Origin of the sequence: Burkholderia diffusa (genome assembly GCF_902499115.1) — a bacterium.
Classification (GTDB): Bacteria; Pseudomonadota; Gammaproteobacteria; order Burkholderiales; family Burkholderiaceae; genus Burkholderia; species Burkholderia diffusa.
Genome location: NZ_CABVPN010000005.1, coordinates 169,459 through 257,432, shown reverse-complemented (window position 1 = coordinate 257,432; position 87,974 = coordinate 169,459). Strand labels below are relative to the sequence as shown.

Here is an 87,974-nt window from a genome sequence, read left to right as displayed (position 1 = left end):
TTGCCGCCTTCCTTCGAGACGGCGTCGTGGTTGACGTCCATCAGCAGGTGGCGAATGCCGGCGCAGAAATGGTGGAGAAACGCCCAGGACAGCGCGAGGACGATCAGCTTGACGACGATGTTGGAGAGGAAAGCCTTGAAGACTTCGAAGCTGAGCTCGGAGGTGAGACTCTGGTCGAAGAGGAACAGCAGGAACGGCAGGAACAGGAACAGCAGCGCGCCGCTGACTCGATGGAGAATCGACAATATCGCCGCCAAGGGCATGCGATATTTCATCGTGATATCGCCGAATCCGATGTTCCGGTATTCCGGCCTCGGCTTTCTTACTGCGTCAGTCATGCTAGACCCCTACTATGTAGTCACACTAATCCGCGATTTTAGCGCCTTTTTATATCGCGCTGCAGCGAAAGTCTGCTCTGGATCATTACGCGAACGGGAATAAAGGCGGCCCGAAACGTGCTACGCGAACATGGGGAGTACGCGCACACGCTGCTTGTGCCGATACGTCGTCAGCTCAAGTCATTCTGATAGTAATACCCGGTTGTGACATACCAGCCGCGTCGCACTTCCACCGGCCGGTCTCCGTATGTATAGGACACGCGCTCGACCGATAGCAAAGGAAAACCGGCCGGCACGTGCAGCAGGTCGGCCACCGCCGGCTCCGCCGCCACCGCGCGAATCTTCTCCGTCGCGCGGATCATCCGCGTGCCGAATTCCGTCTCGAACATCGCGTAGAGCGGCCCCTTGTACTCGCTCAGCCGCTCGAACGTGAGCCCGCGGAACATCGCGCCCGGCAGCCAGATCTCGTCCAGCACCGTCACTTCGTTCTCGAACTCCAGCAGGCGGCGCACCTGCACGACAGGGTCGGCCGGCTTCAGCTCGAGCTGCCGCGCGATCTCGGCCGGCGCGCGCAGGCGTCGGCATTCGAGCAGGCGGCTCACGTGCGGATGCTCGGCACCGTCGTCGGCCAGCAGACGCAGGAAGCGGAACTGCGCGCGATCTTCGTTGTGCGTTGCAACAAACGTGCCCTTGCCCTGCCGCCGGACCACGAGGTTTTCCGCGGCCAGTTCGTCGATCGCCTTGCGAACGGTGCCCTGGCTGACCTTGTAACGGGCCGCGAGCTCCACTTCGCTCGGAATGATTTCGCCCGGCTTCCACTCGCCGGACTCCAGGCTTTGCGTGATCAATGACTTGATCTGCTGGTATAACGGGCTGAAGGTCGGCGACGGCGACGCGACAGGCGCCGGCACGGAATCGGCCGCGCCCGGCTGCCCTGGGCCGCCTGCGCCGGTCGGATTCGCGTTGTTCGCCTGGTTCGATGTCATGGCGCGCATTTCATCACAAACCGCGCTTTTCCGTCCACTCAAATTCCGCAAAACATCTGTCTTATATAAGACATATGATACCGTTTGACTTTGGGCCCGTCGGCTCCTACACTCCGGGGCGAGCAAGGGTTCGCGGGTGCAAAACGCGTCCCCGGCTACGTGCCACGGCCGTCTCCAGGTTCACCGCGTCTGCCTTTCGCGAGTCCTCCGCCCTGCTTCAATGCAACGCTACGCGTAACGCGCATAGAATGGCGTTTTGCCTAGCGTCCACCGCTTCACCCGTCCTGGAGATTTTCAATGGCTAAGCCCGCAAAGCGCGTTGCCGTCACCGGCGCCGCAGGTCAAATCGCTTACTCCCTGCTGTTCCGCATCGCGAACGGCGACCTGCTCGGCAAGGACCAGCCGGTCATCCTGCAACTGCTCGACCTCCCGCAAGCCCAAGCCGCCGTCAAAGGCGTCGTGATGGAACTCGACGATTGCGCGTTCCCGCTGCTCGCGGGCGTCGTGATCACCGACGATCCGAAGGTTGCATTCAAGGATGCAGACGTCGCGCTGCTGGTCGGTGCACGTCCGCGCTCGAAGGGCATGGAGCGCAAGGACCTGCTGTCGGCGAACGCCGAGATCTTCACGGTCCAGGGCGCCGCGCTGAACGAAGTCGCGAGCCGCGACGTGAAGGTGCTGGTCGTCGGCAACCCGGCGAACACCAACGCGTACATCGCGATGAAGTCGGCACCGGATCTGCCGAAGAAGAACTTCACGGCCATGCTGCGCCTCGACCACAACCGCGCGCTGTCGCAACTCGCAGCGAAGTCGGGCAAGCCGGTCGCATCGATCGAGAAGCTCGCCGTGTGGGGCAACCACTCGCCGACGATGTACCCCGACTTCCGCTTCGCGACCGTCGAAGGCGAGTCGCTGCTGAAGCTGATCAACGACGACGTGTGGAACCGCGACACGTTCATCCCGACCGTCGGCAAGCGCGGCGCGGCGATCATCGAAGCGCGCGGCCTGTCGTCGGCAGCGTCGGCAGCGAACGCGGCGATCGACCACGTGCGTGACTGGGTCCTCGGCACGAACGGCAAGTGGGTCACGATGGGCATCCCGTCGGACGGCTCGTACGGCATCCCCGAAGACATCATCTACGGCGTGCCCGTCACGTGCGAAAACGGCGAGTACAAGCGCGTCGAAGGCCTGGAAATCGACGCGTTCTCGCGCGAGAAGATGGACGGCACGCTGGCCGAGCTGCTCGAAGAGCGCGATGGCGTCGCCCACCTGCTGAAGAACTAAGCAGACTGCACGGCCTGGCCGCCTCCGGGCGGCCCGGTCACGGCACGGGCGGCGGGCCGGCAGCCGGCCCCGCCGCCCGATCCGATCCGGGCACGTTTTGACGCTCCAGGCGCCCCGCGCGCCGGCCCAGAACGCGCCCGAATCCGATTTTCTCCACGTTGCCCGCCTCCTTGACGTAGAAGAGATGTCCGCGCTCACTCCTGCACAAGTGCTGTACGACGGGGCGTCCCCGCCCGCGATCCTGCCCTGCTGCGATCACTACGCGGGCAGCGAGAAGCTGATGCGCAAGTCGCTCGCGCTCCAGGCCGAACTCGGCCCCGTGTTCGACATCACGCTCGACTGCGAGGACGGCGCGGCCGTCGGCCAGGAAGCCGCGCACGCGGAGCTCGTCGCCGAATTCCTCGGCAGCGCCGAGAACCGCTTCGGGCGTGTCGGCGTCCGCATCCACGACTTTTCCCACCCCCACTGGCGCGACGACGTGCGCATCGTGCTGCGCGCCGCGCGCGCGCCGGCCTACGTCACGCTGCCGAAGATCGCGAGCGCCGACGACGCGGCCGAGATGGTCGCGTTCATCGAAGGCACGCGCCGCGAGCTCGGCCTCGCGCAGCCGATCCCGGTCGACGTGCTGGTCGAGACGCACGGCGCGCTTGCGCAGGCGGCCAGCCTCGCCGCGCTGCCGCTGGTCGGCACGCTCAGCTTCGGACTGATGGACTTCGTGTCCGCGCATCACGGCGCGATTCCCGATGCGGCGATGCGCTCGCCCGGCCAGTTCGACCACCCGCTCGTGCGCCGCGCGAAGCTGGAAATCGCCGCGGCCTGCCACGCGCACGGCAAGACGCCATCGCACAACGTGACGACGGAAGTACGCGACATGGCCGTCGTCGCCGGCGACGCGGCCCGCGCGCGCGACGAGTTCGCGTTCACGCGGATGTGGAGCATCCATCCCGCGCAGATCCGCCCGATCGTCGACGCATTCGCGCCGCGCACCGATGAAGTCGCGCTGGCCGCCGAGATCCTGCTGGCCGCGCAGGCCGCAAACTGGGGCCCGACGCGCCACGGCGATACACTGCACGACCGCGCGAGCTACCGCTATTACTGGTCGGTGCTGCGCCGCGCACGGGCGACCGGCCAGCCGGTGCCGGCCGAGGCTGCGCCGCTGTTCGGCCCGGCCGCCGGAGACGGGCGGTGAGCGCGCGCCGACACACGCATTTCATCGAATCACCGGAGCGTGAACCCGAGACAGGTTTGCGAAACGACAAAAAACGTAACGGAGCCCGAAAACCTGAAATATGCGCGGCCAAATAGGTGAAAATAGCGGCCGCTGCGCGCTTCCGGGGCGCGTGCAGTTTCAAACCGGCCGACGGTGTCTGCCGCCGGCCCTTGTCAACTGATTATCGAAAGGTTCTGACTCCATGAAGAAACTCCTGATCGCTACCGCCATCGGCGCGTTGTCCGCCACGATGCTGGTGTCGGCTCCGAGCGCGTTCGCCCAGGATACGGCGACGACCGCGAAGAAGACGGCCAAGCGCCCGGCGCCGGCCAAGCGCATCATCCCGCGCAGCAAGAAGGCGCAGGCGCGTGCCGCTGCCAAGGTCGATCCGGTACCGGACGGCGCGGTCAAGTGGGCCTGTAAGGAAGGCCTGTCGTTCGACCTCGCCGGCGACATGAAGCGCGACCAGGTCGTCACGGTTCACTGGGCGAAGAAGAACTACAAGCTGCCGCGTCAGGCCACGACGACGGGCGCCGACACGTTCTACGATCCGGCAGCTGGCTTCAAGCTGGTCGTGATTCCGAGCAAGGCGATGCTGTTCTCCGACGCAAACGGCGGCGAGCGCCTCGCGGACGAGTGCGTGACGTCGGAAATGGCGCAAGGCACGCCGGCACCGACGCAGTCGAACGAGCTGAAGCCGGCAACGAACTAAGCACGTTTCCCCCGGCCCCTCGATGTCCGCCCCGGTCTCCAACGTCCGCCCTGCTCCGGATACGGTACTCGTCGATATCGTCGACTACGTGCTGAACACCGGAATCGACAGCGCGCTCGCGCTGGAGACGGCGCGTCATTGCCTGATCGATACGCTCGGATGCGGACTCGAGGCGCTGTCCTACCCTGCCTGCACCAAGCTGCTCGGCCCCGTCGTGCCCGGCACGATCGTGCCGAACGGCGCGAAGGTGCCCGGCACGTCCTTCCAGCTCGATCCCGTCCAGGCCGCTTTCGACATCGGCGCGATGATCCGCTGGCTGGACTTCAACGACACCTGGCTCGCCGCCGAATGGGGCCATCCGTCCGACAACCTCGGCGGAATTCTGGCGACCGCCGACTGGCTGTCCCGCACGGCCGTCGCGGCCGGCAGGAAGCCGCTTGCCATGCGCGACGTGCTCGTCGCGATGATCCAGGCCCACGAGATCCAGGGCTGCCTCGCACTCGAAAATTCGTTCAACGCGGTCGGGCTCGACCACGTGCTGCTCGTCAAGGTCGCGTCGACGGCCGTCGTCGGCCGCCTGCTCGGACTCACGCGCGACGAGCTGATCAACGCGGTATCCAACGCATTCGTCGACGGCCAGGCGCTGCGCACGTACCGCCACGCGCCGAACACCGGTTCGCGCAAGTCGTGGGCGGCCGGCGACGCGACGTCCCGCGCGGTGCGCCTCGCGCTGATCGCGAAAACGGGTGAAATGGGCTACCCGTCGGCGCTCACCGCGAAAACCTGGGGCTTCTACGACGTGCTGTTCGACGGGCAGCCGTTCCGCTTCCAGCGCCCGTACGGCACGTACGTGATGGAGAACGTGCTGTTCAAGATCGCGTTCCCCGCCGAATTCCATGCACAGACGGCCGCCGAGGCCGCGCTGACGCTGCACGCGCAGCTCGCCGCGGCCGGCCGCACGACCGACGAGATCAGCCGGATCACGATCCGCACGCATGCGGCCGCGATCCGCATCATCGACAAGCAGGGTCCGCTCTCCAATCCGGCCGACCGCGACCACTGCATCCAGTACATGGTCGCCGTGCCGCTGCTGTTCGGCCGGCTGACCGCGGCCGATTACGAAGACACGGTCGCCGCCGATCCGCGCATCGACGCGCTGCGCGCAAAAACCGTGTGCGTCGAGGATCCGCAGTTCACGAAGGATTACCATGACCCGGCCAAACGATCGATCGCGAATGCGCTGACGATCGAATTCGCGGATGGGTCGAAGCTTGCCGAAGTGGCGGTCGAATACCCGATCGGTCATCAGCGACGCCGTGCGGACGGCATCCCGCTCCTGGTCGAGAAGTTCAGAACCAACCTCGCCCGGCGCTTCCCGGCAAAGCAGCAACAAGCGATTCTCGACGTGTCGCTGGACCAGGCAAAGCTCGAAGCGATGCCGGTCGATGAGTACGTCGACTTGTATGTGATATAGGGGGCTGTTTGCGGATGAAACGGACATGCGAATGCCCCAAATCGGCCGCGGGACAAGAAGTGATGAGCGCCGTTTGGCCGTGCCAAACAAGTGACGAACGACGCCGTCATGCGGCCGATTTGGGGCATTCCCGTGGAATAAAGTTTAAATTTGGGGTTGCCCCGAGACAGGCCGCTCGCTGCGTCACGCTCCTTGCGAATACGTCCAGTGTTCGCTGCGTCGCAGTCCTCGCGAGCGGCCTTTCTCGGGGCAACGCATGTCCGTTTCATCCGCAAACAGCCCCCAGGTCATCTACAGGACTCTTTGTTTCCTAGCCTTAAACCCAGGAAAATCACCATGGCCCACAATCTCCACAAGACCCTCAAGGAATTCGACAGCGGTTCCGGCAAAGGCAAGTTCTACTCGCTGCCGCAGCTCGGCAAGGAACTGAAGACGAAGATCGAGCGCCTCCCGGTGTCGATCCGTATCGTGCTCGAGTCCGTGCTGCGCAACTACGACGGCAAGAAGATCACCGAAGAACACATCGAGCAGCTCGCGAACTGGAAGCCGACCGCGAAGCGCGTCGACGAGATTCCGTTCGTGGTGTCGCGCGTCGTGCTGCAGGACTTCACGGGCGTGCCGCTGCTCGCCGACATCGCGGCCATGCGTGGTGTGGCAGAGCGTTCGGGCAAGAACCCGAAGAAGATCGAGCCGCTGGTCCCGGTCGATCTCGTCGTCGATCACTCGGTCCAGATCGACTACTTCCGCCAGAAGGACGCGCTCGACCTGAACATGAAGCTGGAATTCCAGCGCAACAACGAGCGCTACCAGTTCATGAAGTGGGGCATGCAGGCGTTCGACACGTTCAAGGTCGTGCCGCCGGGCGTCGGCATCGTCCACCAGGTGAACCTCGAGTATCTCGCGCGCGGCGTCCACAAGAAGACGGACGGCGGCGACACCGTGTACTACCCGGACACGCTCGTCGGCACGGACAGCCACACGACGATGATCAACGGCATCGGCGTGGTTGGCTGGGGCGTGGGCGGCATCGAGGCGGAAGCCGGCATGCTCGGCCAGCCGGTGTACTTCCTGACGCCGGACGTCGTCGGCGTCGAGCTGAAGGGCAAGCTGCGCGAAGGCGTGACGGCCACCGACCTGGTGCTGACGATCACCGAAATGCTGCGCAAGGAGAAGGTCGTCGGCAAGTTCGTCGAGTTCTTCGGCGAAGGCACGAAGTCGCTGTCGCTGCCGGACCGCGCGACGATCGGCAACATGGCGCCGGAATACGGCGCGACGATGGGCTTCTTCCCGGTCGACGAAAAGACGATCGATTACTTCGAAGGCACGGGCCGCACGAAGGCCGAAATCGCCGCGTTCGAAAACTACTTCAAGGCACAGAAGCTGTTCGGCATTCCGAAGGCCGGCGACATCGACTACACGAAGACGGTGACGCTCGACCTGGCAACGGTCGCCCCGTCGCTGGCCGGCCCGAAGCGCCCGCAGGACCGCATCGAGATCGGCAACGTCAAGTCGACGTTCACCGACCTGTTCTCGAAGCCGGTCGCGGAAAACGGCTTCGCGAAGAAGGCGGACGACCTGAACGCGCAGTACACGACGAGCAACGGCGTCGACGTGAAGAACGGCGACGTGCTGATCGCCGCGATCACGTCGTGCACGAACACGTCGAACCCGAGCGTGCTGCTGGCCGCCGGCCTGCTCGCGAAGAAGGCCGTCGAAGCCGGCCTGACCGTCGCGCCGCACATCAAGACGTCGCTCGCGCCGGGATCGCGCATCGTCACCGAATACCTGACGAAGACGGGCCTGCTGCCCTACCTCGCGAAGCTCGGCTTCGAAGTCGCCGCCTACGGCTGCACGACCTGTATCGGCAACGCGGGTGACCTGACGCCGGAACTGAACGAAGCGATCACGAAGAACGACATCGTCGCGGCTGCGGTGCTGTCGGGCAACCGCAACTTCGAAGCGCGTATCCACCCGAACATCCGCGCGAACTTCCTCGCGTCGCCGCCGCTGGTCGTCGCTTACGCGATCGCCGGCAACATCACGCGCGACCTGATGACCGAGCCGGTCGGCAAGGGCAAGGACGGCTACGACATCTACCTCGGCGACATCTGGCCGACGAGCGATGAAATCCACGCGCTGCTCAAGTTCGCGCTCGACCCGAAGAAGTTCGAGGACAACTACTCGAAGCTGACCAAGAAGGGCGACCTCTGGAGCAAGATCGAGGGCGAAACGGGCCAGGTCTACGACTGGCCGAAGTCGACCTACATCGCCGAGCCGCCGTTCTTCGGCAACGACTTCTCGATGGAGCCGGCGGATTCGATCCCGACGGTCAAGGGCGCGCGCGCACTGGGCATCTTCGGTGACTCGGTCACGACCGACCACATCAGCCCGGCAGGCTCGATCAAGGAAGACTCGCCGGCAGGCAAGTGGCTGAAGGAAAACGGCGTGCAGAAGGCCGACTTCAACAGCTACGGCTCGCGCCGCGGCAACCACGACGTGATGATGCGCGGCACGTTCGCGAACGTCCGGATCAAGAACCTGATGATCCCGGTGAAGGCCGACGGCACGCGCGTCGAAGGCGGCCTGACGATTCATCAACCGAGCGGCGAACAACTGTCGATCTACGATGCGGCGATGAAGTACGTCGCGGCCGACACGCCGACCGTCGTGTTCGCGGGCGAAGAGTACGGCACGGGCTCGTCGCGCGACTGGGCCGCGAAGGGCACGCAACTGCTCGGCGTGAAGGCCGTGATCGCACGCAGCTTCGAGCGGATCCACCGCTCGAACCTGGTCGGCATGGGCGTGCTGCCGCTGCAGTTCAAGGGCTCGGACAGCGTCCAGTCGCTCGGCATCACCGGCGAGGAGACCTATGACATCGAAGGCCTCGGCGACGACTTCAAGCCGCAGCAGGACGTCACGCTCGTGATCCACCGCAAGAACGGCGAAGCGACCCGCGTACCGGTGCTGCTGCGCATCGATACGCCGATCGAAGTCGACTACTACAAGCACGGCGGTATCCTGCCGTTCGTGCTGCGCTCGCTGCTCGCAGCTTAAGCGCCCTGCTGTTGCAGGTGCCGCAGCCGCCTCGCGGGCGGTTGCGGCCGATTTGGATGCCCGACCTCGTGTCGGGCTTTTTTTTGCCTGCTCGCTACGCGATGCCGTCGCTTGTCCGGCGTGTCACGCCGCCTTGCCGCCGCGCGCCTTCGCGCCCGCTCCTCGCGTGTTCTTCCTCAGGTGGGTGCGGTTGTATTCGATCGCCGCGCGCACGAGGGCCTTCAGCGCCCGCTTGTCGATCCGGTCGCCTTCGAGGAAATCGATCGCGCGCCGCGCATTGCCTTCGAGGCCCGCATTGAACAGCCCGCCGGGATCGGGCAGCTGTGCGCCGTGCATGAACGTCAGCTTCACCTTGCCCTTGTGCGCATTCGCGACCGCGATCATCCCGTCGCACGACCACACCGGGCTGCCCATCCATTTCCATTCCTCGACGATGCCGTCTTCGGCAGCAAGGATCGTCTCGCGCAGCTCGGCGAACGTCTTGCCTCGCCAGTCGGTGATTCCCGCGATCAGCGCGTCGATGCGTGCCGACGGCTCCAGGTCCGATGCGCTCATGCTCCGGCCTCCGATTCGCCATCGGGCCGCGCCAGCAGCTGTTCGAGCGATTCGAAGAACCGCACCCAGCCGTGCTGCGCACCGCGATACGCCTGTTCCTGATCCGCGCGGAAGCCGGCCTGCTCCATGCGCAGCAGCGTGCCACCCGGCGTCGGCGTGAGCGTCCACGTGACGACACTTTCCAGGCCATACGCGGCCCATGTATAGGACAGCACGCGCTGCGGCTCGATCGTCAGCACCGTGCAGTCGACCGAACCCCAGTCCGCGCGGAAGCTGAATGCGCGCCCCGCGACGGGCTCGAAGTCGCTCTGCATCAGCCACGCCTCGATCAGGTGCGGTTGCGTGAGCGCACGCCAGATCTTCTCCGGCGGATGCGACAGCTTCCGTTCGACGACGACGGAGCGCGTTTCGGTAGTGGCCTGGTTCATTACTGATCCATCCTTTTGAGCAGATCTTCGAGGGCGTCGAACCGGGTCTGCCAGAAGCCGGCCATCTGGCTGGTCCAGTCGATCAACGGAGTCAGCGCCTGCGGCTGCGCGCTGTAGTGCGTCTGCCGGCCTTCGTGACGGTCGCTCACGAGCCCGGCCTGCTTCAGTACGCCCAGATGCTTCGATACCGCCGGCTGCGACACGCCTGCATGGGCCGTGAGCGCGGCGACCGTCAACTCGCCCTCCTCGCACAGCCGCTCGAAGAGCGCGCGGCGCGTCGGATCGGCAAGTGTCCTGAAAAGCAGGTCGTGAGCGCTTTGCATGTTCGAATCAATAACCCGATGGTTATGGATTGAAGAATAGCCGCCGAACGAAACGCGTCAAGGAGGCGTTTCGCGGCGACATCGTTCGATCCCGCAGCGCGCTCGTTCGCCGGAGCGAGCCGCGCGGCAACGAACCGGCTCGCGATGGACATCCGGCGCGCGCCGAGTCGGCGCCATCGCCCGCATTCGAGTATTTCCTCTAATCCGCTCACCTGACCCGCGAACCGAAAGCACGCTGCAAGACTCGGCTACGGGCTGTTCCACAGTTCGGGAAACGCTCGCGATCGACCGGCCCCTTTTTTGTGCATCCGCGCGTCGCGGCGGCGTCGCGTTGCCATCATGGCGACGCCTGACCACATAGTGCAACGCGCGGCGCACCCGCGCCCGATCGCACGCGAAGCGCTCTCGCGGCGATTCGCTCCGCAATCGCGCGCATTCCGATACCGCAACGTACGAGTCATGCGTGCAAACGTCGTCGACCGCAGCGCGATCGCGTCGCGAACCGGTTCCTTTTGCCGGCATCGATGCCGCGTGTACCGACGACGCCGGCGCATGCGCGCGAACACGCCGATGTCAGAACTGACAGCTATGGAAACTGGCAGCTACCGGAACCGCACCGACGCCCTACGCTCGTCACCGCTCGCGGCCCCACAAGGGCCGGGGGCTCCAGCAACGTCGCCTCTCCTAAAAAGGACTCCCGATGAAAAGGAACGCCCGGTTTGCCCTGCCCCTTCCGTCGCCCCGCCGCCTTGCATGCGTGTGGCCGCTCGTGCTCGCCGCCGGCGCCGCACACGCGACGACGGACTGGGTCGATACCCACACGAAGGCCTTTCTGACCGGCCCGCAGTTGATGGCGCGCAGCGCGGCGCCGTCGCTCGAACTCGCGGCCGGCGAGACGACCGACGTCGTCGTCAGCCTGAAGCTGCGCAATGCCGCGCAGCTCAAGCAGCTCGCGCACGACGTGAACCGGCCCGGCAACGCGCATTACCGCCAGTACCTGACGCACGAGCAGTTCCTCGCCAGCTACGCGCCGACCGACGCGCAGGTGAAGTCGGTCGTCGACTATCTGCGCAAGAGCGGCTTCGTGAACATCGAAGTGGCGCCGAACCGGCTGCTGGTGTCCGCGCGCGGCACGGCAGGAACGGTGAAGACCGCGTTCAACACGTCGCTCGTGCACTTCCAGTACGCGGGCCGCTCGGGCTTCGCGAACGCATCGACCGCACAGGTGCCACGCGCGCTCGGCGACGTCGTCGGTTCGGTGCTCGGGCTGCAGAACGTCGCGCGTGCGCATCCGATGCTGCGCATCGGCAACGTGGCGAAGCCGCAGGCGCTCGCGGCCGGCACGGCCACCGGCCACTATCCGAAGGAATTCCCGGGCCTCTACAACGCGACCGGCGTGCCGACCGCGGCCGGCGTGACCGTCGGCATCATCACGATCGGCGGCGTGTCGCAGACACTGCAGGACCTGAAACAGTTCACGTCGAGCAACGGTTACGGCACGGTCACGACCCAGACCGTCAAGACCAACGGCACCGGCACGAGCGGCAGCTACAGCGACGACCAGGACGGCCAGGGCGAATGGGATCTCGACAGCCAGTCGATCGTGGGCTCGGCCGGCGGCCAGGTCGGCAAGCTGGTGTTCTACATGGCGGACCTGAACGCCTCAGGCAACACGGGCCTCACGCAAGCGTTCAACCGCGCGGTGTCGGACAACACCGCGAAGGTGATCAACGTGTCGCTCGGCTGGTGCGAAACCGACGCGAACGCGGACGGCACGATCGACGCCGAGGAGCAGATCTTCACGACGGCTGCCGCGCAGGGCCAGACGTTCTCGGTATCGTCGGGCGACGAAGGCGTGTACGAGTGCAACAACCGCGGCTATCCGGACGGCGCGAACTACACGGTGTCGTGGCCGGCCGCGTCGCCGCACGTGCTCGCGATCGGCGGCACGACGCTGTACAGCACGTCGGCGGGCGCATTCTCGAACGAAACGGTGTGGAACGAAGGCCTCGACGGGAACGGCAAGCTGTGGGCCACGGGCGGCGGCGTCAGCACGGTCCTGCCGGCACCGGCGTGGCAGTCGGGCAGCAATCGTCAGTTGCCCGACGTGTCGTTCGACGCCGCGCAAAGCACGGGCGCGTACATCTACAACTATGGCCAGCTGCAGCAGATCGGCGGCACGAGCCTCGCCGCGCCGATCTTCACCGGTTTCTGGGCGCGTCTGCTCGCGGCGAACGGCACGGGTCTCGGCTTCCCGGCCGGCAAGTTCTATGCGGACATTCCGTCGAACCCGTCGCTCGTGCGCTATGACGTCGTGTCGGGGAACAACGGCTATCAGGGGTACGGCTACAACGCAGGCACCGGCTGGGATCTGACGACCGGCTTCGGCAGCCTGAACATCGCGAACCTCAACAAGCTGATCCAGACGGGCGGCTTCTGAGCGTGATGCGAAGGCTGGCGCGCGGCGGTCGTTTGCCGTGTGCCGGCCGGGAAACTCTCGGGCAGCGAGCGCGCGCGGAGCGCTACTCCGTCGCCCGCTCCTTCGCCGGCGTCGCCGCGACCGATGCGACCGGCGCGCCGGCCCGATGCGACGGCGCGAAGAGCCGCAGCCCACTCGCGACGCTCGCGGCGCCGGCAAAGCCCGCACCGAGCATCAGCGCGAGCGTCGGCCCGTGACGCCCGGCGATCCCGAACGACAGCGCGACGAGCGCCGCGCCGGTAGCCTGCCCGATCAGCCGCGCGGTCGCGATGATGCCGCTCGCGCCGCCGCTGCGCTCGGGCGGCGCGCTCGACATCAACGCCTTCAGGTTCGGCGACTGGAAGAAGCCGAAGCCCGCGCCGCACAGCATCATCCGCCAGCCGATGTCGATGACGTTCGGCGCCGCCGGCAGCGCGGCGAGCGACACCATTCCCGCGCTCAGCAGTGCGAGCCCGATCGCGCCGAGCAATCCGGGAGGATAACGATCGGACAACCGGCCCGCGATCGGTGCGGCAAGCGCGACGATCGCCGACCAGGGCGTCATCAGGAAGCCAGTCTCCACCGCATCGCGATGCAGCACGGTTTCGAAGTAGAACGGCAGCGATACGAACGCGAGCCCCTGCGCGGCGAACGCGCACACGGCCGTCAGCGCGGACAGCGTGAACACCGGCCGGCGGAACAGGTCCACCGGCAGCATCGGCGCCGGGTGCCCAGCCTGGCGGCGGATCAGCAGCGACCCGAACGCGAGCGCGACCGCGGCAGCCGCGAACACGACGGACAGCGGCCCGCGCTGCGCGAATTCGCCGAGCGCGAAGATCAGTGATGCAAACGTGATCACGTTGAACAGCGCGGCGAGCGGATCGAATGCATGCTTGCCGCGCGCCGTCTGCGGCAGCGACGGAATCGCCACTGCAAGCGCGAGCACGCCGAGCGGCACGTTCACCGCGAACAGCCACGGCCAGGCCGCCACCGACAGGATCAGCGACGCGATCGTCGGCCCCACGGCGAACGACACGCCGACGACCAGTGCATTGAAGCCGACGCCGCGCCCGAGCCGGTGCGCGGGAAACAGGTTGCGGATCAGCGCGACGTTCACGCTCATGATCGCGCTCGCACCGAAGCCCTGCACGATCCGCGCCGCTGTCAGCTGCGGCAGCGTCGCCGCGAGCGAGCAGCCGAGCGACGCGAGCGTGAACACCGCGAGGCCCGCGACATACACGCGCTTGTGACCGACGATGTCGCCGAGCGACGCGAACGGCAGCAGCGTCGCGACCATCGCGAGCTGGTAGGCGTTGATGATCCACACCGAAGCGGCCGGCGACGCGTGCAGGTCGGTGGCGATCGCGGGCAGCGCGGTGTTCGCGATTGCCGTGTCGAGCGTCGCGAGCGCGACGGCCAGCAGCACGGCGGACATCGCGCGCCAGTTGACGGCCGGCTCCCGGGCGCCGGCAGGGGATGCGAATTCGGACAAGATGAGGCTCGGCTGACGAGCGACGCGCGGCGTCGCGGATTGAGCGGCGCGGCACCGGGCGCCCCCTGCTGCAAGAACGGAACGCGCGATGTCGCGAGCCGTATTGTTGCAGAGCCTCATCGAGCGTGCAGGCAACCGCGTCGCCAGTCAGCGAAACGAAAGCTTCCGTGCGCCGCGTCGAGTGCGCGGCATCGTTGAGACCGCAACGATCGACGATACGGCGGCCGCTGCGGTTCCGGCCGTCAAGACACCGCGCGTCGCGCGTTGCGGCCGCGCAGCCATTCGAGCGCGAGCAGCAGGCTCGTCGAGAAGATGATCAGGATCGTTGCGAGCGCGGCGATCGTCGGGCTGATGTTCTCGCGAATGCCGGTGAACATCTGGCGCGGCAGCGTCGTCTGGTCCGCGCCCGCGAGGAACAGCGTGACGACGACTTCGTCGAACGACGTCGCGAACGCGAACAGCGCACCCGACATCACGCCCGGCGCGATCACCGGCAGCGTCACACGGAAGAACGTCGTGACGGGATTCGCGCCGAGCGACAAGCTCGCACGCACCAGGTTCTGGTTGAAGCCCTGCAGCGTCGCGGCCACCGTCGTCACGACGAACGGCACGCCGAGCGCCGCGTGCGCGGCGATCAGCCCCGTGTAGGTATTCGCGAGGCCGAGCGGCGCGAAGAACAGGTACATGCCGACGCCGACCACGACCACAGGTACGATCATCGGCGACAGCAGCACGGCCATCAGGAGCCCCTTGCCGCGGAAGTCCGCCTTCGTGAGGCCGATCGCGGCGAGCGTGCCGAGCACGGTCGCGACGACGGTCGCCGACGGCGCGACGATGAAGCTGTTCTTCGCGGCCATCCGCCACTCGTCCGATGCGATCAGGTTCTCGTACCAGCGCGTCGAGAAGCCCGGAATCGGATAGACGAGGAACGTGCTCGACGAAAACGACAGCGGCACGATGGCAAGCACCGGCAGGATCAGGTACAGCAGCGTCAGCACGACGAGCACACGTAGCGCGACATACCACGCGCGCTCGACGAACGACATGTGCGGCGCGAACAGCGGCCTGGCGAGTTTCATGGTCGGCATCCCCTTCCCGTTTCGTTGCGTGTTGCTGCTCGACCGCTCAGCCGAGGCTCACGTTGGTGCGCGTGAAGCGCCCGTACACCGCATACAGCACCAGCGTCGCCGCGAGCAGCAGCCCGCCGAGCGCGCACGCCATGCCCCAGTTGATCGTCACGTTCGTGAAGTACGCGACGTAGTAGCTGATCATCTGGTCGCTCGGCCCGCCGAGCAGCGCGGGTGTGATGTAGTAGCCGATCGCCAGGATGAACACGAGCAGCGCGCCGGCGCCGACGCCCGGATAAGTCTGCGGCACGTACACGCGCCAGAACGCGGCGAACGGATGGCTGCCGAGCGACACGGCCGCACGCTGGTAAGTCGGCGGGATCGACTTCATCACGCTGTAGAGCGGCAGGATCATGAACGGCAGCAGGATGTGCGTCATCGAGATGTACACGCCGACGCGATTGAACAGCAGCGTCAGCGGATGCGAGATCAGCCCGCTGCCGATCAGTGCCGTGTTGATGAGCCCTTCGCTCTGCAGCAGCACGATCCACGCGGCGACGCGCACGAGCACCGAGGTCCAGAACGGAATCAGCACGAGGATCATCACGAGGTTCGCGCGGCGCTCCGACAGCGTCGAGATCCAGTACGCGAGCGGATAGCCGAGCAACAGCGCGAACAGCGTGACCGCGACGCCGATCACGAACGTGCGGCCGAAGATCGAGAGATAGATCGACTGATCGGGATCGGCCTGCACGATCTGGCCGAAGCCGTCCTGCTTGTGGTCGAGCGCGGCGAGCAGGTAGAACGGCGACAGCTGGCTACCGTTCTTTGCGATCGACTGCCAGTACGCAACGTCGCCCCAGCGCGAATCGAGGTCGATCAGTTTCGCGCGCGTTTGCGCGGGCGTCAGTGCCGCGTCGTTGTCGCCTTTCAGCGGCATCGCGCGCGCCGTCTTCGCGACGAGCGAGCGGTAGCCGGGAATCTCGGTGTTCAGGCGCCTCGCGAGTGCGCCCATCGCCTCGCTGTCGGCGACCTTTGTCATGTCGGCCGCGAGCGCGACGTACGCGGCGTCGGCCGGCGGCGCCTTGCGGTCCCATCCCGACAGCGCGGCGATCGTGTTCGGCAGCGCGGTCGCGATCTCGGGGTTCTGCACCGCGCGCGTGAGCAGCGTGCCGATCGGCACGACGAAAATGAGCAGCAGGAAGATCGCGAGCGGCGCGATCAGCAGCAACGCCATCGTGCGCTTGCGGGCCTCGGCGGCCTTCAGCTCGCGCTTGAGCGCGGCTGACGACGGCGAGGAAGGAGCGATCGTCATCGTGTTCAACGGTTCTCTCCGGCCGGGCTCGATCCGGCGGAATGCCGCACGGCGCAATCGATGCGCCGCGCGGCAGGTTGCATCAGGACACCTGAGTAGCGGTTACTTCGTCGCCCACGCGGCGAAGCGCTGCTCGAGCTCGTCGCTGTGGTCGGTCCAGAAGCCGATGTCCTCCAGCACCGCGTTCTTGCCGTTGGCCGGCGAGTTCGGCAGGTTCGCGAGCGTCTTCGCGTCGAGCGACTTGATCGCCGCGACGTTCGCGGGGCCGTACGCGATGTGCTGCGCATACGCCTGCTGCGGCTTCGGCGTCAGCGTGTACGCGATGTACTGCTCGGCCAGCGCCTTGTTCGGCGAGCCCTTCGGAATCGCCCAGTAGTCGAGGTCGTAGATGCTGCCGTTCCACACGACCTTCAGGTTCTTGCCTTCCTTCTGCGCGGCGTCGATACGGCCGTTGTACGCGGTCGACATCACGACGTCGCCGGCCACCAGGAACTGCGGCGGCTGCGCGCCCGCTTCCCACCACTGGATGTACGGCTTCAACTCGTCGAGCTTCTTGAACGCGCGGTCCTGGCCGGCCTTCGTGCCGAGCACCTTGTACACGTCCTTCGGCGCGACGCCGTCGGCCATCAGCGCAAACTCGAGGTTGTAGCGCGCGCCCTTGCGCATGCCGCGCTTGCCGGGGAATTTCTTCACGTTCCAGAAATCGGCCCAGCCGGTCGGCGCGGTCTTCAGCTTGTCCGCGTTGTACGACAGCGCGGTCGACCACACGAAGAAGCCGACGCCGCACACCTGCGGCGATTCGGGAATCAGGTCGGACTTCTTCGCGATCTTCGACCAGTCGAGCTTCTCGTACAACCCTTCGTCGCAGCCGCGGTTCAGGTCCCCCGATTCGACTTCGACCACGTCCCAGTTGACGTGCTTCGCCTCGACCATCGCCTTCACTTTCGCCTGCTCGCCGTTGTACTCGACGGCCGTGACCTTGTTGCCGGTCGCCTTTTCGAACGGCTGGTTGAATGCGGCCTTCTGCGCGTCGCCGTTCGCGCCGCCGAAGTTGACGACCGTGAGTTCGGCCGCGGTGGCCGATGCGCCGACGACGGCGAGCGCCAGTGCGAGCGCAGTGCGACGCGCGGTAGAGCTTGCTCCGTTCATGATGGTTCCTCTCCTCTCGTGGTGGAAGTGGGCAGTTGTTGTTGACGACGTGCTGCGATAAAGCGGGAAAACCTTGCGTCAGGCGAATATGCGCAGATGCTCGGGCGCGAATGCGAGCGATACCGGCGCGCCGGGCGAGAACGCATCGAGCGCGCCCGTGCCGAGCGGCACCTTCACGAAGCATTCGTCCTGGCCGGGCAGCGCGCAGCGCATGCGCACGTGATCGCCGAAATAGATGAGGCTGCGCGCTTCGCCGGTCACGCGGTTGGCGGTGCCGTTCGCGTGCCCGTTCGCGAGGCTCATGCGTTCGGGGCGGATGCACGCGACGGCCGGCGCGCCTTCAGCTGCGTCGCCGATGCGGCGACCGACGAGCTGCGTGCCGTCGTCGAGCCGGAATTCGCAGAATTCGCCGTCGACGCGCGCGATGGTGCCGCGCAGCCGGTTGCTGTCACCAATGAAGTTCGCGACGAATTCATTGCACGGCGATTCGTACAGGCGATCGACGGTATCGAGCTGCTGCACGATGCCCTTGTCGAACACGGCGACGCGATCGGACATCGTCAGCGCCTCGCCCTGGTCGTGCGTCACGTAGACGAAGGTCACGCCGAGCTTCTCGTGCAGCGCCTTCAGTTCGTACTGCATGTGTTCGCGCAACTGCTTGTCGAGCGCGCCGAGCGGCTCGTCCATCAGCACGAGCTTCGGCTCGAACACGAGCGCCCGTGCGAGCGCGATGCGCTGCTGCTGGCCGCCCGACAACTGCGCCGGATAGCGTTTCGCGAAACGCTCCATCTGCACCATCTTCAGCGCATGCGCGACGCGCTCCGCGCGCTCGGCCGCCGGCAGCTTGCGCACCGAGAGCGGATACGCGACGTTCTGCTCGACCGTCAGGTGCGGAAACAGCGCGTAGTTCTGGAACACCATGCCGATGTTGCGCTTGTGCGGCGGCACGGTGTTCAGCAGTTCGCCGTCGAGGCGGATCTCGCCGCCCGTCGGAAACTCGAAGCCCGCCAGCATCATGAGGCAGGTGGTCTTGCCCGAGCCGGAGGGCCCGAGCAGCGTCAGGAATTCCCCTCGGTGGATATCGAGGTCGAGCGATTTGACGACCAGCGTCTCCCCGTCGTAGGTCTTCCGCACGCCGCGAAAGCTGACGATCACATCATCGGACTTCATCGTGGCTGTCCCCTTGCTGCGCGACAAACGTTTTTGAGATGAACCCACTATACGGTGCGTACGGTTCTACAATAGGGAACCATTTCAATATTCCTAGTAGGACCACTTTGGATACCGTGATCCTGGCCGACTGGCTCTCCGCCCGTCTCGACCGCAGCTCGTCCGAGCCGATGTACCGGCAGTTGCTGCAACTGATGCAGCAAGCGATTCTTACCGGAGAATTAGGGCCGGGGACAAAGCTGCCCAGTTCGCGCACCCTTGCGGCAGACCTGTCGATCGCGCGCAATACCGTACTGCACGTGTACGACCAGCTGACGGCCGAAGGCTATGTGCTGACGACGACCGGGAGCGGCACCTACGTGGCCGACACGCGCCCGGACGCGGCCGCGATCCGCGTGCCGGGCGCCGCGCCGCCGTCCGACGCCGGTGCGGCGGCGCAGCAGGACGCGCAAGGCAGCCTGTCGATGCGGGGCCGGCAGTTGATCGAGCATGCGGGCGTGTCGCGGCGCCAGTGGGGCGCGTTCATGCCAGGCGTGCCGGATGTGTCGGAATTCCCGAGCCGGACATGGAGCCGCCTGCAGGCGCGCCTGTGGAAAGAAGCGAATCCCGAATTGCTGACCTATTCGCCGGGCGGCGGCTACCGGCCGCTGCGCCGTGCGCTCGCCGACTACCTGCGCGTCGCGCGCTCGGTCAAATGCTCGCCGGACCAGGTGATCATCACGACCGGCATCCACCAGTCGATCGACCTCGCGGTGCGGCTGCTATCCGACATCGGCGATCGTGCGTGGGTCGAGGAGCCGTGCTACTGGGGCGTGCGCAGCGTGCTGCAGGCGACCGGCCTCGCGCTCACGCCGGTGCCGGTCGACCAGGAAGGCATCGATCCGAGCGCGAGCGACATGCAGCATCCGCCGCGGCTCGTGCTTGTCACGCCGTCGCACCAGTATCCGCTCGGGATGGTGATGAGCCTCGCACGGCGCCGGATGCTGCTCGAGTACGCGCGCCAGCATCGCTGCTGGATCATCGAGGACGACTACGACAGCGAATTCCGCTACGGCAGCCGCCCGCTCGCGTCGCTGCAGGGGCTCGACGACGGCGGCCGCGTGATCTACGTCGGCAGCCTGGGCAAGATGCTGTTCCCGGGCCTGCGGATGGGTTACATGGTCGTGCCGGAGCATCTGGTCGACACGTTCCGCACCGGGTTGTCGGAACTGTATCGCGAGGGCCAGCTGATGCAGCAGGCCGTGCTCGCCGAATTCATCATGGACGGGCACCTGACTTCACACGTCAGGCGGATGCGCACGCTGTACGGCGAGCGCCGGCAATTGCTGATCGATGCGATCCATGCGCGCTTCGGCGATGCGCTGCCCGTGATGGGCGACGAGGCCGGCCTGCATCTGGTGCTCGGCCTGCCCGACACGTGCGACGATCGCGCGGTCACGCAAAGCGCATTCGACGCGGGTGTGATCGTGCGCCCGCTGACCAGCTACTACAGCAGCCTGGACACCGCGCGGCGCGGGCTGCTGCTCGGCTATGCGTGCGTCGCGCACGAAGGCATCGGCCCCGCGTTCGACACGCTCGCGGCTGCCATCGAACAGCATCTGCCGCGGCACTTCACGCGCGCGGCATGACCGCGTGCGTCACTGCGCGGCAGCCGTGCCGCGGTCGAGCGACGCCGCGCGCATCGCTTCGCCGGGCTTCGTGAACATGCGCCGCCGCAGTGCGGCGATCTGCGCGTCGCGATCCTGTGGCGACAATCCGGCGGCGCCGATCTGCGCACGCTGCGCCGCATAATCGGCGTAGCGGCTCTGCCACGATGCGTCGTCCTGCTGCATCTGCGCGACGCGCGCGGCGGCTTCGGGGCCGAGTGTCTGCGTCAGTTGCGCGCGCATCGCATCGGGCGTCGCCCCGCTCTTCTGCAACTGCGCGATCTGGTCGATCGCGGCCTGCTGCCGGTCGGCCTTCTGCCGCGCCGCGCGTTCGTCGGCGGGCATCTGCTGCGCGAGCGCCGCGAGCCGCTCCGCCTTCTGCGCATCCGTCAGCGTGCGGTCCTGCGCAATCTTCAGCCGCGCGAGATCGTAGCGCTGCCGCCACTGCTCCGCGCCGAAGAACGGCTGGCTCCAATCGCCGAGCGTGCGCGACGCGATCGACGCGCGCTGATCGAGCGCGAGCTGCAACGCACCGAGATCGGACTTGTCGACCGCGCCCGCCTCCGGCAGCTTCGCCAGCGCGTCGAGATACGCACGATATCGATGCCAGACGTCGAGCGCCTCGGGTTGCGCGGCCGCGCCGTCGAGCTGTGCGGCAATCTCGCGCACGACGAGTGCATCGAGCGCGGCCGCGTTCAGGTCGCTCCGCGCGGTGAGGCAGTAGTCGAAGAAATCGCGCACCGCGCGCGACTTCGCGAGACGGCCGCCGGCATCGAGCGGCAGCCTCGGCGCACTGGAACCGTCAAGCGGCGGCGGCAGTCCCGCGCTCGCGGGCAATGCGGCCTGCGGCGGTGCGGCGCTCGTGCCGCCGAGCACTGCCGCGCCGGCCGGTACATGCGCCGCGTCGGCGCCGCGCTGCGATGCCGTGCCGCTCCAGATCGCGACGCCGGCGATCGCCGCCAGCCCCACCGCGCCGTAGACCGCAACGCGTCGCGCGAGCGGCGCGCGTCCTTCACGTGCCGTCATCGATCACACGCCCGCGAGCTTCAGCCGGTTCGCATGCGTGCGGATCACCGCGACCGGATCTTCCGCATTCGCGCCGCGCACGCCGAGCAACTGGTTGATCTCATCGAGATGGTTCCACTTGTAGCTCGTGCTCAGCACCTTCCCGTACAGCGCACTGCACTTCGACACGAGCCCGTCGTTCTGGCCCGAGGCGCGATTGATCATCACCGTGCCCGTGCCGAACAACGCAAGCGTCGACAGGTCCAGCGCGTTCGCCGGGTCGATCAGCGGAATCGTGCTGGTATCCGTCGCGCCCGTCACGCCGAACGCGGAGATGGTCGGCTGGATCGCCGTGCCTGCCCACGAATACAGCAGGTGCGTATTGCCTCCGACGGTTTCCGTCGGCGCACCCGTCTGGCAGCTGCCCGGCGCGCCGAGGCCCGCGCTCGGGTAATTCTGGTTGTACGTGGCGGCCTGGGAAGTCGTCAGCGTCTTCAGTGCGGCGAGCGCGTCCTGGTTGGTGTTGTTGCTGCTGCTCGTCAGGATCCCGAACACATTGACGAACGCTGCGATCACCGACGACGACAATCCGGTCGGATCGTAGGCGAGTACGCTCTGCACGAAGTCGGCGAACTCCGAGCCGCGATGCGGCGTGCCGATCGTCGTCACCGACGCGACGAGATCGGGTGCGACGGCCGCGACATAGCGCGACGTGAGGCCGCCCTGGCTGTGACCGACCAGGTTCACCTTGGTCGCACCGGTCGCGGCAAGCACCGACTTGACGTAAGCGAGCAGTTGTTCACCGCGCCCGTTCGGCCCGTCGTCGCTCTGGAATCCCGACAGGTTCGCGACGTAGACGGTCGCGCCATGCTGCTGCAGGTCCTCCTGGATGCCGTACCAGTACTCGAGCACGCCCGCGTACTTGTCGGTGCCGGTGAGCCCGTGCACGAGGATGATCGGATAACGCGTCGTCGCGTAGTCGTCCGCCGGCGCGGTTGCCGCCATCGCCGCGTGCGTCGTCGCGAGCGTCATCAGCGCGGTCGTCCCCGCGAGCGGCGCAACGCTCATCGCGCAAGCCACTGCCCCTGCCACCACCCTGGAACGCATCGATCTGGCCATGCTTGTTCTCCTGATTATTGTGTTGCCGGTGCGAATGAGATCGGTTCGACGCGCACGGCAGGTCGCGAACGGTCGCGGGCAACGTGTGCGTCGAATGCGGGAGTGAATCACGAGTCGCGAACGTTTGCGCCCTGACTAGATACGGTTCTCTAATCGGTTGACGCGCCCCGCCCATTCGGGCGGGGCTGCGCTCACGCATGCGCATGCTGCATCGCACACGCGCGCCGCGCGTTACAGCTTCGCGCTCACACGCAACCATGCCGTGCGCCCCGGCTCCATCACCGGCGCGTTCGCCGGATAGCCGAAGCCCGCGTTGCCGGCAAGGTTCAGGTGCTCGGTGTAGGCCTTGTCCAGCACGTTGTCGATGCCGACCGAGATCTGCACCTTCTTGCTGACGTTGTACTGCGCATGCAGCGACAGCACGCCGAAGCCGGCGCTCGGACCGAAGTCCTTGCCCACCACATTGCCTTCGTTCAGGGCATAGCGATGCTGCGGCGCAACGACCCGCCACAGACCGCCGGCCGACCATGCGCCGTGCGTATACTCGAGCCCGAAGCGCGCCTCGAGCGGCGGCATCTGCGGCAGCGGATCGCCGCTCGTCGTGTTGCGCCCCCACGCATACGCGAGCGACGTCTCGACGCGCAGCGGTGCGACCGGCCGCCACGACACGCCGGCTTCGCCGCCCATGATCTGCGCGTTGACGTTGGTCGCCTGCGTGGTCGGCCCCATCATCCCTGCGGCGTAATTGAACAGGATGTAGTCCTGCACATATCCCGCGTAGGCCGACACCCACGCATCGAACCGGTCGCTCTTGTACTGTGCGCCGATGTCGAGCTGCGTGGTCTTCTCCGGCTGCACCGCCGAGAACGCGTTGATCGAACCGGCCGGCCCGCGTTTCGCGGAGAACAGCTCCCAGTAGTCCGGATAGCGTTCCGCGTGACCGATCCCCGCGTACCACGTGACCGGCAGCGCCGCGAGATCGCGCTCGTACCGCACGAAACCGCTCGGCAGCACGCGCGCGCGATCGTCGTCGAAGGTCGGGTTCGGCTTGCTCGCCATCATCCCGCTCGTCGTCGTACGCTTGTCGCGCGCGCTCGCGTAGTCGACCCGCGCGCCGCCGATCACGCGCGATGCATCGCTCGCATACCACGTCAGCTCGCCGAACGCGCCCGCGTTCCACATCGTCGCCTGCGCATCCCACGGCTGGTCGCCGTAGTTCTGTCGCCCCATCGCCGAGCGGGCATCGAGCCGGTTCGACTGCGCATCGACGCCGGTCACGAGCTTGAAGTCGTCGCCAAAACGGAACGTCGCGGCCGCCCGCGCACCGAGCGTGCGGCGCCGCACCTCGGATGCCATTCGCATCGGCATGCTGCTGGTCGGGTCGGGCTGCCGCAGCGTGTAGTTGTCCATCACGTGGTCGGCTTCGTTGTAGTACACGCGCGCTTCGATCCGGTCGAGCACGTCGCCGAGATGCCGCTTGTCGAACGAGAGGCCGAACGTCTCGCGGCGAAAATGCGCGCCATCCATGCCGCGCCCCGCGTAGCGCGCATAACCGTCACCGGTGCCCGCCGTCAGTTCGACGCGCGTGTGATCGTCGGGTGTCCAGCCCAGCGCCGCGTCCGCGTTCCACTTGTCCCATTGCGACGGCACGGTGTTGCCGTTGCCATCCTCGTAGTCCTGCGCATGTGCATGGTTCGCGGTCACGCGGCCGTAGACATCCGGCGTGCCGGCCGTCACGTCGACGTTCTGGTCGTTGCGGCCGAACGATCCGCCGACCAGGCTGCCGTCGAAGCGCATGCCGGGGCGGTCGAAACGCGGCGTCACGCGTTCGAACAGCACGGTGCCGGCCGATGCGCCGGGACCGTACAGCACGGTTTGCGGGCCCTTCACGACGGTGACCTTGTCATAGCTTTCCGGCGCGATATACGAGGTCGGCGCATCCATCCGGTTCGGGCACGCGCCGAGCGTCGGCATCCCGTTCGCGAGAATGTTCAGCCGCGACCCGAACATCCCGCGCAGCACGGGGTCGCCGTTCGTCCCGCCGCTGCGGATCGACGTGAAGCCGGGAATCGTCTTCAGGTAGTCCGCGCCGTCGCTCGCCGGCAGCGGCTGGCGCGGCGTCTTCGGATCCGTGACGACGACGAGCGGTGTCGTCAGCGGCGACGCAACGACCTCGACGGGCGGCAGCAGCGCGGCCGCGTCGTCCGTCGGCGCACCGGCGGCCTGCGCGGATTCGGCCGCGGCCGCGGTCATCGCGCCGGCGGCCAGCGCGGGAACAGTGAGTTTCAGCATGCGCGGCACGCGCCGCGCACGGGAATGGCGCGCCGCCCTCGGCGCGCGCAAGGAAAGAATGGTCATGATCGAAAGCCCGAGTGACGCCCTCCACGCGACCTCGACAGACCGCACGGATATCGGCGATGAATGGAACGGAAGACAGCGCGTCAGGCGCGCTCGGGCGGTGCGCGTGGATACGCGCGCGGATAGCGGTCGGCGCGTGCCGCGACCGTATGCGGCGCGGTGGCGGAAACGGCATGAGGGGGGACGAAGGCGAACGATACGGCGGCCGCGCCGCCGATCGCGGGACTGTGCGCGAAGAAACCGCAATAGCCGCACGCATCGAGATGCAGTGCATGGTCCTGCGCGCGGCCCGCATCGGGCGCGCGGTGTGCGCCATGTTCTGCACTGCAGACGATTGCGTCGGGGGTGGCTGCCTGCGCGATGCGCCACTGCGACACCAGCGGTGCCGCGATCGCGAGCCAGATCGCGAACACGCCGAGCCAGGCGGTCAGGTGACGATGTCGGTGCAGCATGCGCGGCGATGCGTAAGCGGAATGTAAAAGCAGCCGAGATGTTACAGAATGTTCGCCGCGATGGCCAGTCGCGCATTGCGGTAAACGGACCGGGGGCGTATGGTTGCCGATACAACCATGCGCCCCCGGCTGCTGCGCGGCTTCAGCGCGCGGCAATCACGGTGCCATGCGTCGCAGCACGTCGTCGCGCCGGATGAAGTGGTGGTAAAGCGCGGCCAGCGCATGCAGGCCGATCACGAAGTAGAACGCGTTACCGATCAGTTCGTGCGCTTCCTTGATCGTCGGCCGCAGCGCCTTGTCCGGGCCGAACAGCGTGAACGACACGCCGATCCAGTCGAGCGACACGGGCTTGCCGCCCATGTTGACCAGCATGATGCCGAGCAGCGGCTGCGCGATGATGAATACGTACAGCGCGAAATGCGCGAGCTTCGACATCCACTTGAGCAGCGTCGTCTGCGGAATGGCTTCCGGCACGCGGCTGATCATCCGCCATAGCACGCGCAGCACCGACAGCACGAGCACGAAGGTACCGGCCAGCAGGTGCACGTTCATCCAGAACACGCGACTGTCACTGCCTTTCGGTCCGCGAATCTCGATGGCCAGATAGGCCAGCGCCACCAGCAGGAAGATGGCCCAGTGGAAGAAGATCGCGGGTGAGCTGTAGCGCGTCTGTTTCGCGAGGATGTTTTTCATGCTGTGTCTCGAAATTTCTCGTGTGGTATGCGGGGCAGACACACGCCGCGGCTGACGGCACCCCGGCGGTTGCCCCGATTGTAGCCTCACGCGCGACCATCGTTGTGCGACCGGATCAAATATCCGAGGAATCCGCGCGGCCCGTCCACTGGCCCGCATATGGAAAGTCCGAATCGCGCGGGCCTGCGGCTGTGGCACGATGAAGCTTTGGTGCGACGTTGCGCGGGCATCATGAGCAAAGCGTTCTTCGTTGCGGCCTACCGGCTGATCGCCGCGTTGCTCGCGGTGTCGACCACGCTGCACAGCGTCGCAGGCTACTGGGGCATGCCTGCCGTCCATCTCGGCAACTACCTCAGCTACTTCACGCAACTGAGCAGCCTCTATGCCTCGGCCATGCTGGTCGTGGGGCTGTCGCGTGTCACGCGTCCCGGCTCGGCGCGCTACGAATCGATGCGCGGCGCCGCCGTACTCTACATGCTGATCACCGCGATCGTCTACGAGCTGCTGCTCGCCCGGCTCGATGCGTTGCGCCACGTCACGCCGGCCCTCAACAACTGGGTCCTGCACCGGATCGTGCCGCTCGTGGTGCTGTGCGACTGGCTGTACGTGGAACCGCGCTCGCCGATCGCGTGGCGCAGCGCGTTCGCGTGGCTCGGTTTTCCGGTCGTCTATCTCGGCTATACGCTCGTGCGCGGCGCGCTGGAGAACTGGTATCCCTATCCGTTCGTCGATCCGCGGCCGCACGGGTACCTGCCGGTCGCGATCCAGTGTTCGCTGATCGCGCTCGGCGCGGCGGGACTCGCGCTGGGCATTCGCTGGCTCGGCAATCGTGCGCGGCAGTCCGGCACCGCGGAGCTCAAGGAAGGGTGAAGACGGGAACGTGTGCGCCGCGCGGCGCACACGTCGTGACGCGGCGCGTCAGCCGCCGTTGCGCGGCAGGAAGTTCATCGGATCGACGACCTTGCCGTTCTGCCGGACTTCGAAGTCGAACGTCGCGCGACCGCTCGCGTCGGTGCCCATCTCGGCGACCGGCTGGCCCGTACGCACTGCATCGCCTTCGTTGACGAGCAGCTTGCCGTTGTGCCCGTAGGCCGTGATGAGCCCGTTATCGTGCTTCAGGATCACGAGCGGGCCGTATGCCTTGACGCCAGACCCGGCATAGACCACGCGCCCGTTTGCCGCGGCCCGCACCGAACGGTCGGGCCCGGTCGCGGCGATCACGATGCCGCGCGTCTTGCCGGCCAGGAATGGCGCGGCGACCATGCCCGTGGCCGGCCAGGCCAGCGAGCCCGGTTGCGCGGCCGCGGCGGGCGCCTGCCCGAGCGAGGTCGAGGCAGGCGGCGGCGCGACGCGCAGCACCTGGCCGGGCGACAGGGCATCATTCGGCGACATGTGGTTCCAGCTGGCCACGTCCTGAACGCGCTGCCCGTAGGCGGCGGCGACGCCGGCGAGCGTGTCGCCCGGATTCACGCGGTAATAGCCGGCAATCACGCCCGGCGTGGCGACCGACGCCGGCGTCGACGGTCGTACCGGCTGCCAGCTGTCGGTCCACGGCGTCATCGTACAGCCCGTCAGCACGGCGGCCGCGGCGACGAGCGCCGCCTGCGGCAACCAGCGCGCCAGCGCATCGTGGATCGGAATCGTTTTTCTCAAGGGTCCTCCCGGATTTGCGTCGTTGCGCCGCCCACCGCCCTCCGGCGTGCGACGCACGATGTCCGGCCAGGCGGCCGGACCAACCAGTATCCGACCGCTCTCGCGGCCGTCAGTTTCCACGGCGGGACGTCGGCGCGAACGGGCTCATCGGCCCCTTTTTCGCGCCATTTTCGTATCGCCCCGGCCGTCAAAGATACCATCTGTCGTGGACAGGACCGCGGCAGGCGCCCGATCCGGCAACAATCTTGCGGTATCGCCGACGCGTGTCGGCGGGCCGCGAGCCCCATCGCGCGCGGCGTCCGGAGGCTTCAGGCCACGGTTCCACGGCCGCCAGCCGTGTCGCACCGATGACTGCCGCCCCGCCGCCGGCCGCCTCCTATACTCGGAGGTGCACCGCACGATCCAGCGATAACGAGGAGAAAACCATGAACAATGCGACGTTTCTGTCCGTGCAGCTCAACGCCGAGGATTTCGCCGGTTCCAGCGGCCTCGTCGAATTGCTCAACCGGCACCTGTTGTTCGCGACGGACGTCGCCGAAGCAGCGGACGCACTCGTCCAACTGGCGAGCGTCGCGCACCTGAGCGGCGCCACCCGGCACAGCGTCGAGCTGCCGGTGCTCGCGATCGAGCGGCTGCGCGACGCGCTCGACACGCTGAGCGGCTACGACGAGGCCTGGCTGCAGGCGCTGGAGCCGGCCGACGCGCTGTTCCGGGACATCGGCCGCGGACCACGGCCGCTGCATTGACACGACGGGTGCCGCCAATGAAAACAGCCCGTCGTTCCGTGATGCGGAACGACGGGCTGCGGGTACTGCGTGGGGTCGCATCGGGCCGCACATGCGGCCGGCGATCGATGACGATTAACGACCCTTGTAGACCGGTGCGCCATCCGACACGCGCTTGACCTGCCAGCCGGTCTTGGCGGCCGCCGGAGCGCCCGATTCCTGCTGAGCGGCCGGTTGCGCACCGTAGCCGCTCGTATCGGCAGCGGCCACGTTCTGTTGCGGGTTCACACGGGCTTCAGCTGCCTGGATGCTTGCCGGGTAGTCGGTACGGTCGCTGCCCAGCTTGTAGCCGGCCTGTTGCAGTTGGGCCAGTTCGGCCTTCACCTGCGCACGGGTGACGGGGGCGTTCTGTTGGGCGAACGAGACGGCAGGAACGGCGAGGACAGCAGCAGCAGCGAACGTTGCGATCAGCGATTTCATGATTACCTCCGGGATTTTTTTGCTCCGCCGCACACACCATGTCTGCAGCGATTGAACAAAGTTTAGTCCCGAGATCACCTAGGGAAAACCATGAAAGAACGAAAACACTGTTTCCTCGGAGCCAACAATTCCGGGATCCGGGAACGAAAAACCCTACTCAAAGAATAGAATTTCGCAACAATACCGTCCTCGCCAGCCGGTCACGACCAGTTCGCGTGGAAGCTGCCCGGCCGGTCGGTACGCTCGAACGTATGGGCGCCGAAGAAGTCGCGCTGCGCCTGCACAAGGTTCGCCGGCAGCCGCTCCGAACGGTAGCTGTCGAAGTACGCGACCGCCGACGCGAACGCCGGCACCGGCACGCCTGCCTTTACGGCAGCCACCACGACGTCGCGCAGCGACGCCTGGTAATTCGCGGCGATGTCCTTGAAATACGGGTCGAGCAGCAGGTTCGCGAGCGCCGGATCCTTCGCGTACGCGTCGGTGATCTTCTGCAGGAATCGCGCGCGGATGATGCAGCCCGCGCGGAAGATCTTCGCGATCGTCCCGAGATCGAGGTTCCAGCCATACTCTTCGGACGCCATGCGCAGTTGCGCGAAGCCCTGCGCGTACGAGATCACCTTGCTCAGGTACAGCGCGCGGCGCACCGCTTCGACGAACGCGGCGCGATCGCCGTCGAACGACGCGGCGGCCGGGCCCGACAGGATCTTGCTGGCCGCGACGCGCTCGGTCTTCAACGACGACAGCACGCGCGCGAACACCGACTCGGTGATCAGCGGCAGCGGCACGCCCAGATCCAGGGCGTTCTGGCTCGTCCACTTGCCGGTGCCCTTCTGCGCGGCGCGATCGAGGATCACGTCGACGAGGTGCTTGCCGGTTTCTTCGTCCTTCTTGCCGAAGATCTTCGACGTGATCTCGATCAGATAGCTGTCGAGCTCGCCCTGATTCCACTCGGTGTATACCGCGCCGAGTTCGTCGTTGGTCAGGCCCGCGACGTCCTTCAGCACGGCATAGCTTTCGGCGATCAGCTGCATGTCGCCGTATTCGATGCCGTTGTGGACCATCTTCACGTAGTGGCCCGCACCGTCCGGACCCATGTACGCGACGCACGGCTCGCCGTCCGACGGGGCCTTCGCGGCGATCTGCTTGAGGATCGGCTCGACCAGGTCGTACGCGTCGCGCTGGCCGCCCGGCATGATCGACGGGCCGCGCAGCGCGCCCTCTTCGCCGCCGGACACGCCGGTGCCAATGAAGTGCAGGCCCGATTGCGCGAGTTCCTGGTTGCGGCGGATCGTGTCCGTGAAGTGCGTATTCCCGCCGTCGATCAGCACGTCGCCCTTCTCGAGCAGCGGCTTGAGCGATGCGATCGTCGCATCGGTCGCTTCGCCGGCCTTCACCATCATCAGGATCCGGCGCGGCGTCTCGAGCGACGCGACGAACTCTTCGAGGGTATAGGTCGGTACCAGATTACGGCCGGGGAATTCGGCGATCAGTTCGTCGGTTTTCTCGCGGCTGCGGTTATACACCGACACCGCGTAACCGCGGCTCTCGATATTGAGTGCGAGATTGCGGCCCATCACCGCGAGCCCGATCACACCGATTGCTTGTTTGCCCATTAGTCAATTCTCCGGAAAAAACAGGGCGCGACCGAACCGGGTCGCGCGCACAGGCGAAAGGATAGTGGAAACCCGGCTGCGATGCGCGCTTGCGTATCACTGCTCCGCGTGCGGCAGGCGCCTGAACACGACGCTCAGGTTGTTCGCCGGCATCTCGACGACCTCGATGCAGTCGAGCCCGCGGTCGAGGCCGAGCGCGACGACCGCCTCGAGATCGCGAACGCCCCACGACGGGTCGCGGCTGCGCAACTGCTGGTCGAACGCTTCGTTGGACGGCGCCGTGTGCCGGCCTTCGCGGCGATACGGGCCGTACAGGAACAGCACGCCGCCCGGACGCAGCACGCGCGACGCGCCGGCGAACAGTGCGTCGGTGCAGGCCCACGGCGAGATGTGGACCATGTTGATGCAGACGATCGCGTCGAACGCCGCGGCCGGCCACGACGCATCCCGCACGTCGAACGCCAGCGGCTCGGCCAGGTTCGCGAGGCCGGCATGCGCGACCCACGCGGCGATCGAGCGGCGCGCGTGTGCGTCAGGATCGCTCGGCTGCCAGCGCAGCGCCGGCAGCGCCTGCGCGAAATGGACCGCATGCTGCCCGGTGCCGCTCGCGATCTCGAGCACGTCGCCGCTGGCCGGCAGCACGCGACGCAGCACGTCGAGGATCGGCCCGCGATTGCGCTCGGCCGCCGGCGCCGACAGCCGCGCGGACGGATCGGGCGAGGACGTCGGCCCGGTCACGATGCGTGCTCCGGCGCGCCGCCGGCGACGCCCAGCCGCGCGTTCAGCGCGTCGAGCGCGGGCGCGCAACGCGCCTCGACCTTCAGCGTCAGCATCGGATCGGCGCGCGTATGGCCGAGGTTCAACGCGGCGACGGGCTTGTTCTGCGCCTGGGCCCACACGCAGAACCGGTAGCCGGAATACACCATCAGCGACGAGCCGACGACGAGCAGCGCATCGGCCGCATCGAGCGCCTGCGACGCCAGCGCGACGCGTTCGCGCGGCACGTTCTCGCCGAAGAACACCACCGCCGGCTTCAGCAGCCCGCCGCAGGCCGGGCAGGCCGGGATGCGGAACGTGTCGAGCGCGGCCCATTCGAGGTGCGCGTCACCGTCGGCGGCGGGTTCCGCCTGCGTGCCCAGCAGCTCGGGGTTGTCCGTTTCGAGCAAGGTCTGGATCGTCGCGCGCGCGTGATGCGCGCCGCAATCGAGGCACGTGACGCCGTTGATGCCGCCATGCAGTTCGATCACGTCGCCGCTGCCTGCACGCTGGTGCAGCCCGTCGACGTTCTGCGTGACGAGGCGCTCGATCCGGCCGGTGCCGCCGAGCCGCGCGAGCGCGACATGCGAGCGGTTCGGCCGCGCGCGGCCCACCACGGGCCAGCCGATCATGCTGCGCGCCCAATAGCGGCGGCGCGCGGTGTCGGACCCGAGGAATTCGTGGAGCTGGATCGGCGGCGAGCGCATCCATTGACCGTTGCGGTCGCGATAGCCGGGAATGCCGGAATCTGTGCTGATGCCTGCACCGGTCAGCACGAGCAGCCGCGGATGGCGCTCGACGAACGCGTGCAGCGCATCGAGCGCGGCCGGATCGAGGCTGGCGGATGAGGTGTCGGGCAAGGCGATGTCGTTCATGTTGGCGGCGCGTGATCGGGCGCGGTGGCAAGCCGTGCGGCCAGCGCGCCAGCACATGATACAGAACGCCGGGCGATCGGGCCGGCGGCGCGCGCGACACCGGCGCAGCAAAAAAAGACGCCCATCGACCACATGGCGATGGGCGCTCCAACAATTGATCCATCGGGGTAGTGGATCAACTGACAGCACAATGTCGTCGGATCCACCGCGGCGCCGCCGGCGGACCTTTCCCCTGGACTACACCTTCGATTTCCCGATGTCGGGCGGATCGCCGCGCGGCGGTGCGTGCGGCAGGCACACGCATGCGTCGCGCTCGGCACGCAGGCGTTTCGCGCGTCGGCATGACGATCCATATCTCATGATTGATTGCCCATCCACGTGCTCGGCGGTTCATCCCCGACGGCCGACTGGCACCGGTCGGCCTGGTGCGTCACGCCTGCACGTCGTCGTTCGGAACGAACCCGGATTGTTCGGATGGAACGAAAAGCCGCACGCTCATGTCACCGCAATCAACGGCGAAACGAATTCTCGGGCAGGTCGGCGATTCATTTTTGCAACACGACACGTTGCGATTCGGTCTGTTCTCATTCTCTTGTCCCCGTCTTCGATGCGTCCGACCCACTGAAGCGATGGCCGGCCCTCTACCGCGCCGGCGATCGCGCTCACGGCACACACAGATATGCAAGGAGCGCACCATGCTTCGCGGCGCAAGGCGGCGCGGCCGGTGAAGTGACCCCGATGCAGATCGGGCGGCGACAGAAATGCGTGAACGTTTCGAAAGTGAAACGACGGGAAACGGCGCGCGCGATCGGCGGACGGGCGCGGCGCCGGTGTTGCAGGAATGTGACGTGTGCGCCGGCGAGACGTCTGCACCTGCACGACGCCCGACGATCCGCTTACAATCGCCCGCCCCTGGCCGCGCATGCGTGGTCGAGCGCGCACGTGATCCGAGGCAACCCGTCCCGGAGGCCCGCGTGATGCCCGACTCCTCGGCGGTCCTGCATAGATCGGCGTGCGTCGCCTCAACCGTGCGAGCGCCGCCGAACACGAACAGCACCGTGCCCGCCACGAGACCGACCACCACTTGCCGAGGTCAGTTCATGCCGATTGATTGCCCGATAACCGAAGGCGCCGATCATGCCGGACCCGCCGATGCCGCCGTGTATCGCTCGCCGCGCGTCGCAAGCGTCGCGCAAACACGCTAGCATGCGAACACCCTACGGAGCGCGCCTGCTTCGCTCCGTCTTCAAGGAATGGACATGCCCCTGCCCGCCTCCGGCCGCGCCGACGTCGCGCAGCGCATCTTCTCGGCCGAGCGGCTGTCGATCGGCCTGACGCTGCCGCTGCTGCGCAGCGGCCGGACCGTCGCCGATTTCAACGAGCAGCTCGAACTCGCGGCGCGGGCCGATTCGCTCGGCTTTCGCGCACTGTGGATTCGCGACGTACCGCTGAACAGCGCCGACTATCCCGACCCGGTCGGGCACCTCGATCCGTGGGTGCTGCTCGGCGCGCTCGCGTCGCGCACGCGCCGGATCGTGCTCGCCAGCGGCGCGATCGTGCTGCCGCTGCGTCATCCGCTGCATATCGCGAAAGGCGCGCTGTCGGTCGCGACGCTGTCCGGCGGACGCTTCGTCCTCGGCCTCGGCTCCGGCGACCGGCCGCCCGAATATGCGGCGTTCGGCGTCGATGCTCAAACGCGGCGCGACCGGTATCGCCGGCATTGGGACATCGTTGCGGCCGCGCTCGGCGTGCCGTCCCGCGTGCTGCCCGACGAAACACCGCCGGACGCGCCCGACTTCACGCTGCTGCCGCGCGGCGATGCCGCGGTGCCGATGCTCGCGGTCGGTTCGGGCGGACAGAGCGTCGACTGGATCGCTCGGAACGCGATCGGCTGGATGACGTACCACCGCGATCCGGACACGCAGCGTTCTCGTTATTCGATGTGGCGCGCGGCCGTCGACCGGCTGGCTCAACCGGGCTTTCGCGCGTTCGGCGTATCGATGCGGCTCGATCTCGATGCGAATCGCGATGCGCCGGCCCGCGCGCTGTCGCTCGGCTACGCGACCGGACGGAATGCGTTGGTCGGCATCTTGCGGGACATGCGCGCAGCCGGCACGCACCACGTCACGCTGAATCCCGGCTCGGACCGGCCCGTGCGCGAGGTCATCGAGGAAATCGCCGAGCACGTGCTGCCGATCTTTCACGACGAGCAGGGCTGATTCATCAGGAATCCGGAGTTCGCCGCATGTAGCCGCAGTCGTGGTTTGCACCGAATCGATGTGCCGGCGAGCACGTTTCGTTCCCGACCCGCCACGTCGCAAGCGAATATTCGTCGGCGGAACTATTCGGGTCCGTTCGCGATCATGTTAACTTCCGTCCATCGTCCAGACCGGCGGGCCACATTTCGATGTGCGCCCGCATGCCTCCCCATGCGACATTTCCTGCTCGGCTGGCTGCTCGCCGCCGTCGTATCGATCGCCCACGCGGCTACCCCTGCACCAGCCGCCCCATCGGCGGCCTCCGGCGCCGTGCCGGCATTGACGCCGCAACAGGCGCAGCAGGCCCTCTCCGTCCTGCAAAATCCACGCGAGCGCGAGCAGGTCGAAACGACGTTGCGCGCGATCGCGGCCGTCGGCGTGCTGAGCACGCCCGCGCTTCCGGCGAGCGCCGCGACACCGGCCAGCGCGGCATCCGCCGCCCCAGCCGCGCTCACGACGAACGGGCTCGCGTCGATGCTCGTCCGGCAGGGGGCACATTGGGCCGGCGAAATCGGCGCCGCGCTGAACGAATCGCTGCGCTCGCTACTCGATGTCGGCTCCGTCGGCCGCTGGTGGCACGAGCGGCTGGTGCGAACCGACGAACGCGCGGACCTCACGCGCGCGATCCTGGTCATCCTCGCCGTGCTCGTGCCCGCGTTCGTCGTCGAATGGTTCGCGAAGCGGCTCCTGCGGCGCGCGCTGGCCGCCATGGGCACGCGTCGGGCCGAATCGTCGCGTCGGGCCGAGCCCGAGCCAGCCGGGCCGGATGACGCCAGGCCGTCAGCGCCGGACGACGCCAGCGCCGCGCCCGATACGTCGTCGCAAGGCCGTGGCCATGCGCGGCGCCACACCACGCTGCTGCGCCGGATGCCGCGCGCGCTGGTCAGCCTCGCGCTGCGCGTGGTGCCGCTGCTGGCGTTCGTCGGCGTCGCGAGCCTGACGATGTCGGTGCTCGACGGCGCCGGCACGCCGACCGAAACCGCACTCGAATCGCTGATCGACATCTACGTGATCTGCCGCCTCGTGACGATTGTCAGCCGGCTGTTCTTCCAGCCCGATGCGCCGCAATTGCGGCTGCTGCACGTCAGCGACGCATGGGCCGCGATCGCGCAGCGCTCGATCGCGCGGATCGCGATCGTCGTCGGCGTCTGCACGGCCGCGGTCGAGATCGCCGCGAGCTTCGGCCTCAGCGACGCCGGTCACGTAGCGCTGCTGAAAGCCGTCGCGCTCGTCGGCCACTTGATGATCTCGGCGCTGATTCTCCGGTGCCGCCAGCCGGTCGCCGCCCGCATCCGCGCGGCCGGCGACGATCGGCCGGCCTTCGCGATGATCGGCAACGCGCTCGCCGACGCGTGGGCGCCCGTTTCGGTATTCGTCGTGATGGCGCTGTGGTTCGTGTGGGCGCTCGACGTCCACAACGGCTACCGCGTGCTGATCACGCTCGGCGGCCGCTCGATCGCCGCGGTGATCGGCATGCGGATCGTGTCGATCGTCGTGTTCGGTGCGCTCGCTCGACTGTTCCAGCGCCGCGACGACGATCGCACGCTGGTCCACCTGCACGCGTACCGCTACTACCCGCTGGTGCGCCAGATCGTGTCGGCGGTGATCGCCGTCGCGACCGTCGTGGTGCTGCTGCAGATCTGGGGCGTGCCGATCTTCCACGCCTTCCAGACCGGCACGATCGGCCATCGGCTCGCGTCGGCGCTGATCACGATCGCGATCGCGGCCGTCGTCGCGCTGATCGTATGGGAAGCCGCGAACATCGCGATCGAGCGCCGCCTGCAGCAGTGGACACACGAAGGCAACCTCGTGCGCGCGGCGCGGTTACGCACGCTGCTGCCGATGCTGCGTTCGCTGCTGTTCATCATGATCGCGCTCGTCGTCGTGCTGACGGGCCTCAGCGAAATCGGCGTGAACATCGGTCCACTGCTCGCCGGCGCCAGCATCTTCGGCGTCGCGCTCGGCTTCGGCTCGCAGAAGCTCGTGCAGGATTTCATCACCGGGATCTTCCTGCTGATGGAGAACGCGATGCAGGTGGGAGACTGGGTCACGCTCGCCGGCGTGTCCGGCACGGTCGAATACCTGTCGATCCGCACCGTGCGGCTGCGCGCGGGCGACGGGTCGCTGTACACGATCCCGTTCAGCTCCGTTACGACCGTCAACAACACGAATCGCGGGCTCGGCAACGCAGCCGTCAAGGTCAGCATCGCGTACGGCCAGGACATCGATCGCGCGATCGAGACGCTGAAGGAGATCGGCGCCGCGTTGCGCGACGATCCGAATTACAAGGACGGCATCCTGTCGGATTTCAGCTACTGGGGCATCGACCAGGTCGACGGCGCGACGATCGCGCTGGCCGGACAGATCCAGTGCAAGGACTCTGCGCGCTGGGGTGTGCAGCGCGAATTCAACCGGCGTATCGCGGTGCTGTTCCGCGAACGCGGAATCCGGATCGCGAATCCGCAGCGCAGCCTCGTCGCGTATGACGACGGTTCGCGGCCCGTGGCGCCCGAGAACGATGAGAATGGTGGCCCTACCGCCGGCACCCCGGTCGCCGAGCCGCCACCGCGTGCTGCACCGGAGCGCAAGCCGGACTGATCGTGCGGATGCCGTTGACCCGGCCACCGCGCGTCGCGCCGTGCCTGTGCTCGTGCCATCGAACGACCGATAGCCGCGCTCGACGCGCGGCGGTTTTCATCGCGCGCTGAACGCGCTTCGCCGCATTCGCCGGGGCGGCCCGCTCGCCACCCGATGCGCCGCGCGGCACATGCCAGTGTTCGCGCAGAACCCGCGTCTGATCCGCAATGGTCGCCATCAGCAGCGCGCGGCACCTTCACCGCTAGAACGATCCCAATCGAGCAGTTGCAGCGTGGAACGCGGCACGAGGTGGAATACCGTCAACTGGCCGAACGGACTCATCGCGTGCAACTGGTTGCCGCCGTGCTGATCGTCAGCATCGCCGCACTAATCGTCGACACATTGTGTCATCCGGTCGCTTCGCCGCCCGATGCGATCCATCACGATGCGCCGACCCACCCCGCTCTCGAGACGCTGTCGCTGGCTGGACTGCTCGCGACGAGCCGTCGATCTGATCAGGTTGAGTCGCCGGACGCGGCCGACGCGCGTCGAACCTTGCGTTCCGGGACGGAAAACGGGCACGGGAGATTCGAATGATTTCTCGAATACGGTTCGTGCATTACGAATCGAATCGCGAATTATCCACAGGACGGACCCGCAATTGCACTCGGTTTATGGTTTGAAAATTACAAAATACCTAATGACTTTTCAAAAGCATTTCATCCAATTCCATTTAACTTTGTTTCATGTAATCAAAAAAAGTTTGACACCGAACTTTCGTTCTTGATACCGTCCGATGCAAGCAATCCGACGAACTGCAGACCACGCAATCGTTCCCGCTCAACGCATCTCGCTTCCGCCGCACCGAAGTTCTCGCCGCCGACCGTCGCTTCTTCCGTTGGCGCATGCAACATCCCGATGCATTCATTGGGCAGCTGCCGTCCGGCAGCAGGCCGAAGGACCGAACCAGATGAGCAGGATACCGAAACTTTTGCTCTAGCTCGCCTGCATCAGGCCTGCCGGCGCGACCGGGCCGCATCGCGGCGGAGCGCCCCCGTTACCGAGCATTCCAGCATTTCGCCCCCGGAGGATCACCACCCATCCGGGTCGGGCGAAAGGCCCCGTCGCGTCCGCGCCATCCGCGCGAGCGCGGCGGATATCGGCGGCGCACGATCCGCGCCGCCGTCGACCGTTGTTGTTCGTGCAGTTCGATGTTCAACCGGAGGGGTAATTCAAAATGAATCAGGTTGCAGACAAGAAACTAAAGCACATCCGCATCGCCAAGCTCGCCTTCGCCGCAGCAGCAGCCGCTTCGTTCGGCATGACGGCCGCCCATGCCGCACCGGCCGCCGGCTGGACGGAAACGCGCACCAAGGGATTCCTGCCGCTCGTCCAGCAAGGTGAAAGCAGCAGTACCGCCGGCGCGCCGGCGGCCAGTACCGCCGCCGCTGCCGCGGCTGCCACCGAGATGGCGCCCGGCGAATCGGTCGACATCGTGCTCGGGCTGAACCTGCGCAGCGAAGCGCAACTCGACCAGTACCTGCACGATCTGCATACACCCGGCTCGCCGCACTACAAGCAGTTCCTCACGTCGGCGCAGTTCGCCGCGCAATACGCGCCGACCGACCAGCAGGTTGCCTCCGTCGTCGCGCACCTGCGCCAGGCCGGCTTCGTCAACATCGTCGTTGCGCCGAACCGCCTGCTCGTGTCCGCGTCGGGCACCGCGGCAACGGTCAAATCGGCGTTCCGCACGACGCTCAAGCGCTTCACGCGAAACGGCCGCAACGTTTACGCGAACACCGATGCCGCGCAGGTGCCGAACGCAATCTCAGGCATCGTCGGTGCCGTGCTGGGGCTGCAGAACGTCGAGCTCATGCATACCGGCGCGGGCAGCAAACCGCAAGGCAACACCAGCAACCTGACGATTCCGGCAGGCGCATCCGCGGTGCCGCACTACCCGACGGAATTCTCGTCGCTCTATGGCGGCGACGGCACGCCGACGGCCTCGCAAACCACCGTCGGCATCATCTCCGAAGGCGACCTGTCGCAGACGGTCAGCGACCTCAATACGTTCGCCGCCAACAACGGCCTCGGCACGATCAGCAGCAGCGTCGTGCAGACGGGTCCGTCAGGTAGTTCGTACACCGATACGTCCGGCACCGTCGAATGGAACCTCGACAGCCAGTCTATCGTCGGCGCCGCCGGCGGCAGCGTGAAGCAGGTCGTGTTCTACGTGGCGCCGTCGATGTCGCTCACCGCGATTACCGCCGCGTACAACAAGGCGGTGAGCGACAACGTCGCGAAGGTCATCAACGTGTCGCTCGGCGTGTGCGAATCGTCCGCGTACAGCACCGGCTCGCAGGCGACCGACGATACCATCTTCAAGCAAGCCATCGCGCAAGGTCAGACCTTCTCCGTATCGGCCGGCGACCACGGCGCGTACGAATGCGCGAGCGGCACGCCGTCGCGCTCGACCTACACGGTGAGCGAGCCAGCGACGTCGCCGTACGTGATCGCAGTGGGCGGCACGACGCTATTCACCAACACGTCGACCAACGCATACAACAGCGAAATCGTGTGGAACGATCCGAGCTGGCAGCCGGGCACCGTATGGTCGACGGGCGGCGGCTACAGCAAGTACGAAGCGGCGCCGTCGTGGCAATCGTCGAGCCTCACCGGGTCGACCAAGCGCGCACTGCCGGACGTCGGTTTCGACGCCGACCTGCGCACCGGCGCGATCCTCGTGGTGAACGGCCAGACGTCCGACACGCTGTGGGGCTCGGGCTACCTGAACAACGAAGGCGGCACGAGCCTCGCCGCACCGATCTTCACCGGCATCTGGGCGCGGTTGCAATCGGCCAACAACAACGCGCTCGGATTCCCGGCGTCGAGCATCTACAAGTACTTTCCGAGCAATGCGGCGCTGGTGCACGACGTGACGTCCGGCAACAACGGCAGCGGCACGTACGGCTACAAGGCGAAGGCCGGCTGGGACGCGACGACGGGCTTCGGCAGCGTGAACATCTCGAAGCTGAACACGTTCATCCAGAGCACGTCTGATTTCGCGCGCTGACCGCGCGATGAATGGTGCGGATTCCGGGTGCGGGTCGTTTTGCGCGCCCGGAGCCGCATCAGCGCCAGTGCGCGCACGGCCTCCGGATCGACGCTGCGCGTCGGCACACGCCGCCCGCGGTCGTCGCGGGCAAGCGAAATCACAGCTGCGATTCGATCGGAAACAAGCCCAGAAACCATACTTCCATGCGCCGCGCCGCCGATACTTCCGGTTCGTGATCGAGTTCGGTCACTTTCCCGTCCGCGTCAGTCTGAATCCACTTGAGCCGCCCCTTCCCGGCCGGGTCGGTCCTCGATTCGACTCGCCACGCGATTTGATCGAGCCGCGGCTCCAGGTCCGCCGCGACTTCCGACGCAATCGCCGCGCTCTCGCAGTAAACGCCGATCTCGGTATTGAGATTCAGCGAACGCGGATCGAGATTCATCGAACCGATGAAGATGCTCTTGCGATCGAACACATAGGTCTTCGCATGCAGCGAAGCACGCGACGAGCCGATGATGACCTGCTTCGAAATGCTCTTGTCGCCGGACGGCCGCCGTTCGTAAAGCCTCACGCCGGCTTCCAGCAGCGCACGCCGATAGCGCCGGTAGCCGGCATGCACGGCCGCGACGTCGGTCGATGCGAGCGAGTTGGTCAGGATCGTCACGCGCACGCCGCGTGTCGTGAGCGCGTGCAGGCGTTCGACCATGTCCTTGCCCGGCACGAAGTACGGCGACACGATCAGCAGCTCCTGCTCGGGCCGCAACGCGAGTGCGCGCAGTTGCGGCATGAGGTGCCCGTCGCTGTCCTTCGGCGAGCGTGCGATCTTCGCCGGATCGTCGTACAGGACCGTCGCCTGGCCCCAGGACAGCTCGGTGCCCTGCCCGTGCACGATCTGGTCGAGCCTGTGTCGCGCCTCGAGCACGTACGGATTGTCCTCCATCGCGCGCAGGTAATCGCGCAACCGTTCGCGCTCCCGGTCGAGGCCGCCCGGCGCCGCGTCGTGCCCGACCAGCGCATCGATCGGATACGCATACGGCGAATTCCAGAACGTATCGAATTCGGTCGAGATGTCGTTCACGACGGGGCCGTGCACGACCACATCGAGATCGCCGAACTCCAGCATCGACGACGCGCCGAAATATTCGTCTCCGATATTGCGGCCGCCGACGATCGCCGCCTGGTTGTCCGCGATCATCGCCTTGTTGTGCATGCGCCGGTTGACGCGGGAGAATTCGAGCACCGTGCCGATCTTCTTGAAGTGGCGTGTGGCGACTGGATTGAAGAGCCGGATCTCGATGTTCGGATGCGAACTGATCTCGAGCAGCTTTTGGTCGTCCGCATTCGTCCCGAGATCGTCGAGCAGCGCGCGCACGCGAACCCCGCGATCGGCCGCACGGATGATCGCATCCGCGAGCTCGTGCCCGGTCAGGTCGTCGTGCCAGATGTAGTACTGAAGGTCCAGTGAGCGGTCCGCGCGATCGGCGAGCAGCACGCGCGCATCGAGTGCATCGACGGGATCGCGCAGCAGATGAAACGCGTCCTGCCCCGGATGGGCGGCGGCCTGCTGGCGGAACGCGACGCCGAGGCGCGTGGTTTCCGTATCGGTAAATGCGTGCGTTGGCGCGCGACCGGCCTGCGGCGGCAGGCTGGCGCATGCGGCAAGCATCAGCAACGATAGAATCGCACTCCACGAACGCAACGTGATCATGATGGCCGCCCCCACTGTCGGGCGAAGTCTGTTTGTGTTTGTTCTGGCTGCCGGACGGAACGCGGCGCTGCCCTGCCGTTCGCGCACTCGACGATTCTCGATCGTGCGCGCCGACCGCGCTACAGCATACTTCGATTGATATCGGCACGGCACGCTCCGCGCGTTTTCCCGGTGGCGGCGATGCGACACGCGACGCCGGCGTGAACGCATTCAACACGCTCGACACATTCAGGCAGCGCGCAAAAGAAAAACCCGCGAAGCCTTGCGGCGTCGCGGGTTTCGAGACTTCCTTGGATAGCCTTGGAAGGGAATCTGGTGGGCCCCCCGGGAGTCGAACCCGGCACCAACGAATTATGAGTTCGCTGCTCTAACCAAGCATGAGCTAGGGGCCCAGACAAGAAGCAACGTGTGCTACACGCCACTCCGGCAACCAAGCCGGGCCGGCATTGTAACAACAAAGACGCTAAAGAGGACAAACGCCACCGGTATCACGCGGATACCGGCGGCGTTCGCAAGTAAGACGCTGGAAATCAGTTCCCTTCGAGGAACGACTTCAGCTTGTCGGAACGGCTCGGGTGACGCAGCTTGCGCAGCGCCTTGGCCTCGATCTGACGGATCCGCTCGCGGGTGACGTCGAACTGCTTGCCGACTTCCTCGAGCGTGTGATCGGTGCTCATCTCGATACCGAAGCGCATCCGCAGCACCTTCGCCTCGCGCGGCGTCAGCGAATCGAGCACGTCCTTCACGACGTCGCGCATGCTTGCATGCAGCGCGGCATCCGCCGGCGCGACCGTGTTGTTGTCCTCGATGAAGTCGCCGAGATGGGAATCGTCGTCGTCACCGATCGGCGTTTCCATCGAGATCGGCTCCTTCGCGATCTTCATGATCTTGCGGATCTTGTCTTCCGGCATCTCCATCTTCTCGGCGAGCGTTGCCGGATCCGGCTCGAGACCGGTTTCCTGCAGGATCTGCCGCGAGATGCGGTTCATCTTGTTGATCGTTTCGATCATGTGAACCGGAATACGGATCGTGCGCGCCTGGTCCGCGATCGAACGCGTGATGGCCTGGCGAATCCACCACGTTGCATAGGTCGAGAACTTGTAGCCGCGACGGTATTCGAACTTGTCCACCGCCTTCATCAGGCCGATGTTGCCTTCCTGGATCAGGTCGAGGAACTGCAGGCCGCGGTTCGTGTACTTCTTCGCGATCGAAATCACGAGACGCAGGTTCGCCTCGGTCATTTCACGCTTCGCCTGACGTGCCTTCAGTTCGCCGGCCGCCATCTGGCGGTTGGTTTCCTTCAGGTCCTTCAGCGGCAGCACGACGCGCGCCTGCAGGTCGAGCAGACGCTGCTGCTGTTCGCGGATCGCCGGGATATTGCGCGACAGGACCGCGCTGTACGAATGACCTTCGGCCGCGATCTTCTCGGCCCAGTCGAGATCCGTCTCGCTGCCGGGGAAGCGCGCGATGAATTCCGAACGCGGCATGCCGCACTTGTCGACGACGATGTGCAGAATCTGGCGCTCGACCTGACGCACTTCGTCCACTTGCGCACGCAGCGTGTCGCACAGACGCTCGACGGTACGCGCGGTGAAGCGGATCGTCATCAGTTCGGTCTGGATCGTTTCCTGCGCCTTCAGGTAGGACTTCGACTTGTAGCCTTCCTTCTCGAACGCGCGGCGCATCTTGTCGAACCACTCGCTGATCTGCGAGAACTTGTCGAGCGATGCGCGCTTGAGGGCTTCGAGCTGGGCGGCGTTGGCGGTTGCCTGGGCGGCACCGTCATCATCCTCCTCTTCCTCTTCTTCCTCTTCCTCTTCTGCTTCCTCGTCCTCGTTCTCGATCGCTTCGGCTTCCTTCGCCGAGAAACCGTCCGTATCGGCGGAGTCCGAAGCATTCGGATCGAGCAGGCCGTCGACGAGTTCGTCGACGCGGATCTCTTCGTTCGCGACGCGCTCGGCCATCGCGAGGATGTCGGCGATCGTCGTCGGGCACGCGGAAATCGCCATCACCATGTGGCGCAGGCCGTCCTCGATCCGCTTCGCGATCTCGATTTCGCCTTCGCGCGTGAGCAGCTCGACCGTGCCCATCTCGCGCATGTACATCCGGACCGGATCGGTCGTGCGACCGAATTCCGAATCGACGGTCGACAGCGCGACTTCCGCTTCTTCCTCGACTTCATCGTCCGACGACGCGGCCGGCGCGTTGTCGTTCAGGAGCAGCGTTTCCGCGTCCGGCGCCTGCTCGTAAACCGCCACGCCCATGTCGTTGAACGTGCCGATGATGCCTTCGAGGGCTTCGGTCTCGGTGAAGTTGTCCGGCAGGTGGTCGTTGATTTCGGCATACGTGAGGAAGCCACGCTCCTTGCCGAGCTTGATCAGCGCGCGCAGCTTCACGCGGCGCTCTTCGAGCTCCTCGGCCGTGCCGGGCGTGCTCGTCGCGAACGCTTCCTTCAGCAGCGCCTTTTCCTTGGCGCGACGATCGCGCACCTTGGATTTGCCCGGGGCAGCCGCGGCTGCGGGCTGCTCGTCGCTCTGATTTGCGTCGTCATCGACGGATACTTCGTTCAGCTTTTTGGTCATGGAGTTCGCCGTACCGGCTATATCGACTCGCGGCTGCTGGACGACAGCCGGTTGAACCGTGGGTGCATGAGTAGTACGTACTGCCGTTTCGTCCGCGGCGGCAGTCGTGTCCCTTGCGCTTTTCGCACTTGCCCGCTTCGCCGCCGGCTTGGCCGGCCCGGAGTCGGGTCTGGCGGCAGCCCGTGTTCTGGCTGCCGGCGCCGGCGCAGCCTGAGCAGTGCCGGCCGCGGTTTTCTTTCCTGCCGGGGCTGACGTGGCTGAAGACACTGTCCTGGTGGAAGAAGCAGACTTGGCCGCTGTGACCTTCGTGGTCGGCTCCGTCGAGCCCTTGCCTGTTGCTTTCTTTCCGCCTGTCGTCTTTGCCATCGCGAATCTCGCCTCTGCTTAGAAAACAAACCGCTGGAAACCTTATATTATAGCACGCTGGGGCGCCCTCTCTTGGCGCCCCGGCCGCCTACAGCCCGAGCCGACGCTTCATGTCGGTTCGCTGCTGGTTCAATTCCGTCAATTCCGCCAGTTCCTCGGGTGTGAAGGTGGACTGCCGCGCAAGCCGATCGAGCCGGTCGCAGCAGGCGTCATAGCGCATCTTGAGCACCGCGGCCTGCAGCTCCTCCCCCGCGATCCGTTCCTGTTCACGCTGCCGCTCGGGCACCGTCTCGTCTTCCGGATTCTGTAACAGCAAATCGCGGACGTTTTCATCATAGTCCAGAATTTCGCGGAAGATTTCCTCGTAAGTCGCGCCGTTCGAGGACGTCCGCAGGACATCCGACAGCAGCCGGAACTCCGCGCCGTCGCCCAGCGCACGCGCATGCTCGACGACTTCGGCGAACAGCTCGCCGATCCGCGGCAGCGCGCGCAGGGTCGCAAGCTGTTCGTCGTCGAGCTGCGACGCGATCCGCGGATGCATCACGAGCGTACGCAACGCGCGCTTTTCGCTGTCCGTCACACGCCGCCGCTCGCTGCGCGCGGGCGCCTGGCGCGCCGGCGCCGCGATGCGCGCATCGACATCCGACAGCGCCGCGACTTCCTCGAACGGGATATCGAGCCGGTCGGCGAACATGTGCATGATCTGCGCGCGCAACGCGTTCGCCGGCAGCGCCTGCAGCAGCGGCTTCGCGTCGAACAGCGCCTTCGCTCGACCTTCCGGCTGGTCGAGCGCCTTGCCGGCAATTGCTTCGTTCAACAGAAATTGTGACAGCGGCATCGCGCGCTCGACCTGCTCGGAAAACGCGTCCGCGCCGAATTCGCGTACGTAGCTGTCCGGATCGTGCTCGGACGGCAGGAAAAGGAATCGGATCGTCCGGTTGTCCGCCGCATGCGGCAGACACGCCTCGAGCGCGCGGCGCGCCGCACGCCGGCCGGCCGAGTCGCCGTCGAAGCTGAAAATGACCGTGTCCGTCTGACGCAGCAACTTCTGCACATGGATCGGCGTGCACGCCGTGCCGAGCGTCGCAACCGCGTTCGGGAAGCCGAGCTGCGCGAGCGCGACGACGTCCATGTAGCCTTCGACGACCAGCACGTACTTGCGCTCGCGGATCGCAAGGCGCGCCTCGAACAGCCCGTACAGCTCGCTGCCCTTGTTGAACAACGGCGTTTCGGGCGAATTCAGGTACTTCGGCTCACCGCTGCCGAGCACGCGGCCGCCGAACCCGATCACCTGCCCCTTCACGTTGCGGATCGGGAACATGATCCGCTCGCGGAACCGGTCGTAGCGTCGCGCGACGCCCTGCGCATCGGTTTTCTCGCTGACGATCACGAGCCCCGATTCGACGAGCGAGTCGTCGCGGTAGTCCGGGAACGCGGTTTCGAGGTTCTGCCAGCCGTCCGGCGCATAGCCCAGCCCGAAGCGCGCGGCAATCTCGCCGGTCAGGCCCCGGTTCTTCAGATACTGGATCGCGACGGTCGCGCCGCGCAATTGCTTGCGGTAGTAGTCGCACGCGGTGGACATCACGTCGGACAGCGCGGTCGCGACCGATTTCGACACGGGCGCCGGATAGTCACCGCCACCCGCACCGCCTCCGCCGCGCATGGACGGCTCGTGCGGCACGGTCAGTCCGACCGATTGCGCGAGCTCCTGCACGGCTTCCGGGAACGTGAGCCCCGCATGCTCCATCAGGAAACCGATCGCCGTGCCGTGCGCGCCGCAGCCGAAGCAGTGATAGAACTGCTTGGTCGGGCTGACGGTAAACGACGGGCTCTTCTCGTTATGGAACGGGCACAACCCCATGAAGTTGGCGCCGCCCTTCTTGAGCTGCACATACCGGCCCACCACGTCGACGATATCGACGCGGTTCAGCAAATCCTGCAGGAACGAATGCGGAATCACCGTGGGATCGAGCGAAAAAAAGACAATACGACGCCCCGGCGCACGCGCATGCGGCGCGCCGGGAAGCGGGTTTTACTTCGACAGCGCGGCCTTGACCTGCGCGGAAACGGCCGTCATGTCGGCCCGGCCGGCAAGCTTGCCCTTCAGCACGCCCATCACCTTGCCCATGTCCTGCGGGCCGGCCGCGCCCGTTGCCGCGACAGCGGCCTGGACTTCGGCAGCCACTTCGGCGTCCGAAAGCTGCGCGGGCATGTAGGCGCCCAGCACGGTCAGCTCGGCCTGTTCCTTCGCGACGAGATCGTCGCGGCCTGCGGCTTCGAACTGGCTGATCGAGTCCTTGCGCTGCTTGATCATCTTGTCGATCACGGCGGTGATGCCCGCGTCGTCGAGGGTCACCCGATCATCGACCTCGCGCTGCTTGATCGCGGCCATCAGCAGGCGAATCGTCGCCAGACGCTCGCTTTCCTTCGCGCGCATCGCGGCCTTCATGTCTTCGCTGATCTGCTCTTTCAAACTCATCTTGCACCCGGGATGGAAACGTGACTTCAACGCCCGCGAACGGGCGTCAACACAAAAACCCGCTTGGGACTAAGTCTCAAGCGGGTTGCTCGAATCCGGCATCGGCGACTCGCAGCCCCAGATCGAGGCCGATCGTGCGGAGGTCGCCGGTGCGCCGCTCAGTGAATCGCGCGGCGCTCAATCGTTCAGTACAGCTTCTTCGGCAGCGTCTGGCTGCGGATCCGCTTGTAATGACGCTTCACTGCGGCAGCCTTCTTGCGCTTGCGCTCGGCGGTCGGCTTCTCGTAAAACTCCCGCGCACGAAGCTCGGTCAGCAGACCATTCTTCTCGATCGTGCGCTTGAAGCGGCGCATGGCGACTTCGAACGGCTCGTTTTCTTTAACGCGAATGATCGTCATGATCCGACACGAATAAAGGTTTGCAGGGAAGATTTGCAAGTATAGCAGAGCGCCACGCAAAGACATAAGGGCCGGCCCCCGTCAACGGGGGCCGGCGCAGCCGTGTCAGGCGCCCCGCGCAAACTCCGCCGCCGCCTGCCCGGCCGCCGTGCCGGATGCCCACGCCCACTGGAAGTTGTAGCCGCCGAGCCAGCCCGTCACGTCCACCGCCTCGCCGATGAAGAACAGCCCCGGCACCCGCGCGCTCATCATCGTCGCCGACGACAGTTCGCGCGTATCGACGCCGCCCTTCGTCACCTCGGCCTTCTTGTAGCCCTCGGTGCCGTTCGGCGTCAGCGTCCAACCGGACAGCGCATCGCCGATCTGACGCAGCATCTTGTCGGGCAGGTCCGCGAGCCGCGCGTCCGCCGCGACGCGATGCGTGTCGAGCCAGACGTGAGCGAGGCGCGACGGCACCCAGTCCGCGAGCAGCGAGCCGATCTGGCGCTTCGACGTGCGCTTCGCGTCGAGCAGGTCGGCCACCACGTCACGCTGCGGCAGCAGGTCGATGCGGATCGGGTCGCCGGATTGCCAGTAGCTGGAAATCTGCAGGATGCTGGGGCCCGACAGGCCCCGATGGGTCAGTAGCAGATCCTCGACGAATTCGCCGCCATGCTTCTTGTCGCCGGTCGACACGCGCACTTCGAGCGACACGCCGGACAGCGCCGCGAACGGCTCCCAGTCCCGCTGCGCAAAGGTGAGCGGCACGAGCGCGGGCCGCGTATCGACGAGCTTGTGGCCGAACTGCTTCGCGAGCCGGTAGCCGAAGTCGGTCGCGCCGATCTTCGGGATCGACAGTCCGCCGGTGGCGACGATCAGCGCGCGTGCGCGGATCGGCCCCGCCTGCTGCGTGTCGAGCGTGAAGCCGTCGGCCGGCGCGTGGCGCACCGCGTCGACGGCCACCGGCCGGCGCCAGGCAATCCCGCCCGCATCGCATTCGTGCTTCAGCATGTCGATGATCGCGTCGCTGCCGTGATCGCAAAAGAGCTGCCCCTTGTGCTTTTCGTGCCAGGTGACGTGATGGCGCTTGAGCAGCCCGAGGAAGTCGCGCGGCGTGTAGCGCGCAAGCGCCGAGCGCGCGAAATGCGGATTCGACGACAGATAATTGTCGGGGCCCGCATGGAGATTCGTGAAGTTGCAGCGGCCGCCGCCCGAGATGCGGATTTTCTCGGCGAGCCGCGGCGCGTGGTCGATCAGCACCACGCGGCGGCCGAGTTGCCCGGCGACTGCGGCGCTCATCATCCCGGCGGCGCCCGCGCCGATCACGGCGATATCGTAAGTTTCCATGGCGCGGATTGTACCTGCCTGGCCGCGCACCCGGGCCGCACCCCAGCGGCGGCAGGCCCTCGCCTGCTATAATTTGCGGTTACGTTTACCTTCGTGCGGCGCGCTCGACGCAGCTCGCACTGCCTCTACCCATGCTCGTTCTCGGCATCGAAAGCTCCTGCGACGAAACCGGCCTCGCGCTCTACGACACGCAGCGCGGCCTGCTCGCGCATGCGCTTCATTCGCAGATCGCGATGCACCGCGAATACGGCGGCGTCGTGCCCGAGCTCGCATCGCGCGACCACATCCGCCGCGCGCTGCCGCTGCTCGAGGAAGTCATGGCGCAAAGCGGCACGCGCCGCGAGGACATCGACGCGATCGCATTCACTCAAGGCCCCGGCCTGGCCGGCGCGCTGCTGGTCGGCGCGAGCATCGCGAATGCGCTCGCGCTGGCATGGAACAAGCCGACCGTCGGCATCCATCACCTCGAAGGCCACCTGCTGTCCCCGCTGCTCGTCGACGAACCGCCGCCGTTCCCGTTCATCGCGCTGCTGGTGTCGGGCGGCCACACGCAACTGATGCGCGTGACCGATGTCGGCGTGTACGAGACGCTCGGCGAGACGCTCGACGACGCGGCCGGCGAAGCATTCGACAAGACGGCGAAGCTGATCGGCCTCGGCTACCCGGGCGGCCCGGAAGTGTCGAAACTCGCGGAAACGGGCACGCCGGGCGCCGTCGTGCTGCCGCGCCCGATGCTCCATTCGGGCGATCTCGACTTCAGCTTCAGCGGCCTGAAGACGGCCGTGCTCACGCAGATGAAGAAGTTCGAGGCGGCAAAACTCGAAGGCGAAGCGCTCGAACGCGCGAAGGCCGATCTCGCGCGCGGCTTCGTCGACGCGGCCGTCGACGTGCTCGTCGCGAAGTCGCTCGCCGCACTCAAGAAGACGAAGCTCAAGCGCCTCGTAGTGGCGGGCGGCGTCGGCGCGAACCGCCAGTTGCGGGCCGCGTTGTCGGCCGCCGCGACCAAGCGCGGCTTCGACGTGCACTATCCGGATCTTGCGCTCTGCACCGACAACGGCGCGATGATCGCACTCGCCGGCGCATTGCGGCTCGGCCGCTGGCCCGAGCAGGCGAACGCCGACTACGCGTTCACGGTGAAACCGCGCTGGGATCTCGCGTCGCTCGCGCGCTGATTCGCACGACGCACCGGCACGCACCGGACATCACCAGCCAAAACACAAAGGCCGCTCGATCGAGCGGCCTTTTCCGTTACAGCGGCACAACGTCACGCAGCGTGCCGCTTGTCGCGTTCGATCAGCGCATACGCGCTGTGATTGTGGATCGACTCGAAGTTCTCGGCTTCGAGCACGTAGGCGACGACGCGGTCATCCGCATCGAGACGCTGCGCGACGTCGCGCACCAGATCCTCGACGAACTTCGGATTTTCGTACGCACGCTCCGTGACGAACTTCTCGTCCGGACGCTTCAGCAAGCCCCACAGCTCGCACGACGCTTCTTCTTCCGCGATGCGGATCAGCGCCTCGACCGGCAGGTCGGCCGCGAGCTCGGCGTCGATCGTCACGTGCGAGCGCTGGTTGTGCGCACCGTACTGCGAGATCTTCTTCGAGCACGGGCACAGGCTCGTCACCGGCACGAGCACCTTCAGGAACAGCCGCGCTTCGCCGTTGCGGCTTTCGCCCGCGAGCGTCACTTCGTAGTCGAGCAGGCTCTGCACGCCCGACACCGGTGCCGTCTTGTTCACGAAGTACGGGAACGTGACCTCGATGCGGCCGGCCTCGGCTTCCAGCTTCTCGAGCATCGACGCGAGCATCGCACGGAAGCGCTCGACCGTCAGCGGCGCACGATTCTCCTCGAGCAGCGCGACGAAGCGCGACATGTGCGTGCCCTTCTGATCGGCAGGCAGGCGCACGTCGAGATTCCAGACGCCGACGGTCGGCTGCACGTCGCCGCTCTCGGTGCACACCGTCAACGGATGCCGGACCGCCTTCACGCCCACGCGCTGAATCGGAATCTGGCGGGTATCCACCGTGCTCTGCACGTCGGGCATCACGAAGGCGGGATTCATCTGGTTCATCTTTTTCAATCCTTGTAAGCCGCGCGTCCGACGACGCGCACGCCGCGTCATGCGGCAGCCGGAAAAGCAACATGGGCCCGCAGGCCCATGTTTTCCGCATCAATGTAGACCGGTTGCGCCAGTCGCACCGACGCCGCCCGCAGGCGGCGCCAGCTTATGCGACGCGCTTCGCCTGACCGGCGACATCGGCCGCCGCGTTGAGGAAGCGTTCGCGAATCGATTTCGCGATGCCCGCGCCGTCGAGGCCGCATTGCGACAACAGCTTTGCGTGGTCGCCGTGATCGACGAACTGGTCAGGGAGGCCCAATTGTAGTACGGGTCGGATAACCCCACTCTCCATCAGGGCTTCCACGCAGGCCGAGCCCGCGCCGCCCATCACACAACCTTCCTCGACCGTAACAAGGTAGTTGTGCGTCTCGGCGAGTTCGCGCACGAGCGCGGCATCGACCGGCTTCACGAAGCGCATGTTCGCGACCGTTGCATCGAGCTCCTCGCCGGCCACAAGCGACGGCGCAACCATCGTGCCGAACGCGAGGATCGCGACGCGCTTGCCTTCCGGCTGCGACGTGCGGCGACGCACTTCACCCTTGCCCAGCGGAATTTCGGTGAATTCCTTCACCGTCGCCACACCCGTGCCCGCGCCGCGCGGATAACGCACCGCAGTCGGGTTCGGCTGCTGAAGCGCCGTGTGCAGCATCTGGCGGCACTCGTTCTCGTCGGACGCGGCCATGATCGTCATGTTCGGAATGCAGCGCATGAATGCGAGATCGTACGCGCCCGCGTGCGTCGCACCGTCCGCGCCGACGAGGCCCGCGCGGTCGATCGCGAACACGACCGGCAGGTTCTGCAGCGCGACGTCGTGGATCAGCTGGTCGTACGCACGCTGCAGGAACGTCGAGTAGATCGCGACAACGGGCTTCAGCCCTTCGGTCGCGAGGCCGCCCGCGAACGTCACCGCGTGCTGCTCGGCGATGCCGACGTCGTAGTAGCGATCCTTGAAGCGCTTCTCAAACTCGACCATGCCCGAGCCTTCGCGCATCGCGGGCGTGATGCCGACGACGCGCGAATCGCGCTCGGCTTCATCGCACAGCCATTCGCCGAACACCTGCGTGTATGTCTTCTTCGCGGGCGTGGCCGACGGCTTGATGCCTTCTGCCGGGTTGAACTTGCCGGGGCCGTGGTAGAGCACGGGATCGGCTTCGGCGAGCTTGTAGCCCTGGCCTTTCTTCGTCACCACGTGCAGGAATTGCGGGCCGCGCAGTTCGCGGATGTTCTGCAGCGTCGGGATCAGCGAATCGAGATCGTGACCGTCGATCGGGCCGATGTAGTTGAAGCCGAACTCTTCGAACAGCGTGGCCGGCACGACCATGCCCTTCGCGTGCTCCTCGAGCTTGCGCGCGAGTTCGAGCATCGGCGGCGCGACGCTCAGCACGCGCTCGACGCCCGCACGCGCGGCCGCGTAGAAGCGGCCCGACATCAGGCGCGCGAGATGGCGGTTCAGCGCGCCGACCGGCGGCGAAATCGACATGTCGTTGTCGTTGAGGATCACGAGCAGCTTCGCATCCTCCGACACGCCCGCGTTGTTCATCGCCTCGAACGCCATGCCAGCCGTCATCGCGCCGTCGCCGATCACCGCGATCGAGAAGCGGTCGTCGCCGTTCAGCTGGCTGCCGATCGCCATCCCGAGCGCCGCCGAGATCGACGTGCTCGAATGCGCGGTGCCGAACGTGTCGTATTCGGACTCGCTGCGGCGCGGGAAACCCGAGATGCCCCCGTACTGGCGCAGCGAATGCATCTGGTCGCGGCGGCCCGTCAGGATCTTGTGCGGGTAGGTCTGGTGACCCACGTCCCAGACGATCCGGTCGTTCGGCGTGTTGAACACGTAGTGCAACGCGATCGTCAGCTCGACCGTCCCGAGGTTGGACGACAGATGGCCGCCCGTCTTCGACACGCTGTCGAGCACGAACGCGCGCAGTTCATCCGCGAGCGGTTGGAGTTGGCGACGATCGAGGCGGCGCAGATCCGCCGGGTCGTCGATGGTTTTCAGCAAGTCGTACATCGTCGTTCCATTGTAGGAAATCAAACGCGCCCGCATTCTATTGCACGCACCGTAGCGTGTGCGCAGCGGCGGGCTTCGCGTCAGCTGACCCGGTTCACCACCAGGTCGGCAAGTTCGGCGAGACGCTGTGCGCGTGCGCCGAACGGTTTCAGCGCATCGTGCGCTTCGGCGCGCAGCTGGGCCGCGAGCTCACGCGATGCGTCGAGGCCGAGGATCGATACGTAGGTCGGCTTGTCGTTCGCCGCATCCTTGCCTGCCGTCTTGCCGAGCGTCGCCGAATCGGTCGTGACGTCGAGAATGTCGTCGACGACCTGGAAGGCCAGACCCACGGCGCCCGCGTAAACGTCGAGCGCGGCCATCGCTTCCGCCGACGGCGTGTCGCCGGCCAGCGCGCCCATCCGCACGGCGGCACGCAGCAGCGCGCCCGTCTTCATCCGGTGCATCGTCTCGAGCTGTTCGCGCGTCAGCTTGAGGCCGACGCTCGCCAGGTCGATCGCTTGCCCGCCGGCCATGCCGATCGAGCCGCTCGCCAGCGCCAGCTCGCGCACGAGCGCAGCCTGCTGCACCGGAGTCAGTGCCACGGCGTCGGTCAGCGCGACGAATGCCTGCGACTGCAGCGCATCGCCGACCAGCAGCGCCGTCGGCTCGTCATACTGCACGTGCACGGTCGGCTTGCCGCGTCGCAGCGCGTCGTCGTCCATGCACGGCATGTCGTCGTGCACGAGCGAGTAAACGTGGATCATCTCCAGCGCCGCCGCCGCTGCGTTGCGCGCCGCTTCGGTCGCGCCGGTCAGTTCGCCTGCTGCATGGCACAGCAGCGGGCGAACGCGTTTGCCGCCGCCGAGGACCGCATAACGCATCGCTTCGTGAAGCTGCGTGGGCACCACATTATCAGCCGGCAAATAGTGGCCGAGTGCGTCCTCGACACGGTCGAGCACGGACCGCATCCATTGTTCGAATGTCATAGATCGTCGTCTTCGCCGTCCGTGGCGGCCGTGCCGGACGAAAGCGGCTTCAGGGTCGCGCCGTCCAGCACGCGAACCTGCTGCTCCACTTTCTCGAGCTGCTGTTGGCAAAACGCAACGAGGGTCGCACCGCGGCGATACGCCGCCAGTGAATCCTCGAGGCTCAACGCGCCGCCTTCCATCCGTGCAACCAGCGTCTCGAGTTCCGCGAGCGCCATCTCATAATTGTCCGGCAACGGTTCGGTGCCATTGCCGGGCGGCGTGGCGCCTGGGGATGCGGTTTTCGCCATGGACGAGGGTGTCAAATTTCAAAACAAGTCGGACATTCTACGGCAAAAGAGAATTCTCCGATCTGCCGACGTGGGCACCCCGGCATATCTTCCGGCCCCATCTTCGACACACGGGGTGCGCACCCCGATTGTCTCCCGACAAAAAATTGACACAAATCAGGCACTTAATCCTAGCCTTGCGAGGCGAACCGGGTATAATTCCCCGTTTCCCTAAATCGATTTTTCGATGGTTGGGTTGTTCACTGCTTTCACGCTAACACCGGGAGTGGGAATGTCCAATCTGAGCGATGCGCTTCAGTTGAAGTCGGCCCACAGCCAGCTTCCAGTCACTGCATATTTCGATGAGGCGCTCCTTGAGCGCGAGATCGAAACCCTCTTCAAGAAAGGACCTCGTTACGTCGGGCACGAATTGATGGTGCGCGAGGCGGGGGATTATTTTGCGCTGCCGTCCGAGAAGGAAGGTCGCGTGCTGGTCCGCAACCCGGCGAACCAGATCGAACTGCTGTCGAACGTGTGCCGTCACCGGCAGGCGATCATGCTGAACGGGCGCGGCCACACGCAGAACATCGTGTGTCCGCTACACCGCTGGACGTACGATCTGGAAGGCCAACTGCTCGGCGCGCCGCACTTCCCCGACAAGCCGTGCCTGAACCTCGGCAAGAGCCCGCTGCAGAACTGGCAGGGGCTGCTGTTCGAGGCCGAAGGCCGCAACGTCGCGCGCGATCTCGCGAACCTCGGCACGAAGCATCACTTCGACTTCTCCGAGTATCACTTCGATCACGTCGAAGTGCACGAGTGCGATTACAACTGGAAGACGTTCATCGAGGTCTACCTCGAGGATTATCACGTCGTCCCGTTCCACCCGGGCCTCGGCAGCTTCGTGTCGTGCGACGATCTCAAATGGGAGTTCGGCGACTGGTACAGCGTGCAGACGGTCGGCGTGCACAACGCCCTCGCGAAACCGGGCAGCGCGACCTACCAGAAGTGGCACGAGCAGGTGCTCAAGTTCCGCAACGGCGTGCCGCCGGAGTTCGGCGCGATCTGGATGGTCTACTACCCGGGCCTGATGATCGAGTGGTATCCGCACGTGCTCGTCGTGTCGTGGCTGATTCCGCGCGGGCCGCAGAAGACGACCAACATCGTCGAGTTCTATTACCCCGAGGAAATCGCGTTGTTCGAACGCGAGTTCGTCGAGGCCGAGCGCGCAGCCTATATGGAAACGGCCATCGAGGACGACGAAATTGCGATGCGGATGGACGCGGGTCGCCGCGCACTGATGGCGCGCGGCGAATCGCAGGTCGGGCCATACCAGAGCCCGATGGAAGACGGCATGCAGCACTTCCACGAGTTCCTGCGCCGCCACCTCGGCGACATCTGACCGCGCGCGGCGCGCCAGCGCCGCATGGCATTCGGCATATCAAAAGACGGGTTTCGGCCCGTCTTTTTTTGTTTAGACTTGGAGTATCAGGCCGTTTGCACTCCAGGGAGCCGTCATGCCACACACCCACTACACCACGCTCATCTCCGCAGCCAATCTCGCCGAGCGGCTGGCCGCGGCGCCGGGCAGCGTCGCCGTGTTCGACTGCCGCTTCGACCTCGTCGATCCGGGCGCAGGCGAAGCCGCCTATGCGGCCGGCCATATCCCCGGCGCGCAGTATCTCCATCTCGACCGCGACCTGTCCGGCCGCAAGACCGGCACCAACGGGCGCCATCCGCTGCCGACCCGCGACGCATTCGCGACGCTGATCGCCAGCCGCGGCGTCAAGCAGGGCCAGCAGGTCATCGCCTATGACGCACAAGGCGGCGCCTATGCGGCGCGGCTTTGGTGGCTGCTGCGCTGGCTCGGGCACGATTCCGTCGCGCTGCTCGACGGCGGCCTGCAGGCGTGGGAAGCGGCCGGCCAGCCGCTGACCACCGACGTGCCGCATCCGGCCGCCGGCGACTTCCGCGCGACGACCCCGCTCGAATCGACGGTCGACGCGGCAGCCGTGCTCGCGAACGTGACGTCGGCCACGCGCGTCGTGATCGATGCGCGCGCACCGGATCGCTATCGCGGCGAAAACGAAACGATCGATCGTGTCGGCGGCCACATTCCCGGCGCACGCAACCGGTTCTTCAAGGACAACCTGGCCGCCGACGGCCGCTTCAAGACCGGCCATGAGCTGCGCGAGACATTCACCACGCTGCTGGCCGGCACCGAACCGAACAGCGTGATCCTGCAATGCGGGTCCGGCGTGACCGCATGCCACAACGCGCTCGCGCTCGAAATCGCGGGGCTGCATGGCGCGTCGCTGTATCCGGGCTCGTGGAGCGAATGGAGCGCCGATCCGTCGCGTCCGATCGCGACCGGCCCGAACCCGTAAGCACCTGCGCGGCGCGACGACAAGGCGGCGGCATCTGCCGCCTTGTCGTTCACATCACGCCGTACTTGTGGAACCACTCGATCGCGCGCTTCCAGCCGTCCTCGGCGTCGCCCTTCACGTAACTCGGCCGATAATCGGCGAAGAACGCGTGGCCGGCATCCGGATACACGACGATCTCCGATTGACGCGCGAGCTTCGAATCGCTCGTCTGGATTGCCTTGCGCATGTCCGCGAGCGACGCCTGCGTGATGTTCGTGTCCTTCTCGCCGTACAGCCCGAGCACGGGTACCTTCAGCAACGACGCATGATCGACCGGATTGAACGGCGTCATCTCGTCGGTCGTGCCCTCGACGAACCCGTACCATGCGACGGCCGCGCGCACCTGCGGATTATGCTCCGCGTACAGCCACGCCTGGCGGCCGCCCCAGCAGAACCCCGTCACGCCGAGACGCGACAGGTCACCGCCGTTCTTGCCGGCCCACGCGACGGTCGCATCGAGATCCTCGGTGACCTGCCGGTCAGGCACCTTGCTGATGATGTTGTCGAAAAGCTCCTTCATCGTCGGATACTTCGACGCATTGCCCTGGCGCGCGAACAGGTCCGGCGCGATCGCCAGATAGCCGAGCTTCGCGAAGCGGCGGCAGACGTCGGCGATATGCGCATGCACGCCGAAGATCTCGTGGATCACGATGACGACCGGCAGGTTCGTCTTGTCGACCGGCTGCGCGCGATACGCGGGGATGCTCGCGTCGCCCGAGCGGATCTCGATGGTGTCGACGTCCAGCCCGGTGCTGTCGGTCGTGATCGTCTGCGCCGACACGGGCAGCACGGCCGCCGCGAAGGTGCCGCCCAGCGCGGCCTGCATGAACTTGCGGCGCGAGAACGGAACGTGGGGAACCAGGCTGTCGACTTCGGGTTTCAACATGAATGCACTCCTCGATTGGGCACCGCCGTCGCGGCCAGGGACTCGACCCGGCGTCATGCCGGCGGACGGCGCGGATGTCGCGGCGGTTGGCACCCCGCCGCAAGCGGAAACCCGGACAAGATGCCCAATAATCCGTTGTCGCGTCAACTGTCAGATGTGTAAGACTCGATTACGACGGTGTAATGCGTGGCATCCGACAATATCGACAACCGCGGCGCCCCGGCCCGGCAAATCCATGCGGGGCACGCATGCGGCGAGCGCCGTCGCGCGCTCGAATGTCCACGGATTGAAACCAAACGATGCGCAGGCCGGTGCGCGAATCCGGGGTCAACCGCACTTGAAACGACAACGGGCAGGAAACGCGCTCGATACGCGTTCCCTGCCCGTCGGAGCACGAACCGCGCGGTCAGTGCAGTTTGACGCGCGGCAGCGTCGTGCGGCGCAGCCAGTGCGCGAACGTATCGAGCATCATGCGCGGATAGCCGTGCAGCGCCGCGATGTGCAGGCGGTACAGCGACATGTACATGAAGCGCGCGAACAGCCCTTCGATCAGCATGTTGCCGCCGATCAGGCCGCCCATCAGGTTGCCGACCGCGCTGAAGTGACCGAGCGACACGAGCGAACCAAAATCGCGATATGTGAACTCGGGCAGCTGACGTCCGTCGAGCCGGCAGCCGATCGCCTTCAGCAGAAAGCTCGCCTGCTGGTGCGCGGCCTGCGCACGCGGCGGCACGTTGCGCTCGTTGCCGGGCCATACGCATGCCGCGCAATCGCCGAGTGCGAAGACGTTGTCGTCGGTGAAGGTCTGCAGTGTGCGACGCACGTCGAGCTGGCCGAGCTTGTTGACCTGCAGGCCGTCAAGATTCGACAGCACGGACGGCGCCTTGATGCCGGCCGCCCAGACCGTGAGATCCGCGCGCACCGACTTGCCGCTCGCGGTATGCACGAAACCCGGCGCGACCTCGGTCACACGCTCCGCGAGCATCAATCGCACGCCGAGCTTTTCGAGCAGCTCGGCCGTTGCGGTCGATACGCGCTCCTGCAGCGCAGGCAGAATCCGCGGCCCCGATTCGATCAGCACGATGCCGACGTCGTGCTGCGGGTCGAGCTTGTGCAGCCCATAGACGGACAGCACCTGCGCGGTGTTGCGCAGTTCCGCGGACAACTCGACGCCCGTCGCGCCACCGCCGACGATCACCACCTGGATGCGCGGCTCGTCCGGCGCTCCCGGCGCGGGCTGCGCCGGCGCCTGGTGCTCGGCGCGCATGCACGCGGCGATCAGGCGCTTGCGGAAGCGCTCGGCCTCGCCGACCGTATCGAGCGCAATCGCGTTTTCGGCCGCGCCCTGCACGCCGAAGAAATGCGTCGTGCTGCCGATCGCGATCACGAGCGTGTCGTATTCCAGGTCGCGCGCCGGCAGCAGCTCCTCGCCATCGCTGTCGTTGACGGGCGACAGTGTGATGCGCTTCGCCGCGCGATCGAGCGAGGTCAGTTCGCCCTGCTGAAACTCGAAGCCATGCCAGCGCGCCTGCGCCGCGTATTCGAGTTCCTGCGTGAACGGGTCCATGCTGCCGGCCGCGACCTCGTGCAGCAATGGCTTCCAGATGTGGGTCGGATTGCGGTCGACGAGCGTGACAAGCGCACGCGCGGGACGATTGCCGCGCGCGCTGTAACGATCGCCGAGCCGCGTCGCCAGTTCCAGGCCGCCCGCGCCTCCGCCTACGATGATGATCCGATGCATCCGATTCCCCCTTTGCGATTCGAAACTGCTGCCGCCGGACGATGCAGACGCAATGCGTTCGCGCCGCCCGCTGGATTAACCGGTTCGGACATCATCGATGTGCAGTTCGAAACACTTCGATGCGCCGATCCCGGAACGCGGGGCGCGCTGCCCCCGCGACAATGACCTGACTGACATGCATTGTCCGGGAGCTTGCGCGTTGACCACAAGCAAACCATCTCGATATTCAGCATCCCTGCAACAATATGCCGCGGGACGCGGGAATCACGCTGGGGTGCGTCAGTGTGCCTCTTCCCAGTTCGCGCCGGCACCCACTTCAGCGACCAGCGGCACCTTCAGCTTCGCCACGCCGCACATCATTTCCGGCAGTTTCTCGCGCACGAGCGACAGTTCGTCGTCGGGCACCTCGAGCACCAGTTCGTCGTGCACCTGCATGATCATCCGCGATGCGAGGTGGTCGCGCGTGAGCCAGTCGTCCACCGCGATCATCGACAGCTTGATCAGGTCGGCAGCCGTGCCCTGCATCGGTGCATTGATGGCCGCACGTTCAGCGGCCTGACGGCGCGGGCCGTTGCCGCCGTTGATCTCCGGCAGCCACAGGCGGCGGCCAAAAACGGTTTCGACGTAGCCCTTTTCCTTCGCGGCCGCACGCGTGTCCTCCATGTACTGCGCGACGCCCGGGTAGCGCGCGAAATAGCGGTCGATGTACAGCTTCGCCGCATCGCGCGTGATGCCGAGGTTCGACGCGAGGCCGAACGCGCTCATCCCGTAGATGAGCCCGAAGTTGATCACCTTCGCGATCCGGCGCTGGTCGGAGTTGACTTCCAGCGGCGTCACGCCGAACACTTCGGCGGCCGTTGCGCGGTGGATGTCCTCGCCCTGCGAGAACGCGCGCAGCAGCGACGCGTCGCCCGAAATGTGCGCCATGATCCGCAGTTCGATCTGCGAATAGTCGGCCGACACGATGCGGTGACCCGGCGACGCGATGAACGCCTCGCGGATCCGCCGGCCCTCGGCCGTGCGCACCGGAATGTTCTGAAGATTGGGATCGTTCGACGCAAGGCGGCCCGTTACCGCGACGGCCTGCGCGTAGTTCGTGTGCACGCGGCCCGTTGCAGGATTCACCATGCGCGGCAGCTTGTCGGTGTAGGTCGACTTCAGCTTCGACAGCCCGCGATGCTCGAGCAGCAGCTTCGGCAGCGGGTAATCCTCGGCCAGCTTCTGCAGCACTTCTTCGTCGGTCGACGGGGCGCCGCTCGGCGTCTTCTTCACGACCGGCAACTGCAGCTTCTCGAAGAAGATCTGCCCGATCTGCTTCGGCGAGCCGAGATTGAATTCGCCGCCGGCCAGTTCGTACGCCTGCCCTTCGAGCTCGATGAGACGCGTCGCGATCTCGCTGCTTTGCGCCTGCAGCAGTGCGTCGTCGATGAGCACGCCGGTGCGCTCCATCTTGCGCAGCACGAGCGACACCGGCATCTCGATCTCGCGATACACACGCTCGAGGCCCGGTTCGCGCGCGACCTGCGGATACAGCGCATGATGAAGCTGCAGCGTGATGTCCGCATCTTCGGCGGCGTACGCGGCGGCCTGCTCGAGCGCCACTTCGTCGAAGCCGATCTGCTTCGCGCCCTTGCCGGCCACGTCTTCATACTTGATCGTCTTGACGCCCAGATGACGCAACGCGAGGCTGTCCATGTCGTGCGTGCGGTGCGATTCGAGCACGTACGATTCGAGCATCGTGTCGTGCTCGATACCGTTCAGCGCGATGTCGTAGTTCGCGAGCACCTGCGCGTCGTACTTCAGGTGCTGGCCCACCTTCTTGCGGTCGGCCGATTCGAGCCACGGCTTCAGGCGCGCGAGCACGTCGTCGATCGGCAACTGCTCGGGAAGATCGGGGCCGCGGTGCGCGACCGGAAGATACGCGGCCTTGCCCGGCTCGATCGAAAACGACAGGCCGACGAGCCGCGCGGTCATCGGATCAAGCGAGGTCGTTTCGGTGTCGAACGCGGTCAGTGCGGCCGCGTCGATCTTCGCGAACCATGCATCGAACTGTTCCCAGGTCTGGATCGTGTCGTATTCGCGGACGATGTCCGCCGCGACCACCTGTGCCGGCTCGCCTTCCGGCGCGTCGGCGCCGCCGCCTTCGGCGGGCGCGCTGTCGACTTCGCGCAGCCACGTCTTGAAGCCATAGCGCGCGAAGATGTCGCGCAGCAGGTCGCGTGCTTCGCCGTCGCTCTTCAGCGACGCTTCGATCGATTCGAGATGCGGTGCGAGATCGCAGGCCGTGTCGACGGTCACGAGCTTGCGGCCGAGCGGCAGGAAGTCGAGCGCGCGGCGCAGGTTGTCGCCGACCACGCCCTTGATCTCGCTCGCGTGTTCGATCACGCCGTCGAGGCTGTCGTATTGCGACAACCATTTCACGGCTGTCTTCGGCCCGCATTTCTCGACGCCGGGCACGTTGTCGACGGTGTCGCCGATCAACGCGAGATAGTCGATGATCCGCTCGGGCGGCACGCCGAACTTCTCGATCACGCCGCCGCGATCGAGCGTCTCGTTGGTCATCGTGTTGACGAGCGTGACGTGATCGGTGACGAGCTGCGCGAGGTCCTTGTCGCCGGTCGACACGATCACGTTCATCCCGTGCCGCTCGGCTTCGCGCGCGAGCGTGCCGATCACGTCGTCGGCCTCGACGCCCTCGACCATCAGCAGCGGCCAGCCGAGCGCACGTACCGCGCCGTGAATCGGCTCGACCTGCAGTGCAAGATCGGGCGGCATCGACGGACGGTTTGCCTTATAGTCGGCATAAAGGTCGTCACGGAACGTCTTGCCCTTTGCATCGAACACGCAAGCGCTATACTCTGCACTGACTTCCTTGCGCATACGGCGCAGCATGTTGATGATTCCGTAGAGCGCTCCGGTCGGCTCCCCGCCAGGGCCACGCAAATCAGGCATCGCATGGTAAGCCCGATACAGATAGCTCGAACCGTCAACCAATAGCAGGGTCTTACCTTCCAGATTTCGTTCTTCAGGCATTATGAACAAGAGAAAAGTGATTCCGAGTCTGCGTTCGCTCGCAGATCAAGAACGCGCGACGGCCAAGAAGGCGCGCGCATCGTGGCAGATGTTCACGATTATGGCAGAGTTTATCGAGGCGACCGAGTACCTGTCGGAGATCCGACCGGCCGTCAGCATCTACGGTTCTGCCCGTCTCAAGCCCGACACGCCGCACTACAAGCTGGCCGTGCAGATCGCGCGCAAGCTGTCCGACGCCGGCTTCGCCGTGATCTCCGGCGGCGGCCCCGGCATCATGGAAGCCGCGAACAAGGGTGCGCACGCCGGCAAGGCGCCGTCGGTCGGCCTGAACATCGAGTTGCCGCACGAGCAGGCGGGCAACCACTACCAGGACATCTCGCTGCGCTTCCGCCACTTCTTCACGCGCAAGGTAACGTTCGTGAAGAACTCCGACGCGGTGATCGTGATGCCGGGCGGCTTCGGCACGCTCGACGAACTGTCCGAGGTGCTCACGCTGATCCAGACGAAGAAGTCGCGCCTCGTGCCGATCATTCTCGTGGGTAGCACGTTCTGGCAGGGGCTGCTGCAATGGTTCCGCGACCAGCTGATTCCGATGGGCCTCATCAATCCGGAAGACATGGATCTGATGCAGGTGATCGACGATCCCGACCAGGTGCTCGACGCCGTGCTCGCGTTCTACGAGGACAGCGGCGAGGAAGAAGGCGCGGACGGCGAAGACCATCCGCCGCGGCCCGAAGAAGACCGCATGTTCTATCTGTAATTCGATCGGTGCGATGGCCGGCCTCGCGGCCGGCGTCGCGTCTCCTGCGCGGCAGGCACGGTAATTCCGCCACCCGTCGCGCGTCATTTTGTAACGCCGTATTAATCCCGCCGCGCAGCCGCGCTGCCGGCGAATGTCAAATCCGGGCAGCCTGCATCGCGCAATGCGGTCGACGCCTCCCATGCGTGGCCCGCCATTGTCAAATCATGCGGCCTGTCATCGATCCGGCCGGCGCATCTGACGTCAATCCGACGTAACAAACCCGTCTCGCCTTTTTCGCGTGGCGCCTGCACACTGCATCTCGTCGGCGTGGCGTCCCCCGGTGGAACGATCCCCCCTCGCGTCCATCGCGTCGCGCCGGCCTTTTGACAACGACATCACGGAAAACAACATGAAACGCTCGCTGATCGCCCTCGCCTTCGCCGGCCTCGGTCTTTCGCTGTCCGGCCTCGCCCAAGCCGTCAACGTCGACGTCAACATCGGCACGCCCGCGCCGGTCGTCGTCGCGCCCGCGCCTGTCGTGGTCGCTCCGGGGCCTGCGGTCGTGATCGGCTGGCACGGCGATCGTTACTGGGACGGCCGCCGCTACTGGGAGCGTCGCGAGTGGGAAGATCATCAGCGCCATCGCGGTCACGGCGGCTACCATTGCCCGCCGGGACACGCGAAGAAGGGTGAGTGCTGAGCATCTGAGTGCGGGGTCGATCGGGGTCGCGCACCGCAGGACAAAGAACAAGGCCGCACGTGAACGAAAGTTCGCGTGCGGCCTTTGTCGTTACGCCCGCGGCTTGCGCGGCATTCACCCGCCGGTGCTCGGCGGTCTCCAGCCATTGGCCAGTTCAGCCATCAACCGAAGCCGATGCTGATGCTGATGCTGAAGCTGAAGCTGCGTGTACCAGCGTCACCGCCCGTTTGCGCGCAGCCTCTCTGCCCGCGTGATCGACTTCAGGTCCGAACAGCGTTTTCTCGACGATGATCGATTCGATGTCGGTGATACCGATGAAGCGCAGCCACGCTTCAAGAAACGGCCGCTGAAAATCGAACGACTCGGCAGGCGTGCTCGATTGCCTTGAATAGTCGAGGCCTCTCGCATAGATCACGACTGCTTTCTTGCCGTTCAGCAATCCCGCTAACCCGCGCTCGTCGAATGAGAAGAGGACGTCGCGGTGGGACACGGCGTCGATGAAATGCTTGAGCTTGTATGGGATGGAAAAATTCCACAGCGGCACGGAGAACAGCAGCGTATCCGCGTCGTGCATCCGCTGCGCCAGCTGCCGGAAACCTGCCCACGCTTGCTGCTGGCCTTCGCTGAGCGGTGTACCGCTCAAGTCCGCGTATTTGGCATCGAGCGCATCGCCGTCGAGCTCCGGCAATAGCGTCGCCCACAGGTCGAGCACGTCGACCCGATGCTCCGGATGCGCGTTGCGCCAGGCTTCCAGATACGCGCGCGCAACGTCGAGTGATGCGGACCGCGACTTGCGCGGGGAGGATTCGATATGCAGCAAGGTCGACATGAAACGACTCCTGACGGGTTGACGGCCCTCATCAGAACATAGTTCGATTCAAAATATAAACGAAGTATCATCGCGGTACTCAGTAGCATTCGCACTGTATTTCGGGGCATGTCATGTTCGATACCGTTTTGCTGCGCTCTTTCGTGGCCGTCGTCCAGGAAGGCGGGTTCACGCATGCCGCGGCCCGTCTGAATCTGACGCAGTCCGCGGTCAGCGCGCATCTGCGGCGCCTGGAAAAACAGACCGGCCGTGACCTGCTCGTGCGCACCACGCGCTCGGTCACGCTCACGGTGGACGGCGAACTGCTGCTGGGTTACGCGCGCGCCATCCTCGCGCTTAATCAGGACGCGCGCGCGCAACTGCTGCGCGAACCGAGTGCAGGCACGATCCGCGTGGGGCTGTCGGAAGACCTCGCCAATGTCAGGCTGATGCATGTGATACAGGCGTTTGCCGTGCGGTACCCGCGCATCGCATTCAGCATCAGAGTCGGTATCCCGGGCGAACTGCTCCAGGCGCTGGATCACGGTGAACTGGATGTGGTGATGGGTGGACGCTGCCATGACGGGCCCACCGGACGCGTGCTCTGGCGCGAGCCGCTTGTGTGGGCCGGTGCGGATTGGATGTCGCTCACGCCTGGCGTACCGGTGCCGATTGCGCTGCTGCCGGAACCCTGCCCGTATCGTGAGGCCTCGCTGGCAGCACTGGCCCGCGCGGGCGTGGATTACCGGATCGTGCTCGTGTGCCCGAGCGGCGCCGGCCTGTGCGCCGCCGCGCACGCGGGCTTTGCGGTGACACCGATCGTGCACACACAACTTGCGCACGGCTTGCGTGCGATCCCGCCGGATGCCGGCCTGCCGGCCCTGCCCGATGTCGAGTTCACGATGTTCGCGGCGCCGGGCGCGTCGACCAGGGTTGTCGACGAACTGGGCAACGCGATCGTGCTGGCATTCGCACACAAAGGATGACCACGGTCATCGCGGCGACACGGTTGGGATTTTCGCGGCCAGAGGCATACGCATCGTCATCGGTTCACGAAATTCCACGAAGAACCCTAAAAAAGCCGCCAGCACCGTAGTGTCTGGCGGCTTTCTTTCGCGGCTGACCGCGCGTCAGAAATCGAGCTGCGCGGCCGTGATGCCAAGCGCAGCGGCGATCTTCTCGCGCGTCGACTTGCGCAGTTTCTCGCTTCGCTCCTGCTGCGCGTAAGCGGACTGGCTGATGCCGGGTCGGGCCGCGATATCGGCCTGCGTCAGTTTCAGATGTTCGCGCCATGCGCGCAGGGGCGTCGCCCCGTCTACTGTGGCGCTGATCACTTCGTGCGGGGTCAGGTCGCGCTCCTCTTCGTGCTGCGCCATGTAGTCCGCGTAGGGGATCACCACAAAGGCCGGTGCTCCGTCCGACCCGTTGATGATTCGGATGTTGGTGCGTGCGTTCAGATCGGCACGCACTTCCACGACCTGTGGGCGAAAGCGCTGACCGATCTGAAACCGCAGCGGGGGGCCAGCGCAATCACTGGCCGGCCACACGACCGAAAGCACGTGAAGTAGAACGCGTTCAACCCGTTCCATTGACGCGTCCAAGTTAGACACCGACGCCCATGTTGGACGCGAAGGCTCCCCGGATCATCCGGGGAGCCTTCTACCGCAATGGCTTGTTACTGAAACGCCACTTCCGCGAAGCTCCGAAGCTTGCGGCTATGGAGCTTGTCGAGCCCGTTCGTGCGCAGAATCTCCATCGCCTTCACGCCGATCTGCAGATGCTGGTCGACCTGGCCGCGATAGAACGTGTCGGCCATGCCCGGCAGCTTCAGCTCGCCATGCAGCGGCTTGTCCGAGACGCACAGCAGCGTGCCGTACGGCACGCGGAAACGGAAACCGTTGGCGGCGATCGTCGCACTTTCCATGTCGAGCGCGATCGCGCGGCTCTGCGACAGCCGCTGCACGGGCTCGCGGTGATCGCGCAGTTCCCAGTTGCGGTTGTCGACGCTCGCGACCGTGCCCGTGCGCATCACGCGCTTCAGTTCGGCGCCTTCGAGACGGGTGACCTCGGCCACGCCGCGTTCGAGCGCGAGCTGTACTTCGGCGAGCGCAGGGATCGGCACCCACAGCGGCAGGTCCGCATCCAGCACGTGATCCTCGCGCACGTAACCGTGCGCGAGCACGTAGTCGCCGAGGCGCTGCGTGTTGCGCAGGCCCGCGCAGTGACCGAGCATCACCCAGGCATGCGGACGCAGCACCGCGATGTGATCGGTGATCGTCTTCGCGTTCGACGGACCGACACCGATGTTGACCATCGTGATCCCGCTGCCATCCGCGCGCTTCAGGTGATACGCGGGCATCTGCGGCAGCCGCGGCGGCGCGGCGCCCTCGGCCGGCTCGCTGCCGAGGTTCGCGTTGTACGTGATGACGTCGCCCGGCTCGACGAACGAACTGTACTGGCTGCGGTACGCGCGCACGTCGGGATCGGTGCTTTCCGTCATCAGCGTGCGGCCGAGCTTCACGAATTCGTCGATATAGAACTGGTAGTTCGTGTAGAGCACGTAATTCTGGAAGTGCGTGGGCGATGTCGCCGTGTAGTGACGCAGCCGGTGCAGCGAGAAGTCGACGCGCGCTGCGGTAAACAGCGCGAGCGGATGCGGCTCGCCGGGTGCCGGCTCGAACGTGCCGTTGACGATACGGTCGTCGAGGTACGACAGGTCGGGCGTGTCGAAGATGTCGCGCATCGCGAGCAGCCGGTCGCGGTCGAGCTCGCCTTCGAGGTGAATGCCTTCGGGAAACGCGAAGTGAACCGGAATCGGCTGCGACGACACGCCGATCTCGATCTTCACATGGTGGTTCTTCGACAGCAGGCGCAGCTGCTCGCGATAGTAGTTCGCGAACAGGTCGGGACGCGTGACGGTCGTCTCGAACACGCCGGGGCCCGCGACGAACCCGTACGAACGGCGCGAATCGACGTGCGTGTTGACGTCGGTGCGAATCCGCACGAACGGGTAGCACGCGCGCACGTGCTCGGTGATCGATTCATGGCGGCGATAACGCGCGAACGCGTCGCGCAGGAAGCCGGTATTGGTGTCGTAGATGGCCGACAGCCGCGCGACGGCGGCGACGGAATCGTCGAATGCTTCGACGGGCGGGCTCTCAGGCGTCAGCACCCGATGCCGGCGGCTCAAATCGTTCTTCATTTTCATCACCTCGTCTGATCGGACGACATTACCACGGAACCCGGTCACGCTCATGGCCGCCCGCTCGCACGCCGCTTGCACGCGAGGGCCGGGCCGCGCGCAGTATTTGCTAAAATCCAAAGGTTCACTGGAGACTCATCATGAAGCCGCTCATTCTCGTCGCCGCTGCCGCCGTGCTCGCTGGCACGTTTGCCGCCGCCTACGCCGCCGGCGGCACGCCCGACGCCGACACGCAGGCCCGGGCCGAGGCCAACGAAGCCGCCGGCCTGCCCGATCTCCGCAAGATCAACCGACCCGGCGCCGAAGTCACGTCGAAAGTCGACTTCGCCGACATTCGTCGCACGCCGAGCTTCCATGAAAAGAGCAAGAACGGCACCGAGGTCACCGAGTATCGCGATCGCGGCAAGCCGGTCGAGATCGACGTGAAGTCGAACTTCGGCACGCGCTACCAGATGAGCTCGACGCTCGACACCTCGCCGAAGCCGCATGACGCGGGCGTCCCGATCACGCGCCTGCCGTCGGTCAACCTCCGCTACTGATTTCCTGCCGCGCCGCGTCGATCCCGACGCGGCGCACCGGCTTTCCCTTCACCTCCTGTCGCGCCGCACGCCGCGCGCGTGCCGACAACTGACCAGACGCATCTCGCATGGCCGTTTTCACCGCTGTTTCCGACTCCGATCTCGCGCAATGGATGCGCCACTACGAACTGGGCGACGTGCTGGCGTTCCGCGGCATTCCGTCCGGCATCGAAAACAGCAACTTCTTCCTGACGACGACGCGCGGCGAATACGTCCTGACGATCTTCGAAAAGCTGACGGCGGAACAGCTGCCGTTCTACCTGGACCTGATGCGCCATCTGGCCAGCCACGGCGTGCCGGTGCCGGATCCGGTCCCGCGCGACGACGGGGCGCTGTTCGGCGAACTGCACGGCAAGCCGGCGGCGATCGTCACGAAGCTCGACGGCGCCGCCGAACTCGCACCGGGGGTCGAACACTGCATCGAGGTCGGGCAGATGCTCGCGCGCCTGCATCTCGCGGGGCGCGACTATGCGCGCCACCAGCCGAACCTGCGCAGCCTGCCGTGGTGGCAGGAGAACGTGCCGGCGATCGTGCCGTTCATTTCCGACGCGCAGCGCACGCTGCTCGAGGACGAACTCGCGCACCAGACCGCGTTCTTCTCGTCGGACGACTACGCGGCGCTGCCGAGCGGCCCGTGCCACTGCGACCTGTTCCGCGACAACGTGCTGTTCGCGCACGCGGCGCCCGGCACCGGTCACGACATCCGGCTCGGCGGCTTCTTCGATTTCTATTTCGCGGGCTGCGACAAATGGCTGTTCGACGTCGCGGTGACCGTCAACGACTGGTGCGTCGACCTCGCGACGGGCGTGCTCGACGTCGCGCGCGCGGACGCGCTGCTGCGCGCGTACCAGACGGTCCGGCCGTTCACGGCCGAGGAGCGCCGCCACTGGAGCAACATGCTGCGCGCGGGCGCGTACCGCTTCTGGGTGTCGCGCCTGTACGACTTCTACCTGCCGCGCGCGGCCGAAATGCTCAAACCGCACGACCCCGGTCATTTCGAACGCATCCTGCGTGAGCGTATCGCCCACACGCCCGCGCTTCCCGAGACCCATACCGCATGCAACTGATCGAAGTGCCCGCGAAAGCGGGCTATGTCTGGTTCCGTCAAGGTATCTGGCTGTTCCGCCGGAACCCGCTCGCGTTCATCACGCTGTTTTTCACGTACCTGCTGGCGATCACGCTGGTGTCGATGGTGCCCGTCATCGGCGCGGCGCTGCCGCTGCTGTTCATCCCCGGCATCGCCGTCGGCTTCATGGCCGCGTGCCGCGACACGGTGGCCGGCAAGCCGGTGATGCCGACGATCCTCATCGACGGCTTTCGCTCGTACGGCTCCGTGACGACGCAGCGGCTGCTCGTGCTCGGCGTGGTCTACGTCGCGCTGATGGTGCTGGTGTTCGCCGCATCGTCCATCGTGGACGGTGGCGGGCTGCTCACCATGATGCTGGGCGCGACGAGCGAAACGAGTCCGACGCCGGAAGCGCTTGCCGCGCAAGGCACGCTCGGCGCGCTGCTGCTGGCGACGCTGCTCTACGCGCCGGTCGCGATGTTGTTCTGGTTCGCGCCGGTGCTGACCGCGTGGCACGACATCCCGCCCGCCAAGGCGCTGTTCTTCAGCATCGTCAGTTGCTGGCTCAATCGCGGCGCATTCGTGGTGTACGGGCTGCTGTGGTTCGCCGTTGCGCTCGGCACGTCGTTCGGCCTGTCGCTGCTGCTGCAGGCGCTCGGCGCCGGCGCCTACGTGCTGACGATCATGATGCCGGTGACGATCATCATCGTGACGATGATGTACTGCTCGTTCTATGCGACCTATCGCGGCTGCTTCGGCGTGCAGGAACCAGGAGCCGCAACGCCCGCCTCGGGCCGTTGAGCCGGGCCATTGACGCAGACTCGGCCGGCGCACGCCGCCGGCCGCCCCAACCTTCACGCTGCCCCCTGTTCAATCGAATCTGTTGCGCGCAAAATAATTTGCATGCAAATCATTAGCGCGTCCGCCGCGCCACCCGAATCATGGACCGCCTGCCCCCGCTGCCCCAGACGCTCGACGAGCAACTGTGCTTCGCGCTCTATTCGACTTCGCATGCGATGACGAAGGCGTACAAGCCGCTGCTCGACAAGCTGTCGCTGACCTATCCCCAATATCTGGCGATGCTCGTGCTGTGGGAACGTGACGATATCGCGGTGAAGGATATCGCCGCCCGCCTCGACCTCGACCCGGCCACCGTCACGCCGCTGCTGAAGCGGCTCGAGGCGCTCGGCTACGTCGAACGCGTGCGCAGTGCGACCGACGAGCGCGTCGTGAACGTGCGCGTGACGACGGAAGGCCGAGCGCTGAAGCTCAAGGCGCGCTCGGTGCCAGCCGATCTCTTTTGCGCGATGCAGCAAACGCCCGAGTTCCTGGTCAGGCTGCGCGCGGATCTCCAGCAATTGCGCAACGCGCTGTCGGCCGCCAACGAAGGCTGACGGCACGTCGATCTCAAACAGGCCCGGCACTGCCGGGCTTTTTCTTCAAATTTCATTTGCACACTAATCATTTGTGTTCTATATTTCTTTCGTGGCCGGCGACACCCCGTCCGACCGGACCGCTTCCTACCATTCTTCCGACAGGAGCTGCACCATGAACATTCTGTACAAGACCAGCGCCACCAGCACGGGCGGCCGCGACGGCCGCGCGGTATCCGCCGACAACAAGCTGGAAGTGAAGCTGGCCGCGCCGCGCGAGCTCGGCGGTACGGGCGCGGAAGGTACCAACCCGGAGCAGCTGTTTGCCGCAGGTTACTCGGCTTGTTTCCTGAGCGCGATGAAGTTCGTCGCCGGCCAGAACAAGCAGGCGCTGCCGGCCGACACGCAAGTGACCGCGGAAGTGGGCATCGGCCCGAACGACGCCGGCGGCTTCGGGCTCGACATCGAACTGCGCGTGTCGCTGCCGGGGCTCGACAAGGCCGACGCACAGGCGCTGGTCGACAAGGCGCACCACGTGTGCCCGTACTCGAACGCGACCCGCAACAACGTGCCGGTGCGCCTGACGGTCGTCTGACGCAACGCGCGGCGCCGAATGCAAAAGGGCGTGTGCGGCTGCTCGCCACACACGCCCTTTTGCGTGATTCGCCGGGCCGGCTGGTGAGCCGGCCCGCGCTGCGCTGCTTAACGCGAGCCGAACGAGAACGGACGGTTCATCGCCGCTTCGCGATCGATCTTGCGCATGCGGAATTCGAGATCGTAGATGTCGGTTGCTTCGGCCAGATAGGCATCGGCGCGCTCTTTCGCGGCCTTTTCAGCGTTCTTGGTCAGCATCAGGAAGAGGTGGCTCAGCAGGTACATGTTTGATCTCGCAATCCAAAGGTTCTTTGACTAGGGTTTTCCCGAATTATAGGGAAAACCCTAGTCTTTGGCCAGCATCGATCAGACGGTGCGTCGTTCGGTCGCCACAGTGCGCCGATTCTCTTCGAAAAATGACCAGATCATCGCGCTCGCATCGGGACCGACCGCCGCATGAAACGGCACTGCTTCGTCGCCGCCCGCCCAGGCATGTTCGAGCCCTTTCACGTGACAGAGCCGCACGATCGACTCGCCATCGCGACGCACGTCGGTGATCTGCGCGCCAGCCTCGCGCGTTTCCACACGCTCGCCGCCGCGCAGTGCGCCGCGGCTGTCCGCGAGCCCGTTCAGGCGCATGAACTGCACCATCAACTGGTCCGCATTCTTCGGCGCGACGACATGGTCCCGGTCGCCCTGCACGATCAACACGGGCATGCCCGGATACGCCCCCGCATCGACCAGCGTGTCGACCACCGCGGCCGGGTTCTGCCGCAGGCCGCGCCGCATCACGTCCATCGCGCTGATCCCGGAATTCGCCTCGCCGAGCGCGGGGCCCGAGTGCAGCGCCACAGCCGCGAAGCGATCCGGGTGGTGCAGCGCGAGCAGTGCTGCCAGGCCCGCGCCGGCCGACAGCCCGGCGACGTAGACGCGCGATGCGTCGAAGCCGTGCTCGTCGACGAGGGCGTCGACGAGCGACGCGGCCGCGTCCGCCTCTCCGCGGCCGGCGCGGTCGGTGTCTTCGTACCAGTGCCAGCAGCCGTGCGCGTGCGCGCGCAGCGACTGCTCCGGATACAGCACCGCGAAGCCATGCTTGTCGGCCAGCAGGTTCATCCGGGTGCCCTGCGCGAACTCGTCGACCGATTGCTGGCAGCCGTGCAGCATCACCACGAGCGGTATCGCACCGCGCCGGCGGCCAGGTGGAACGTACAGCCCGTAGGCGAGCTGCTGGACCAGGCGACCGAGCGCGGGCGCCATCGGATGCTCGCCGCGCGTCCACTCGCCGGCCGCCCATGCAGCCGCGCGCGGCCGCACGCGCGACTCACGCGGCGGGGACAGATCGGTTGCGGCGGGCGACGCGGCGGCCTCGAGCGTATCGCGCGCGATACGCTGTGCATCACGTGCCGCTCGTTTGGCGGCCGGAGACAGCATACGTTTCATGCCGCCCAGCCATACCTTCGTCAGACTTTTGGTCATCGATCGGGCTCGCGTTCAGGAAAAATAGGGATACAACACTCGGTGGATCGTTCGACTTTGTGCAATGCACCATAGCATTGTTTATGGGATTTTTCCTGCACGCGGATAGTTCCCCCGCGGCGCAAAAAACGGGCCTCGAGCATACGCGGCGCTATACTGGGGTTTAGCCGCTTGTATCCGTTGTAGTCGTTCTCTCCGGCTCGCGCGTTGATTTAAGCATTCGTCCCGCCTCTGCTCGTTCCTCTCCCGATGTTCGACCTGTCCTCTCACCTGTGGATCACGATCACCGCGTTCGGTGGCGCCGGACTGACCTTGCCGCTCGCGATCACGATCGCCGTGTGGCTCGCGCTCGGCTACTCGTGGCAGCGCGCGGCCGCGTGGCTCGGCGTGCTCGCCGTCGCGATCGGGGTCGTCGCGCTCACCAAGATCGCATTCCTCGGCTGGGGCGTCGGCATCCGCGCATGGGACTTCACGGGATTCAGCGGCCACGCGATGCTGTCGACGTCGGTCTATCCCGTCGCGATCTTCCTCGCGCTGATCCGCACGCGCACGACGGTGCGGATCGCCGGCATCGCGCTCGGGCTCGCGGCCGGTATCGCGGTCGGCGTGTCGCGCGTCGCGCTCGACGCGCATTCGCCGTCCGAATCGATCACCGGCTGCATCGTCGGCGCGATCGCCGCGCTGGCATTCATCGCCGGCTCGTGGCACGCGGTGCCGCACCGCTGGTCGGTGCCGGCGGTCGTCGTGAGCCTCGCGCTCGTCACGGTCGCGCTGCACGGCGTCACGGTGCCGTCGCATCGCTGGGTCACCAGGGTGGCGCTGGAACTGTCGGGGCACGAGCGGCCGTTCGTCCGCGCCCGCTGGAAAGCCAATCCCCACTACCGGCCCGCATATCAGCCGTCGTCGCTGCACCGCACCGGATCGCCGCCGTTGCTGCACGCGTGACGGGCCGCGCGCACGTCATTCCCGTCGCCGTTCAGGTCTGAAGATTTCATGCGCGCCGTCGCATGAACGGTATGTCGAGCGTTATAACCCGCCCTATATTACGATTACGGTTCCAACCATTCCATTCGAACGACCAGTCCATGCGCTCAACCGTCCGCCCGCTTCGCCGCACCCTGCTCCGCCTGCTGCCGCTCGCCGCGCTTGCCGCGGCCGTCTCGTTCAGCGGGCCGGCTTCCGCTGCCGACGAGCTGGTCGTGTCGGCGGCGGCAAGCCTGACGAATGCGTTCAAGGCCGTCGGCGATGCCTATCAGAAGCAGCATCCGGACACCAAGGTGCTGTTCAACTTTGGCGCGTCGGACGTGCTGATGCAGCAGATCGCCAAGGGCGCGCCGGCCGACGTGTTCGCATCGGCCGACCAGAAGGCGATGGATCGTGCGGTCGGCGAAAAGGTCATCGTGCCGGGTACGCGCCGCGATTTCGCGGCGAACTCGCTCGTGATGATCGTGCCGGCCGACAGCCACGTGGCCGCGCCCACGTCGCTGAACGACCTGACGGCGCCCGGCGTGAAACGCATCGCGTACGGCGACCCGGCGTCGGTGCCGGTCGGCCGTTACACGGAAGGCGCGTTGCGTGCAGCAGGCGTATGGGACGCCGTCAGCGCGAAGGGCGTGCTGGCCGCCAACGTGCGCCAGAGTCTCGATTACGTCGCACGCGGCGAAGTCGACGCCGGCTTCGTATTCGGCACCGACGCGGCGATCATGCCGGGCCGCGTGAAGGTGGTGCTGACCGTGCCGACGCAGACGGCCATCACCTATCCGATCGCGGTGGTCAAGGACAGCCGCCATGCCGCACAGGCGCAGTCGTTCATCGACTTCGTCGCGTCGCCGCAAGGCCAGGCCGTGCTGGCCACGTTCGGCTTCAAGCCCGCGGGCAAGTGAGCGCAGCATGATGCAGGACGCCTGGGTGCCGCTGCTGTTGTCGCTGAAGGTCGCCGGCTGGGCGACCGCGCTCGACATCGTGCTCGGCGTCGCCGCCGCCTTCCTGCTCGCGCGCTGGCGCTCGCCGATGCGCGACGTGGTCGATTCGCTGCTGACGCTGCCGCTCGTGCTGCCGCCGACGGTGCTCGGCTATTACCTGCTCGTGCTGCTCGGCCGGCGCGGCGTGTTCGGCGCATGGCTCGACAAGCTCGGCATCGAACTCGTCTTCACGTGGCAGGGCGCGGTGATCGCATCGATGGTCGTCGCGTTCCCGCTGATCCTCAAATCGGCGCGCACGGCGTTCGAAAGTGTCGATCCGCATCTCGAGCGCGCGGCACGCACGCTCGGGCTCGGCGAAGCCGCGGTGTTCTTCCGCGTGACGCTGCCGCTCGCCACGCGCGGCATCCTGGCCGGTGCGCTGCTCGCCTTCGCGCGCGCGCTCGGCGAATTCGGCGCGACGCTGATGATCGCCGGCAACCTGCCCGGCCGCACGCAGACGCTTTCGGTCGCGATCTATGCGGCGGTGCAGGCCGGCGACGACAGCACGGCCAACTTCCTCGTGCTGGTGACGTCGATCACCTGCGTGCTCGTGCTGCTCGCGACCGGCTGGCTCGTGCCGTCGCGCGCCGGGCGGAGCCAGCTGACATGACGCGCCTGCCGCATCCGTACCGCCGCGCCTCACGGGTCGCGGCAAAACGCCTTCCCGACGCGCGATCGGCTTCCCGCACGCGCGGCGCGGCACGACGGAGACCGGCATGAGCGTCGCCGTCGACATCCGCAAGACCTACGTGAATGCGGAGCGCCGCTTCACACTCGACGTGTCGTTCACGGCCGCCACGCAGCGCGTGGTGCTGTTCGGGCCGTCCGGCGCGGGCAAGAGCATGACGCTGCAGGCGATCGCCGGCCTGCTGTCGCCCGACGAAGGCACGATCGCGCTGAATGGCGAACCGCTGTTCGATTCCGCGCGCGGCATCGACGTGCCGACCCGTGCGCGCCGCGTCGCCTACCTGTTCCAGGACTATGCGCTGTTTCCGCACCTGAACGTGCGCCAGAACATCGCGTTCGGGCTCACGTCGGGCCTGCGCAATCCGCGTGCGAAGACCGTGCCGCCCGAAGTCGCGTACTGGCTGCATGCGTTCGAACTCGACACGCTCGCCGGGCAATTCCCGTCGCAGCTGTCGGGCGGACAGAAGCAGCGTGTCGCGCTTGCCCGCGCACTGGTCGCGCAGCCGCGCATCCTGCTGCTCGACGAACCGTTCGCGGCACTCGACGGCGCGATGCGCCAGCGCATGCGCCACGAGCTCGCCGAACTGCAGGCGCGGCTCGATATCCCGATGGTGCTCATCACGCACGACCCCGACGACGTCGCCGCATTCGGCGACCAGGTCGTGCAATTGAGCGAAGGACGCGTGCAGGCCGCCACGCCGCACGCCGAGTGGCCGACGCGCGTCACCTGATCGCGCGAAGGCGGTGGCCCAAGCGGCCACGTTTGACCTGAGAGAAGCCGCACTGGCGGCGCAAGCTGAAAACGGGATCGAAGCCGGCGCCTCGCGTACGTTGGGCGGCGCCGGTTTCGCCTCGCCTGCCCACGGTCATCGCCGGAAACGGCCCACACCGCCGCCGCGCGCAATCAGCCCGTCACCGCGAGAATCACGCTCGATGCCTTGAACAGCGCGATCGCACACCGGCCGGCGTCGAGTTGCAGCGCCCCGACGCTGTCGTTCGTGACCACGGCCGTGAGCGTCCCGCCGCCGTCGAGCGCCAGCGTCACCTCGCTGTTCACCGCGCCCGCCGCGACGGTTTCGACCGTCCCGTGCAACTGGTTGCGTGCGGATACCTTCAGAGACGCTTCGGCTCCGCCTTCGTCGTCGACGGCCAGCACGACCCACGACGCCTTCACGAGCGCGCACGCATCCGCGCCCGGCCGCAGGCCGAGCGCATCGGCACTTTCGTGCGTCAGCACCGCGACGATCACCTGCCCGCCGGGCAGCACGAGCGTCACCTCGTCGTTCACCGTGCCGCGCACGATCGACTCGACCTTGCCGAACAACTGGTTGCGCGCGCTCGTCTTCATCCCGATCCGGCCGATCAGTGCCCAGTCGACGTCGAAACCGGACACCGCCGCGCTCGCGGCGTCGATGAAGCGGCGATGCTCGCGCTCGATCGTGCGGAACGCGGCGATCAGCGACGTTGCGCGCGGCGTCAGCGTCGTGCCGCCGCCGCCCTTGCCGCCCGTCGAGCGCGTCACGAGCGGCTCGCCGGCCAGGTTGTTCATCGTATCGATCGCATCCCACGCGGCCTTGTAGCTGAGGCCGACGGCCTTCGCCGCGCGCGTGATCGACCCGGTGTCGCCGATCGCCGCGAGCAGCGCGATGCGGGTGGCGCCGCCGAGCGTCTGCTCGCCCGCGCGCAGCCACAGTTCGCCGCCCAGCTCGAGCGGTCCGGCAGAAGAGGAAAGAGGCGACGCGTCGCTCATCGGTCTGTCTGAAGAAAACGGGGGGCCATTATAGTGAGCGCGCGCCGCTCAACGCGGCTTGCCATCCAGCTTCGGCGGGCGCAGGCTCGCGAGCAGCGTCTCGGCGTCCCTCGCCGCGCGTTGCTCGAGCGCGGCGCCGTAGCCGCGCACGAAACCCAGCTGGTAAGCGGGCGCCGCCAGTTGCTCGAGATGATGCAGCGCGACGATCGTGTCGTTCGCCTCGCCAAGCACGCTCTGCACGCGCGCGAGCGTCTTGACCGTTTCGTTGCGCGTGCGGCGCGATGCCAGCGACGCGAAGAATTCGAGCGCGTAGCGCAGCCGCTTCGTGTCGATCCGCACCTGGTGCCGCGCGGCCGTGTCGAGCGACGTGAGCGACGGCGATGCATACAGGTGACCGAACAGCCGCCGCACGCGCTTGGTTGCGTGACGCCGCAGCGACGGTGCATCGTCGTCGGCATCGGTCGGCGGTAGCGCAAGCCCGCTCAGCCACTCGAGCCACCCGAGCGTCAGTCGCGCATAGCGCGCCGAATGCAGCGCCTGGCGCAGTTCGACGCGCGCGGCCATCGCCTGTACGCGCGCGGCGTCGAGCGTGCCGTCCCAGTCCGCGCTGCCGCCGTCGGCCGCGATCAGCGCGGGCAGGCTCTCGGTCGAGAACACGTCCCAGTCGCGCACCGTGCCGAGCAACGCCGCAAGCCAGCTCAAGTCGACGCCGAACGTGTTCTGCCATTGATCGTCCGCGAAACGCGGGAAGAAGCGCATCAGCGTACGCAGCCGCCGCAGCGCGACGCGCATCTGGTGCACGAATTCGGGATCGTCGCGGTCGAGCACACCGCCCTCGTTGCCGAGCCATTGCGCGGCGATGTCACCCGACAGCGCGAACAGCGCTGCCCGCTGCGAGCGGATGCCGGTCAGGTCGACGAGTTGCGCCTTGACCGGCCCGGCGACGGCAGGCTCGCCCGCGCACGCGCGATCGATCACGCTGGTCAGTTGCACGAACGCGGGCCATGCGCCGCTGAGCTCGCGCGCGGCGGCAAACAGCGCGCGCAGCGCGGCCATGCGTGCGGCGGCGGTTTCCCAGTCGGGTGCCGCGAGGCGCAGCTCGACATGGCGGCGCGGCGGCTCGGTGCCGCCGTGCAGGGTGATGTCGTCGAGCGTCATCTCGACCACCACGCCGCTGTCGTCCGCCCAGCGCCCGCGCCGCCGCTCGCTGACGAGCCGCGGCGGTGCCGGTGCCGACGATGCGGCAACCGCCGCTTCGTCGACGGCGCCGGCCGTCACGCGGTCGCCCTCGTCCGTGGCCTCCGCGGATTCCGAATCGGCGATCGGCACCGACACCGGCGTGGCCACGACGATGCCCGCATGCTCGGCATCGAACAACTCACGCGCCACGACACCGGGCGCGAATGCCTTCGTGCGCGACGCGACGACCCGCCGCCCCTGCGCGTTCGACTCGATCCACGTCCACCAGCACTCGCCGGGGTTCGTCTCGGCTTCCTCGACCTGGCACGGCTCGATCGTCACGCGCTCCTGGCCGCGCCGCATCCGCACCTGCGGGCAGATCCGCCACGCACGGACGAGTTCGGCACCGAAGTCGCGCTGCTCGCCACGGGCCCGGCTTCCCGTCTTGACCGGCCAACCTTCCAGCGACAGGCACAACACGATTTCCAGCACACGCGACATGGAGGCTCCTGCACATGAAGAATCGCCGGCGCATCGTCCGCGCCGGCGTCGCCCGTGAAGCAGCTTCCATAGTACACGCCGCAAAATCGCGCGGGAGACGACCTGGCCCTGTCGCGCCTGTCGCGCATCAAACGACGTATCAGACGACGTATTGCGCGATGCCGTTGCCGAACGACCAGTCCTCCTTCAGCACTTCGACGAGACTGATGAATACGTCCTGCGGCCGCACGCCGGGCTGCCGCGCGAGGTTTTCGGCGATGGTCCGGTACAGCGCCTGCTTCTGCTCGAGCGTGCGCGTGTTGTTCGCCGTGATCTGGATCATCACGAGATCGCCGCTGCGTTCGATGTCGAGGTAGTGGCGGCCGAATACAAAGTTCTCGGCCGAATGCTCGGTCACGACCATGAAGATGTCGTCCTCGGGCACGTTGAACGTGTGCATCAGCGCGCGATGCACGCCGTCGACGAGCGCCGCACGGTAGGCGGCCGGTTTGCCTTCGCGCACTGCGATACGGGTGAACGGCATGATCCTGCTCCTTTCGGTGACGTTGAAAAATGGAAACGCCACGTCAGGTTAGGCGCGCGTGACTATAATGAACAGTCATCAATCAATATTTCATCCATTTACGTTCGAAATGAAAGTCCTCGACCTCGATGCGGTGCGCGCGTTCGTGCTGGTCGCCGATCTCGCGAGCTTCACGCGTGCCGCCGACGCGCTCGGCACCACGCAATCGGCCGTCAGCCTGAAGCTGAAACGGCTCGAAGCGCACCTCGGCAAGCCGCTGCTCGCGCGCACGCCGCGTGTCGTCAAGCTGGCCGCTGACGGCGAGAACTTCCTGCCGGCCGCCCGCGTGCTGCTCGACGCGCACGATCAGGCGCTCGGCGCGATTTCGGCCGGAACGCACCGCCTGTCGCTCGGCGTCAGCGAGCACGTTGCGGTGCCGGACCTGCCGGCCGTGCTGACGAGCCTGCACCGGCAGGATCCCGGGCTGTCGCTGGAAATGCACCTGGGCACGTCGGCGAGCCTGATCGTGCAATACGACGAAAGGCGACTCGACGCGGCGATCGTGCGGCACGAACCAGGCGAGGATCCTCCGCGCGACGACGGCACGCTGCTGTTCACCGAACCGCTCGCGTGGCTCGCCGCGCCCGACTGGACGCCGCGCGCCGGCGAGCCGCTGCCGCTCGCGGTGCTGGCCGGGCCGTGCGGCGTGCGGGCCGCCGCGCTGCGCGCGCTCGAGCATGCCGGACGGCCGTGGCGCGAGCGCTTTACGGGCGGCGGCGTCGCAGCGGTCACGGCGGCCGCCGCAGCCGGGCTCGCGGTCTGTCCGCTGGCGCGGCGCGTCGCCCCGCGCACGCTGGTCGACGTCGGCGCGAAATTCGGCTTGCCACCGCTGCCGCACTCGCAGGTCGTGCTGTATTCGCGCGTGCGCGACGCCCGCGCGGCGGCCGCACTCCGAAGGTTTTCCGACAGTCTTGCAATCTCGGCGTAAACTGATCGGTTCCGCCGTTCGCAATATTCCGAAGAATTCCGAAGAATTCCGATGAAGCCCGAAGCCCGCAAGCACCTCCGTGCCAACCTGCTGATGCTCGCCGCCGCCGCGATCTGGGGCTCGGCGTTCGTCGCGCAACGGCTGAGCCTCGACGTGATCGGGCCGTTTCTGTTCACGGGGCTGCGCTTCCTGCTCGGCGCACTGGTGTTGATCCCGCTGCTGACGTTCAACGCGGGCTCGCGCGCGCAGCTCGCGGCGATTCGGCGCGAGCCGGCGCTGCTCGCGCCGGGCCTCGCGCTCGGCGGGCTGCTCGCCGTATCGATCTCGCTGCAGCAGTTCGGCCTGCAGTACACACGGGTCGCGAACGCGGGCTTCATCAGCTCGCTGTACGTCGTGATCGTGCCGCTGATGGGCGTGTTCGCGCGCCACCGGATCGGCGCCGGCACGTGGTTCGGCGCGCTGCTCGCGGCGATCGGCCTGTACTTCCTCAGCATCGACGAGCATTTCTCGGTGCTCTACGGCGACTGGTTCCAGCTCGCGGGCGCCGTGATCATCGCCGCGCACGTGATGGCCGTCGGCCATTTCGCGAAGCGGCACGATCCGCTCGTGCTCGCGTTCCTGCAGTTCGTCGCGTGCGGCGCGCTGTGCCTCGCGGCCGGCCTCGTGATCGAGCCGGTCAGCGTCGCGATGCTGCGCAGCGCGCTGCCGACGCTGCTGTACGGCGGGCTGCTGTCGGTCGGCGTCGGCTATACGCTTCAGGTCGTCGCGCAGCGCGATGCGGCGCCCGCGCACGCGGCCGTGATCTTCAGCATGGAAGGCGTGTTCGCGGCCATCGCGGGCTGGGCCGCGCTCGGCGAGACGCTGACGCTGCGCGCGCTGGTCGGCTGCGCGCTCATGCTGGCCGGCCTGCTCGCCTGCCAGCTGCTGCCGAACGGCGACGCCCGGAAAAAGGACGAGGACGCGCTGCCGGCGTGACACGCGCGGTCCCTATAATGGCGGTTCGCGTGTTTTTCATGCCAACCGCTTCCGACAGGCCAGCTCCGTGACGTCCAATTCCGTCGATCCCGCCGCCGACCTCCTGCGCGAACGCGCAGCGCACTATGCCGCCGAGGCGGCGCTGTTCCTGCGCGACCAGGCGCTGTCCACCGCATCGCACGACCTGCGCAGCCCGCTGAACGCGATGCACAGCTGGGCGTACGTGCTCGAGCGCCAGCTCGCCGGTGCCGACCCGAACCTGCAACGCGCGCTCGCTGGCATCCGCGCAGGGATCGACCAGCAGGTCGCGCTGATCGACGACGTGCTCGACGCGCCGCGCGCCGCAACGCGCACACTCGCGATCGCCGTGCAGCCGTTCGCGCTGCGCCCGCTGCTCGACGACACGCTTGCGCTGGTGCGCTTCGCGCTCGCCGACGCGCGGCGGGTGACCATCGACGCGACGCTGCCCGACGGCGAACCGTCGCTGACCGCCGATCGCGAACGCATCGCGCAGGCGTTCTGGACGATGCTGACGACGGCCGTCGAAGCCAGCGCCGCCGGTAGTCGCGTGACCCTCACATGCACGCGCGACGGCGCGCTGTGCGTCGCGCACGTCACCTGCGACGTGAACGCCGACGCCCTCGTCGATCCCGCGCTGCCGCACGCATTCGAACCGTTCGCCCGCCACGAGATGCTGCGCGCGCGCGACGCGAAGCGCGTCGCCGGGACGCTCGCGCTGTGCCAGCGTGTCGCCCTCGCGCACGGCGGCACCTTCACCCACACCCCGTTCGCCGACAACTCCGCCGCCACCCTCTCGCTCTGCGTCCCCTGCGAGGCGCAGGTGTAAGCGATCGGCAGCCCGACTCATTACACTTCACTTTCAGGCCCTATACTGATGGGCCTTTCATGACTGGAGCGATTCTTTGTTACAGATCTTCGCGCTCATCGGCGCGTTGTTCCTGGTGGCCCTGAACGGGTTTTTCGTCGCAGCCGAATTCGGCCTCGTCAAACTGCGCGCGACGCGCGTCAAGACACTTGCCCGCAAGCACGGCCTGCGCGGGCGCATCCTCGCCATCGTGCACGGCCGGCTCGACGCCTATCTGTCCGCCTGCCAGCTCGGCATCACGCTCGCGTCGCTCGGCCTCGGCTGGGTCGGCGAGCCGGCGTTTGCGGAACTGATCGGCCCGCTGCTCGACCTGATCGGCGTGCAGTCCGAACGCATCGTCCACCTGATCTCGCTCGTGTTCGCGTTTTCGCTGATCTCGTTCCTGCACATCGTGGTTGGCGAGCTCGCCCCGAAATCGATGGCGATCCGCCAGTCGGAAAAGGTCGGCCTGTGGGTCGCGCTGCCGCTCTACGCGTTCTACTGGGCGATGTATCCGGCGATCTGGGTGCTCAACAGCAGCGCGAATGCGGTGCTGAAGCTCGCGGGGCTGTCGGCCGACCACGGCGGCGATGCGCACTACTCGACCGACGAGCTGAAGCTGATCCTGCGCAGCCGCCGCAGCGCGGGCAACGCGGCTCAGCCGGCCCGCGGCACGTACTCCAACGACGAGTGGAACACGCTCGCGCATTCGCTCGATTTCTCGTCGATGACGGTATCGGACCTGATGCGGCCGGCCCATGAAATGATCGGCCTGCGCCGCGACCTGCCGCTGCCCGACAACATGGAGATCGTCGCGCGGCATCGCTTCAGCCGCTATCCGCTGTTCGAGGATGCGTCGCGCGAAGAGGTGAGCGGGCTGATCCACCTGAAGGACCTGCTGCTCGCGCGTCATGCCGGGGCTGCGCTCGAGGACCTGTCCGACTACGTGCGCCCTGTGCAGTACGTGAAGCCCGACACGCCGGCACTCGACCTGTTCCGCCGCTTCCGCAAGGGCGCGCCGCACTTCGCGCTGGTCGGCAACAAGGGCGAGAAGCCGATCGGCTTCCTGACGCTCGACAACCTGCTCGGCGCGCTGGTCGGCCAGATCCACGACGAGTTCCGCCAGGGCGATGCGGACTGGAGCCGCCTCGACGACGGCACGCTGATGGGCAAGGGTAGCCTGCCCGTCGTGTCGCTCGAGCAGGCGCTCGGCATCGACATCGACGAAGGGCGCGCGGAATCGGTCGGCGGCCTCGTAATCCAGGCGCTCAACGATTTGCCGACCGAAGGGCAGCGCGTGTCGTTCGATCGCTTCGACGTCGTCGTGAAGAAGATGAACGGGCCGCGCATCGTGCTGGTGCGCGTCTACCCGAAGATCGCGAAGGAGGCGGACGAATGACGGCCGCCGCTCGCCGCGCGCGATGAGTCCGACGTTGCCGCGCTGCTACGTGATCACGCCGGAGCCGGCGTCCGCGTCGGCCGCCGATTGCCACGCATTCCTCGACAGGCTGTCGGCCGTGCTGGCGCGCGGCGGGACGCTCGTGCAGTTGCGCGTGAAGTCGTTCGATGCAGACGCGTTCGCGCGGCTGGCCGCCGATGCGCTCGCGCGCTGCGACGCGGCCGACGCGCAACTGATGCTCAACGGGCCGATCGATGTGGCGGGCGTGATGCAGCTCGACGGCGCGGGCTGGCACCTCGACGGCGCCGCGCTGCGCGCGGTCGCGCAACGGCCGCTGCCGGCCGCGCGCCTCATGTCGGCCGCATGCCACGGGGCCGACGATCTCGTGCTGGCCGCGCGCGCGGGCGTGGATTTCGTCACGCTGTCGCCCGTATTGCCGACACTCAGCCATCCTGGGGCGCCGACGCTCGGCTGGACGCGATTCGCCGCGTTGGCCGCGCAGGCCACGATGCCGGTCTATGCGCTCGGCGGCATGACACGCGCGCATCTCGACGAAGCGCGCCGCCACGGCGCGTACGGCGTCGCGGGCATTCGCAGCTTCTGGTAAGTGCGGCCGGGTGCGCCAGCATCCGGCCGGCCGCAGGCATCATGCGCCCGGAACGGGACGCATTGCGTGCCGTGCGCTGCCGTCGATCCGGCGCACGTCGTGCGTCAGCGCGTACCGGTTGACGTCGCCCGTCAGCCATGCGACGAGCGAATACGGCGGCAACTCCCCTTCATCGACCCGGTCGCGTGCGCGTGCCGGCGTCTCGAACACGACCTGCCCGCTCGGCGCCTCGAACGGCACCGCGTCGGGTGACAGGTTCAATGCGATGGTCAGCGTCTCGTCATCGGCGAGCCGCCATGATGCAAGCAGCGCATCGGCGTCCCCGTCACCGCTCGCCTTCAGCGCATGCGCGTCCTGCGGCCGGCAATCGGACAGCCGCGGCGCAATCAGCTTCGCGCGCACCGCGAGCGCCGACTGCACGAAATGCGCACGATCGACATCGCGCGCGGTTTCGTCGAAGATCAGCGGGATCTGCGGCGTGAGCAGCGATAGCGCAAGCGCCGCGAGGTCGGGAGTTTGCTCGTGGTCACCATGCTCGCTTTCGCGCCATGCGCCGTCGGACAGCACCAGCGACGTGAGCGACAACCCTTCGGCGCCTGGACCGTCGCCCGCCGTGGCCGGCTGGAATGCCGCGCCTGCCGCGGTCAGCGCGCGAGCAAGCGTGTGGATCGACTGGTTCGGCGAAATCCCTTCGTGCACCGACACGTCGCGCCCCGTCAGCCGATGCAGCGCACGTTCTCCGCAACCGTTCAACTGCGCATCGAAATGCGTATCGGCCAGATGCACCGGATGACGCTCGCTGCCGAGCACGAGGTGGATCATTCGGTCGGCCGGCACGGCCGCGCGCACGCGATCGGCGATCTCCCGCAGCCACGACGTGCCGATCCGGTCGGCCTCGCGCAGCCGCAAGCCGTCGCAACGGTATTCGTCGATCCAGTACAGCGCGTTGTCGCAGAAGAAGTCGCAAACCTCCGGATGGTCGAGCGCGAGCGGCGGCACCTGCAGCGGATCGTCGCGCGTATGAAAGAACGGTGCCGCGTAATGACGCAGCGCGTCGGTGCCGCTGCCGAAGCGCGCGTAATCGAGCTCCAGCAGCACCGCGAGACCGTAGCCGTGCGCATCGTCGATCAGCGCCTTCAGTGCGTCGGGGCCGCCCTCCGCCGCGAGCGGCGCGAATGGCAGGCTGTCGTGCGGCGACGCGAGCAACTCCAGCGCGGTCACGCCGAGACGGGCAAGCTGAGGCAACCGGCGGCGCACGCTGTCGAAGCCGCCGACCGCGTGCGGACGAATCGCGTACAGCGCAATGCCCTCCCACGGACGTCCGCGCCAGAACGTGTTGTGCCACGTGAATGCGCGCGGATCGACGACCTCGCTCGGGCCGTTGAGCCCGTCGGGTTGCGAACGCGATGCGGGATCCGGAATCGACGTGACGTCGTCGAGCCGATAACGGTAACGCGCGCCCGCACCGCATTCGACGAACGCCTCGAACCAGTGCGGACCGGCCGCCGTCATCGGGACGAGCGTCGGGCCCATACCGGTATCGAGTTCGAGCTGAACATGCGTGCTGCCCGGTGCCCATACGCGGAAATGCGTGCGCGGCGACGTGCCGAGCGCGCCGCAGGGCTGCGCGCCGGACGGCAGGCAGTGAATGTAGTGCTGCGCATACGGATCGTGCGGACAATCTGACATCATGCGCTCCTCGTGCGTGCCGAGCGGCATGGCCGCGCGGTCGACGCGGCGCATCGGGGCCCGGCATGCGATGGCCAGGCAGGGGGGAAGAAAAGTATGCGCCGGTTTCACGGCCGCGATGCATCGACTCCTCACATTTTTTAATGCGAATCGACCCCGTCAATGGTTGCGCATGTGGCGCGCCGATTCGGGTAGTCCGCATACCGGAATGTCCGCTCGCCTTGTTGCGCGTCCGACCCGCGCTTACGCTCCGTGCGATGCGCGTGGGCACCCCGTCCGCGCCCGAACCCGAGGAATCCGCCATGTCGCTCCCCGCCAGCGCCGCGAAGTTCGATCCGGCACGCGCGCACGAATACGCCGAACAATCCCGCATCGCGCTCGCCGGCTACGACGCGTGCCACGAGCTCGCCGCGTGCATGCTCGCGTCGGCGATCGGTGTGCCGCAGGCGCGGCTCCTCGTCGTGGGAGCAGGCGGCACCGGGCAGGAAATCTGCGTACCCGCGGCCCTGGAACCCGGCTGGCAGTTCACGGCCGTCGATCCGTCCGCGCCGATGCTCGCGCTCGCGCGTGCCAACGTCGAAGCGGCGGGTTTCGCCGCACGCACGCAATTCGTCGAGGCCGGCGTCGATGCGCTGCCCGATGCGCCGGCCTTCGACGGCGCGACGCTGATCGGCGTGCTGCATCACGTCCCCGGCGACGCGGCGAAGGCCGCGCTGCTGGATGCGATCGCGCGCCGCCTGAAGCCCGGCGCACCGCTCGTGATCGCGGGCAACTATCGCCGCTACGCGGACCACCCTCGCCTGCTCGACGCGTGGCAGCAGCGCTGGCGGATGAAGGGCGTGACGCCCGACGCCGTGCGTGCACAGCTGGCGAAAATCCTGCAGGGCGCCGATCCGCCGGCTGCCGAGGAAGCCGTGTTCGCGTTGCTGCACGATGCGGGCTTCGATGCGCCGCTGCGCTTTTTCTCGAGCCTGTTCTGGGGGGCGTGGATCGCGATGCGGCGCGGCGCGTGACCACGAGAAAAGGCACGAGGCGGCACGAGGCGGCACGCACACGGCAATCGGTGCTTTCTCGAAGCGATCCTCGCGCGGCCCGCCGACCGCCGCACGCTCGAGCGTGGCAGTGCGTACGAACGGCTCAAGTCACCCGCGTCAGCTCAACAACCCTGCCGCGACGTTGATCGACAGCCCGAGCACGGCCATGTTGAAGTAGAACGACAAGATGGATTGCGCGAGCACCGCGCGCCGAGCGGAACGGTTCGCGAGCGACACGTCGGCCGTCTGCGACGCGACCGCGAGCGTAAACGCGAAATACAGGAAATCCCAGTAATCGGGCTCGGGGTTGCGGTCGGGGAACCGCAGCGCGCGATCGCCGCTCGGCGAGCCGTAATAGAGCCGCGCATAGTGCAACGTGAAGATCGTCGGAATCAGGAACCATGCGCCGAACAGCGTCGCGCCCGTGACCGCGTAATGGCCGAGCCCGGCGCGAAAGCCCACGTTCTTCGCGGTCGCGAGTTCGATCGCGATCGCGGCGACGCTCGCGACCGTCGCGATGCAGATGACCGTCAGCACGGTCGTCGCGCTCTCGTCCTCGCGGATCGCGATCTCGCGCACCTGGTGATGATGCGCGGTGACCATGCGCACCCACATCAGCACGAGATACAGCCAGATCGTGCAATCCCAGCCGATCAGCGCGCGCGCGGTCGGCCTCAACTGCCACGGCAGCAGCACCGCGCACAGCACG

General features: G+C 66.6%; 77 protein-coding genes, 1 tRNA gene and 1 pseudogene (1 of these 79 running past the window's edge). 35 read left to right on the top strand and 44 right to left on the bottom strand.

Features of this window, described 5'->3' with window-relative positions:
- Together sdhC and BTE28158_RS07465 are read right to left on the bottom strand one after the other, a co-directional pair.
- On the bottom strand, positions 1–338 hold a 338-nt coding region (gene sdhC / locus BTE28158_RS07470), incomplete at its 3' end, for a succinate dehydrogenase, cytochrome b556 subunit (protein ID WP_174919768.1).
- A 170-nt stretch (positions 339–508) separates the two neighbouring features.
- Complete coding sequence (locus tag BTE28158_RS07465; protein ID WP_082728923.1) at positions 509–1,333, bottom strand: GntR family transcriptional regulator; 825 nt, start codon at positions 1,331–1,333, stop codon at positions 509–511.
- 288 nt (positions 1,334–1,621) lie between these two features.
- Between BTE28158_RS07465 and BTE28158_RS07460 the strand changes: the two genes are divergently transcribed.
- The 5 genes from BTE28158_RS07460 (at position 1,622) to acnA (ending at position 9,058) form a co-directional block, all read left to right on the top strand.
- Positions 1,622–2,608 carry a malate dehydrogenase gene (locus BTE28158_RS07460; RefSeq protein WP_044843799.1) on the top strand — a complete coding sequence of 329 codons (987 nt, stop codon included), beginning with the start codon at positions 1,622–1,624 and terminating at the stop codon, positions 2,606–2,608.
- 184 nt (positions 2,609–2,792) lie between these two features.
- Positions 2,793–3,797, top strand: coding sequence for an HpcH/HpaI aldolase/citrate lyase family protein (locus BTE28158_RS07455; RefSeq protein ID WP_151050432.1), 1,005 nt, complete (start codon positions 2,793–2,795; stop codon positions 3,795–3,797).
- Positions 3,798–4,020: 223 nt separating this feature from the next.
- Complete coding sequence (locus BTE28158_RS07450; RefSeq protein ID WP_124621213.1) at positions 4,021–4,530, top strand: hypothetical protein; 510 nt, start codon at positions 4,021–4,023, stop codon at positions 4,528–4,530.
- 22 nt (positions 4,531–4,552) lie between these two features.
- Positions 4,553–6,004, top strand: a complete 1,452-nt coding sequence (locus BTE28158_RS07445; protein WP_059601788.1) for a bifunctional 2-methylcitrate dehydratase/aconitate hydratase — start codon at positions 4,553–4,555, stop codon at positions 6,002–6,004.
- 336 nt (positions 6,005–6,340) lie between these two features.
- Complete coding sequence (gene acnA / locus BTE28158_RS07440; RefSeq protein ID WP_151050430.1) at positions 6,341–9,058, top strand: aconitate hydratase AcnA; 2,718 nt, start codon at positions 6,341–6,343, stop codon at positions 9,056–9,058.
- 123 nt (positions 9,059–9,181) lie between these two features.
- Here the strand turns inward: acnA and BTE28158_RS07435 are convergent, their stop codons facing one another.
- From BTE28158_RS07435 to BTE28158_RS07425, 3 genes are read right to left on the bottom strand one after another with little or no spacing between them, the layout of a single operon-like run.
- The gene (locus tag BTE28158_RS07435) at positions 9,182–9,613 is read right to left on the bottom strand and encodes a DUF1801 domain-containing protein (RefSeq protein WP_059601785.1); all 432 of its coding nucleotides are present in this window, start codon (positions 9,611–9,613) and stop codon (positions 9,182–9,184) included.
- Positions 9,610–10,041, bottom strand: a complete 432-nt coding sequence (locus BTE28158_RS07430) for an SRPBCC family protein (protein ID WP_151050428.1) — start codon at positions 10,039–10,041, stop codon at positions 9,610–9,612. Before BTE28158_RS07430 ends, BTE28158_RS07435 begins: the two co-directional genes overlap by 4 nt.
- Complete coding sequence (locus BTE28158_RS07425) at positions 10,041–10,364, bottom strand: ArsR/SmtB family transcription factor (protein WP_151050426.1); 324 nt, start codon at positions 10,362–10,364, stop codon at positions 10,041–10,043. Before BTE28158_RS07425 ends, BTE28158_RS07430 begins: the two co-directional genes overlap by 1 nt.
- 700 nt (positions 10,365–11,064) lie before the next feature.
- Between BTE28158_RS07425 and BTE28158_RS07420 the strand changes: the two genes are divergently transcribed.
- Positions 11,065–12,804 (top strand): S53 family peptidase, encoded by a 1,740-nt coding sequence (locus BTE28158_RS07420; protein WP_124621204.1) that lies wholly within the window; start codon positions 11,065–11,067, stop codon positions 12,802–12,804.
- Between the two features lie 82 nt (positions 12,805–12,886).
- On the opposite strand, the gene BTE28158_RS07415 is transcribed toward BTE28158_RS07420, so the two are convergent.
- From BTE28158_RS07415 to BTE28158_RS07395, 5 genes are all read right to left on the bottom strand, one after another.
- Positions 12,887–14,314: an MFS transporter gene (locus BTE28158_RS07415; protein WP_151050424.1), complete on the bottom strand. Its 1,428-nt coding sequence runs from the start codon at positions 14,312–14,314 to the stop codon at positions 12,887–12,889.
- Between the two features lie 242 nt (positions 14,315–14,556).
- Positions 14,557–15,393, bottom strand: coding sequence for an ABC transporter permease (locus BTE28158_RS07410; RefSeq protein WP_040141016.1), 837 nt, complete (start codon positions 15,391–15,393; stop codon positions 14,557–14,559).
- 46 nt (positions 15,394–15,439) lie between these two features.
- A complete protein-coding gene (locus BTE28158_RS07405) occupies positions 15,440–16,696 on the bottom strand; it encodes an ABC transporter permease (protein WP_059601865.1) in 1,257 nt (418 codons plus the stop codon).
- Between the two features lie 102 nt (positions 16,697–16,798).
- Positions 16,799–17,845: an ABC transporter substrate-binding protein gene (locus tag BTE28158_RS07400; RefSeq protein WP_151050422.1), complete on the bottom strand. Its 1,047-nt coding sequence runs from the start codon at positions 17,843–17,845 to the stop codon at positions 16,799–16,801.
- Between the two features lie 78 nt (positions 17,846–17,923).
- Positions 17,924–19,015 (bottom strand): ABC transporter ATP-binding protein, encoded by a 1,092-nt coding sequence (locus tag BTE28158_RS07395; RefSeq protein ID WP_059601771.1) that lies wholly within the window; start codon positions 19,013–19,015, stop codon positions 17,924–17,926.
- Between the two features lie 107 nt (positions 19,016–19,122).
- Here BTE28158_RS07395 and pdxR point away from each other — a divergent pair, with 107 nt between their 5' ends.
- Positions 19,123–20,643, top strand: a complete 1,521-nt coding sequence (gene pdxR, locus BTE28158_RS07390; RefSeq protein WP_059601769.1) for a MocR-like pyridoxine biosynthesis transcription factor PdxR — start codon at positions 19,123–19,125, stop codon at positions 20,641–20,643.
- A gap of 9 nt (positions 20,644–20,652) precedes the next feature.
- On the opposite strand, the gene BTE28158_RS07385 is transcribed toward pdxR, so the two are convergent.
- From BTE28158_RS07385 to BTE28158_RS07365, 5 genes are all read right to left on the bottom strand, one after another.
- A complete protein-coding gene (locus BTE28158_RS07385; RefSeq protein WP_174919766.1) occupies positions 20,653–21,687 on the bottom strand; it encodes a lipase secretion chaperone in 1,035 nt (344 codons plus the stop codon).
- A 3-nt stretch (positions 21,688–21,690) separates the two neighbouring features.
- Positions 21,691–22,785 (bottom strand): triacylglycerol lipase, encoded by a 1,095-nt coding sequence (locus BTE28158_RS07380; protein ID WP_059601765.1) that lies wholly within the window; start codon positions 22,783–22,785, stop codon positions 21,691–21,693.
- 231 nt (positions 22,786–23,016) lie between these two features.
- Positions 23,017–25,143: a TonB-dependent copper receptor gene (locus BTE28158_RS07375; RefSeq protein ID WP_174919764.1), complete on the bottom strand. Its 2,127-nt coding sequence runs from the start codon at positions 25,141–25,143 to the stop codon at positions 23,017–23,019.
- An 83-nt stretch (positions 25,144–25,226) separates the two neighbouring features.
- A complete protein-coding gene (locus BTE28158_RS07370; protein ID WP_151052600.1) occupies positions 25,227–25,595 on the bottom strand; it encodes a DUF2946 domain-containing protein in 369 nt (122 codons plus the stop codon).
- 156 nt (positions 25,596–25,751) lie between these two features.
- The gene (locus BTE28158_RS07365; RefSeq protein WP_151052602.1) at positions 25,752–26,288 is read right to left on the bottom strand and encodes a cytochrome b; all 537 of its coding nucleotides are present in this window, start codon (positions 26,286–26,288) and stop codon (positions 25,752–25,754) included.
- 231 nt (positions 26,289–26,519) lie between these two features.
- Between BTE28158_RS07365 and BTE28158_RS07360 the strand changes: the two genes are divergently transcribed.
- A complete protein-coding gene (locus tag BTE28158_RS07360; RefSeq protein WP_124621186.1) occupies positions 26,520–27,158 on the top strand; it encodes a Pr6Pr family membrane protein in 639 nt (212 codons plus the stop codon).
- A gap of 48 nt (positions 27,159–27,206) precedes the next feature.
- Here the strand turns inward: BTE28158_RS07360 and BTE28158_RS07355 are convergent, their stop codons facing one another.
- Positions 27,207–27,941: a peptidoglycan DD-metalloendopeptidase family protein gene (locus BTE28158_RS07355; RefSeq protein WP_174919761.1), complete on the bottom strand. Its 735-nt coding sequence runs from the start codon at positions 27,939–27,941 to the stop codon at positions 27,207–27,209.
- A 425-nt stretch (positions 27,942–28,366) separates the two neighbouring features.
- On the opposite strand from BTE28158_RS07355, the gene BTE28158_RS07350 reads away from it, so the two are divergent.
- On the top strand, positions 28,367–28,687 hold the full coding sequence (locus tag BTE28158_RS07350; protein ID WP_006760526.1) for a hypothetical protein: 321 nt from the start codon (positions 28,367–28,369) through the stop codon (positions 28,685–28,687).
- Positions 28,688–28,801: 114 nt separating this feature from the next.
- On the opposite strand, the gene BTE28158_RS07345 is transcribed toward BTE28158_RS07350, so the two are convergent.
- Complete coding sequence (locus BTE28158_RS07345) at positions 28,802–29,146, bottom strand: DUF4148 domain-containing protein (protein ID WP_044845294.1); 345 nt, start codon at positions 29,144–29,146, stop codon at positions 28,802–28,804.
- 200 nt (positions 29,147–29,346) lie between these two features.
- The gene (gene gnd / locus BTE28158_RS07340; protein WP_059601753.1) at positions 29,347–30,759 is read right to left on the bottom strand and encodes an NADP-dependent phosphogluconate dehydrogenase; all 1,413 of its coding nucleotides are present in this window, start codon (positions 30,757–30,759) and stop codon (positions 29,347–29,349) included.
- A gap of 6 nt (positions 30,760–30,765) precedes the next feature.
- Between gnd and BTE28158_RS32405 the strand changes: the two are divergent.
- A pseudogene (locus tag BTE28158_RS32405) lies at positions 30,766–30,840 on the top strand (6-phosphogluconate dehydrogenase); the annotation flags it as partial.
- A gap of 15 nt (positions 30,841–30,855) precedes the next feature.
- Here the strand turns inward: BTE28158_RS32405 and BTE28158_RS07335 are convergent.
- Complete coding sequence (locus BTE28158_RS07335) at positions 30,856–31,497, bottom strand: DUF938 domain-containing protein (protein WP_151052497.1); 642 nt, start codon at positions 31,495–31,497, stop codon at positions 30,856–30,858.
- Positions 31,494–32,390: an NAD-dependent protein deacetylase gene (locus BTE28158_RS07330; RefSeq protein WP_151048547.1), complete on the bottom strand. Its 897-nt coding sequence runs from the start codon at positions 32,388–32,390 to the stop codon at positions 31,494–31,496. Before BTE28158_RS07330 ends, BTE28158_RS07335 begins: the two co-directional genes overlap by 4 nt.
- A 1,259-nt stretch (positions 32,391–33,649) precedes the next feature.
- On the opposite strand from BTE28158_RS07330, the gene BTE28158_RS07325 reads away from it, so the two are divergent.
- The 4 genes from BTE28158_RS07325 to BTE28158_RS07310 all read left to right on the top strand — a co-directional run bounded on the left by BTE28158_RS07325 (position 33,650) and on the right by BTE28158_RS07310 (position 40,298).
- Positions 33,650–34,609 (top strand): LLM class oxidoreductase, encoded by a 960-nt coding sequence (locus BTE28158_RS07325; protein WP_151048548.1) that lies wholly within the window; start codon positions 33,650–33,652, stop codon positions 34,607–34,609.
- 210 nt (positions 34,610–34,819) lie between these two features.
- The gene (locus BTE28158_RS07320) at positions 34,820–37,246 is read left to right on the top strand and encodes a mechanosensitive ion channel family protein (RefSeq protein WP_151048549.1); all 2,427 of its coding nucleotides are present in this window, start codon (positions 34,820–34,822) and stop codon (positions 37,244–37,246) included.
- Positions 37,247–37,534: 288 nt separating this feature from the next.
- On the top strand, positions 37,535–37,822 hold the full coding sequence (locus tag BTE28158_RS07315) for a hypothetical protein (RefSeq protein ID WP_170296409.1): 288 nt from the start codon (positions 37,535–37,537) through the stop codon (positions 37,820–37,822).
- A gap of 640 nt (positions 37,823–38,462) precedes the next feature.
- A complete protein-coding gene (locus BTE28158_RS07310) occupies positions 38,463–40,298 on the top strand; it encodes a S53 family peptidase (protein ID WP_059601741.1) in 1,836 nt (611 codons plus the stop codon).
- 139 nt (positions 40,299–40,437) lie between these two features.
- Here BTE28158_RS07310 and BTE28158_RS07305 read toward each other — a convergent pair whose 3' ends face one another.
- The 7 genes from BTE28158_RS07305 to BTE28158_RS07275 form a co-directional block, all read right to left on the bottom strand.
- Positions 40,438–41,988, bottom strand: coding sequence for a phospholipase D family protein (locus BTE28158_RS07305; RefSeq protein ID WP_151048550.1), 1,551 nt, complete (start codon positions 41,986–41,988; stop codon positions 40,438–40,440).
- A 313-nt stretch (positions 41,989–42,301) separates the two neighbouring features.
- Positions 42,302–42,380 (bottom strand) — tRNA-Ile (locus BTE28158_RS07300).
- Between the two features lie 138 nt (positions 42,381–42,518).
- A complete protein-coding gene (gene rpoD, locus BTE28158_RS07295) occupies positions 42,519–44,936 on the bottom strand; it encodes an RNA polymerase sigma factor RpoD (RefSeq protein ID WP_082728921.1) in 2,418 nt (805 codons plus the stop codon).
- Between the two features lie 88 nt (positions 44,937–45,024).
- Positions 45,025–46,896 (bottom strand): DNA primase, encoded by a 1,872-nt coding sequence (gene dnaG / locus BTE28158_RS07290; RefSeq protein ID WP_059601735.1) that lies wholly within the window; start codon positions 46,894–46,896, stop codon positions 45,025–45,027.
- Positions 46,897–46,968: 72 nt separating this feature from the next.
- Complete coding sequence (locus BTE28158_RS07285; protein ID WP_059524656.1) at positions 46,969–47,415, bottom strand: GatB/YqeY domain-containing protein; 447 nt, start codon at positions 47,413–47,415, stop codon at positions 46,969–46,971.
- A gap of 185 nt (positions 47,416–47,600) precedes the next feature.
- Entirely contained in the window at positions 47,601–47,813 is a 213-nt protein-coding gene (gene rpsU, locus BTE28158_RS07280) for a 30S ribosomal protein S21 (protein WP_006479415.1), read from the bottom strand.
- Positions 47,814–47,918: 105 nt separating this feature from the next.
- Complete coding sequence (locus BTE28158_RS07275) at positions 47,919–49,148, bottom strand: BaiN/RdsA family NAD(P)/FAD-dependent oxidoreductase (protein WP_279608030.1); 1,230 nt, start codon at positions 49,146–49,148, stop codon at positions 47,919–47,921.
- 122 nt (positions 49,149–49,270) lie between these two features.
- On the opposite strand from BTE28158_RS07275, the gene tsaD reads away from it, so the two are divergent.
- Positions 49,271–50,311, top strand: a complete 1,041-nt coding sequence (tsaD, locus tag BTE28158_RS07270) for a tRNA (adenosine(37)-N6)-threonylcarbamoyltransferase complex transferase subunit TsaD (protein ID WP_151048552.1) — start codon at positions 49,271–49,273, stop codon at positions 50,309–50,311.
- A 92-nt stretch (positions 50,312–50,403) separates the two neighbouring features.
- On the opposite strand, the gene folE2 is transcribed toward tsaD, so the two are convergent.
- From folE2 to BTE28158_RS07250, 4 genes are all read right to left on the bottom strand, one after another.
- Complete coding sequence (gene folE2 / locus BTE28158_RS07265; RefSeq protein WP_059601731.1) at positions 50,404–51,213, bottom strand: GTP cyclohydrolase FolE2; 810 nt, start codon at positions 51,211–51,213, stop codon at positions 50,404–50,406.
- A gap of 154 nt (positions 51,214–51,367) precedes the next feature.
- Complete coding sequence (gene dxs / locus BTE28158_RS07260; protein ID WP_151048553.1) at positions 51,368–53,272, bottom strand: 1-deoxy-D-xylulose-5-phosphate synthase; 1,905 nt, start codon at positions 53,270–53,272, stop codon at positions 51,368–51,370.
- An 80-nt stretch (positions 53,273–53,352) separates the two neighbouring features.
- A complete protein-coding gene (locus tag BTE28158_RS07255) occupies positions 53,353–54,237 on the bottom strand; it encodes a polyprenyl synthetase family protein (RefSeq protein ID WP_059601727.1) in 885 nt (294 codons plus the stop codon).
- Positions 54,234–54,527 carry an exodeoxyribonuclease VII small subunit gene (locus tag BTE28158_RS07250; protein ID WP_006479428.1) on the bottom strand — a complete coding sequence of 98 codons (294 nt, stop codon included), beginning with the start codon at positions 54,525–54,527 and terminating at the stop codon, positions 54,234–54,236. The genes BTE28158_RS07255 and BTE28158_RS07250 overlap by 4 nt, the downstream gene beginning before the upstream one ends.
- Positions 54,528–54,798: 271 nt before the next feature.
- Here BTE28158_RS07250 and BTE28158_RS07245 point away from each other — a divergent pair, with 271 nt between their 5' ends.
- The gene (locus tag BTE28158_RS07245) at positions 54,799–55,905 is read left to right on the top strand and encodes an aromatic ring-hydroxylating oxygenase subunit alpha (protein ID WP_151048554.1); all 1,107 of its coding nucleotides are present in this window, start codon (positions 54,799–54,801) and stop codon (positions 55,903–55,905) included.
- Between the two features lie 115 nt (positions 55,906–56,020).
- Entirely contained in the window at positions 56,021–56,890 is an 870-nt protein-coding gene (locus tag BTE28158_RS07240) for a sulfurtransferase (RefSeq protein WP_124906248.1), read from the top strand.
- Between the two features lie 49 nt (positions 56,891–56,939).
- On the opposite strand, the gene BTE28158_RS07235 is transcribed toward BTE28158_RS07240, so the two are convergent.
- From BTE28158_RS07235 to polA, 3 genes are all read right to left on the bottom strand, one after another.
- Positions 56,940–57,815 (bottom strand): dienelactone hydrolase family protein, encoded by an 876-nt coding sequence (locus tag BTE28158_RS07235; protein WP_151048555.1) that lies wholly within the window; start codon positions 57,813–57,815, stop codon positions 56,940–56,942.
- Positions 57,816–58,221: 406 nt separating this feature from the next.
- A complete protein-coding gene (locus tag BTE28158_RS07230) occupies positions 58,222–59,556 on the bottom strand; it encodes an NAD(P)/FAD-dependent oxidoreductase (protein WP_059601719.1) in 1,335 nt (444 codons plus the stop codon).
- A gap of 279 nt (positions 59,557–59,835) precedes the next feature.
- Positions 59,836–62,589, bottom strand: a complete 2,754-nt coding sequence (gene polA, locus BTE28158_RS07225; RefSeq protein ID WP_151048556.1) for a DNA polymerase I — start codon at positions 62,587–62,589, stop codon at positions 59,836–59,838.
- A gap of 1 nt (position 62,590) precedes the next feature.
- On the opposite strand from polA, the gene BTE28158_RS07220 reads away from it, so the two are divergent.
- Entirely contained in the window at positions 62,591–63,349 is a 759-nt protein-coding gene (locus BTE28158_RS07220; RefSeq protein ID WP_059601715.1) for an LOG family protein, read from the top strand.
- Between the two features lie 391 nt (positions 63,350–63,740).
- Complete coding sequence (locus BTE28158_RS07215) at positions 63,741–64,031, top strand: hypothetical protein (protein ID WP_124621246.1); 291 nt, start codon at positions 63,741–63,743, stop codon at positions 64,029–64,031.
- A 154-nt stretch (positions 64,032–64,185) separates the two neighbouring features.
- Here BTE28158_RS07215 and BTE28158_RS07210 read toward each other — a convergent pair whose 3' ends face one another.
- Positions 64,186–64,860 (bottom strand): FMN-dependent NADH-azoreductase, encoded by a 675-nt coding sequence (locus BTE28158_RS07210; RefSeq protein WP_151048557.1) that lies wholly within the window; start codon positions 64,858–64,860, stop codon positions 64,186–64,188.
- A 113-nt stretch (positions 64,861–64,973) separates the two neighbouring features.
- Between BTE28158_RS07210 and BTE28158_RS07205 the strand changes: the two genes are divergently transcribed.
- Positions 64,974–65,825, top strand: a complete 852-nt coding sequence (locus tag BTE28158_RS07205; RefSeq protein WP_151048558.1) for a LysR substrate-binding domain-containing protein — start codon at positions 64,974–64,976, stop codon at positions 65,823–65,825.
- 144 nt (positions 65,826–65,969) lie between these two features.
- Here the strand turns inward: BTE28158_RS07205 and BTE28158_RS07200 are convergent, their stop codons facing one another.
- Positions 65,970–66,296, bottom strand: coding sequence for a helix-turn-helix domain-containing protein (locus tag BTE28158_RS07200; protein ID WP_151048566.1), 327 nt, complete (start codon positions 66,294–66,296; stop codon positions 65,970–65,972).
- Between the two features lie 218 nt (positions 66,297–66,514).
- Positions 66,515–68,041 carry an AMP nucleosidase gene (locus BTE28158_RS07195; protein WP_059601858.1) on the bottom strand — a complete coding sequence of 509 codons (1,527 nt, stop codon included), beginning with the start codon at positions 68,039–68,041 and terminating at the stop codon, positions 66,515–66,517.
- Positions 68,042–68,181: 140 nt separating this feature from the next.
- Between BTE28158_RS07195 and BTE28158_RS07190 the strand changes: the two genes are divergently transcribed.
- From BTE28158_RS07190 to BTE28158_RS07170, 5 genes are all read left to right on the top strand, one after another.
- Positions 68,182–68,580, top strand: a complete 399-nt coding sequence (locus BTE28158_RS07190; RefSeq protein ID WP_124621159.1) for a hypothetical protein — start codon at positions 68,182–68,184, stop codon at positions 68,578–68,580.
- 107 nt (positions 68,581–68,687) lie between these two features.
- Positions 68,688–69,686, top strand: a complete 999-nt coding sequence (locus BTE28158_RS07185; RefSeq protein WP_124621157.1) for a homoserine kinase — start codon at positions 68,688–68,690, stop codon at positions 69,684–69,686.
- Entirely contained in the window at positions 69,677–70,486 is an 810-nt protein-coding gene (locus BTE28158_RS07180) for a BPSS1780 family membrane protein (RefSeq protein WP_151048559.1), read from the top strand. Before BTE28158_RS07185 ends, BTE28158_RS07180 begins: the two co-directional genes overlap by 10 nt.
- Positions 70,487–70,626: 140 nt before the next feature.
- Complete coding sequence (locus BTE28158_RS07175; protein ID WP_059601701.1) at positions 70,627–71,079, top strand: MarR family winged helix-turn-helix transcriptional regulator; 453 nt, start codon at positions 70,627–70,629, stop codon at positions 71,077–71,079.
- A gap of 154 nt (positions 71,080–71,233) precedes the next feature.
- Positions 71,234–71,653, top strand: coding sequence for an organic hydroperoxide resistance protein (locus tag BTE28158_RS07170; RefSeq protein WP_031399791.1), 420 nt, complete (start codon positions 71,234–71,236; stop codon positions 71,651–71,653).
- A 107-nt stretch (positions 71,654–71,760) separates the two neighbouring features.
- Here BTE28158_RS07170 and BTE28158_RS07165 read toward each other — a convergent pair whose 3' ends face one another.
- Together BTE28158_RS07165 and BTE28158_RS07160 are read right to left on the bottom strand one after the other, a co-directional pair.
- Positions 71,761–71,937 (bottom strand): DUF3563 family protein, encoded by a 177-nt coding sequence (locus tag BTE28158_RS07165; protein WP_069228557.1) that lies wholly within the window; start codon positions 71,935–71,937, stop codon positions 71,761–71,763.
- Between the two features lie 81 nt (positions 71,938–72,018).
- Positions 72,019–73,128, bottom strand: a complete 1,110-nt coding sequence (locus BTE28158_RS07160; protein ID WP_151048560.1) for an extracellular catalytic domain type 1 short-chain-length polyhydroxyalkanoate depolymerase — start codon at positions 73,126–73,128, stop codon at positions 72,019–72,021.
- Positions 73,129–73,377: 249 nt separating this feature from the next.
- On the opposite strand from BTE28158_RS07160, the gene BTE28158_RS07155 reads away from it, so the two are divergent.
- The 4 genes from BTE28158_RS07155 (at position 73,378) to BTE28158_RS07140 (ending at position 76,507) form a co-directional block, all read left to right on the top strand.
- On the top strand, positions 73,378–74,073 hold the full coding sequence (locus tag BTE28158_RS07155; RefSeq protein WP_151048561.1) for a phosphatase PAP2 family protein: 696 nt from the start codon (positions 73,378–73,380) through the stop codon (positions 74,071–74,073).
- A 140-nt stretch (positions 74,074–74,213) separates the two neighbouring features.
- Complete coding sequence (gene modA, locus BTE28158_RS07150; protein WP_124901301.1) at positions 74,214–75,011, top strand: molybdate ABC transporter substrate-binding protein; 798 nt, start codon at positions 74,214–74,216, stop codon at positions 75,009–75,011.
- 10 nt (positions 75,012–75,021) lie between these two features.
- Positions 75,022–75,699, top strand: coding sequence for a molybdate ABC transporter permease subunit (gene modB, locus BTE28158_RS07145; RefSeq protein WP_059601856.1), 678 nt, complete (start codon positions 75,022–75,024; stop codon positions 75,697–75,699).
- Between the two features lie 106 nt (positions 75,700–75,805).
- Entirely contained in the window at positions 75,806–76,507 is a 702-nt protein-coding gene (locus BTE28158_RS07140; RefSeq protein WP_124621150.1) for a sulfate/molybdate ABC transporter ATP-binding protein, read from the top strand.
- Positions 76,508–76,680: 173 nt separating this feature from the next.
- On the opposite strand, the gene BTE28158_RS07135 is transcribed toward BTE28158_RS07140, so the two are convergent.
- The 3 genes from BTE28158_RS07135 to BTE28158_RS07125 all read right to left on the bottom strand — a co-directional run bounded on the left by BTE28158_RS07135 (position 76,681) and on the right by BTE28158_RS07125 (position 79,729).
- Positions 76,681–77,526: a TOBE domain-containing protein gene (locus BTE28158_RS07135; RefSeq protein WP_151048562.1), complete on the bottom strand. Its 846-nt coding sequence runs from the start codon at positions 77,524–77,526 to the stop codon at positions 76,681–76,683.
- A gap of 48 nt (positions 77,527–77,574) precedes the next feature.
- Positions 77,575–79,206 (bottom strand): CHAD domain-containing protein, encoded by a 1,632-nt coding sequence (locus BTE28158_RS07130; protein WP_151048563.1) that lies wholly within the window; start codon positions 79,204–79,206, stop codon positions 77,575–77,577.
- A 139-nt stretch (positions 79,207–79,345) separates the two neighbouring features.
- Positions 79,346–79,729 carry a tautomerase family protein gene (locus BTE28158_RS07125; protein ID WP_151048564.1) on the bottom strand — a complete coding sequence of 128 codons (384 nt, stop codon included), beginning with the start codon at positions 79,727–79,729 and terminating at the stop codon, positions 79,346–79,348.
- Positions 79,730–79,838: 109 nt separating this feature from the next.
- Here BTE28158_RS07125 and BTE28158_RS07120 point away from each other — a divergent pair, with 109 nt between their 5' ends.
- The 5 genes from BTE28158_RS07120 (at position 79,839) to BTE28158_RS07100 (ending at position 84,542) form a co-directional block, all read left to right on the top strand.
- Entirely contained in the window at positions 79,839–80,696 is an 858-nt protein-coding gene (locus tag BTE28158_RS07120) for a LysR family transcriptional regulator (protein WP_174919759.1), read from the top strand.
- 51 nt (positions 80,697–80,747) lie between these two features.
- On the top strand, positions 80,748–81,671 hold the full coding sequence (locus BTE28158_RS07115) for a DMT family transporter (RefSeq protein WP_059601682.1): 924 nt from the start codon (positions 80,748–80,750) through the stop codon (positions 81,669–81,671).
- A gap of 67 nt (positions 81,672–81,738) precedes the next feature.
- Positions 81,739–82,518 carry a sensor histidine kinase gene (locus BTE28158_RS07110; RefSeq protein WP_151051374.1) on the top strand — a complete coding sequence of 260 codons (780 nt, stop codon included), beginning with the start codon at positions 81,739–81,741 and terminating at the stop codon, positions 82,516–82,518.
- A gap of 76 nt (positions 82,519–82,594) precedes the next feature.
- Entirely contained in the window at positions 82,595–83,935 is a 1,341-nt protein-coding gene (locus BTE28158_RS07105; RefSeq protein WP_059601678.1) for a hemolysin family protein, read from the top strand.
- 22 nt (positions 83,936–83,957) lie between these two features.
- Entirely contained in the window at positions 83,958–84,542 is a 585-nt protein-coding gene (locus BTE28158_RS07100) for a thiamine phosphate synthase (RefSeq protein ID WP_151051376.1), read from the top strand.
- A gap of 39 nt (positions 84,543–84,581) precedes the next feature.
- Here BTE28158_RS07100 and BTE28158_RS07095 read toward each other — a convergent pair whose 3' ends face one another.
- Positions 84,582–86,231, bottom strand: coding sequence for a DUF3459 domain-containing protein (locus BTE28158_RS07095; RefSeq protein ID WP_151051386.1), 1,650 nt, complete (start codon positions 86,229–86,231; stop codon positions 84,582–84,584).
- 302 nt (positions 86,232–86,533) lie between these two features.
- Here BTE28158_RS07095 and BTE28158_RS07090 point away from each other — a divergent pair, with 302 nt between their 5' ends.
- Positions 86,534–87,244, top strand: a complete 711-nt coding sequence (locus tag BTE28158_RS07090) for a class I SAM-dependent methyltransferase (protein ID WP_151051378.1) — start codon at positions 86,534–86,536, stop codon at positions 87,242–87,244.
- 138 nt (positions 87,245–87,382) lie between these two features.
- Here BTE28158_RS07090 and BTE28158_RS07085 read toward each other — a convergent pair whose 3' ends face one another.
- Positions 87,383–87,974, bottom strand: partial view of a DUF1345 domain-containing protein gene (locus BTE28158_RS07085; RefSeq protein WP_059601672.1) — the 3' portion only. The gene runs 62 nt beyond the window's last position; 592 of the gene's 654 nt are visible here — the last part of the coding sequence; its start codon lies off the right edge, out of view; the stop codon is at positions 87,383–87,385.

Coding starts and splice junctions, on each gene's coding strand:
- BTE28158_RS07465 (WP_082728923.1), bottom strand. CDS start 1,333: ATGCGCGCCATGACATCGAACCAGGCGAACAACGCGAATCCGACCGGC.
- BTE28158_RS07460 (WP_044843799.1), top strand. CDS start 1,622: ATGGCTAAGCCCGCAAAGCGCGTTGCCGTCACCGGCGCCGCAGGTCAA.
- BTE28158_RS07455 (WP_151050432.1), top strand. CDS start 2,793: ATGTCCGCGCTCACTCCTGCACAAGTGCTGTACGACGGGGCGTCCCCG.
- BTE28158_RS07450 (WP_124621213.1), top strand. CDS start 4,021: ATGAAGAAACTCCTGATCGCTACCGCCATCGGCGCGTTGTCCGCCACG.
- BTE28158_RS07445 (WP_059601788.1), top strand. CDS start 4,553: ATGTCCGCCCCGGTCTCCAACGTCCGCCCTGCTCCGGATACGGTACTC.
- acnA (WP_151050430.1), top strand. CDS start 6,341: ATGGCCCACAATCTCCACAAGACCCTCAAGGAATTCGACAGCGGTTCC.
- BTE28158_RS07435 (WP_059601785.1), bottom strand. CDS start 9,613: ATGAGCGCATCGGACCTGGAGCCGTCGGCACGCATCGACGCGCTGATC.
- BTE28158_RS07430 (WP_151050428.1), bottom strand. CDS start 10,041: ATGAACCAGGCCACTACCGAAACGCGCTCCGTCGTCGTCGAACGGAAG.
- BTE28158_RS07425 (WP_151050426.1), bottom strand. CDS start 10,364: ATGCAAAGCGCTCACGACCTGCTTTTCAGGACACTTGCCGATCCGACG.
- BTE28158_RS07420 (WP_124621204.1), top strand. CDS start 11,065: ATGAAAAGGAACGCCCGGTTTGCCCTGCCCCTTCCGTCGCCCCGCCGC.
- BTE28158_RS07410 (WP_040141016.1), bottom strand. CDS start 15,393: ATGAAACTCGCCAGGCCGCTGTTCGCGCCGCACATGTCGTTCGTCGAG.
- BTE28158_RS07405 (WP_059601865.1), bottom strand. CDS start 16,696: ATGACGATCGCTCCTTCCTCGCCGTCGTCAGCCGCGCTCAAGCGCGAG.
- BTE28158_RS07400 (WP_151050422.1), bottom strand. CDS start 17,845: ATGAACGGAGCAAGCTCTACCGCGCGTCGCACTGCGCTCGCACTGGCG.
- BTE28158_RS07395 (WP_059601771.1), bottom strand. CDS start 19,015: ATGAAGTCCGATGATGTGATCGTCAGCTTTCGCGGCGTGCGGAAGACC.
- BTE28158_RS07385 (WP_174919766.1), bottom strand. CDS start 21,687: ATGACGGCACGTGAAGGACGCGCGCCGCTCGCGCGACGCGTTGCGGTC.
- BTE28158_RS07380 (WP_059601765.1), bottom strand. CDS start 22,785: ATGGCCAGATCGATGCGTTCCAGGGTGGTGGCAGGGGCAGTGGCTTGC.
- BTE28158_RS07375 (WP_174919764.1), bottom strand. CDS start 25,143: ATGACCATTCTTTCCTTGCGCGCGCCGAGGGCGGCGCGCCATTCCCGT.
- BTE28158_RS07370 (WP_151052600.1), bottom strand. CDS start 25,595: ATGCTGCACCGACATCGTCACCTGACCGCCTGGCTCGGCGTGTTCGCG.
- BTE28158_RS07365 (WP_151052602.1), bottom strand. CDS start 26,288: ATGAAAAACATCCTCGCGAAACAGACGCGCTACAGCTCACCCGCGATC.
- BTE28158_RS07360 (WP_124621186.1), top strand. CDS start 26,520: ATGAGCAAAGCGTTCTTCGTTGCGGCCTACCGGCTGATCGCCGCGTTG.
- BTE28158_RS07350 (WP_006760526.1), top strand. CDS start 28,367: ATGAACAATGCGACGTTTCTGTCCGTGCAGCTCAACGCCGAGGATTTC.
- BTE28158_RS07345 (WP_044845294.1), bottom strand. CDS start 29,146: ATGAAATCGCTGATCGCAACGTTCGCTGCTGCTGCTGTCCTCGCCGTT.
- gnd (WP_059601753.1), bottom strand. CDS start 30,759: ATGGGCAAACAAGCAATCGGTGTGATCGGGCTCGCGGTGATGGGCCGC.
- BTE28158_RS07330 (WP_151048547.1), bottom strand. CDS start 32,390: ATGAACGACATCGCCTTGCCCGACACCTCATCCGCCAGCCTCGATCCG.
- BTE28158_RS07325 (WP_151048548.1), top strand. CDS start 33,650: ATGCCCCTGCCCGCCTCCGGCCGCGCCGACGTCGCGCAGCGCATCTTC.
- BTE28158_RS07320 (WP_151048549.1), top strand. CDS start 34,820: ATGCGACATTTCCTGCTCGGCTGGCTGCTCGCCGCCGTCGTATCGATC.
- BTE28158_RS07310 (WP_059601741.1), top strand. CDS start 38,463: ATGAATCAGGTTGCAGACAAGAAACTAAAGCACATCCGCATCGCCAAG.
- BTE28158_RS07305 (WP_151048550.1), bottom strand. CDS start 41,988: ATGATCACGTTGCGTTCGTGGAGTGCGATTCTATCGTTGCTGATGCTT.
- rpoD (WP_082728921.1), bottom strand. CDS start 44,936: ATGGCAAAGACGACAGGCGGAAAGAAAGCAACAGGCAAGGGCTCGACG.
- BTE28158_RS07285 (WP_059524656.1), bottom strand. CDS start 47,415: ATGAGTTTGAAAGAGCAGATCAGCGAAGACATGAAGGCCGCGATGCGC.
- rpsU (WP_006479415.1), bottom strand. CDS start 47,813: ATGACGATCATTCGCGTTAAAGAAAACGAGCCGTTCGAAGTCGCCATG.
- tsaD (WP_151048552.1), top strand. CDS start 49,271: ATGCTCGTTCTCGGCATCGAAAGCTCCTGCGACGAAACCGGCCTCGCG.
- folE2 (WP_059601731.1), bottom strand. CDS start 51,213: ATGAACCAGATGAATCCCGCCTTCGTGATGCCCGACGTGCAGAGCACG.
- dxs (WP_151048553.1), bottom strand. CDS start 53,272: ATGTACGACTTGCTGAAAACCATCGACGACCCGGCGGATCTGCGCCGC.
- BTE28158_RS07255 (WP_059601727.1), bottom strand. CDS start 54,237: ATGACATTCGAACAATGGATGCGGTCCGTGCTCGACCGTGTCGAGGAC.
- BTE28158_RS07250 (WP_006479428.1), bottom strand. CDS start 54,527: ATGGCGAAAACCGCATCCCCAGGCGCCACGCCGCCCGGCAATGGCACC.
- BTE28158_RS07245 (WP_151048554.1), top strand. CDS start 54,799: ATGTCCAATCTGAGCGATGCGCTTCAGTTGAAGTCGGCCCACAGCCAG.
- BTE28158_RS07240 (WP_124906248.1), top strand. CDS start 56,021: ATGCCACACACCCACTACACCACGCTCATCTCCGCAGCCAATCTCGCC.
- BTE28158_RS07235 (WP_151048555.1), bottom strand. CDS start 57,815: ATGTTGAAACCCGAAGTCGACAGCCTGGTTCCCCACGTTCCGTTCTCG.
- BTE28158_RS07230 (WP_059601719.1), bottom strand. CDS start 59,556: ATGCATCGGATCATCATCGTAGGCGGAGGCGCGGGCGGCCTGGAACTG.
- polA (WP_151048556.1), bottom strand. CDS start 62,589: ATGCCTGAAGAACGAAATCTGGAAGGTAAGACCCTGCTATTGGTTGAC.
- BTE28158_RS07220 (WP_059601715.1), top strand. CDS start 62,591: ATGAACAAGAGAAAAGTGATTCCGAGTCTGCGTTCGCTCGCAGATCAA.
- BTE28158_RS07215 (WP_124621246.1), top strand. CDS start 63,741: ATGAAACGCTCGCTGATCGCCCTCGCCTTCGCCGGCCTCGGTCTTTCG.
- BTE28158_RS07210 (WP_151048557.1), bottom strand. CDS start 64,860: ATGTCGACCTTGCTGCATATCGAATCCTCCCCGCGCAAGTCGCGGTCC.
- BTE28158_RS07205 (WP_151048558.1), top strand. CDS start 64,974: ATGTTCGATACCGTTTTGCTGCGCTCTTTCGTGGCCGTCGTCCAGGAA.
- BTE28158_RS07195 (WP_059601858.1), bottom strand. CDS start 68,041: ATGAAGAACGATTTGAGCCGCCGGCATCGGGTGCTGACGCCTGAGAGC.
- BTE28158_RS07190 (WP_124621159.1), top strand. CDS start 68,182: ATGAAGCCGCTCATTCTCGTCGCCGCTGCCGCCGTGCTCGCTGGCACG.
- BTE28158_RS07185 (WP_124621157.1), top strand. CDS start 68,688: ATGGCCGTTTTCACCGCTGTTTCCGACTCCGATCTCGCGCAATGGATG.
- BTE28158_RS07180 (WP_151048559.1), top strand. CDS start 69,677: ATGCAACTGATCGAAGTGCCCGCGAAAGCGGGCTATGTCTGGTTCCGT.
- BTE28158_RS07175 (WP_059601701.1), top strand. CDS start 70,627: ATGGACCGCCTGCCCCCGCTGCCCCAGACGCTCGACGAGCAACTGTGC.
- BTE28158_RS07170 (WP_031399791.1), top strand. CDS start 71,234: ATGAACATTCTGTACAAGACCAGCGCCACCAGCACGGGCGGCCGCGAC.
- BTE28158_RS07165 (WP_069228557.1), bottom strand. CDS start 71,937: ATGTACCTGCTGAGCCACCTCTTCCTGATGCTGACCAAGAACGCTGAA.
- BTE28158_RS07160 (WP_151048560.1), bottom strand. CDS start 73,128: ATGACCAAAAGTCTGACGAAGGTATGGCTGGGCGGCATGAAACGTATG.
- BTE28158_RS07155 (WP_151048561.1), top strand. CDS start 73,378: ATGTTCGACCTGTCCTCTCACCTGTGGATCACGATCACCGCGTTCGGT.
- modA (WP_124901301.1), top strand. CDS start 74,214: ATGCGCTCAACCGTCCGCCCGCTTCGCCGCACCCTGCTCCGCCTGCTG.
- modB (WP_059601856.1), top strand. CDS start 75,022: ATGCAGGACGCCTGGGTGCCGCTGCTGTTGTCGCTGAAGGTCGCCGGC.
- BTE28158_RS07140 (WP_124621150.1), top strand. CDS start 75,806: ATGAGCGTCGCCGTCGACATCCGCAAGACCTACGTGAATGCGGAGCGC.
- BTE28158_RS07135 (WP_151048562.1), bottom strand. CDS start 77,526: ATGAGCGACGCGTCGCCTCTTTCCTCTTCTGCCGGACCGCTCGAGCTG.
- BTE28158_RS07130 (WP_151048563.1), bottom strand. CDS start 79,206: ATGTCGCGTGTGCTGGAAATCGTGTTGTGCCTGTCGCTGGAAGGTTGG.
- BTE28158_RS07125 (WP_151048564.1), bottom strand. CDS start 79,729: ATGCCGTTCACCCGTATCGCAGTGCGCGAAGGCAAACCGGCCGCCTAC.
- BTE28158_RS07120 (WP_174919759.1), top strand. CDS start 79,839: ATGAAAGTCCTCGACCTCGATGCGGTGCGCGCGTTCGTGCTGGTCGCC.
- BTE28158_RS07115 (WP_059601682.1), top strand. CDS start 80,748: ATGAAGCCCGAAGCCCGCAAGCACCTCCGTGCCAACCTGCTGATGCTC.
- BTE28158_RS07100 (WP_151051376.1), top strand. CDS start 83,958: ATGAGTCCGACGTTGCCGCGCTGCTACGTGATCACGCCGGAGCCGGCG.
- BTE28158_RS07095 (WP_151051386.1), bottom strand. CDS start 86,231: ATGTCAGATTGTCCGCACGATCCGTATGCGCAGCACTACATTCACTGC.
- BTE28158_RS07090 (WP_151051378.1), top strand. CDS start 86,534: ATGTCGCTCCCCGCCAGCGCCGCGAAGTTCGATCCGGCACGCGCGCAC.